Consider the following 115,343-nt stretch of genomic DNA (forward strand, 5'->3'; position numbering starts at 1 on the left):
TCATCGGTATAGTTGACATTATGGTGATCCTCATACTTGCCTTTGATGTTCATCAGGATTTCAATGGTTTCCTCAACGCTGGTTGGTTCTACCATTACCTTTTGGAAACGACGTTCCAAGGCGCCATCCTTTTCAATGTACTGTCTGTATTCATCAAGGGTGGTGGCTCCGATACATTGAATCTCCCCTCGGGCCAAAGCGGGCTTGAACATGTTGGAAGCATCCAAACTTCCTGTAGCGCCACCGGCACCTACAATGGTGTGGATCTCATCAATGAAAAGGATGATGTCATCATTCTTTTCAAGTTCGTTCATCACCGCTTTCATGCGTTCTTCAAATTGTCCTCGGTATTTGGTCCCTGCTACCAACGATGCCAAATCCAAGGTTACAACGCGTTTGTTGTATAGGATTCGGGATACTTTTTTGTTGATGATGCGCAGGGCCAAGCCTTCGGCAATGGCACTTTTTCCCACTCCTGGTTCACCAATCAGCAAGGGGTTGTTCTTCTTTCTACGGCTCAAAATCTGGGATACACGCTCAATTTCCTTTTCCCTTCCCACAACCGGGTCCAATTTATTTTCCTCGGCCAAGCGGGTAAGGTCCCTTCCAAAATTATCCAGGACAGGGGTTTTGGATTTTTTGCTTCCCTTTTGGGACGAGCCGGAACCGAATGTACTTTCCTTGGAATCCCCTCCTTCATCAGGGTCACTTGGAAAAGATTCGGCCTGTGGGGAATCTATGTAGTCATCATCACTGGTGATCATGGATTTGAATTGTTCCTTCACATTATCGTAGTCCACCTTGAGCTTGTGCAGCAATTTTGTGGTGGGGTCGTTTTCGTTTCTAAGGATGCAGAGCAATAGGTGTGCTGTATTTATAGAGGAACTCTGGAACAGTTTGGCCTCTAGGAAAGTGGTTTTCAAAGCACGTTCTGCCTGACGGGTCAGATGTAGGTTTTTCTTGTCTTTTTGCATGGTTCCCGAAGTGGGATTTGCGGGACTAAGAATTTCCACTTTTCTGCGCAGGTGGTCCAAATCCACATCAAGGGCATCCAAAATACTAATGGCCTTGCCGTTTCCATCTCTTAAAAGACCGAGCATAAGATGTTCCGTACCAATAAAATCATGGCCCAAACGTAGGGCCTCCTCCTTGCTATATGCTATAACATCTTTTACTCTGGGGGAAAAATTATCGTCCATACCTTTCTTTTTCGCAACTAAAATTAATAAAAGTATTGTTACTGTGGTCAAATACCGTACCCATTATCGATAAACTAGTGGTAAATGTCGAAATAAAGGTCGTTTTTTAACAGTTTAACAAAGCTTTATCAAAAGAAAAGAGCACTTGGATAACTGTTGATAATTTTTTTAATAAAGTAGATTCCAAAGGTTTGGAAAGGGCCTATTTTCCGTATATTGCCATGATATTTTAACCACAAAAAACTATAAGATTTTAGCATGGCGGAAGGAGAAAAGTTAATTCCTATCAATATTGAGGATGAGATGAAATCTGCCTACATTGATTATTCAATGTCGGTCATTGTGTCACGTGCCCTGCCAGATGTTCGTGATGGACTCAAACCAGTTCACAGAAGAGTGCTTTTTGGAATGCATGAATTGGGAGTTAGGTCAACCAGTTCCCACAAGAAATCGGCCCGTATCGTTGGGGAGGTCTTGGGTAAGTATCACCCGCACGGGGATACTTCGGTCTATGATACCATGGTACGTATGGCCCAAGAGTGGAGCCTTAGGTACATGTTGATCGATGGTCAGGGTAACTTTGGTTCCGTGGACGGTGATAGCCCTGCGGCCATGCGTTATACCGAGGCCAGAATGCGCAAAATCGCTGACGAGATGTTGGCCGATATTGACAAGGACACTGTTGATCACCAGCTTAATTTTGACGACTCGCTGCAAGAACCAACCGTATTGCCTACCCGTGTTCCCAATCTTTTGGTGAACGGGGCTTCCGGAATTGCCGTGGGTATGGCCACCAACATGCCGCCCCACAATCTTTCTGAAGTGGTGGACGGGACAGTGGCCTATATAGATAACCATGAGATAGAGATCGATGAACTGATCACCCACATCAAAGCACCTGATTTTCCAACTGGAGGTATCATTTATGGGTATGATGGGGTAAAGGAGGCATTCCACACCGGTAGAGGTAGGGTGGTCATGCGGGCCAAGGCCTCTTTCGAGGAAGTTCAGGGAAGGGAGTGTATCATTGTTACCGAGATTCCCTATCAGGTGAACAAGGCGGATATGATCAAGAAGACCGCCGATCTGGTCAATGAAAAGAAAATCGAAGGAATTGCATCCATCCGTGATGAATCGGATAGGAAGGGAATGCGTATCGTGTATATCCTTAAGCGGGATGCCATCCCCAATATTGTGCTGAACATGCTGTACAAGTATACGGCACTTCAGTCTTCCTTCAGTGTCAATAATATTGCATTGGTCAATGGAAGACCACAGTTGTTGAACCTCAAGGAAATCATACATTACTTTGTGGAGCACCGACACGAAGTGGTGGTTCGACGAACCAAATATGAGCTGCAAAAAGCTGAAGATCGTGCCCACATTTTGGAGGGACTTATCATCGCATCGGACAATATTGATGAGGTGATTGCCATTATCCGTGGCTCTGCCAATGTGGATGAGGCACGTAACAGTTTAATGGAGCGTTTCAAGCTCACCGAAATACAGGCCAAGGCCATCGTGGAGATGCGCTTGCGTCAGCTTACAGGTCTGGAACAGGACAAACTGCGTGATGAGCATGCCGAGCTGTTGAAGACCATTGAGGATTTGAAGGACATTCTGGCCAAAAAAGAACGTAGGATGCAGATCATCAAGGATGAACTTCTTGAAGTCAAGGAGAAATACGGTGATGAAAGAAGGTCAGAAATCAACTTTGCAGGAGGAGACCTGAGTATTGAGGATATGATTCCGGATGAGCAAGTGGTCATTACCATTTCCCATGCCGGGTATGTCAAGAGAACACCGCTCACCGAATATAAGACCCAGAATAGGGGAGGAGTGGGCCAGAAAGCGTCCTCTACCCGAAATGAAGACTTTTTGGAGCACCTATTTGTGGGTACCAATCACCAATATATGTTGTTCTTCACGCAAAATGGGAAATGTTTCTGGATGCGTGTCTTTGAAATTCCGGAAGGATCCAGAACCTCAAAAGGTAGGGCCATCCAGAATTTGATCAACATTGAACAGGACGATAAGGTGAAGGCCTTTATCTGTACCCAGGACCTTAAGGATGAGGATTACGTGAACAGCCATTATGTGATTATGGCCACCAAGAAGGGAACCGTAAAGAAAACCTCTTTGGAGCAATACTCACGACCTCGTCAAAATGGTATCAATGCCATAACCATAAAGGATGGTGATGAGCTTCTTGAAGCCAAATTAACAACAGGGACAAGTCAGATATTCCTAGGATTGAAATCGGGTAAAGCCATTCGATTTGAAGAAGGCAAGACCCGCCCCATGGGAAGAAATGCATCCGGGGTACGCGGTATTACCTTGGCCGATGACCATGATGAGGTGATCGGAATGGTTTCTGTCCATAATTTTGAAGACGATATTCTGGTAGTTTCCGAGAATGGTTATGGAAAACGATCCTCTCTTGAGGATTACAGGATTACCAATAGAGGCGGTAAAGGAGTCAAGACAATCTCCATTACCGATAAGACGGGTGGTCTTGTAGCCATAAAAAATGTTTCGGATACGGATGATCTTATGATCATCAATAAGTCTGGAATTGCCATTCGAATGAGCGTCGAGGATCTTAGGGTCATGGGAAGGGCAACACAGGGTGTACGCCTTATCAACCTAAAGGATTCAGACTCCATTGCAGCGGTTGCCAAAGTCATGAAAGAAGATGGTCCCTTGGATGAAACCAATATCATGGATATAGAGGTCAAGGGAGAAGATGGCACGGCTATTGATAATGACAACGAGGAAAATAAATAATCGATAAACACTAAATAATTACATTTTTGACATGAAGACTAAATTTTTGATACTAATTGCCATGGGGGTTTCAGTTATGGGTTACTCTCAAAAGAATGAGATCAAGGATGCGGAAAAAGCCCTGAAGGGTGGAGATGCCGCAGCGGCCAAGACTGCTTTGGAAGCGGCTGCGTCCACGATCGATGCTGCTGATGAAAGGGTTCAGGCCCAGTATTATGCCATAAAGGGAAATGTATATTCCGATTTGGCCCAGAAAGGGGATGAAACTGCATTTCAACCCGCTATAGATGCTTACAACAAAGTGATTTCTGTGGAAGAGGCCAGCGGGAAGGAAAAATATACCACTGTTGCCAAGCAGAAGTTGGCACAGATCACAGGCGATTTGGTAAATGCTGCCGTTGAGGACAACAACAACCAGAAGTTCAAAGAAGCTGCGGCAAAGTTGTATATGAGTTACAAATTGAGCCCGGCCGATACCATTTACCTGTATTATGCTGCCAGTAGTGCCGTTAATGGTCAGGATTACGACAATGCATTGAACTATTACAATGAGTTGAAGGAAATGGACTATGATGGAAGTGGAGTCACCTATACTGCGGTAAACATTGAGACCGGAGAGGTTGAGACCATGGATAAAGCAACTCGTGACCTATATGTAAAGGCAGGTACGCACAAAGACCCAAACGAAGAAAGAAGTCCTTCCAAAAAACCTGAGATTGTAAAGAATGTTGCCTTGATTTATCAACAATTGGGAGATAACGAAAAGGCACTTGCCGCATATTCCGAAGCTAGGGCTGAAAATCCAGATGATGTTAACTTGGTTTTGGGTGAGGCCAACCTTCACTACTCCATGGGAGATAAGGAAAATTTCAAGAAGTTGATGGCGAAGGCGTCTGAAATGGCTCCTGACAATCCTGATTTGTTGTACAACATCGGTGTTATCAATATGGAACAAGGAAACTTGGAAGATGCTCGTGATGCCTATAAAAAGACATTGGCCATTGATCCAGGATACATCAATGCCCTTTTGAACCTTTCCACTACCTATGTGAACGAAGGTAACGGACTTATTGATGAAATGAATGCGTTGGGAAGCTCAAAGGCCGATATCGCCAAATATGACGAGTTGAAGGGAAAGAAGGACAGTTTGTTTAAGGAAGGTGCCACGGTTTTGGAAAATGCCGTAAAAACCAATCCTGATAACCAAAGTATCCTATCACAATTGAAGAACATCTACGGAGCTTTGGGAGATACCGAGAACTTTATGCGTATCAAAAAGCTTTTGGGAGAGTAAACCGCTCCAATTTGTAAAAATAGAAAGGGACCAAAATGGTCCCTTTTTTTATTATATGATTTTCTTGATTACCCTAAGCTGATGGGTGTACAGCTTTTCTTCGGTATTGAAAATACCTGTGTGGTCCAAACGATCGATTCGGACATGCCCGTAGGTGTGGATGATATAATTGTCTTTTAAGATGATGCCAACATGGTCTATGACTCCCTCGTTGTTATCAAAAAAGGCAAGGTCGCCCGGTTCGCTTTCCTCAATGAAACTTAAAGGTTCCCCTTGTTTGGACTGTCCTTCCGCATCCCTGCAAAGGGCAACCCCATTGATTTTATAGACCATTTGGGTAAATCCCGCGCTGTCTATGCCAAAAGGCGTTTTGCCCCCCCAAAGAAAAGGGGCTTTTAGGTACAGAAAAGCTACATCTACCAGTTCATTCTTTTGGGCACGACCAGTAACAGAGCTACCTTCAAACGTATGGTCCAAAAACGTTGATGAAGAAACCATAGAGCCCAAAACAATGGGAAGAAGCATTCCATCTTGACTGCAGACATGGGAAACTATATCTGGGGAAAGTTGTTGGTTTTCGGGGTTCTCGAACGCTTTGTAATCCTCCTCTGTGATGAATTTAAACTGATGGTTGGAAACCCATCCCTCGCATTGGTCATGTGCTACCCTGATGCGGCTCCATTTTTTCCGACTTTCCAAAACCTTGAAATGTTCCCCATACAAGAGCTGGGAAGTCATTTCGGAACTATCCTCGGGAAGTGTTCTAATGGGCACAATGCTCAGTGGGCAAATTCCATATTGCATTTACGGATGATATTGGATGGCTAAATTCTTTCCAAAATTAAGGCTGATGCACCACCACCGCCATTGCAGATAGCGGCTGCACCTAATTTGGCATTGTTCTGTTCAAGCACATTGAGCAACGTTATGGTAATCCGCGCACCGGAACAGCCCAATGGGTGTCCCAAAGAAACTGCACCACCGTTTACATTTACGTTGGAATCCTGTAGTCCCAAAATCTTCATATTGGCAAGGCCCACAACAGAAAACGCTTCGTTGAACTCAAAGTAGTCGATATCCTTCAAAGATACCCCGGCACGATCCAGTGCTTTGGGAAGAGCCTTGGCAGGTGCAGTGGTAAACCATTTGGGTTCGTGGGCCGCATCGGCATACCCTTTTATGTAAGCCAAGGGTTTCAAGCCAAGTTCTTTCGCTTTGTCCTCACTCATCAGCACCACTGCAGCGGCCCCATCATTGATGGTGGAGGCATTGGCGGCAGTAACCGTTCCCTCTTTGGTAAAGGCGGGTCGCAATGCGGGGATTTTATCGATTTTCACATTGGTGTATTCCTCATCCTCACTCACAACAATGGGTTCTCCACGACGTTGGGGGACTTCAACAGGTACTACTTCATTTTTGAATTTTCCAGCTTTCCACGCCTCGGCAGAACGTTGGTAGGATTGTATGGCAAAGGCATCTTGGTCCTTTCTGCTAAATTGATACTCCGTAGCGCAGGCATCGGCACATACTCCCATGGCATTTTGATCGTAAGCATCTACCAAACCGTCTTTTTGCATTCCGTCCAGCAGGGTTGCAGGACCAAACTTCAACCCATTGCGCATGTACGCATAATGCGGGATAAGACTCATGTTTTCCATGCCCCCGGCCACAACAATGGAATTTTCACCCAATGCAATGGATTGGGCGGCTTGCGTAATGGCTTTCATTCCAGATGCACATACTTTGTTCACCGTTGTACAGGGAACCGTATCCGGAATCCCGGCATAAATGGCGGCTTGTCGGGCAGGAGCCTGACCCGTTCCGGCCTGTACCACATTCCCCATTAAAACCTCTTCCACCTTTTCTGGAGAAAGTCCGATCTTGTCCAATGCGCCTTTAATGGCAACGGCTCCCAATTTAGGTGCTGGTATGGTGGACAATGCTCCCATAAAACTACCTATGGGCGTTCTAACAGCTGAAACGATGACAACTTTGTTCATATGTGCATTTTTACGGTTACGAAAATACTAAAATTAAATCCAAAGGGTAAGACGTGATTGTACGGCACTCCTTAATATATATTTTCTATTTTTGGGGATATCAGCATACGATATGGGAAAAGCTTTGGACAATGTATATAAACATCAATCACTTGCCTACAAGTATTTTCTTTATCTGGTATCTGTAGCCCTCATCGTTTTCTTTTTTCCTAAAGGCGGAAAATTTAAGTATGAATTTCAAAAGGGAAAGCCATGGCAGTATGAAAATCTATATGCTCCCATTGATTTTTCCATCCAGAAAAGTTCAGATGAAATAGCCCAGGAACAGCTTTCCGTCCGCAATACCAAAACGGACTATTACAATTTTGATGCATCCATTGTTAGCTCGATAAAGAGCAATGTGCAAAAGGAACTGGAACAGTGGGCCACTTCCAATGCGTATTCGGCGCGGCAGCAACGGAACATGCTCAATGTGGGTATGGCGGTGATCGATAGCATTTATGCCAAAGGTGTTTTTGAAAACAGCCCGGGTTCCAATTCCATTGTTTTGGTGCGGAACAACGAGGCCATCCCCATGGCACCCAATGATTTTCTCGACTTGGAAGGAGCGAAAAGACAGGTGTCTTCACAAATTTCCCGTTCCAATGTGGTGGATAAGACTGGGTTGGAGAATACGGTTCAATCCAACATAAAACCCAATCTTTTCTATGACGAAACCTTGACGGAAAGTGCCTTGCAACAAGAGCTGTCCAAGATATCCTACACACGGGGAGAGGTATCGGAAGGGAGGCTGATCATTGCCAAGGGCGAAGTCGTCGAGGCCGAAAATTTCAAGATCCTTAATTCCTTGAAGGAAGAGTATGAATCGGAACTTTGGCAAGGCAACAACTACTATTACATCATGTTGGGCTATACCATTTTGGTGGCATTGGTATTGATCATGTTGTTTCTTTTTCTCAAGCGGTATCGAAATGAAATTTTTAAGAACAACAATAAGGTCACCTTTATCTTTTTCAACATATTGCTCATGGTGTTGGCCACAACACTGATGGTAAAGAACAATGAAAGTTATGTGTATGGCGTTCCGCTGTGTATTCTACCCTTGGTACTCAAGAACTTTTTTGATGCCCGGCTGGGGCTTTTTGTTCATGTACTAACCGTATTGATTCTTGGTTTTGTGGTACCCAACAGCTTCGAGTATATTTTTCTTCAGATCATAGCAGGTATCGTTACCATTTTAACCGCCTCAGAACTGTATAAGAGGGCCAATCTCTTTATTTCCGTAGGGCAGATTACCCTAATATATATTATAGGCTATTTCGCCTTCCATGCCATCCATGAGGGAAATCTGGAGAACATTGAGTGGATATTGTTCGGGGTATTTGTCCTGAATGGACTTTTGACGCTTTTTGCCCAGCCTTTGATCTATATGTTCGAGAAATTGTTCGGTTTGATATCCGATGTATCACTATTGGAGCTTTCGGATACCAATTCCAAGTTGTTGAAGAAACTGTCGGACAAGGCACCGGGAACGTTCCACCATTCATTACAGGTAGCCAACCTTGCCGAAGCTGCCGCAAATGAGATTGGTGCCAATGCCATGTTGGTCCGGGTGGGAGCCTTGTACCATGACATCGGAAAAATGGAAAAACCGACCTTCTTTACGGAGAATCAGGTCACCAACGTAAATCCACATGATGATTTGCCGCCGAGGGAAAGTGCCAAGATCATCATAGATCATGTGATTCATGGAATAGAAATTGCAAGAAAGAACAATCTCCCAGATAGGATCATTGATTTTATAAGGACACATCATGGTACCACACTAGTGTACTATTTTTATAAAAAACAACAGGAACTTGAGGCTGAGGTGGATGAAAATGATTTTAGGTATCCAGGTCCAATACCCTTTTCAAAGGAAACTGCCATTCTTATGATGTCGGATGCCGTGGAAGCCGCGTCCAAGAGTTTAAAGAATCCCACTTTTTTGGTCATAGATGAATTTGTGGAGAAAATTGTGAAGGGGCAAATGCAGGCCAACCAGTTTTTAAATGCCAATATCACCCTAAAGGAAATTGAGATGGTGAAGAAGGTATTGAAGCAAAAACTGACCAATATCTACCATCTTAGGGTCGAGTATCCGGAGTAAAGTCCATAAAATCAATTCCTAATTAAAAAAAACGGAAAATAGTTGCGTTCTTTCGGATGAAAAGGTACATTTGCATCCGCATTTTTAGAGTGCAAGTTCATAAGAAGTATTGGGAGAGGTGCCGGAGTGGTAACGGAGCAGATTGCTAATCTGTCAGCGCGTAAGTGCTGCCTGGGTTCGAGTCCCAGTCTCTCCGCTGTTTCCTAAGATATTTGGAATTAAATTATGTTCGGGGTGTAGCGTAGCCCGGTTATCGCGCCTGCTTTGGGAGCAGGAGGTCGCAGGTTCGAATCCTGCCACCCCGACAGAATCTAACCCACTGATTTTCAGTGGGTTTTTTGTTTTTAAAATCTTTTTTAGATTTTAAAAATTCACCTATTGTACCCAAAAATTTAATTTTAGGACTTTAGTATGGATCAAAAGGATATAAAGTGATGGGTGTAATCCTTGAAGCCTTACTTAGGAAAATGTTTGGTGTTAAATTCTTTGACAAAATCGTTTTGTCGAACGTTCCATTATTTTCGAGACCTTATAATTAGGGTAGTCAAATAAATGGCAACGGAGTGATCATACTTGATGTATCTTGTTTTGTCCACTATAAATTTTTCACCATACTTAAGTTTCAGCCATGGAAGAGCTTTGATGATTTTCCGGTCAATGATTCCTCCCCTATGAATAAGAAGATTTCGGACTTGAGCTAGTTCATTAAAATCCTTTTTTACAACTTCTGGTACTCATCCGGACAATCCAAAAGGAGCAAGTAATTTTTCAAACCTCTGATATCCGTGGTTGATACCAATCGTTGATGATTTTTCATAAGTGGCAAACATGTAGTCATAAACTTCTTCCTTGCTAAGTTGCATGAACTCTGCTAATTTTATTTTAATACTAGAAAGTTCTTCAATATCTTCTAATCTAATCGATTTTGCAATTTACCATAACCTTGTTCCAAGGATTTGATTGCCCTTGAGATATAATTACAAGGTAATCAGTTGGGAACAGAGCCACTTGCACAATGTTTCCGTAGATTGGTAGATTGCATGAACATAGATTTTTGTTTTTTTGGTTTATTTCCAATAGGTTACTTTATTGGATTGATAGATTTTCAAAGATATTTTTGTTTTTTGTTTGATTAAATGTATTAATTGTTTTATTTAGCAATATGTAATACATAATACAATATGAAAAAAATTATAGCAGCCACCTATGCGCCAATGCATGAAGATAAGAACTTGAATCTGGAAATTGTTAAAGATTATGCCAAGTTTTTAAAGGAGAATAAAGTAATGGGGGCTTTTGTAAACGGTTCAACCGGCGATTTTGTGTCCTTGAGTACTTTGGAGCGCAAACGACTTATTGAAGCCTGGGGTAAAAGTAAGCCCGAGGGATTTTACCTGATCAACCATGTGGGACATACCAATTTAAGGGAAAGTAAAGAGTTGGCAGAACACTCCTCGGACATTGTTGATGCCATAGCAGCTTTGCCCCCTTTTTACTTTAGACCTAAGCATATGGATGATTTATTGGTATACTGCTCCGAGGTGGCGCAATCTGCACCCAATTTGCCCTTTTACTACTATCATATTCCTGTTTTGACCGGAGTTGATTTTTTAATGGCCGATTTTTTGGATAGGGCAACGGAAATGATTCCGAACTTTTCTGGTATTAAATATACCAATGACCACATACAGGATTTTGGTAAATGTTTGGAGTTTGCCCCGGAAAGAATAAGTCTTTTTTTCGGGATAGATGAAAAATTTATGGATAGCCTCATGACTGGGGCAACCGGATGGGTTGGTAGTACCTATAACCATTTGGCCCCTTTGTATATCAAAATCGCTTCTTGTGTGTCCCATGGTGAAATGGAAGAGGCAAAACTTCTACAGAAAAAGGCTATCACTTTTGTAGAGACCCTGGAGTCCTTAGGTGGTTTTCACGGGGGAAGTAAGAGCTTTATGAAACAGTTCGGATTGGATATGGGTCCCAGCCGCTTTCCACATAAGGCTTTCGATGATGATAAACTTTTAAAAGCAAGACGCTTTTTTGAAGAGATGGAAATTAATGGGTATATGTCAAAGCCTTTTCACGATGACAAAGCTCAACAGTAAAAAAATTTAATGAATTATGTAATACATAATACAAATAATTTTTATATTCGCTACATAACACTTAGATAATCAAACTTTAAAATTTATGAAACTCTCAAACTATGCAGAAAAATGTTCAAGAGGTAATCTGGTGGGAAGCCCTTTGAAAAAGGGGAAGCTCATTCAATTCCTTCTTTTTGTATTGGTTGGTCTGCTTTCGGACGCAATGTATGGTCAGGAAGTAAAGGTCACTGGAAATGTAACAGGCTCAGATGGTGTGCCACTACCCGGAGCTTCTGTTTTGGTGAAGAATACCACCAATGGAACCCAAACAGATTTTGATGGCAATTATATCATTGAAGCTAATGCTGGTGATATTTTGGTCTTCAGTTATATTGGGTTCACCACCCAAGAAATAACGGTCAACAACCAAACCACTGTTGATGTGATTTTGGCGGAGAATACGGCGATGTTGGACGAAGTGGTGGTAACGGGATATGGTACGCAGTCAAGGGCAACCTTGACCTCGTCTGTGTCAAAGTTGGATACCCAGGTTTTGGAAAGTGCCACACGTTCCAATCCAGCCACGGCGCTGCAAGGCACCATTGCCGGTTTACGGGTGACCAATACCACAGGCCAGCCGGGATCTACACCAGAAATTGTACTACGTGGGGGAACCAATTTTAGTGGTAGTGACGCTCCATTGATTTTGGTTGATGGGGTTCCCAGTTCCTTTTACGCCTTAAACTCAGATGATATTGAATCAATAGAGGTATTAAAAGATGCTGCGGCCACGGCCATTTATGGTGCACGATCGGCCAATGGGGTTATTTTGATCACTACAAAGACGGGTAAATCAGGTAAGTCTTCTATCAATTATAAGTACAGATATAGCGTAAACAATGAGCGCAATGATCAAAAATATATAGGGGCGGCAGATCACATCGATTACAACAGACAATCAGTGGCTTGGTATAGGGAGGCGTCCGGCGACCCTGGTGCGTTTAGTGCCTTTTTGGATGGGAACCATAGTGCGGCAACTGGAAATAATGCCACAAATGACCCCTTTACCACGCAATTATTGACCTCAGATAATCAGTACCTCCTTAATCAGCCAGGGTGGCAATCCATTCCGGATATTTTAAATCCTAGTCAACAGATTCTGTTTTATGACAATAAGGATGTAGGGGACCGAATTTATCAAACCAGTGAATCCAAGGACCATTATATATCCTTTGATGGAGGCAACGAAAAAGGTACATACTACTTAGGATTGGGTCTTTTGGACAACGATGGACTTACCTTGGGAACGGGTTTTAAAAGGTATTCCGGTAAATTCAGTGGATCTTATAAAATCAGTGATAGGCTCAAGGTGAACTCCAATATTTTATATTCCCACTCCAATTTAAGCCTGGGAGGGTTGGGGAGCGAAGATACGGTTTTCAGAAGGTTCCAAGGTCAAGCGGCAACCTCCAGAACCTATGATAGCAATCCCGATGGAACTTGGTCCGATCAATATGCACCAGGGCAGAACCAAGGTTTTGGTAACCCTTTGTATTATCAGGATAAGTTTGTCAGAAAGAACTTGGAACAGCGTTTGACCGCTTCGGTGGGCCTCGATTGGAATCTTATGGATGAATTGAAGTTCTCTTTGAACGGAAGCCATTTCACCATCAATGACCATAACGAGAGTTTTAACAAAGCCTATAGGGTTGGCAGCAATACGGGGCCTTTACGCACCGGACGTGAAGCGTCCGTTAGCTTGACCCGAACATTGAGAAACCAGTTGACAAGCACCCTGAACTACATTAAATCTTTTGGAAACCACAATGTCAATGCATTGGTGGGGGCGGAATATTATAAAGATAATATTTTTCTTTCCTCTGCGGGAACCAGGAATTCCCCAACGGATCTGATCCAGACGCTCAATGCAGGGGCAGAGGCCAATGGGATACCCTCCACCTTTGAGTCCGAGCAAGTCATTGTATCGGCTTTTGGTAGGTTGCTGTATGATTATGATAACAAATATTTGGTTGGATTTACGTTCAGGAATGACGGTGCCTCAAGGTTGGGCAACAATAAATTCGGGTTCTTCCCGGGAGCATCCCTTGGTTGGAATGTGCATAACGAGAACTTCTTTCAAGATTCAGGACTAGAGAAGACCATATCCGTATTAAAGCCTAGATTGAGTTATGGTGTCAATGGGAATGTTAGTTCACTGACCCCTCCTGGGGCACCAGATTATTTAGGGAACTATGTGGTTTTTGGAGCCTATAGCGGACAAGGAATCTATAATGGGCAAACAGGTTATGCCAATTCAAGTTTACCAACACAAGATTTGGTTTGGGAGCGTTCAACAACGCTAAACGCTGGTTTGGATCTGTCTTTGTTCAATAGTCGATTGAATCTGATCATGGATGTTTATTCAAGGGATATCAAGGATAAAATTGCAAACTTGACCTTGCCCTATTATACAGGTTTCGGTTCTATAAGGACCAATAATGGAACTTATAGAAACAGAGGTGTTGAACTCCAGATAAATGGGGATATCATCAGAAAAGATGATTTTACTTGGAACTTAGGGGCCACCATCACTTCCAATAAGAACTATGTGGTGGAACTGCCTGAAAATGACAATGATTTGAACAGGCAGGGTGGAACCTTGATTTGGAATTCTGAAACAGGCCAAGAAGAGTGGGTCGGTGGACTTCAGGAAGGACAACGCTATGGAGGTGATTTGGTGGTGGCCTTTGAACAGGAATCCATTTATGCCAACCAGGCCGAGGCGGATGCCGATAATGGCATTACTGATGAATATGTGCCTGGAGCTAGCCGGAACCAACGATGGGCAGGTGATGTAAAGTGGGTCGATCAAAATGGGGATGGAGTGATCAATAACCTTGATAGAAAAGTTATTGGACGTACCACGCCTGATTTTATTGGAGGTTTCAACACCAGTCTTAGCTACAAAAACTTTAGTCTGTTCGTGCAAACGGATTTTGCCACAGGACACTTGGTATGGAACCATATCAGGAACAAAGGGTATGCCCAGACACAGGGTAACTTGGAGCAACCCATCGAGGTCTTGGATTCATGGACACCTGACAATACCGATACCGATTGGCCCCGTTTTGTTTTTGTAAATGGTACCAAGAACGTTTGGAGAGGAAGCGAAAGCATAGGAAGCTTGCAGACTGAGGCCAACGAAAAGTTCTGGGAAAAGGGGGATTATTTGGCACTGAGGGAAGTAACGTTGACGTATAATGTCCCTACTGAATATTTTAATGATGTGATCAAAAGGTTGAGCATTAATGTAACAGGGACCAACCTGCATTATTTTAAAAGTATGAGCGGGGATACCCCTGAGGTTGGTGGCGTGCAGTACGGGGAATTTCCGGTACCTAAAACCATTACGGTCGGACTTAATGTAACATTTTAAAAAATACAGAAATGAGAAAGTATATAGTAATATCAATAATAATATTGGGCCTCTTAGCTTGCGAAAGTGAATTGGAACTGGTAGCGCCAAGTGAATTGACAGTGGCTGGGTTTTGGGACACCGAGGAAGGTGCAAGAACGGCCCATACAGGATTGTATGCTGATTTAAGGGATGCCACAGGAGGGTTATGGTCACTCGGTGAAATACGAAGCGATGTATGGGGAGGGAGAACCTATGAAAGCCCCGCAGATGTGTCCTTGATAGAATCCAGCTTTACGGTCTCAACCGCTCCTTATGGGGGCTGGGCTGGACTTTATACCCAGATTCATCGAATCAATGATTTCTTACTTAATATTCAGGACATAAACTTTTTAAACGAGTCCGATAAAAGCCATTTAATTGGACAAGCCTATGGATTAAGGGCATTGTATTACTATACCTTGTTAAAATCCTGGGGTAATGTTCCCATTATTTTGGAACCTTTGGCAACCGTTGACCCAGCTGGACTTAGCAGGGAAAGGTCCTCCCAAAGTGATGTCATGGCACAAATTAAGTCGGATATTGAAGCTTCCTTGAGCGCTTTTGGTTCTGACAATAGTTTTTGGGCAGGCAACAAGAATTTTTGGAGCAAGGCGGCCACCTTGGCGCTCAAAGGCGATGTGTATATATGGTCCGGGAATTTGATGGGAGGTGGAAATGCCGATTTTACCGAAGCTAAAACAGCCTTGCAACAAATCGCTTCTTTTGGGATAAGTCTGGAACCCACAATTGATAATTTATGGGGAGTACCAAACGAAGGGAACAGTGAGTTCATTTTTGCAGTGCAATATCAACGGGATGAAGCCTCTAACATTTATAACAGTTTTACAGGTAGAAGTACAGAGATCAATCCCCAGTTTAACGCCATGGGAGAATCCATGAGCGACTTTATCATTGCAGGGGCCAATAGATATGGGCAATCTGAAAAGACCATTTTGCTGTTAGATGACAATGATGATGCTAGAAAGGATGCAACGTTCATTAGATTGTATACGGATGACAATGGCGGTACCGGTTATCCCACCTATAGCGAGCCTACATATTTTGGATCGATACTTAAAAAGTTTTTGGGGCAAGTGGATGGATCTGAGCGGATTTTTGAAAATGATGTACCGTTGTACAGATATGCCGATGTACTCTTGCTATTGGCCGAAGCCAAAAATCTTCTTGGAGAAGACCCTTCGGGTGAGATCAACCAAATACGGCAAAGAGCTTATGGAGCCAATTATGATCCGGGTACCCATGGTTATGTGAATGGTTCCCAAACCGATAATGCCAATGCCATCTTGGACGAACGTTACAAGGAGTTTGTAGGGGAGGGAAAACGTTGGTGGGATCTAAGGCGAGCTGGAGACAGCTTCGTGATAGATAATGTAAGTTTTCTAAATCCTGGTGATGAGTATAAACTTGTATTGCCCATTACGGAGGATATGATAGGTAGGAACCCATTGTTGGATCAAACACCTGGATGGCAGTAAAATCTAATTGATTGATTTGAGTTAGTTAGTTTAGTTTAGTTCAAGTGAAAGGGCCCGATAGTAGTCGGGCCTTTTTGTGTTTTATGATGTAAATCCCAAAGGGATATCAATGGTCTCCAGTTTTCTTGGCCCTCTGTTTTTTAGAAGAGGTGTTACTTCTTTCCGTTTTTGAAAATATGGTCAAAATGGGGTTCTAAATGTCTTCGCATGGCATTTCTAAAAGTCTCTGGAGTGCCTACTTTTAGATTGTCCAAAAGCATCCTGTGGGTCACAAACGTGCCTTTCGTATAGTGATAGTCATCCAGATTACGATTCTTGGTCTCTTTCAAGTAAACATATTCAAAAACAGGTAAGAGCAAGCCTTGGAACCTTTGTAATGTATCATTCTTGGAAATTTGGTAGAGTTTTCCATGAAAGGCAACTTCCTTGTCCAAAGAAAATCTGGCCTTACCTGTACTGGTGGCTTCTTCCGCTTCCACAATTTCTTCAAGCTCCTCAAGTTCCTTTTGGGTCTTGTGTTCAAAAAGAAAGTCTGCCATACCCATTTCAAGGATCATCCGAAGCTCAAACAGATTTTTTAAGGTCTTCGTGCCCAATAGGGTAGGGTCCATGATCCGCTCAAAATTGTTGATGATGTCGGGTTGCTTTAAAATCATTCCCCGATGTTTTTTTGATTCTATCAGCCCCAAGGTTCGTAACCGCAATAAAGCTTCTCGCACAACAGTTCTACTTACCCCAAGGTTGGTGGCAAAATCCAATTCCTTTGGAATGGGGTCGCCAGGCCCAAGATTATTCTCCTTGAAAAATTCCAACAACCTGATTTCTACTTTATCAACCAGTGAAAGGGTATCTACTGGCTTTAACTTTTTTAGTGGCTCCATAAAGCTTTTGGTTAACTGTAATGGGATTGAAATAGCAGGCAAATTGCTGGAATTTGCCATACTTTAAACATAACATCTTTTTCCTCTGTTGTGACAAAGATATTTAAAATATATTGTATGTTTGCATTATGTCATACATAATATGAGATATTCTAAAGTTTACAAAAGTGCACTCTTTGGAGATGTGATCCCTTTTTGGGAAACCCATTCAGTGGACAAAAGGAATGGGGGTTACTTTACTTGCTTAAATCGGGAAGGAAAGGTTTATGACCATGATAAATTTGTATGGCTGCAAGGTAGACAGGCTTGGTTGTTCTCTATGCTGTATAATTCTGTTGAACAGAAGCAAGATTGGTTGGATATGGCCAAGACAGGAATCGATTTTTTGAGAAAATTCGGAAGGGATGGCCACGGCAATTTTTATTTTTCCCTCACTCGTGAAGGAAATCCATTGGTACAACCGTATAACATATTTTCCGATTGTTTTGCTGCAATGGCCTTTTCCCAATATGCCAAGGCCACGGACGATGAAGAAATGGGAAACTTGGCAAGGCAGATCTATAATAACATTTTAAGTAGGAGGGAGCAACCCAAAGGGCCATATGAAAAAGCTACAGGAAATAGACCTTTGAAAAATTTCGCCTTGCCCATGATACTTTCAAACTTGGTTTTGGAGCTTGAACATGTACTGGATCCAAAGGAAGTTGAGACGACGATTGACATTTGTGTTGATGAGGTTATGGAAGTGTTTTTAAGGGAAGGCTCTAATCTAATATACGAATACGTAAACCCGGATGGGTCACTCAACAATTCTTTTGAAGGCCGACTCATCAATCCGGGCCATGGTCTTGAGGCCATGTGGTTTATAATGGACATAGGGGTGCGGCGTAATGATTTGGGATTGATTCAAAAAGCAAAGCAGACCATACTCAGTTTGTTGGACTTTGGATGGGATGAACAATACGGCGGAATTTTTTACTTTAAGGATGCCATGGGCTACCCGCCGCAACAATTGGAACACGATCAAAAACTCTGGTGGGTCCATTTGGAAGCCTTAGTAGCCTTGGCTAAGGCTTATGAACAAACAGGGTGCGATAAAATTTGGCAATGGTATGAAAAAGTCCATGAATACACTTGGTCACATTTCCCCGACCCGGAAAATGGGGAGTGGTTTGGATATTTAAACCGTCAGGGAGAACCTCATATAACGCTCAAGGGAGGGAAGTGGAAAGGTTGTTTTCATGTACCAAGGGCCCTGTATCAATGCTGGAAAACATTTGAAAGAATAGAAAACAAAGAAAATAAATAATCAATGGGATTGGTGAAGAATAAACTCGGGATGACAGTTACGGCCTTAGCATTGGCAGGGATTATATCATGTGGACAAAAAAAGGATGCCGGAATCCAAATAGAAACACTGCAGCCAACTATGCCAGTTTTGGCCAAGAAGGAACGGAATGCAATTTTACATATGGGCATAACCTTGACCGATACTTTGGAAAGTAGGCAGCTGGAAACCTTTACATTTTCATTCGAAGGTACCACGGATATCAATGATATTGCCCAGGCAACAGTTTTGTATGGTGAAACCGGCAACATGGAAGAGGAAACTGTTTTTGGCACAATCACAAAACCAACAGCAACATTTACCATCACGGGGAGTAGTCCCATACGGTCCGGTGAACATAATTTTTGGCTATCTGTTGAATTGAAGGACATCCCGGAATTGACCCATAAAATAAATGCTGAGCTTGTATCTATAAAGCTTAATGATGGAACTGAGGTGAGACCCAAAATTACTTCAGGGATGAGTCCCCAACGTATAGGAATCGCCCTTAAGCAAGCAGGTGAGGATAATATTGACACCTATCGCATTCCCGGTCTGGCCACCACGAATAAGGGAACCTTGATTGCGGTGTACGATAATAGGTATAATGACCCGGTGGATCTTCAAGAAGATATTGATGTTGGGATGAGCAGAAGCACGGACGGGGGGCAAACGTGGGAACCTATGAAAGTTATCATGGATATGGGAGAGTACGGAGGTCTATCAGAAGATCAGAACGGTATTGGAGATCCCGCAGTGCTTGTAGACAAAAACACAAATACCATTTGGGTGGCGGCCCTTTGGCTCCATGGTCATCCAGGAGAGCGTGCATGGAATGCTTCCCAGCCTGGAATGTTACCAAAGGAGACAGGCCAACTGATTTTGGTAAAAAGTGAAGATGATGGGGTTACTTGGTCCAAGCCCGTCAATATCACATCCATGACCAAGAAACCAGAATGGCAATTGTTTTTCAATGGGCCGGGCTCCGGGATAACGATGGAGAACGGGACGTTGGTCTTTGCCGCACAGTACAAGGACAAGGACAGGGTACCGCATTCCACTATCATCTACAGTGAAGATGGTGGTCAATCTTGGACCGTTGGAACAGGGGCAAAATCTGAGACTACCGAAGCGCAAGTGGTGGAAATCTCCAATGGGGTTCTCATGCTGAACATGAGGGACGATAGAAATCGGTCCAATCGAAACGATTCCATCAATGGCCGGTCTGTGGCCATAAGTAATGATATGGGCAAAACTTGGGAAGAACATCCAACTTCCCGAGAAGCATTGATCGAGCCCAACTGTATGGCGAGCATAATTGTTTATGAACATCCTGAACGGGGAAAAATCCTGTTCTTTTCAAACCCCAATTCAAAGACCAAACGGAACCATATCACCATAAAGACCAGTTTCGATGGTGGAATGAGCTGGCCGGAGAAGAACCAGCTAGAACTTTATGAAGAAGGAACGTATGGTTATTCCTGTCTTACCATGGTTGATGAAGACCATATCGGAATTCTCTATGAAGGAGTCAAGGAGCTATATTTCCAAAAGATTCCGATTTCTGATTTGATACAATAGGCCATGGAGCGTTTAAAAAAAGCCTTTGCCCTGTTTTCGATACTCATTTCTTTGTTGACCATCAATACCTTATGCTCACAAAATTTTCAGTCTAAGTTTACCGTTGAAACACTGAATAATGCTCCTGTAAAATTGATTCCCTTTCCCCAAAAGGTGGAATGGGGTAAAGGGGTACGATTGATTTCATCTTTTCGGGTGGAGACGGATTCAACTTTGCCCTTGTCAATTCAGTCCGAATTGGAGTCCATTTGTCGTGACACAGGAATCCTAATGGATGGTAAGGCCACTGATACAATACATTTCCATAAAGACCCTTCCCTTCCAGATGAGGGATATGATCTTACTGTTACAGAAATGGCAATTCATATTACCGCTGCTACAGAAGAAGGTCAATATTATGCCCTACAGACCCTAAGACAATTGATTTCCCATCAGGAGAATGTTATTTTACTCAATCAATGCACTATCTCAGATTGGCCTGCCTTTTCCATAAGGGGCTATATGTTGGATGTTGGGCGTAATTTTCAAAGTATCCAATCGCTCAAGGAACAATTGGATGTGATGGCGAGGTACAAATTGAATACCTTCCAATGGCATTTGACCGATAGACCGGCATGGCGTATTGAAAGTAAGGTCCATCCAGAACTCAATGACCCCAAAAATCATAGACCTTCGCGAGATCCTGGCAGGTTCTATACCTATGCTGAAATACGGGATTTTATTGAATATGCCGCTGAACGACAGATACAGGTAATACCGGAAATAGATATGCCTGGGCATAGCGATGCCTTTACAAAGGCTACCGGATATAAGATGGAGTCAAGGGAAGGGATTAAAATTCTTGAAAGGATTTTGGAGGAGTTTTTTAATGAGGTTCCCAAAAGCTACTGTCCAATCCTACACATTGGTTCAGATGAAGTTGAGATCGAAGACCCCAAAGGATTTATGGACCACATGGTGAACTTTGTTCGGGAGCATGATAGGGACGTCATGGTTTGGAACCCGGGACTGGAAGCCGATAATGATGTTATCCGTCAAACTTGGAAGCCTAATAATGTGGGCCACATAGGGTACAGGGAAGTAGATTCTTGGAACAATTACATCAATAATGGCGATCCGTTCATCCATATCCCAAAACTTTTCTTTAAGCCCATCGGAAATGGTTCAAAAAATAAAATATTGGGGGGAATCATTTGTTTATGGCCCGATGTCAATCTCAATGCAGAGCAAGAGGCCATCACTACCAATCCGTTGTATCCTTCCCTGCTCACCTACGCATGGACCACTTGGACTGCAGATGTTCAAAAGGCATCCAAAGATTATCTCACCATGGTACCCCCAAGGGGAAGGCTTGAAAATGAATATTTCGCAGCGTTCGAGAAATTCTTAATGCACCACAAAGAAGCTTATTTTAAGGATAAGCCCTTTCCCTATGTAGCACAGGCCAATACAATTTGGGAACTAATGGGTCCTATGGAGACGGCCCATAAAAGCAAGATTAAGAAGCTGGCAACCGGAAATACGGTCTATATCCGTGATCGTTTCAAACAGGGAGGCCAATTTCCAGAGGCCCAACCCGGAGAAACCTATATTGCAAAAACATATGTTCACTCCAGTAAAGAACAGGAAGTAGATGCCTGGATAAGTTTTGAAACACCATACAGGGCCAATAGGGTATATTCGGGTATTCCCCTAAGGGGAAAATGGGATGCGAATGGGGGTACAGTTTTGTTGAATGGACAGCCTCTGCCATCACCAGAATGGAAGAATCCTGGATGGAAACCCACAAAAACGGAAGGTTGGGGCACATTCCAAGATCAGGAAACACCATGGGAAAAAGAAGAACTGTATTGGACGAGGGAGCCCACCAAATTGTTTTTAAAAAAAGGATGGAACGAAGTGGAGATAAAAGTGCCTGGGACCAATTCATATCAAAATTGGATGTTCACTTTTGCCATAGGGCAGCAAGGCATCGAATTTTCCACTAAACCGGTTACCGAATGAAAAAAATAGTCGGCCATTTATTGATTGCAACCGTTTTATTGTTTGGATGTAATGTGAGGGCACAGCAGTTAGCTGATAAGGTCAAAATTGAAGAAGGAGTTGCATTGCCCTCAAAAATACAAGGTGAAACCGCTTTGGGGTACGCTGGAATGTTGGGAGGTCAATTGGGTGATGTGATTTTGGTAGCTGGTGGGGCCAATTTTCCCAATGGACGACCGTGGGAGGGAGGTGAGAAAGTATGGAGCGATGACATCTACCTTTTTGAAAACGGAGTTTGGCATAATGCTGAAGAGAAATTGCCAAAACCTTTGGCATATGGGGCATCGGTACAATTGCCCAACGGTATCTTATGCATTGGCGGTGAAAATGCAAGTAATACCAGTAATTTGGTTTTTCTGATAGGATATGACCCAAATAGCGGAAAAGTCACTTTTACGGATTATCCGCCTCTTCCTGAACCCTTGGCCTATACCACAGCAGTCCTTGAAGGAGGATATGTGTATGTAGCTGGAGGGAAAAACGATGACAGAAGTACCAATGCTTTTTACCGAATGTCATTGGAATCAGAAAAGTGGGAAAAGCTGCCTGACTTTCCGGGAGAACCACGCGCACTGCATGTGGCATTGGTTCAAGAAACCCAGCACTCCCGAAAACTCTTTCTCATTGGAGGCCGAAACCAAATTTCAGGTCAAAAATCAGTACCATTGACCTCTTTTGTCTCTTATGACCTTGGTAGTGGTACATGGCAGGAAGAAGGCAATATTGTCATTGATGGAAAGCCAAGGGTTGTCATGGGCGCATCGGGACAAGCAATGGGTTCCATGCATCTTTTGATTTATGGGGGATCGGATGAAATCCTGTTCAACAAGTTGGAAGAGATTGCCTTGCGGGTTCCATCGGAACAAAACGATTCCATTGTTGGAGGAATGATTCGAAAAAGAGATTCCATTTTGAACAACCACCCTGGATTTTCAAGAGAGATATTGGCCTATAACACCATAACCCAAACGTGGTTTGTGTACGATACGTTGCCCCTACCCCTTCCTGTAACGGCCCTTTCTTTTCCAATGACCGATAATCAGGGGCTTAGAATTGTTTCGGGCGAGATTTCCCCGGGGGTCAGGACACCAATGGTGCTGACCCTGACATTGGGAGAAGCTGCCAATCCATTTGGGACCACAAATTATATAGTACTGATAGCCTATTTATTGTTATCCTTATTGATAGGGGTGTATTTTTCCTATAAACAAAAGTCGACCAACGACTACTTCATTGGAGGCGGGCGTATTCCATGGTGGGCCAGTGGACTCAGTGTTTTTGGAACGCTGTTGAGTGCTATTACATTTATGGCCATACCGGCAAAAGCATTTGTCACGGATTGGTCATTTTTTATGCTGAATATGACAGCAATCATCATCACGCCGGTAATAGCGTTGGTGTTCATTCCTTTTTTCAATCGACTTAAGATTACCACGGCCTATGAATTTCTGGAAGAGCGTTTTAATTACTTGGCAAGGGCCTTTGGTAGTCTATCGTTTATTCTATTCCAGTTTGGGAGAATAGGGATTGTACTTTTATTGCCTTCGTTGGCGATAACCATTGTAACGGGAATCCCTGTGGAAACCTGTATTCTCATCATGAGCTTGCTTTGTATCGTGTATACGGCCTTTGGAGGTATCGAAGCTGTGATTTGGACCGATGTGATGCAGGTCATTGTTCTTTTGGGAGGAAGCATTCTGGCTGTGGTCTGGATACTGCTGAATACCGAGGCTTCTTTTGGGGAGATGGTCTCCTATGCTTCGGAAAGGAACAAGTTCAACATAGCCAATATGGATTTTGATTTTACAACCGCTACCTTTTGGGTCGTGACCATTGGCGGATTGGCATCGGCTTTGGTCACCCAAGGAACGGATCAGACCATAGTACAACGCTATTTGACCAGTAGTGATGTGAAAAATTCCAAGAAAACCCTGTATACCAATGCGGTATTGACCCTTCCGGCCACCATTATTTTCTTTGGATTGGGAACCTTGTTGTTCATTTTTTACACGGAAGCCCCGGAACGATTGTCCCCTGGCATTTCAAACAATGACTCCATTTTTCCATGGTATATAGTTAGGGAACTTCCCGTTGGGGTTTCAGGGCTGTTGGTGGCAGGTATTTTTTCTGCAGCAATGAGCAGCATAAGCAGTAGTCTTAATTCGGTTTCCACCGCTTTTTGTAATGATTTCTATAAACGTTTCTACAATGACGTTCCTGACAGAAAACTGTTGAAGATTGCACGTATTGCAACCGTGCTCACAGGTCTTGTGGGCATGGTGTTGGCCCTATGGATGGCCAATTCCAATATAAAATCCCTTTGGGATGAATTCTATCGCTATTTAGGATTGTTTACCGGAGGTCTGGGGGGTATGTTCCTCTTGGGGATTCTTACCAAAAAGGCCAATGGTGTCGGCACCCTTATGGGATTGGTGTCCAGCGCGGTATTGATATGGTACATAAATGCTTATACCGAAATCAGCTTCTTGATGTATGCTTTTCTTGGTATGGTATCCTGTTTTGTTTTGGGCTACATTTTTAGTTTGGTATTCAGAGAAAAGAATTGAAGGATGAAGGGTTTGTTGGCGTTTGTGTTTTGTCTTTTTGGAATCAATTTGATTGCTGCCCAATTGAGTTTACCAAGTTTCTTTAGTGACCATATGGTCCTTCAAAGGGATAAACCTATTCATTTTTGGGGCAAGGGTACACCTGATATGCTGGTGCGTGTACAATTCTTAAGCCATATCAAACAGGCGAGAGTGGCCAAAGACTCTACATGGAGTGTGTATTTTAAGGCACAAGATGCGAACAATCTACCTGGGGCCGTTCATATTTCCCAAGGACGGGAGAAAATTGTTTTGTCCAATATGTTGATTGGTGATGTGTGGCTTTGCATAGGGCAATCCAATATGGAATGGCCCATGGAAAAGGAGATGCACTTTGAGGAAGAACTCAAAAATATTGGCCAAACTTCGTTACGGTTCTACAATCCTACGTATGCGGGTAAAAATGTTTATAACAGGGTTTTTAGCGATTCCATTGGGAAAAGGTTACAGGTTGATAGGTTTTATGAGGGCAACTGGCAATTGAGCGACAGCAGTACCATAAAAACAATGAGTGCGGTAGGCTATTATTTTGGAAAAAAGATAGCCAAAGAAGAAAAATTACCCATTGGGTTGATCAATTTGGCCATTGGGGGAGCCCCTTTGGAAACCTTCATCAGCCTAACGACCTTAAAAAATGATCTTCAGTTTTCCGGGAAGACCAGAAAAGATTGGATACATAATGACAACCTACCTGTTTGGATACGGGAAAGGGCAACTCAAAATACCAAGACCGCAGCAAATATACCTTCCGATAGTTTGGGACCAAACCATGCCTATAAGCCTGGGTTTGCCTATTCCGCAGGAATAGATCCTATGTTGGGGATGCCCATAAGGGGTGTAATTTGGTATCAAGGGGAGAGCAATGCCCAAGAAATTGAACGCGTTCAAGAATATGCCGATTTGCAAGAACTAATGATTTTGGATTATCGGGAAAAATGGAGAGCACCCCAAATGCCATTTTATTGGGTACAGCTATCTTCCATTGATTCAACACAGTACAAATCACAATACTGGCCTCTTTTTCGGGATGAACAACGTAAAGCATTGGAGAGAATTAAATATGTAGGGATGGCTGTGTCCAGTGATATTGGGGCGAGGAACGATGTTCATCCCACCAACAAGAAAGATGTGGGAGAGCGTTTGGCCAGATGGGCCTTAAAAGATGTGTATGGCCATGAAGTAATACCTTCGGGACCGCTTCCCAAAAAAGCCATTTATAAAAATGGCCAGGTTATCGTGTCGTTCAAATATGGTCATGGACTTTCTCTAAGCGGCGGGCAATCCATTAAAGGTTTTTCTGTGGACGGAAAAAGCCAGATAGAAGCTTTTGTCGTGGATGATAACATTGTGATACCGGTTTCCAAAAGACCTGATTTTTTATATTATGGATGGCAACCATGGACAAAAGCCAATCTGATCAATTCTGAAAAACTACCAGCGTCCACATTTAAGATTAAAGTAGGGAGTACTGACAAAAATTAACTTTGTTGTTCACAGTCATATTATTTGTTAATTTTAATCAAAGGAAGGTCAAAGATTGATAATAGGAGACCAATTACAAAATTGGGAATCTATTTAGTTGTTTTCTAGGTAGATAGGGATTTTTTAGCGTTCTGCCACGATTTCTAGTATTCATAAGGCCTCAGAGAGTTTCTCCTTCCGAGGCTTATTTTTTTGCAAACATATTAAACATCTCATTACCTAACGTTTTTTAACTCTTCTTGATGAGATTTGGACATTTTTGAGGCTCTAAAAACAGCTATTTTGAATAATTTTTATTTGAAATAATCAATCTAAATTTAGACTTGACAATGCTTTATATGACAACTTCTCATTTGCCATATGATGCATACAAAAGTTAAGGTTATTAGAAATTGGATATATACATTCCATTGTACATATTTATTACGGTTATATTTGAAAAATATGTTTTTGGTTTTTCAGAGGAGTCTCAAAATTTAAATAGATGAAAAATCTTAATTTAATATTTTAACCAAAAAGAAATCTGTGAGAATGATAAGTTTTGTTGATTCTTAAACTTTTACATATTCTTTCTAACATTGCCAATGATTGATTTACTTCAAAAAATAACCCTGTTCAACTTCTTACTTTTCACTGTGCTTATCTGGTATCACAGAAAAAAGTTGGATGATGCTATTTTTATCTTTTCTTTTTTTCTTTTGGGAAAGGGAATTACTTTGATGAGTAATTTATTATTGGAAGGTTCAATTTTTTCGGGAAATGGATTTGCTTTTTATAGTGGTGTTTTATTGAATTCTTTTTTACTCTTCTACGCGCCTATTTTGTATTGGTTTACTTTGAATATTGTTCGGTCCGGGGTCTCAATTAAAAAGTTCATCCTACATTTTGTACCGTTTTTCATTTTTACCATACTTAATGTTATACTGGTTATCTTATTGGTGATAGGTGTTCGGAATTCTGGTTTTGAAAGCTTTTTAATGCTTAGGAATAATTTTCAATCTCTATACTTCTTACAAGTTGTTGCTTATACCGGTATATCTTTTTGGACTGTCCATAGAACTGAAAAACGCAATCCAAGTTTTAATAAAATGTTGAAATGGTTAAAACAGGTTCTCTTGTTGTTTTTGGCCATTTGGGTTCTGTTTTTTTCAAGTTCTGTGTTGCAAAACAATTCAACCTTCTCAGAAATACTGACATTGATAGGGGTCTTTTTCTTACTGTTACTATCCAATGCAACCATAGTTTTAATGTTAAGTAGCCCCGAGGTTTTTTACAACAACTTGTCCGTTAAGTTGAAGAAAGAACCCAACAATGATGTCATAAATAAGAAAGTCTACAACAGATTATGCGACCTCATGGTGAATAGGGAGTTGTACAAAAACGCAGATTTAAAAATTGGCGACCTTTCTACTGCATTGGGCGAATCCCCCAGAAATGTTTCCAGCCTAATCAATAATTTTTTTAAAGGCAACTTTTATGATTTTGTAAATTATTATAGAATAGAAGAAGCCAAATCACTTTTAAAAAATGGTAAAGACGATATGACCATTTTAACGATACTATATGAATCCGGATTTAACAATAAATCCGTTTTTAATGCAGTGTTCAAGAAAATGGTTGGTGAAACACCATCCGCCTATCGAAAAAACCATATTACCAAACTTTATGGGTAGTATTTTTTACAATCTTTTCTTTCAAACTCCCTGTTAAAGTCTCTTAAAAGTAGGTAAAGATTTTTGCAGCTGCAGCTATTCGGACGACTTGAAAAGCTAAAACCGGTACGTTTGCTTCCAAATTAAAAATGAATTAAAGCAGACTGTATGATACGTTTATCTTCCATTTGGGCTTTTCTTTTTGTATCAATTATAGGGTCATATTCCATCAATGCCCAGTCACTTAAGCGAAAAGGACTTTTAGGTGTCATGATGCAAACTTTGAACGACAGTATTGCGGCCCAACATAACCTTAAGGTCAGCTCCGGAATACATATTATCTCCGTAATGCCCAATTCCACTTTTTCAAATTTGGGTGTGGAACAGGGTAACGTGTTAACAAAACTAAATGACAGTTCGGTGAATGATGTTCAAGACGTTCTGGATATTACGGCACAATTATACGAAGGAGATCTGTTGGAAGTGGAATATTGGTCAGGCGGTAAAAGGATGAGCAATTCTACCCGTCTTCTAGGAAGACCAAAGGAAAACTTTGAAAACGGAAGTGTCTTTTACGATGAGGTGGTTTACGAAGGTAATACCCTAAGAAGCATTTTAGTGACACCTAAACACAAGTCGAAGCCACCAGTGATTTACTTTCTTCAGGGCTATACCTGTGGTTCGGTAGAAACCGTATCCAACGATGGCCCAATGAAAAAGTTGCTGCTCGATTGGGTAAATGCCGGCTTTGCCGTGTACAGGGTTGAAAAACCGGGTGTGGGCGACAGTAAAAGTGATAGGCCATGTTCTGAAATAGGCTTTGAGGAAGAATTGAAGGCATTTAAGGAAGGATATGCGGATTTATTGAAAAAAAACAATGTGGACACCAATAATATTTTCATGTTCGGACACTCCATGGGAGGAGTGATAGCTCCACTCTTGAACGAAGTAAAATCACCTAGAGGAATCATTACCTATGGCAGCGTTGGTAAAAACTGGTATGATTACATGATTGACCTCTATACCAAACAACCCAAGCATTTTGGGGTTTCCGAGGCACAAATTAGGGAAAACAACAAAATAAATCTAAAGTTCAATGACGATTTACTGATTCACAAATTATCAGGAAAGGAAATGGCGGAGAAAAGAGAATACGCTTCACAATTCAACCTGGACGACCTTAAAAGAGGCCAATATATTGGGCGTAATTTCAAATTTTGGCAAGGACTTGTTGATGTTGACATCACAAAGGCCTGGTCTATGGTAAAAACAAATGTCTTGGCCATGCACGGCGAATTTGACATTCAGGCAATAGATGAAGAAGGAGCACGCATAATAGCTGATTTAGTCAACAAAAATAGCGGTAAGGGAACTTTCTTATTGATAGAAAATGCAGATCATGGTTTTGTTAACTTCAATTCCATGGAACATAATGTCCAGACCCTTTCCGGTGGAAATATGCTATCATATGCTAGTGAAAACTATAATACCGAAATAGCTAAGAAAAGTATTGAATGGATGCGAAATAAGCTTAAATCCTAGACCAATGAGACTTAAGTTTTTGGTTTCTCTAGGCGTACTTTCTTTTTTGTGTACAAGTAAGTCACAGGAAATTGATTTGAATCTGAAGAAGGAGCAATGGAAAGAAGATTAACAGTATAACATGAACATAAAGAAGCTCTTTTCCACAATCCTGACACTCCTTTTTATAGGTATCTGTATGTGCAGTGCACAAACCGACTCTGTACTGGTTTGTGACGTCAAGTTCAAGAACCAAAAATTTAACAACCCACATGCAGGCAGTGGATTTCTGTTGGAATATGATGGCAAGGTGTATGCATGTACTGCCAAGCATGTGCTGTTTTTTGCAAAGACCGATAGCATGAAAACCATAAGTTTTGGCGGCAAGCTCAAATCTTGGGAGTTTGTTTCCAAAAAGAATGAAAAAAACAAAGTTCATGCAGGCAAATTAATCAATGAAAACCCAAATGAAGCCATAGAAATGCCTCCAAAGGGAGATTGGCTGGTTTTTGAAATTCAAGGAGATGTACCAAAAGACATTATTATCTATTCGCTGCGGGAGAAACCTTTGAATAAAGGAGAGAAAGTCAGCTTTTTAGGCTATCCCTATAACACCACAAAACCTGTAAATGTGGTTGGTTCATTGATAGACTTCACCAAAGAGGGCAATTTAAGCTTGGATGTTCCCAAAGGAAATTATGCCGGGTGTAGCGGTGGACCGGTCCTGGATACGAATGGCAAGTTGGTTGGATTGGTATCTATGGGGTATTTTGACCAAAAGGAAAACAAAATGGTTTTTGAACCCTCCTCTTCAGATAATTTTAAAGCTTTGATTCAAAGTAAAGAAAGGCGTACTACTGGATGTGCCAAAACTGAGTTTTATTCAAACCTGGCGGGAATTATCTCACCAAATATGGAATACTTGGGAAGGGGAAAGATATCGATGGAAGAAGCCATGGCATTAAAACATTATCGGTTTGCCTATAATGGGAAAGAAGAATTACTGAGCATCCAATATTTTGATAAAGATCAACCAGACAACGATAGCTATTATGGCACCCATGAGGTCAGGTACGTTCACCATGAGGACAGGCTCATTAGGTCTTACCATGATGTCCGGGGTGAAAAATCCGCTGCTTACAGACACTATTATTTGGGGGGTGATATACACAAAGAAGTTTTTCAGTTGGATAAAAACAATAACAAGACCTTTTTAGTCTTAAGGGATTCTTTGGGCAACCAGATTGAAAGCGGAATGGGTACTTACCTATTTGAATTTAAAAGAATTGATGACAGGACATTTGTTCAAAAGCAATTCAAGAAAAATGGAACGCCTAATGTGCTGACTACGTATTTCCCTTTCCACAATGCCAAAATTTCTATATCTGAAAATGGTTTTTTAAAGTCAATTGTAAATGTAGATGATAAAGGGAATCCTATTCTGAGCCTAGATGCCGGGTATGCATCAGTAGCTTTTGATTTTGATGAATACGGAAATGAACTCGGTTGGTCGTTTCATGATGTATCCGGCAATTTAGCAAATAGAAAGAATCATTTGAACATGGACTACCGTTTTGCAAAAGTGGCGTACACCTTCAATTGGAAAAATAAAAAACTGGGGTTATACAATGGTTTTAAAGAATCCTACTTTGATATGGAAAATAAACCTGTTGAAAACGACAAAGGGGTTAATTCAATTCACTATGAATATGACCAAAATGGAATTTTCTTGAACATGACCAAATATGATTTAAATGGTGAAAAAGTTGAATAATAGTGATTCAAAGATGAATCCAAAACATAAAGCACAGCGTCATTAAAAGAACAAAATGCTTTTTGAATCATCCTAAACCATATATTTTTTCAATCAATATTTAAATCGGAAAACCTGGATAAACACATTAGTTAAAACTAAAATGAGTGTTCTGACAGCAATTCTTTATCGCAAAACATTTATAGCAAGATGGGTGGGCCTTTTTAGATTGATTGTGATAAAAAAGTAAAAAAATGAAAATTCAATATTTGATAAATGTTTTTTTGCTGATGGTCGGTTGCACCAATACTGATGATGTCTTTCAGCAGTACGCAACCGTGACCAAACCTGTTAAGTTGGGATTGGGCCATTTGTCCGTTGACTCAGTTCAGTGGAACAACGTCTACGTGTCAAAAACCAGGGAACTGTATTTCACCAAAATGGAAAAATCAACATCTGCTATATATAGGATGAAATATCAAGATGGTATTTTCCATGAACTTGAAAAAATAGATTTTCCGGCTGAAGCTTCGCATTCAGATGCTTATGTGAATCCAGAGGGAAACCTTATGCTGTTTTCTTCATTAATGCAAGAGCAAGAAAACGATACGGTCAAAGATTGGAATATATGGAAATCCGTCAGAAAAAATGGCAAATGGCAACTACCAGAACCATTTTTTGTCCAAAATTTGGAAGGAGACCAATTCTATCCCTGGATGGCAGAAAGTAAGAACCTCTATTTCTCTATCAAACCGAAGGGTTTCAATAACAGTGATCTGTACATATCAGAATATGTGAACGGAACCTATAAGGAACCAAAGGCACTCCCATATTATATCAATTCCCTAAAATTGGAAGGAAATGCCTTTGTTGCCCCTGATGAAAGCTATTTGATCTTTGCCGGATTTGAACGGGACCAAAACTTGGGAAAATCGGATTTATACATCAGTTTTAACCAAAACGGTAGATGGTCTTTGCCCATCTGGTTGGGTGCAGATATCAATTCTGAAGGATATGACGGAAGTCCATTTGTGACACAAGATGAAAAATACCTGATTTTTACCAGTAGTAGGGGCAGCAGTGACGAGAATATATTTTTCAACCATTACATAGTCTCATTTGATCTCAATAAATTTTTGGAAAAAGAAAACTCCACCCCCCATTCTGGAACGGTTCCAGTCAGATTTCAGGTAGGTGCCGTTACCACGGAAAATGTGGAGTACGGTGGAAGTATTTCATCGAACAACGATGCAATCTATTATACAAAAGCCTCTTCCGATTTTAGGGAACGACAAATTACCGTAAGCAAAATTGAGGACGGTATATTTTTAAAACCTGAAAGTGTTGTAATAGGAGGGAAAGTGTATACCGATGCGAGTGATGCCCAGATTTCAGAAGACGGCGCATACCTCTATTTTAAAATGAAAGGTGGAGTACCAAAAGACCTACATAGAAAAGATGGGAACATTTGGCGAAGCAAACTAAGCAATGGAGCTTGGCAGGAAGCGGAGATGCTTCCCGAAGAAATCAATTCAACCTTAAATGAATATTATCCGTTGCGGACACGAAGTGGAAATATTTATTTCAGCCGGGAAGATAAGGATGAAAACTATGATATCTATGTTTCAAGATGGGTCGAAGGAAAATACCAGAAGGCAGAACCTCTCCCAGATTATATAAACACCGATCTATTGGAATCTGATGCTTATGTTTCACCAGATGAATCCTTCATGATCTTTGTTAGAATGTATGCGGAAGGAGACCTAGGGGTATCTGACCTTTACATTTCGTTTCAGGAAAATGGAATTTGGGGAAGGCCCAAAAACATGAGGTCGTTGAACAGCGAAGGAGTGGACGGGAGCCCATTTGTAACACCAGATGGTAAAAAGTTGTTTTTCACTTCCACAAGGGATTCCGATAACCCAGAAAATTTTGATGGCCATTTGGACATTTATGCCGTTCCATTTAATGCAGAGGATTGGAGGTAGTGAACAAAATGGATTAAGGCACATTTAACTTTAAAAATAACTGTACATGAACAAAAAATATAATCTTTTTTGGATTCTTTTTATACTTCCGATACTGACTTTTTCCCAAAAGCAGGATTTTGGAACAATAGAGAAAGAATTTTTGGATGCTTTTGAAGTATTGGACATACCTGATTTGCAGGTCAATTATGTAAACATGCTCCAAGATGTTTCCGAAGAGAAGGATTTGGCTAAACAAGAGACTTTTTTCAAAGGGATGCTTGAAAAAATAAATAACATTGATAGTTCCAAACTAACAGATCATCAATGGATCAATTATGAAATCATCAATTATGAAATCAATTTAAATCTCGAAAGAATCCATTTGGAACAAAATTGGGAAAAGGTTGATCTGGATGATACCAAAAGTATTTACACTGTCCCCAACGGAAAAAATTGGTATAGCTATCTCTTAAAACGTTGGGTGGATGCTGAGGTGAAACCGGGAGAACTATTCAGTTTTGGATTGGAAGAGATAGCAATGGTGAAGTCCAATATGAAACGGTTACAGAGCGCTTCAGGATTGTCCGAGGAGGAATTTCAAGAATATTTGGGGGACCAGGATTTTTATTTTGAAAACCCGGAAGACATTCAAAAAGCATTTGAAATAATCAAGGAAGAGGTTGGGGCACGCTCAAAGATTCTGTTTCCGTACATCTCAGAAATACCAGAAGTTGATATCGCTAGAAGCAGCAACCAAAATATGGTACAAGTTCCCGCTTATTACAGCAACAACACTTTTTTCTACAATGTTTTCGATAAACCGTTCAATAAAAGGCAATTGGGATGGTTTTATGCCCATGAGGCCATACCGGGGCACCATTATCAATCTATGGTCAACAACATAGTTGATAGAACCCGGATACAACAACTTTTTTGGTATCCCGGATATGTCGAAGGCTGGGGTGCATATGTGGAACATTTGGGTAATGAATTGGGAATTTTTAAAACCATATATGACGAGTACGGTAAATGGGAATGGGATCTGATCAGATCCGTTAGGGTTTGTCTTGATGTTGCGTTAAACTATTATGGTTGGTCCGATGACAAGGCCCTTGCATTTTGGAAAGAACACATTAAAGATCAAGATGATATTGGTGTTCGGGAAATTAACAGAATGAAACGTTGGCCAGCACAGGTAATTACCTATAAATACGGGTCAAAAGTATTTTTGGGACTTCTCCAAGATGCAAAGTCAAACTCTGACTTTGATTTTAATACCTTTCATCATGAGGTATTAGGGCATGGGGACCTACCCATCAGCATTATCAAAAAAATGATGAATAAAAAATAAAACTCTTATTTGAAAACTGGTTATTGCAAAGGCAACGTTTTATCCGTTTTTATGGTTATACCAATAAGTTAGAAACAATATGACGTGAAACTATTGGCACATGAAAAGGATACTTATCACCTTCATGGCATTTGGAATGCTTTCTTGCAATCCAAATAGGCAAATTAAAGAGAGAATAAAAACAGGAAACTTTATTGGAATAATTAAAAACGGCAATTTTTCCGATAATATTGGTTTTATAATAGAAAAAGACTCTGTCAGTTTCAAGGTTTTCCTTACGAGCTAACAGCAAAATACCATCGAATTCCGTTTCAAGATGTTGAATTGAAAGGAGATTCAATAAATTTTAAGTTGCAAAGTGATTTTTACGCATATTCTTTCAAAAACAAATGGCTAGATAATTACAGCAAACCTCAGGGTCTACTTATAGTTGATACCATAACGGTTCCGTATACATTAGAAAGGGAACTTTTTGATAATCGTAAGGCTCCAAAAAGTGAAGATGTTGGTTTTGTGTCCGGTGGATCAAGTCTTAATGTAACTATTTGGTATCCTGATAACAGTAAAGGGAACCCCTTATAATTGTGACTTCTTCTGGAAACTCAGACCGAAGTGCTTCAGGTGCGGAGGCCATATTATTTGCTCAAAGAGGGTTTACCATATTTCATTATGACAAAAGAGGAACTGGTAATTCCGATCTTGAATTTAAGAAGCCTATAAGGTGTCCTATTTTTGTCCAATGTCTACAAAAGTCACACTAACGATACGGGTTTAGTGATTTGTTTCTAATCTTCGTTAAGTTGAACCCCTTTTTCTATATATGTCAATAGTAAAGCATTAACAAAAAGTAGAACTTATAGCAGTATTTTAGTTGTAATATGGTCATAAACCTAACCTGTTCTTCTTTTTTTGAAATAACTATCGCTTAAGTACCCCTACGTAAATTATGTATATAGGTGCGTATTTTATTTGATTCTACATGGATATAACTTGCGGCGTGAAAGAATAAAGACTTTTTCACATGCCCAAATCAACGCTTCAATCACTACCGATTGTACTAGTCCTATTTATGTTATGTTCAGCAAGCCTGATCGGACAAACCGTAAATCGACCCCATACCTCTATAGGAGACTTGATCAATAGCGAATGGACTCCATTACCCTACGAAGGGGGAGGGCATTCACGTACCCGGGCCACCATGGACGGTTATTTGCCAACATTGGAAGACGGGGCGGTAGCTGTAGAGTTCATCCTTAAAGGAGGCGATGGCGGACGTGCCACTTGGCAAGGTTTGGTGGCGCAGAAAATAGGACAGGGCGGGGAAGGGGGCACCGTACGGTTTACCTTACCCATTACCAGTGAAAATGCAGGGGACCGGCTCCATTTTTTTATAGGATCTCGTGGAGAATCCGATGCTCATGATGTTGCCGCCAGCGGTGGCGGTGGCGGGGCTACGGCAATAACCCCATACAACCAAGCTACAAATCCCATAGCAATTGCTGCCGGTGGTGGTGGTGGAGCGGCAATCGAAGCCGTGGTTTCCCATGGGTATGGTGGTGGGATCGCCAGGGATGGAAAAGATTCTTGTGGAGAAAATGGGAGGGCAGTTATCCCCCCTACTGATTGGGGAACAGGTGGAGGTCCTACATCAGGTTACTATGGGGAGGAAGCAGGACAGAGATTCTTTGTATTTTCAGGTGGAGGAGGAAGACTAAAGGAAAGGCCAGTAAGTAGTGAATATGACATTTTTAAAGAAGATATTGTAGGGAAATCACCATATAGAGGAGGTGCAGGAGGATATCATCCACCTACGGAATTATATAGCGGAGATTGTTCGGGAGGGTTATTTGATCCTACATGTAAAAAAACAGTAATTAGGGATGTCAATCGAGGTGGTGCGGGCTGGGCCGGTGGCGGGGCCGGTTCGATATTTTATCCACGTAATGAATTTGCAGAATGTTCAAATCAGTTTCTGGGTAAAGGAGCGGCAGGCGGCGGAGGCGGCGGTTATTATGGTGGCGGTGGTGGCGATTTGGAGCGTGGTGGCGGCGGTGGAGAGTCATTTACTTTCACGGATGCCATTAATGTGGTAAGAACAGAAGGAGGAACGACTAGTAATCCTGTTACCGGTTATATCCGATACAGGGTCATTTACGATGAACAGCCTCCTGTGGCGGTTTGCAAGGATATTACAGTGTCTCTTGATCCTGAGAATCCTTTATTTGCAGATGGTTCTGTCACCATAACTGCGGCTGATATAGATGCAGGGTCCACGGATAATATTTCCATAGCTTCTATGTCCCTATCACAAACCACCTTTACCTGTGATGATGTTGGTACCGTCCCAGTTACCTTAACGGTTCTTGATGTAAGGGGCAATGAGGCTACCTGTACGGCCAATGTAACCGTAGTGGACAATACCCCTCCCTTTATGCTTTCGATGACCAATTTTATTGAAATGGGACATAATACTTCTGTGGAACTAACACCACAAGGCCCTTTCGATATTTCGGATAATTGTGGAAGCTATACCGCTGTAGCCAGCACGCGTACCGCAACCTGTGCCGATATTGGGACCAATGTATCGGTTCCCATTGAGGTAACCGACCAATATGGGAATACGGCTACCTATAATTACATTTATCAAATCAGCAAGGATACGCCTCCTATCGTGAACACGAAACCCGTTACCATTTATCTGGGTGCCAATGGGGGCGCAACCCTAACACCTGAAGATATAGACGATAACAGTATAGATGCCAATGGCTGTTACACCACATTTACCAGAACATTGAGCAAAACCAATTTTACCTGTGCCGATGCGGGAACGCATACGGTTACCTTAACGGTCAATGACGGTTATAATTCGGCTTCGGCCACAGCCACGGTTACTGTGGTAGATCCCTATGATCGCGGTTCAGGTGTCATTTATGTGGATGAACAGGCCGCGGGGGCAAACAATGGAACCTCGTGGAACGATGCATATACCGATTTACAGGATGCACTTGCCCTCTCTGCCAATTGTGGTTTAACCGAGATATGGGTGGCACAAGGAACTTACAAACCGGGAGCTTCCGAATATGATTCCTTTGTCATTCCAGAAGGGGTTACCCTTTTGGGAGGTTTTACCGGAAATGAAACTTCCTCAGATCAACGCGATTGGAATGTGGCTCCGACCATCTTAAGTGGGGATATCAATGGGAATGCAGTGGCAGATACCGGGGACAGCCATACCATTGTGACCGTGACAACTCCTAATGTGACCTTGGATGGATTTACCGTTGCGTATTCCTATGCGGACGATCCTTCGGACAATAGTGAAGTGGGTATTGGCCGAACTGGGGGAGGTCTTTATATAAATCAAAATGCCAACTTTTTACTGAAAAATAACATACTACATGATAATATAGCCTTCAGCAATGGTAGCAATGGTGTGGGGGGAGCGGTGATTAGTTTTACCGGGGACACCAAATTGATAAATTGCTTGCTCTATAATAATAATGCGACCACTGCCGGAGGTGCTGTATCCTGTGAATCCGGTGAAGTTGAAATTATAAATTCCACCTTGGACAATAACACTTCGACCATGGGGGGAGGTATCCATTTAAGCGATGGGGCTTTGTTGGTCGCGAACTCCATACTTTCCAATAATACCGGTGCCAATGGCCATATCAACATGGTTGGTGGCTTTGGACGGATGTATAATTCATTGATCTATAATGGAGATGTTTCGAGCGGTGTGACGCAGGTCCGTAATTTGACTTCAGCCCCTGAATTTGAAGATGCAGTCCAATATGATTTTAGGTTAAAAGCTAGTAGTCCTGGTGTAAATACGGGGAGAAATAATTTTGTGGTATCGTTAGGGGCACCGGAATCTGCAGTCGATTTGGCCGGAAATGAGCGTATTTATGATTATGCCAATGGCGGTACAGTGGATATGGGCGCCTATGAGTTACAAGACATGGCTCCCGTGGCCATTTGTCAGGATATCACAGCTACTCTCGATTCAAACGGTAGGGTAATTATAAGTCCAGCGGAAATCAATAATGGCTCTTATGATCAGGATAGTGAAATAACACTTGCCCTTGATGTTACTGAATTTGATTGTTCAAACTTAGGAATCAATCAAGTGGTATTGACCGTAACCGCCGATAATGGGGTCAGTTCGCATTGCATCGCCACGGTCACCGTGGTGGATACCATGGCTCCAATGCCCACCTCGGCAAGCCTTCCAGACATTGTCGCTGAATGTGGGGTGAGTGAACTGTCACCGCCTTCTGTAATGGATAATTGCAGCGCCACGGTCATTATTTCCCATGATGCTATATTGCCTATGACCCAACAGGGAACCAAGGTAGTGACCTGGACCTACGAAGATGAAAATGGCAATACAAGTTTTCAAACCCAAAATGTGATTATTGAGGACACCACCCCTCCAGAATTGATTTCAGAAATGGATTTGGACCTTACCGTGTATTGCAATCAAGTACCGGAAATACCCAATCCGATTTTTGAGGATAATTGTGATTTGGAAGTTCAGGTTGAGTATGGCCAAAACGAGACTGTTTCAGGTGAAGGATACCAGATAGAACGTTACTGGACAGCCACTGATTCCAAGGGCAATGAAACACACATTGAACAAAACATCACCGTACAGCCAACACAGATAAGTGTTGATGAAAACATTTCGGTCTGCAATACCCAAACCCGTTTGGATCTTTATGATAGTATAGAGGGTGAAGCAGGTAATGGAATCTGGGAATCCCAAAGTAATGAGGTTGGTTTAAACGGCTCGGTAATCGATCCATCGGTCATGGGTATGGGAACTTACATTTTCACGTACACGGAGCAAGCCGGAATGTGTGCCAATCAGGTTGTTGTTGAAATAAGCGTAAAAGATGATTGTGACATGGATGGGGAGTTACGAATAGAGGTCTCCAAGGTGCTTACCCCAAATGAAGATGGGCATAACGATTATTTTATTGTTGGAGGCTCCGATACCTATGGAGAAAAAATATCACTAGTGGTTTTTGATCGTTGGGGCCAGCAGGTCTACAAGTCAGAAGATTATAAAAACGATTGGAATGCAACACAGGGCAATAACCCATTGTCCTCGGGAACGTATTTTTATGTGATACAGGTTTTACATACCAAAATAGGACCCATCAAGGGCAGTATCTACATTGGAACAAAATAGGATTAGGATGAAGAAGTATGTCATTTGGATTATGGTAGGTGTTTTGTACCCAGGTATTGCTTTTGCGCAACAGGCCCCACAGTTTACACAGTACCTGTACAATCCAGTCAGTATTAACCCCGCATTTGCAGGAAGTACACAGAGCTTTTCGGCGATTTTGATGCATCGTTCCCAATGGACTGGTTTTGATGGAGCCCCATCTACCCAAATATTTTCGGTACATACGCCTTTACGGAATGAGAAGGTAGGGTTGGGCCTTTCCCTTGTAAGCGATGGTTTGGGCGAAGAGAAATTTGATTATTTCTATGGAGATTTCTCCTATACATTACAGGTAGGTGGGGCTACGCGTCTGGCCTTTGGGATAAAGGCAGGGTTTACCCATTATTCCTTGAACCCTGGACTTTTGAATAACCCCGATGTGCAAGTGGATCCCTTTTTCAATTCATATTCGGATAGTTGGTCCCCAAATATTGGGGTGGGAAGTTTTCTGTATGGAAAACAGTGGTACATGGCTTTATCGGTACCGCAACTGTTCAATGTTGATTATATAGCAAATACTGATTCATCCTATAGGATTGCGGAAAGCACCAATTTATATTTCACGGCCGGATATGGTTTGGCTCTTGCCCCATCCATTGAATTGCAGCCAACAACCATGTTTATAGTGACCAATAGCACCTTGGTTTCCATTGATGTGGGAACCAATGTTACGTTTTATGACCGATTCATGTTAGGAGCCAACTATCGTTTTAACAGTTATGATGCAGTAGGTGGTTTGGGAAGTCTTAGGATAGGGGAAAAGCTGAGGTTGGGGTATGCCTATGAAATTCCAGTATCAGGGATTCGGCCATATACAGGAGGTACACATGAGTTCTTTTTAAGATATGATTTTATTTCCAACATTTATTGAGACCAAGAGCGATTCATCATAGATATTGAAAATGTTGGGTATACTGGAATTGTAAAGCGAGATATTCGTATATCTCCCTAAAAAAACACCTAATAATGGTATTTTTATGGCTGTGAATAAATCTCCCATACCCATACTGATATTGTTTTTTTGTTTGGTTGTTGGAACAGGTCGTTCCCAAACCTTCAAGGATCATGGTGAGATAATCGGTAATTTGGATTCAATCCCAACATTTGAAGAAAAAGTAGCTTATTTAAACGGTTTGCTTAAGGAGGGGAGGTTAAATAACAATTGGGTGGATAACGATTTTCTTCAGTATCGGGATTCGTTATTGGTCCAAGAGCAATGGAAAAAAGCCCTGCTGTTCACCAATACCTTGGGCATGTATTACATCTACGAATCCATCAACCATAAAAAGGCTTATGGCATATTGAAGGAGTATCAGCCTTATCTCCATTACAATAGCGAAGAAAAGCAGATAGCTTTCTTTTACATCACCTATGCAGAGGCGGCGACCTTCATGCAGTTTTACAAAGAATCCTTGGAAATATTGGATAAGGGAATTGTTTTTATGGAAAAGCATAAGGATTCCTCGTTATATGAATTTGGTTATGCCTATTTAAAGGCTGGGGAGAATAGTGATAAGGTCAACCAAATCTCTAAAAGTGTCACTTATTTTGAAAAGGCCAAAAAGATATTTTCCCATCAAAGGGATACACTGATGTATTTATGGGCACAGAACGGTTTGGCACAACTTTATGGTAAAAATGGGTTATATGATAGAGCACAGGAGGCCCGCCAGGAGGTTTTTGAAAAGGGCATTGAGATAAAGGAGTATCAGGTGGTTACTATGGCGCGTTTGGCCGCCTGCAATGAGGCCGATCGCCAAAATAATCTTGCCGAAGAACTTCATCAAATCCGAATGGCACTTAAAGAGAAGGGCCATGAATCCGATGTACAGGGGATTGTGGATATTTTGACTCTTTCTTATGCAGTCTCCATTTATGCCAAAAACGGGATTAAGGATACATCGAACCTTTATAAAAAGGAATTGATGACCAAGATAGGGCCCCATATCAACAATCCTTTCTTGGGGACGTATTATCAGTTGGCTTTGAGTCAGAATGCGTTGGTCAATAACCAATTGGTTCAAGCGGAAAGGTATGCCCAAAAAGCCCTTGATGGGGTTAAAGGCTCTTTTGAGGCCGAAAATATTATGCGCTCAGAGTTTCTGTTGGCAAATATTTATGAACGGATGAACAATTTGGAGGAGTCAATCCAACATTATAAAAAATATACACAGATGAAAGATTCCGTCAATAATGTAACCTCTAGGCGAAAATTTGCCTTTATGCAGGCCGAACTTGAAACGGAAAAGAAGGATATGGAAATTGCAAAACAACGGCAGGACATTAAGATATTGGATGCCCAGAACAAGGAAAAGACCTATTGGTTGGTCTTTGGAGGTATACTACTTGTTGGTGGGTCTGGTTTTTTATGGTTGTACAGGAACAGGCGGTTTGCCGAAAAGGAGCAAGAACTTACCGAAAAATATTCCCAAGACCTGTTAAGGCAGCAAGAAAGGGAAAGGGAGTATATTGCCCGCGAATTGCACGATGGTGTTGGGCAGCAACTTACCATATTATCAAAAAAAGCTAGGGATGCCAACCAAACAGAATTGTTGCAACTTTCCCAAGATACCCTTGATGAAGTAAGACAGGTGGGAAAAGGTCTTCTTCCCCTTGCATTGGTCAGTTTGGGAATTACAGGTGCCATTCAACAGTTGATCTATACCTTTGATGAGAAATATGATATTATTTTCACCTTGGAAATGGATTCCATAGAGGGTTGCTTTTCCAAGGAGCAAAATGTAAACCTCTATCGTTTTGTACAAGAGGCAATGACCAATTTGGTAAAACATTCACAGGCTACCGAGGTGTTGATTGAGATTGTAAGGGAATCCAATAGTGTGAAATTGTTGATTGAGGACAATGGAATAGGTTTCAGCCATGAAGAAAAATACAAGGGCCAAGGTCTAGGACTCAAAACAATGGGGCAAAGAATCCGGATGATGGGTGGAAGGGTTCAAATCCGGACCGCCAACAACAGAGGAACATCCATTAACGCAAATATTCCTATTATCAATGCATAATTCCCATACTTTATTGATCGCCGATGATCATCCGTTGTTATTAAAGGGGCTGGTAGATGAGCTTGGATCCAAAGGATATAATGTGATTGCCCAGGCAACCAACGGCTTGGAGGCTTTGGAGGCACTGGCGGACCAGCAACCCGATATTGCCATTTTGGATATTCAAATGCCCATGCTCTCCGGGATAGAAGTTATCGCAAAGGCAAGGGAAGTAGGTTGTGAAACTCGTTTTATACTACTCACCTCGTACAAGGAGGAGGGGCTTGTGTATAGGGCCAAACAATTGGGAATCAGTGGCTATTTGATGAAGGAGGAACCTTTTTCGGAAATCCAGAAATGCATTCAAATGGTCAGTGTGGGAAGTACATATTTTAGCAAAAGCTTTGAACAAGTGGTTGAAACGACAATCAATCCGCAACTCCAAAAACTGAAACTGTTGTCCTCCTCAGAACGTACCATTCTTCGAATGATGGCCCAGTCCAAAACTTCCAAGGAAATTGCAGGGGAGTTGTTGATTTCTTTGCGGACTGTCCAGAAACATAGGAGTAATATGATCCAAAAGTTGGAATTAGGGAGTGATGGAGATCAGTGGACTTCATGGATCTCGAAGTACAAGGATTTGATATTATCCCTATAACCTGTATTTAATCTGTCACAGATACGTACCCCTACGTAAAAATTGTGGATGGGTACGTATTTTTATTGAGGTCTTGGCGATTTAACTTGTAGTTCCGAAAAAACAAAGGTTGAATCAATGCCCGAATCACAATTTCAAACCGTATGTATTACTTTTTGTTTACTTATCTCAAGTTTGTTTGGGCCAAGCCTACGCATGGCCGGTTTTCACGGGCACATTAAAATGCATGACAATATTGGAAGTTCTTTTTTGTCCAAGAAAAAGGAAGGTCTTACATATGCCTTAAAGGATGGCCTAATTGTGAAGCTTGCTCAATTACCACTGTTTTTTATTGGTCTTTCCTTTGGTAAGGAAAAAAATCCAAGAAAGGATTCAAACGGCAATGAACGGTTAATAGCATACTCAAATATAAATTATTTAAAAACTTTTAACCCTATTTCAATTTATGGTCGTCTTACTAATGTTATGAATGCAAACCAACATAATATTATGCTGAGATCATCAGGCATCGTAACTGTTTACTCATTGATTGAGTTGTTTTAGTTAGTTTGGAATAGGGCAGTCTTTGATTGCCCTTTTTTTGTGCCATGAATAGTTCTGGGCACTTGTGTATTGCAATCATCCACAAAGAGTTTTGAATTCAATGGATTCATGATTCTTGCGTATTCAAATGGAACGAACAAAACCAAGGGCCGCTACTGGAAAAATTACAATGTAAGGTCAAAATAACCTCTTAAAACTGAAAGCCAATAAAACATACCGTCTAACACCCAAGGAATACAAAATTCTTTTTGATACCCACCATGTTGCACTTTGCTTGTTTTGCAATCGTTATTTGAACGACCTTGAAATGGCAAAAGATGTTGTACAGGAAATCTTCATCAAAGTTTGGAACCAAAAAACGGTTTTTAAATGCCAGGATACGGTTAGGTCCTATTTGTACACAGCGGTAAAGAATAGATCATTGGATGTGTTGAAGAGCAAGCGGTATAAATCCAAATGTGATTTATCCGAAGAGGCAATACAAAGCATGGAGACTGATTCTTTTTTTTCGAGTGAGCTTGTTTTGCAAGAAACCGCACGCTTGGTGGACCATGCAGTAAATACCTTGCCCTTAAGATGTAAGAAAATCATAAAACTGAGTTTGTTGGGCTATAAAAATGGTGAGATAGCCAACGAATTGGAAATAACCCTGAATACGGTAAAAGCACAGAAAAAAATAGCCTATCGTAAGCTCCGTTTCCAACTTCGGGAGCACATTGCACTAGTGACCCACATTTTTTTGCCATAAAAACGGAAAACTTTTAACCCCATAGGCAACTTCCATCGTCTTTAAGTAAAAGGACAGCAACAATTATAATATGTTAAGAGATTTCAGCAAACTAATGGAACTGGCCAAAAAACTGGCCAGGACAATCCTACTGCGCGAAAGGATTGAAGAGGTGGATACCTCAAAGGAGCTGAATCAAGACGAGCGCGATTATATAATGCAAAAATTGGCAGAACCCAGCCATTGGCTTGAAAGAAGTCGCTTGAAAAAGGATGTGGATGAAACACATACCATGGAATGGGAAAGGTTAAAGGCAAGCACAATACAGGACTCCAAACTTAAGTATTTGAATACGGTACTCAAGATTGCGGCAGTTTTTATCGGAGTTGTTGGATGCACCTATTTTTTTCTCTTTCAAAATTTCACCAATGATGTGGGCCAACCATTGATCAAACAAGAAGCCATTACCCTGGAGCTTGAAAATGGTTCCGTTGAAAAACTGACAAAATCAGATCATAAACAGTTTAGGAACCGTCAAGGTAAAATAGTGGGGTTGCAAAAAGCCGGTCAACTGGATTATACGTCCGATAGTGAACAGCCCGCCGGTTTGGATAATACAGATAAACCACTGGAATATCATAAACTGACCGTTCCCTATGGTAAAACATTTCAACTTGTTCTATCCGATGGGACCAAGGTGCACCTGAATGCCGGGACCTCCTTGAAGTATCCCGTTCGGTTTGTCAAAGGCAAAACTAGGGAAGTTTTTATGGAAGGTGAGGCTTTTTTTGATGTCCATAAAAACAAGGAGCAACCCTTTATAGTCAATGCGGATGATTTGGGTGTTAAGGTCCTGGGGACTCGGTTTGTTGTTTCTTCCTATCCAGAGGATGCCTATGTGAATACGGTTTTACTGGAAGGCTCCGTTGGGCTATACAAAAGTTCTCAGGAAAAAAATGGGGAGGAGTATACGATGTTGGAGCCGGGGTTTATGGGGGCATGGAGCAAGGAGCGAGGGGATATTTCTGTCAAAGAAGTAGATACGGGTATCTATACGGCATGGACAAAGGGGAGGATGGTGTTCAGTCATATGAAATTCAAGGACATCATCAAAAAATTGGCACGATGCTACAATGTGTCGATCACAAACAGCAATACCCAACTAGGGGAAGAAACCTTCACGGCAACATTTGATGTCAAAATAGAAACCATGGAGGATATATTGGAGTCTTTTAAAAGAAATTATGGCTTCGATTACCATATGGAAAACAATCAAATCAAAATTTACTAACGCAAAAGAAACTACGTGCCTATGAAATGAATACTGGAATATAAATAACCATCACTCTGAAGAAAAAAATCGGAAAATGCGGACACATTCCCCGATTGGATAAAAGAGTGATTTAAACCAAATGTTAAATCATCTTAATACAGAACAAAGATATGAAAATCCTTTCGATGTTGAGGGGCATGCCCCCCTTATACTTGAAGTTAGACCTTAAAATGAAACTAGCAGTCTATCTTTTTATCATTTCCCTTTTTCAGGTTCAGGCAAATTCATATGCCCAGAACACCAAGATCACTTTGCATTTAGAGAATGTCAGTGTTGAAAAAGTATTGAGGGAAATAGAGTCGAACACACAGTTCAAGTTTTTGTACAACGTTAACGAAATTGAATATGCCAAGAAGGTCTCCATCAATGTAAAAAATAAACGGATCTCCAAAATCTTGGAAGAATTGTTCTTAAAAACCCCTATAACCTATGAGGTTTTCAAGAAACAAATCATACTCAAGCGTTCTTTGTCCAAAGGAGATGGGGCCACCCCCCAAAAAAATACAGATGCCAATGATTACCAACAAATGGTTTCGGGGTCTGTTAAGGACATTGACGGGAATCCATTGCCCGGGGTCAATGTTTTGGTGGATGGAACAACTACCGGAACCCAGACCGACTTTGATGGCGAGTATTCCATAGAAGCGGAAAAAGGAGATGTCCTTGTATTTTCCTACATGGGGATGATCACGCAGCGCGTTGAAGTTACTACTGATGTTATTACAGTAAACATGGAAGAAAATACCAGTAAACTGGATGAAGTGGTTGTTGTGGGATATGGGGTACAGAAGAAAGAAAACCTGACGGGAGCCGTTGGGGAGACCTCTAGTGTAGTCCTTGAAAATAGGGCTGTCCAAAATGCTGGTCAAGCTTTACAGGGTACCGTGGCGAATCTCACCGTAACGACCAACCCGGGTTCCCCTGGAAGAATCGGCCAAGGTTCTGCCTTTCAAATTCGGGGACTTGGTGATATCAATGGTGGAGCGGCACCGTTGGTTCTCATAGATGGTGTGCAAGGCGACCTAAACCTGTTAAATCCGGTTGATATTGAAAGTATCTCGGTATTGAAAGATGCGGCTTCAGCTGCAATTTATGGGGCCCGTGCAACTTTTGGGGTCATTTTGGTGACCACAAAAAAAGGTTCCAGAAAGAAAACCAAAGTGAGTATCAATAGCTCCGTGTCGAACAATGCCCAGACTATTTTTCCTAAAACAGTGAATTCCTTGCTTCATGCAGAAACCATGAACGTAGCTGCTGCCAACTCAGGAATGAACCCCATTTTCGGTCCAGATCAGATGGATAGGATTCGACAATATCTTTCCGATCCAGGAAGTATTCCAACCACGGTTCCAGAGCCTGGAGACCCTTCACGTTGGAGTTATGCGCTGGGAAATGCGAATGTGGATTATTTTGATGCGTACTACAGCGATTCCATGGTTAGCCAAAAGCACGATTTTGCGGTAAGTGGAGGAGGGGACAATACGGATTATCGTATCTCCCTTGGCTATTTGGACCAAGATGGAATTTTTGAGATGGGCCAAGATAACTACAAGCGGTACAATCTTTTGGCCAATATCAATACGGATTTGAACGAGAAGCTCAAGTTTAAGTTCCAGACCTTATATAACAGAGGCTTTACCAATGAACCTTATGATTATTCGGCGCAAACAGGGGATTTGTTCCATATTGCTTACACTAGGCCGCCGCATTGGCCGTTGTACGACCCTAACGGATACCCTTTATGGACTTCTGAAATCCAATACTTTGAAGGCTCAAGGCGTAAGACCAGGGAAGATGAATTAAAATTGATGGGAACTGTGGAATTCGAACCCGTTAAAGGTTGGAAAACCACGGCGAGGTACTCGTATTCCAAGTTAATGACGGAAGTCAACGCCCATCAGGCAATTTTGCAAGCACACGATACGGATGGCAACCCTTATGATATTCAATCCGTAAATTCTGTCAGTAAAACGAATGCATCCAGGGATTATGAAAGTTTAGAGTTGTTTTCTTCCTACGATAAAACAATTGGCGGGCATTATTTTAACATTCTGCTAGGAGGCCAGCGAGAAGATTACACCCGTAACGCCATATCGGGTTATGTTCCCAATTTGGTTACCGATGCCATACCGTCTTTGAATACGGGAACGGGTATTAGACAAACCTCCGATTCCATAGATGAGTGGGTCAATATTGGTTTTTTTGGTCGGGTAAACTACAATTATAAAGGAAGGTATTTGTTTGAGGCAAATGCCAGATATGATGGAACCTCAAAATTTCCAGTGGGAAATCAATGGGGCTTTTTCCCATCGGTATCCGCAGGTTGGAATATAGCCAAGGAGAACTTTTTCAAGGTTGAGGAAATCAACACCCTTAAACTAAGAGCCTCTTATGGGGAGCTCGGGAATCAGCAGATTTCAAATTACCTTTTTTATGCCCAAGTACCCATTCGTACCAACTTGGGTTATATTATAGATGGGGAGCGCCCGAACTATATCTCAGCGCCGGGATTGGTAAGCAATAATTTGACCTGGGCAACCGCCAACACACTGGATTTTGGTTTGGATGTAACCATGTTGAAGAATCGTTTGAGCCTAAGCTTCGACTGGTTCGAAAGAAAGACTTTGGATATGGTCGGTCCCGCTGAGGCTCTACCTTCTATTTTGGGAGTAGGGGTCCCGGTAACCAACAATGCCGATATGGAGACCAAAGGGTTTGAGTTGACCTTGGGTTGGAGTGATGTGATCAACGAGGACTTTAATTATTCGTTTCAATTCAATTTGTCGGATAACTTTTCCAAGGTTACCAGATACAATAGCTCAACCAATAATATTTGGGGCTATTACCCAGGTAAGGAAATTGGCGAAATATGGGGATATACCACTGCAGGAATTATCCAAAACGATGAACAATTGAACAATATGGCCGACCAGACCACATACATCTATGGTGGAAACTGGAATCTTGGAGATATTGAATATACCGATTTGAACGGGGATGGTGTGATTTCGCAAGGAGAGAATACAATTGAAGATCCGGGGGATTTAAGAAGAATAGGAAATACCACACCACGGTACGCCTTTGGATTTACCTCTCGATTTGAATGGAAAGGATTCGATTTCAATATGTTTTGGCAAGGTATTGCCAAAAGAGAGGTTTGGCTAGGCGATATTCCATTTTTTGGACTTACAGGCTCGTGGACACAGCAAGTGTTCGAAACCACAATGGATTATTGGACCCCTGAAAACACGGATGCCTATTTTGCAAGACCATATGCAACCGGCGAAATCAGTAAAAATCAACAACGACAAACAAGGTTTTTACAAGATGCTTCGTATGTACGGTTGAAGAATCTTCAATTAGGCTACTCCCTACCCAATACTATTCTGGACCCTGTAGGACTTAATAGACTTAGGGTATACGTAAGTGGGGAAAACTTACTGACCTTTTCTCCCATTGATGAGAATTTTGACCCGGAAAGACTTCATGGAAATTATGGTCCGGGTAAATCATACCCCTTGTTTAGAACAATTACCATGGGTGTAAATATTGAATTTTAAAATTGGACAAGATCATGAAAAAACATACACTAGTCACAATGATGGCCGTACTACTTGTTGCGATGCTATCATGCGAAGATGAATTGACCACGATCCCAAAGGACACTATTACCGATCAAGGTATTACATTCTCGGCCAATGAGATGGAAATGTATGCCAATCAGTTTTACACCTCGTTGCCAGGAACCATGGCTGCGTGGGCATGGGAATCCGATGCCGCTTCGGATAATGACGTTCCAGCATCATTTACGTCATATCCATTGGCATTTGGCACCCAGACCATTCCGGCTTCTGGCGGAGGTTGGGGATGGGGCAATATCCGAAATGTCAATTTTTTCTTGGATAATATCTCCGTATCCGAAGCGCCACAATCTGCACAAGACAAGTACCTTGGGGAAATTCTCTTTTTTAAAGCCTTCTTTTATTTTGATTTGATGAAAAGGTTTGGGGATTTACCTTGGTTGTCCACTACCTTGGATGTGGATTCCCCTGAACTTTTTGAAGGGCGTTTGTCCCGATCGGTGGTTGCAGATTCCATACTTTCCGTGTTGGATCGTTCCATTGATAAGCTCCCATCAAAATCACAGACCCAGGAAGGACGTATCCATAGGGATGTTGCACTTCTCTTTAAGGCAAGGGTTGCACTTTATGAAGGTACTTGGGAGAAATATCATGCAGGAACCCCTTTTGAAGGCGATGGTAGGGATGTTAATAGGTTTTTTACCCAAGCTAGGGATGCTGCCGAAGAAGTCATGGAGGGCGGATATACGCTTTACAATGATTTTTCGCACCCGGAGATCCCAGATGGCTTTAGTTATTGGAGGTTGTTCTCAACACCGAGTTCAGAGATTTCAAGCATATCTGAAGTGCTATTGGCAAGGGAGTACAGTGCCGATTTGGATCTGATATATTGGGGGCAACAGATCAGAACGTCCGGAGGACCAAATGGACATGGAATTTCAAAATCCTTGGTGGATGCTTATCTATGTGATGATGGATTGCCCATTGGCATAAGTCCACAATATATGGGTGATGAAACATTGGAAGAGGTTACCACCAATAGAGATCCGCGGATGAAAATGACCATCTCCACTCCGGGAATGCCAATCAAGATATCCAATGGTATCGTGGATGCATACCAACTACCTTTTTTAACGTTGAATCCATGGCCCAATACTACCGGGTATCAAATTTACAAGTGGCTCAGTCCATTTATAGCAACAGAAGATGCTTCAGGTAACAATACGTCCAATGCGGTTCCTTTGTTTAGATATGCAGAGGCATTGCTCATAGCTGCCGAGGCACATGAAGAGTTGGGAACCTGTACTCAGGAAGTGTTGGATAGGACCATCAACTTACTGAGGGACAGGGCAGGAGTCCCCCACCTTGATGAGACTGTTGGGTTTTCCGATCCCAATTGGAATTTTCCCGGGCTAACACCTTTAATGAATGAAATCAGAAGGGAAAGAAGAGTGGAGTTGGCTTTTGAAGGATTCAGGAGGGATGACCTGTATCGCTGGGCGGCCACCGATTTGATTCGCGCCCCCCGACTTGGGTCTAAATTGGAACAATGGAGAGATCGACCTTTTGAGCCTGCCTACGACGTAGACGAAGTATCCACGCGGATAGAAAATGTTGATGGCTATATTTCTCCTCTGCTACAAACTTTTGGCGAAGGGGAGGTAGGCTTTGATCCTTCAAAAAATTACTTGGCGCCATTGCCTGTAGATCAGCTTACCTTAAACCCAAACCTGGGACAAAACCCGGGATACTAATCATTGCATTTATAAGAAGTGGTTTAGTTGCGGTCTTCCAATTTTTACGGAAGGCCGTACACTAAATCATGAATCATATTCTGGTTATATTCGTCTAATGCGTTTCGCAGCAATCCACCATTTACCCCTTACAACATCCAGTATCCTTAAAAAGCAACCTCTTCAAATGAAATCAGTTCTAAAAATATTAATGTTCCTTGGGCCTATGGCAATCATCTATTTACTATTGGTATGGAATACAGCTCCTCAGAAAATACACGTGTACTGTGAAGAGGGCAATGATCTGTACAAGGTCATCCAAAGGTTGGAATATATGGATGTAGTGCGTTATGATAGCTTGGATGATTTATTGGATGGTATAGGTAAGGGAGAATCGGCACTTATTTTGGCAGACAATTACCCAAATGAACGTCTGAACGTACCAGACAATTTTTTTGATCTTTTAAAAGAGAAGAAAAACAGGTTTTATATAGAGTTCACAGATAAACTTCCCGGGGTGAAGACCCAGCCCAAAAATAAAACACCAAAGTATGAACGAGCCGTGGTAAACTCCTCTTTTTTTGGAAACCAGCCAGACAGTTTGGACATTTTGGCCATCAATGGACTTACCTATGTTCCAACCCAAGTTTCCAATGCCCATATTGTGGCTGCAAGGGTTGCAGGCCTGGATAGCGCCATTTATGGCGTTCCGAAAGAAAACAACCCTTTATTGTTCCAATTGAACAATTATGATGGATTGGTATCCACCACTGGGTTAAGTAACTTTATCAAAGGAAGGTACGCCCCGCAAGTTGAATGGCAGGGGATATGGAAATGGATTTTTCAATTTTTATTGGACGATGGTACTGTAATTGAAAAGTTGGACTGGAATCCCAAGATACAGACCACTTATGCCCGCAACGAGCAATTACCTTCCGATTATCAGAAAAAAAGCGTTGAGAAGGGCGTTGAATGGTTTAGAAATGCCAAAATGCTTGTGCCTGAAAAATATAATGGTATTCTACAAAACACTCACAATGAGGAAATAAAGACTGAATTCATTAACTGGAGTGATACCATTTCAAATGGGGATGGCAGTAATGGGGTGTTTGAATGTGTTTTTTCCAGAATTGATGAAAAAGGAAATCAACCCATCGGGGTGGTACTCCGGGGCGATTGCACAGGTGAGGTGGCTGGTGCTTTTGCGGCATCGGGAAAGTTACTTGGCAGGGAAGAGAACTACGAAATAGCCAATAACCTTTTGGAGTTTTACTTGAAAGAGTCATCTGCACTGAAAGGGGAGTATGGCAATCCAGCCCATGGAGCCTATGGACTTGTACCTTGGGGTATTTCCAGTTATGCGTGGTACAAGGCAAATTATGGGGATGACAATGCCCGTCTCTTTCTTGGCGCTATTATCACTGCGGCAATTACCGGAAATACGGAACAGGATGATATATTGATGCGTATGTTGCTCGCATTGCACCGGACCACGGGAAAAAATGGTTTTAGGGGCGATAGGATAGATTTGCCACAGTTACAGGAAAACGGCTGGCAACATTATTATGAGGGTAAGGTTATGAACCTTTCTCCACACATGGAAGCATATCTATGGGCCTGTTTCCTTTGGGCCTATGACAAAACTGGGGATCCTATTTTTCTGGAGCGCACTAAACAGGCAATAAAAACTACCATGGAAGGCTATCCCAATAAATGGAAATGGATGAACGGACTGGCACAGGAAAAAGCCAGGATCCTCCTGCCTCTTGCGTGGTTGGTTCGTGTGGAAAACACAGATGAAAATAGAAAAATGCTCTATACCGCCTTGGATGGATTATTGGAGCTTCAGGACGATAGCGGTGCCATAAGGGAAGAATTGGGAAGCATTGAAAAAGGTGTTTTTCCACCTTCAAAGAGTAATGCTGATTATGGATTGCACGAGGCTTCTTTGATTGCAAAGAACGGCGACCCTGTAAGTGACCTACTGTACACCACCAATTTTGCCTTGGTAGGTTTGCATGAAGCCTGGTACACCCTCAAGGATCCCCGTATCAAGAAATCAGTGGATCAACTATCCGAGTTTCTCTGTCGCATACAGGTCAAATCACCGGAACATCCAGAGCTTCATGGAGGGTGGATGAGGGCCTTCGACTTTGAAAGGTTCGAACATTGGGGGTCCAATGCTGATGCTGGTTGGGGAGCATGGGCCATAGAAAGTGGCTGGACGCAAGGATGGATCACAACCATATTGTCACTGCGAGAACTTGATACTTCCATTTGGGACCTGACCAAGAATTCCGAAATAAACAATCATTATGATGCATTGAAGAAAGAAATGCTTCCAACTGGAAAAAAACAATAAGATATAGCAATCAGATAAAATAAGAATGAACTTGAAAGAAGAAATGAAAAGCAGAAGGGGGTTTGTCAAAAAATCCTTGATAGCGGCTACAGGCATCAGTATTATACCAAGACATGTTTTGGGAGGTCCAAATTTTATTCCTCCCAGCGATCAACTTACCAAAGCGGTGATCGGTGTAGGCGGTATGGGCCAAGGCCATTTAACTTATGAGGGAACCAAATTGTTGGCCATTTGTGATGCCGATGCAAAACACTTGGCAGATACCCTCAAGAAAGTCAGCGGTGATGTTAAGGGATACCGCGATTTTAGGGAAGTACTGGACAGACCGGACATTGATATCATCCATATTGCCACCCCTCCCCACTGGCATGGGCTCATGTCCATTATGGCGGCAGAGGCCGGTAAGGATGTCTGGTGTGAAAAACCGATGACCAGGACCATTGGAGAGGGCAAGCGTGTTGTTGAAGCCATGAAGGTGCATGGGAAAATGTTTAGGCTGAATACTTGGTTTCGCTTCAAGAGTAACTTCTATGGTATGGGCACTCCAGTTAAGAAGCTTAAAAAAGTAGTCGACAGTGGTGTGTTGGGATGGCCGTTAAAAGTAACCATAAGTGGCATTACCGGGTTTAATTGGAAGTTCTACTGGGTAGGAAAGGAGAATTTGACTCCTCAGCCCGTACCCGGGCATTTGGATTATAATATGTGGTTGGGACCAGCTCCCGAAAAACCTTATAATCCGCATAGGGTCCATTCCACTTTTAGAGGATATTGGGATTACGATGGGGGCGGATTGGGTGATATGGGGCAACATTATATCGATCCCGTTCAATACTTTTTGGGCAAGGACCATACCAGTCCAGTTAAGGTTGAGGTGGATGCCCCGCAGCAGCATTATGATGCCATTGGGACTTGGAGAAGAATAACCTATACCTATGCTGATGGCTGTCAAATTATATTGGATGGCGAAAACCGTGATAAGAACGCTGCCTATATTGAGGGGCCTGATGGCAAAATATTCAATGGATTCAAATCCACTGTTCCCAACATCGAAGGCTTGATCAATACCCTTCCCGATCCAGAGGAGCAAATAACTACATTTTCGGAGTCCGTTAAAACCCGTCAAAAGTTTGCATTGAATGAAGAGAATGGACACCGATCGGCAACTATTGTCAATATGGGGGTAGTGGCATTGCGACTGGGCAGGGACTTGGATTTTGATCCCGTTAAGCAAGAGTTTGTGAATGATCCGGAAGCCAATAGATTACTGGACCAACCCATGCGTACTTCATGGGCCACTTGATCATTCACCATAATACCCAAATTGAAGAATAAAAGTATGTACCTATGGGATCTGCGGGAAACCAATCAAAACAGGACGTGTTCCATCGATCAAAAAATCACAAAAAAATGAAAAGGATAAAATATACTATATCAACGCTCTTTTTGCTCTTTGCCTTACAAACTTCCATTGGGCAGATAAACCGGACTTTGGAAACCAAAGTGGTGGATATATTGGCACAATTCCCGACCGAGGATTTGGAGCATTCGGACAGGTTAATGCAAGAAATGTTGGATTTGGATGCCAAGGGAATCCATGAATTCTGTAAACGTATCATTCCTCTGGGAACGGGAGACGACACCCAAGCAAGATATGCTGTTCACAGCTTGGCGGTATATGCTGGAAACCACAAAGAAAGTAGCGTCGAAAAAGCACTGCTAACTGCCTTGGACAATGCAGAAGGGACGGAGGTGAAAACATTTTTCATAGATCGTTTGGCGTTTTGTGGAAGTGATGTAAGTGTAGAATTACTGACCAAATACCTTAAGGACGAAGAACTATTTAAACCTGCTTTGGCCACGTTGACGGCAATAGGCACATCAAACGCGGCACAAGCCATTTATAGCACGACCCAGTCGTACAACGGAAATAGGAAAGCGGCATGTATTGCAGCATTGGGCCACTTGCGCTATGCCCCTGCATCAGAAGCTCTGGTTGAGGTGATGTCCGATTCAAAATCGGATAGTTTTCTAAAGCAGAAAACGCTTATGGCCTTGGCGGAAATAGCCAGCCCTGATTCATATGATATTTTTTCCAAAGCAGTCCAAAGTGAGGATTATCAATTGGGAAATAACAGGGGCATTATAGCATATGTCCATTATGGCAATAGACTTGTTGATGAAGGAAATTTATCCTTGGCCCAAACTATAGCCGAGTCATTGTTGAAAAACTGTACTCAGGACAGCCAACTGAATTTTAGGGCGGCGGGCATCAATCTGCTATCCGCTTCCAAAGGAAAAAATGCCACAAAGACGTTTTTGAAAGAGGCAAAGCACCATGATGAGGCCTATAGGGGGAGCGTTTTAAAAGCAGCCGGCCAGAACCTTACACCCAGTGGAGTCTTGAAATGGGTCAAACAATACAAGAAAATCGGGGATAGTGGAAAAATACAACTTTTGGAAATGTTGCGCCAACGTCAAGAACCTGAAGTGTTGGATGAATGCATCACAAAAGCAATCCTCTCGGACAATGAATCTTTAAGGTTGGCAGGTATAAGAGCTTTGGCCTTCCAAGATAAGAAAAAGGCCTTGCCCTTACTTTTTAAGACATTACAAAACACCGATACTGATGCGACTTTTGCAGGTATTGAAAATACCTTGTTGAAAATTGTAGGTGTGGAAGATGCCCCGCTCGTTGCCGGTGAATTACAGAATATGTATAATCAGAAAGGGAAGAGCGTATTGGTCAATGTTCTCGCCAAACGAAATGCAACAGATCAATTTGATGTGATCGCCAAGATGTTGGATCAAGCGGATCCTGGTTTACAAAAGGCCATCTATAAGGCACTACCATCCGTTTCTTCCGAAGATGACTTAACGGAACTGATGGATATACTCTCCTCGGCAGAAGACATGGAGGACATTAATTACGTGCAGCAGGCCATTGTCAAAGTTCTTGATGGCACCCAGCAAGAAAAATCTTCCTTGGTTTACAACGCATTTGCGGATTTTGGCGATAAGTCCAAATTAATTCCCATCCTTCCGGCAATTAAAGGTGATAAAGCATTGTCGCTGATAGCGGAACAATTGCAATCCGGCAAAGGTGAAGACAAAATGGCTGCAATACAGGCGCTTGCCGTGTGGGACGGTAACGAAAGCCTTCCATATATGTTCAATGCTATAATCGATTCACCAAAGGGCATCAGGGATTTGGCCTTTGGCGAGTATTTGAAAAAGGTTACCACCTCGGATTATCCCGATGACCAAAAACTGTTGTTGATACGCAAGTTAATGCCACACAGCAACACCATAGCGGAGAAAAAGCAAGTAATTCAGGCAGCCCAATCGGCAAAGACATTCTTGTCTTTGGTTTTTGTTTCGGATTATCTGGATGACCCCAACTTGGGCTCTGACGCATCCAATGCCATTGTAAATATTGCCTTGCCAACGCCTGGAGTCAATAATGGACTTCGTGGGGATGTGGTAAGAAAGGCCGTTTCAAAGAGTATGTTGAACTTATCGGGCCCAGATAGTCAGTATATCAAAATTGATGCGAAAGAGTTTTTGGATAAAATGCCCAAGGAAGAAGGATTCGTGTCCATATTCAATGGAAAGGACCTCACCGGTTGGGAAGGTCTGGTGGAAAATCCAATCAAAAGGCAAAAAATGTCCAAAAGTGCCTTGAAAAAAGAACAGGAAAAAGCCAACGCACAAATGTTGAAGGACTGGTATGTAAAAGATGGAGTCATAGGTTTCAAAGGAGAAGGTTATAATAATATTTGTACTATAAAAGATTATGGCGATTTTGAGATGTTGGTGGATTGGAAAATAACCCATGGTGGAGATAGTGGAATATATCTGAGGGGTACTCCACAAGTCCAAATCTGGGATACCGCACAAACCAAGGTCGGGGCAGAAGTTGGAAGCGGAGGTTTATACAATAATCAAAAAAATGCCAGTAAACCTTTGGTAGTGGCAGACAACCCCATAAATGAGTGGAACACATTTAGGATTAAAATGGTAGGGGAACGGGTTACTGTCCATTTGAACGGAAAATTGGTTACCGATAATGTTGTTTTGGAAAATTACTGGGATAGGGAAAGGGCCATTTTTGCAAAAGAAGCCATAGAACTTCAGGCTCATGGAGAAGATTTGGGATTCAGGAACATTTATGTTCGTGAGATACGATCTGGGAATGAACTTTTAAGCCTTGAGGAACAAAAAGAAGGATTTCAGTCTCTTTTCAATGGAAAGGATCTGGATCATTGGATCGGGAATAAAACGGATTATTTGGTTGAGAACAATGAACTGGCGGTTCAGCCCAAACGAGGAGGTCATGGAAACCTGTATACCGCCAACGAGTATTCTGATTTTATTTTTCGTTTTGATTTTAAGTTGACCCCCGGAGCCAACAATGGTCTTGGTATTCATGCCCCGTTGGAGGGCGATGTGGCCTATGTTGGAAAGGAGTTGCAAATTCTGGACAACACCGCACCGATCTATGCCAATTTAAAGCCCTATCAGTATCACGGCTCGGTATATGGAATTGCTGCTTCCAAAAAAGGATTTTTAAATCCTGTTGGAGAATGGAATTCCCAAGAAGTCATTGTAAAAGGAGACCATATTAAAATTATTCTGAATGATCAAGTCATTCTTGATGAGGATATTAAAAAAGCTTCGGAAAACGGTACTGCAGATGGTCAAGAACATCCAGGACTCCATAGAAATAGTGGGCATATAGGATTTTTGGGTCACGGCTCCGCACTGTGGTTCCGAAATATCAGAATCAAGGATTTAAAGTAAAAAGGGGGCAAACAAGAATATCAGGTTCTGGTCTTGGCTAGCTACGTGGCCATCGAGGTCCTTGTGAGATATGATTTCCTTTAATGGATAAACGTAGGATATGGTATTGATAGCGGACAGTGGCTCTACCAAGTGCGATTGGCGAGTTTATGATAGAATCGGTGCAAAGGTGTTTCAAAAGAGGACCAATGGAATCAATCCCATGATTCATTCTGATGAGGACATAGGGTTACTCGTCCAAGAGGTGAGAAATGAGATTCCAAATGAGATTTTACAGGTAGAGTTTTACTGTGCAGGAGGCAAATCCGAAGAATCGCAACAAAGATTGTTTCAAGTATTTTCCCAATTTTTTAAAGAGGCTCAGGTGAGAATAGAAGACGATTTGGGAATTGCAGTAAAATGTGCCAAGGGTGAGCCCAGCGTGGTATGCATTTTAGGTACTGGGGCCAATAGTTGTTTCTTTGATGGCGCCAAGATTCATAAACGGTTACCTGATTGGGGTTATCAGGTTATGGATTTAGGTAGCGGCAATTATTTTGGTAGAGAGCTATTGCGTAGTTATGCATACGGTTATATGCCCCGTGATTTGCTGGGAAAATTTGAGGACAGCTATAATCTGAACAACAAAGACATACTTCATGAGCTGTACCAAGGAGGGAACCCAAGTTCCTATCTGGCCAAATTTGCCAAGTTTATGATAGAGAATCGCGACCATCTTTTCCTACGGTCAATGATCCGGGATGGTGTAGATAAAGTCTTTGAGCACGTGTTAGGACCCTATCGGTATGAAATGGAGCAATACCCATTGTATTTTATTGGCTCCATCTCCTTTTATTTACAGGATTTCCTTAGAGAGAAAGCGAAAGTACTTGATTGTAAGGCAGTCCATTTTATAAGTAAGCCGATAGAGCATTTATAGATGGTATTATAGGTTTGGTGATGTTGGCTTTCATCTTAATTTAGTTGATAGGGTGAAGAGGCCTATTATTGTTGGTTACCTCTCTTATATTGGGGATTTCCTTTATATTATTGAAAATTGGTTTCTCAAGTATCGAAGAAGAAGAAGAAGAAGAAGAAGAAGAAGAAGAAGAAGAAGAAGAAGAAACGTTGTTTCTTTTCCGTGAATTGGGATGTGTGCCGTTTTTCTGTTGGAATGGATGGTGGTGTTCCGAGTATGGGAAATACAGTTCATATATGATGGTAATCCTTTTCGATATATTAGACAATTAAGCCCTTTTGATTACCCAAGTAATAATGGCTTTTGAGATTATTTGTTGATTGATTTAGATAGGGTTTAAATCAATGCCCCAGATTTTTGGTTGTTTCTATTTCCATATATCTTGACTTGGAAGTAAGGAGTAAAATTGAATGTTTTTTGATTCACATCTATCCACATATCTTAATAAGATACATGGAATAGTTGTCCTTGGTCACCCCTTGGGCGTTTGCAAGAATATTGGATTTGATTTCGTCCACAGTTTCACTTTCCTTGAACCAAGTCCCAATCTCTTTTTTTGAAAGGTTCTCCATGATACCATCGGAGCAAAGAAAAAAGAAATCATTCGCCTTGATGTCTCCAATTACCTTTTGATCGATCCTTGTTGGATTAGCTCCGTTTATGGCCCTTGTAATGATGTTTCGTTTGGGGTGGGTTTGAGCCTCTTCTTCGGTGATTTCACCCATATCCACCATGCTTTGGACCACGGAATGATCCTTCGTCTGAAAAAGGACTTCACCATCCCTGATGTGATAGACCCTACTATCGCCAACCCATCCTATTAAAGCCTTATTGTCCGTGTCGGAAATCAATAAAAGTGTAAGAGTGCTGGCCATGCCCATGGCTTCTGGATGGGTTTCGAGATATTCACCCATATGTTGTTCAATGCTTTGTAGGGCGGAAGGCAAATAGGTTTCATCCTCAATATTCTCCATTGGATTTTCCGAAAGATACTTGGAAAGACCCGTACAGACCATGGAAGAGGCCACTTCGCCCTTGGCCTGGCCACCGACACCATCACAAACCATGAATAATCTGTTTTTTTCCGATACCTCTTCGGGGTAAATGGCATCCTCGTTGTTTGATCGCTGGCCAATTTCATGGCAATGCACTGGTAAATAAAGCTTCATTAAAACCTGTTTAATAATTTTTCTTTAAGAAATCACAAGCTGATTGATAGCCGGCGGTACAGGATTTATTGAACCATGTTTTTGCCACAGCCTTATTGGTGGATACACTTTTGGCATAGTAATAGCACAATCCCAAATTATACATGGCGTAAGAGTTTCCATTGTTGGCGGCTTTTGTATAATAATCAAAAGCTGTTTTCAGGTTTTTGGTGGTGCCTCTTCCGAGTTCATACATGACTCCCAAATAATTTTGGGCATCGGCGTTGTTTTGCCCGGCGGCCTTTAAGAACCAGGTTTTGGCCAAACTGTAATACTTGTCGTTATAATCTATTAAACCTACCATATACTGGGCCTCGGCGTCACCTTGGTCCGCTGCTTTTTTGTACCACGTACGCGCCACGATCTTCTCTTGTCCGGGAACTTTTCCATCATAAATCAAACGGCCTAAGGCTTTTTGGGCGTTGAGATACCCATTGTTGGCGGATAATCTATACCATTTCTCCGCTTCTGTATAATCAACAGGCCCCTCAATTCCATTTTCTGCCATCACGCCCAACATATATTGACCCAAATAGTTGTTGAGATTGGCCGTTTTGATGAAATATTCCTTTGCAATCTTCCGATTTTTGGTTTTCCCTTTCCCATCATAGTACAATCTACCCAATGCATATTGAGCCGAGGCATTGTTTTGTGCAGCTGCCAGTTCGTACCACCGTATGGCGCCTTCAAGATCTACTTTGCCATCATCTCCATGTTCAAGGATGTCCCCCATTTTGTATTGCGCCTGTGAATACCCCTTATTGGCGGAAACCAAGAACCATTTTTTAGCTTCTACCATATCTTTTGTGGTACCGAGTCCTTGATAATAGATCAGTCCTAAGTTATAAGCTCCAAAAGCATTGCCTCTATCTGCGGCCATTTGGAACCATTTTTTGGCTTCCACATATTTCTTTTCCTCATAAAAGATGATCCCAAGTTCATTTTGGGCATCCAAATAGCCACGGTCTGCTGCTTTTGTGTACCATTGAACCGCTCTTAGCCTATCCCTTTCAGTCAAAGTTCCATAGTAGTAGAATTTACCCAACGTATACTGTGAAACCACATCGTTGCTTTCAGCGGCACTGGTGTATAGTTCAAATGCTTTTATGGTATCCTTGGGAACCGCTTGGCCATTGCGGTACATTTCGGCCAAACCGCGATAGCAGGAATATCTATTGAGATCTTTGCCTTTTTCATACATTTTAAAAGCATCCTCATATTTTTTCTGATACTTGTACAAAATGGCCAAGTTCTCTACAGCTGCAGGGTGATCTTGTTCAGCTGCTTTTTTGTATTGTTCTTCGGCTTTAACGGGGTCTTTTTCAATGGCATATCCATTCCACTGCATTAGACCATAGACATTTTGAGCTTCTGGATTGCCCTTTTGGCTTTGTTTTTTAACCTCTTCCAAAACCTCCCTGAAATATTCTGACGCTTTTGTTGTATCCTTTTCTACACCAAAACCATTTTGATAGGCCCATGCATATTGAAAGTTGGCCATCTCATACCCAGATTCCATTGACTTATCCACATATTCAAGTGCTTTGCCATAGTCTACGTCGGTGCCATATCCATAATTGCTCATGGTGGCAAGGAAGTAATTGGCCTCCCCCGAATCGTATTCAGCGGCCTCTTGATAGAGACTGTAGGCTTTTTCGTGGTCCCCGGTCTTATAGGATTCCCAAGCATCGGACAGCAATGATTTTATTTGGGAAGCCCTAAAAAAGGCGTACCCTCCGTATCCTGCACCCAAAATCAAGGCAGTCAATAGCAAAACGGGCCAGACTTTTTTCTTCTTTTTGGGTTTGGCTTTCGGTGCGGAAAATTGTGTTTCATTTCCTCCCAAGAACACGGTTCCACTTTCATTGCTCTCTCCATTAATATCCCGGATGAAATCGGATACGGAGGCATATCGGTCCGTAGCATTTTTCTGCAAACAAGTTTTTATGCAGTTCTTAAATCTTTCGGGCACCTCGGAATAATCGGGATCTTCCCCAACGATACCATCCCGAATGAGTTCATAATCCTTCTTGTCATGCCCAAAAGGCAATTTTCCGGTCAATATTTTGTAGAAGATAATGCCAAGTGCCCAAATATCGGTACGTTCGCTTATATCCCCATTCAGTCCGAATTTCTTTTTAAAGAATTGCTCAGGAGCCATGTAGTGAGGTGTTCCCACACCTTCGGTCATAGATTGTTGTATGGTCTTATCGGACAGTATGTCCTGACTTATCCCAAAATCGGTCACCTTTGAAACCTTGTTCCCCTTTCGGTCTTTGGAAAACAGTACATTTCCAGGTTTTAAATCCCTGTGGATAATGCCCTGTTTGTGAAGATAATCCACTGCTTGGGCCACTTCCACAATGATGTTCTTTCCTTCATCCAAAGAGAGCTTTCGGTGTATGGCTTGGCCCAAGGTTCCTTCCCCTGCATATTCCATGATCAACACAGGATAGCTGACATTTCTACCCATGGCATCGGTATGGGTGATGTATTCCAGACCATAATAGGTGATGAGGTGCGTATGCGATAACCCATCTATTTTGGAAAACTCCTGTTCCAAGCTGTATTTTTTCTGTCCAGTGCTCCCAGACGTACCTCTTGAAACAGCTTCTTTGTAAATTTTAAGGGCCACATACCTTCCTTCGGCATTGAGGTCCTTGGCCTTGAACACTTCGGCAAACCCGCCCTCAGCTATAAGGTCTTTTTCGGGGTCCCATTCGTAATGTGATAGTTTCATGATGGTCGGTGTAGTTGAATTTGGTTACGGTTTGGTGTTGATTTTGATTAACTGGCTTCTTGTATGTGGGTCACCATTTTGCAGGCATTGGAATGCCCTTGGTCACAGGCCTTTTTGTACCAAGCCTCGGCCTTGCCTAGGTCTTTGGTTACTTCACTGCCATTATAATAGAGGTTTCCAAGGGTTACATTGGCATCAATATACCCCAATTTGGAAGCCTTTTCAAGAAACTCAATGGCGCTGTCCACATCCTTGTCCTTGCCCTGTCCGGAAAGGTTCATTACGCCAAGATTGAACACGGCCGGACCATATTCTTTTTTGGCCGATTTTTCAAAATAGCGCATGGCTTTTGGGTAATTCACCGGGGTGTTCTTACCAAAGTAATATTTACATCCTTGTGCAAAAAGAGCTTTCTTGTTTTTTGGAAAGAACCAAATTACGGCAAGGACCGCAAGTAGTATCCAAAGGGAAAATCCCCATAACCATTCAGTAAGCTCTATTTTGTAGGGTGGGAGTGGGGTGGGCAGAACTCCGCTGGTCTGGAATTTTTTTATCTGCTCTTCATCCAAGGGATAGTATGTATCTATACTTCCTTTTACCCCCAGTACATAACCATCATCTGTCATGTAGACTCCCATAAAAATGAACAGGGATGTTGTTTTATGGGCGAGGTAGAGGTCTTCGCCATTGGTACCTTTAATATCGACGTCGGTAATTTTTTGGATTCGCTCGCTCTTTCCAAAAATTCCCCCTATCCGTCTTGCAGATGCAAGGTTGGGAATCAAAGTGAGCAAAGCGATCAGGAATAGTAATTTTTTCATTTTGTGATGAAGTGTTAAGGTTGAAAGTAATGATATATCTTCTTGTACCTGAACCTATTCGACAGTCAGCATTAAAAATAGGCATATGAAACTTTTTATACCAACATTTTTGCGGCTTGGGGTCAAATACGTTTTGGATTTATGAAATAGCAATGTGGTAACTGGATTATTTACGGATTATTCAGTCTCCGTTGGCAGTCCAACCGAAATGTTGTTTTCTCCCATGGCAATTACCTTAAAGGGCGCTCTCGTATTTTGGGAGATCTCTTGCCAAATGGCATCGGCCGTTTGTTTGGTTTCAATTTGAATGGTAACAACCCCGTCCGAAAAGGTTTTGGAGGTTTTTTTCACTCCATTTTTCTTGGAGAGCTCATTGTACAGGTTTTGTACATTTTCATCTCCATAGGCAACAGAATCTATGGAGATCACTATTTTGTTCTTGCTTTTTTCCTTCTTGGAACCGAACAAAATACTTCCCACTTTTCCAACGGTTTCCTTGGCACCTTCAATGGTATTGTCAATGCCTTCCACCGTTTGGTCAATGTCGTCGTTGGTTTTTTGAACGGTTTGGTCCACCTGTTCAACTTGATCAGCAGTCTTGCTGGTCATTCCCCGGTTTCTTCTTTTAGCGGCTTCTGAGTCTTGCGCATTTACAAAACCGAAAAACAAGCCCATTAGAATAATTGCGTGTACTTTTTTGGATGTCATTTTTGATCGTTTTGGTTATACATTCTATGGGTATATAACCGCAGATTGGAGATGTCATCTTTTTTTGCTGATTTTTTCTAAAAAATTATGTGGTACACACTTGCAGAAAAGGAAGGGCGGTCCATAAACATACGGGTCTCGTTGTTCTTGGTATAATCAATTTCTTCAAGAGAAGTGGTTTGGGTCGCATCAATGTTTAGGGGATATAGCTCATTTTTATGAATCAGGTAGTATGAGTTCCCATTACTTTTTGAAACAACAATGACGGTAACGGCGTCTATGTCCATATTGGCATCTATGACCAAATGTTTTTGTTCATTCTGTTCCAAGAAGAAATAGTTTTTGTCCATGGATGCATTCTCCGTTACCGAAACGGTAAAACCGGAATAAGGCTGGGAATTTTCCATGAGCGGCATTACTTTCACTTGCACGCTCTCCTTCTGAACTTCCCCAAAACTGTATCCTTCCTGGACTTCTTTCAACGGAATTATGGATGTTGAAGGGGCCAAATGGAATAGTTTATTCCCATATTTTACATAATAGTTTCTTTTTTGGTCCTTGCCCATTTGCAATTGAAGACCCGAAATCCCAGAATCTCCATAGAGAACCAGTTCCTGATCCTTAAAAGTGTAGGAGAGAGGTGATGGCTGTTTTACCACGCGTATGGATTCCGCCGGAACGGATTTTCCGTCCGAAAAGGCAAATTGTGTTTCGTCTTGGGGGTTGCTATTCCATTCATCTTCGGGCAACTCTTCTGTATTGGTAATCTGGGTGTTGTTCTTTTTCAAAATGAGGCTGTCCTCTGGCTTCGTTTGAACGGAATCCACACCGACCACATTGGGGATATCCTCAATAAAGGGGGCATCACCCGTTGACCTGAAGAAGTAGAACAGCGTTCCCAAAATAATGCAGGCTGCCGCGGTACCACTATAGATGATCAGTCTTCGGTACAGGCCTTTTGGTTTTTGTTCCTCGGAATCCTTGTACTCGGCGTATAAAAGGTCCAGTTTGGCCCTGAGTTTTACGTCCTCGTTCCATTCAATGCCCCTGTAAATCTGTTTAAAGACCTCGAGTTCCTTCACAAATTCTTCGTCTTCAGCCAGCAAGCGTTCCACCTCCCTTTTTTCATCATCATCAAGACGACCGGTCAGGTGTTTGTCAATCAAATCAATATGTCGTAATTCTTCCCTCATGACTGTTTTAAACGGATTATGACCTCATAGGAAACTTCGTCCCGTAGCTTTTGAAGGCACCGTAATTTCTGTTGACTGGCGGAACGGGCGCTGGAGTAATTGAATTTTTCGGCAATGTCCTCCATTCGCATTCCCAAAAATATGGTGGCTTCCAAAACCGATTTACAGGGTTCCCCAATCTTGGTCAGGGCTTTCTCAAGGTATTCCTTGAGATTTGGGCCTTTTCGAGTGATTTCCGGATTTATGGATTCATGACCTTCTTGCAAAACGCCAACCTCACTCTGTCTGTTTTCATATTTCTTTCTTCGGTTAAGTTGGTTGAGCCACTGCCGCTTGGAAACTTCAAAGAGATAAGTGCTTATTTTGCTCTGGAGTTGATAGTTTCCGGCCATGACGTTTTTATAGAAGACAATGATAGCCTCCTGAAAAACGTCCAAGGCATCATCCTCATTACCGTTGTTCTGCCCCACCCAACTTTTTACCATGCCCATGTGCCGGTACAGCTGTTGCAGACATTTCTCGTTTCCTTTCTTTAATTGGTTTATCAGTTCTTGGTCGGTCATCAAGGTTTTTTCTGAAATGGCTATAATCCTATTTCCACATGGTCCTTTATGGGCACATTGAATTCATAGTCCTGAATTTTTATTTGGGCCTCCCCTAAAATAGTGAAATTCGCTTTTTGGTCGGTGAGCCAAGAGAACTTCATCTGTTTTAAAATATCAAAATTGTTCAGGGTAACATCAATAGGTATGGTGGTTGATTTTAAGGCTTCTTGATGAAAAGGTTCATCCATGGCCCATGCTGCCACTTGCCCTTTGTTTTCATCCAAGTAGAATTCAAGATTCATGGCATTGATGGTATAGGCAATGGGCAATTTATTGAGGGTTTCAACCCCTAATTTTAAATGGGTTTTGCTCAGCGAAGGCAATCTATTGCTGGAAATGGAGCGAATTTTAAAATTATTGCCGTAATCCAAATTCTTACTGATTTCCTCTAAAATTGCCTTTTTGGTATTCAAGTGTATCTTGTCATCCAAGGCAATGGTGAAGGAATTTAGCAGAAAGCTCACCTTTCCGTTGCCCTTGAGGGTAAATTCGGTGGAATCTGAAGCCAGTAATTCAGAATAAAAGGCATTGAGACTTTTAAGCTCTATCTCGCAGGTTACCGGTATCCGTATGGTGTCCTTGGCTGCCAGACTCATCTGTTCGTTTAAAAACCCCTTTCCTACCAAAGAATCCTTGTAAAAAATCTCCATACTGGATTGCCGCAGTTTTGTTTTTACATTGTTGGGGTTGTATACCACGTAATCCATTCCCACTACCAATGCATTATCTGTAAGCCCTTTTATGGTTACATGTTCTATGGCAACAAATTGCGGTTTTTTGCTACACGAGGTAAACAAAAGAAACGCTCCAAATACAAGTGCTATTTTTTTCATGGTGATGGTTTTAAATACTGTCTTTCTTCTTAAGTGAAACATAGATCAAAACATAGAACATGACATTGAGTACTGCAATGACCACCACGTTCATGTCAAAACTGTTGAAGACCTCACCGATCAAGGTTCCATCATCAACCAATTTTTCATTGTACAGGTCGAGCAATTGCACTGCCGAAGTCGATGCGGTCTGGGTACCCACTTCGGGTGAGGGAAGCGGAATAGAGGTCAATACGGATTGGACCGTACCTGGATTGAATTCAGAGGCAGGGGAGGCATTGTCCTGTAATCTGGCAAAACCCTCCGTGCCCCAACGGCCTAAAGTGAAAAAGCTCAATACTTCCACCAAGGTGTTGTTGATTTTTGTCATTACGCCGGCCAACATGATCTGAGGCATGAGGGCAATGGGCACCACGGTCATCACTTTTTCCGTGGTGTTGAGTGCGGATGAAAGCCATAAACCAATCAGCGAAGCAGAAACCGAAATATAGAACATGAACAACATACTCTCTCCAAAAGGTCTCAGGTACACTTCTTCAAAACCTTCAAAAGTGTTTAGTTTGAAATTAAGGTAGATGATACTTACAAACAATACGGTCTGCACAAGGGCAATCAATGAAAGTACCAACCATTTTGAAAGAATATAGGTGTTGATATTCAGGTTGAACATGCGCTCCCGTTTATACACCGTAAGCTCACCTACAATCTCTTTGGCGGCGTTGCTCACCCCAAACCAAATGGCCGAAATGGCCATCAGGAACATGACCCCAATCTGAAATTTATTGAATACCAAGCAGACCAAGACCGCAATGATCACGGGCTGTGCCAATAAGAGGGCCAGATTTCCTTTGTCATTAAGTTTGATGTTGAAATATCTGGAAACCAACCAATACAATTGTAGCCGGTACGAATCAGGTTTTTCCTTTTTTACGTCTGGGTTATTAACCACTTTGAACCCAACTTTGCTGGGTTTTTGGTAATAAGCGGTTACCGTGCCAATATCGCTCATTTTACTGTAGACCTCCACAATGTTCCGGGCTTCAAAATGGGAGGTCAATGAGTTGGCCGGACCCTGAAATACCAAATGCCCCTGAACACCTAAAAATATGGCCTGGTCCACATAGTTAAGATCTTCCGGTTTGTGGGTCACCATAACAATTGTGGTTCCCGAATGGGCCAACTTTTTAAGACTCTTCAAGAAACTCTCAATGGTCTCAGGGTCTAGGGGAGAAGTGGGTTCATCCAAAAACAGAATGGTGGGTTCGGTCAAAAGTTCCACCGCGATGGAAACGCGTTTTCGCTGACCGCCGGAAAGGTTGCCCACTTTTATGGTCCTGATGTCCTTTTCCTTGTCCTGGTCCAGATTCAGGTCGTTGATGACCTTATCGATTCTTTGGTTGATCTCTGATACGGCGGTATCATCCGGCAAACGGAGTTTGGCCGCGTAGAACAAGGTTTTGTAGACGGTCAATTCCTTATGGATGATATCATCTTGGGGCACATAACCGATTTTTTTCTTGATGAGGCTAAAGTTGTCCGCCAATGAGAGCCCGTGAATAAATACCTCCCCGGAGGTAGCGGGATTTTCCCCGTTCAAACATTTCAACAAGGTGGATTTTCCACAACCCGAAGGCCCCATCAACGCCACAAAGGTGGAATGGGGAATGTTCAAGGACATATCCTGCAATCCAACTTTGTTGTTTGGATATTTTTTTTGAATCGCCAATGCTTTTATGGCACTTCTCTCTTTCCTCAGGTCCTTGGCTCCGTCTTTTAGGGTAATGCTGTAAAATGATATGGTGACCGTATCGCTGTCCTTGAACTTGGTTTTGGATTTTAACTCCTTGCCATTCAGGTAGGTCTTGTTGGTGGAGCCGAGGTCTTCGATCCAAAAATCACCTTGCGCATAGGAGATAACGGCATGTTCCCGGGTCACCGTGGGATCATCAAGGATAATATCGTTGCTCTCGAGTCGGCCAATCGTATAGGAGCCCTTGGCTACAATTTTTTGTTTGAAGCCCGTAAATTCATTTTGGGGTTCCGAGGATTGTGGGGCCTTTTCGTTTTGACTTTCAGCGGCTACTTTTAGTTTTTGTGATGCGATGGTGAAAACGTCATCAGGTAAAATCTTGACCCATGTATTGGGTGCTATTGACCGTTGCCCAATCTTGGTTCCGTTTGAGCTTTCAAGATCCATGATGTAGATCCCATCTGTCCTTACTTCAATTTGGGCATGTTTTCGGGAAGCAAGTTGGCTTTCTATCTCAACTTGGGCACCATGGCCCTTTCTTCCAATGGTAACAATTTGGTTTTTGGGCAAAGGAATGGACTGTCCGTTGCAGATGAGGTACATTTCCGAAATCATATTATTGGTTGATGTAAGATTGGATGCATTTTTTCCGGTGTTCCGCGAAAGGATGGGTGGAAGTCAATTTTTTAATGAGGTCCTGCTTTTGGTAGCGTTCCAATTTCCTGAAGAAATCTGCAAACCTGTTCACATCATATCCGGCCGCTTTGGCCAATTCAAACCCTACCTTGTCCGCTTCATATTCATCAATTTGATCAAAGGGTGGCGAAAAAGTCCTATTGATCTTATTGGCAATATCGGTGAAACCATCCATGCGGGTCATCCCCTGAAGGTCTGTGGAGAGGGTAAGCTTGGTAACTTTCCTTTGGGTGTGGAGCTTGTCCTCATGGGCCACCTCATGTCCAATGATAAAGGCCAATTCATCATAGGAGTCGATAAAATTTAGCAAACCCGTGGTAATGTACAGGTAACCGCCCAAAGTGGCGAATGCATTGATTTCCTCAGATTTAAGAATGCTTATTCGGTAGGATACATCCTTTCGGGGCACATTCCTAACAATACGTTGCAATATTTCTTCAACCTTTGGTTTGGCAGAATGGGTGTTGTCCAATTGCCCAAGGGTAACGTACCTATTGTACATGTCCCTTCCAATATTTTTTTTGGAATCACTGGAAATGTTCAGTGCAAAATCCAACCAATTGTTTTCCACTTGTTTGTAAAAAAAAGCGGGTCCGTCAAAAGCATGCCCACAATCTTGGAGCACGGCTGCATGTTCAATTTTGGCGGTGTAATCTGCTAGGGCATCTTCCAATTTATCGATGGAGATTTCTTGGGCCAAAGTAATCTGTAAAAAGCAGTAGAAGAAAATGGCCAATAGTTTGTGTGTCATGATGTTTTTAGTGTATATAACCAAAAATAGCAAATGTCATCTTTTTAAGGCAGGGTTTTCGGCTTTATGGGGTTTATGGATGTTGAACGGGCTTTTAAAACTCATATTTGCTATAAACAAAGAATCCCTTCAATACCATGTGAGTTGTCATTGAAGTGATTGTTTTAGGCCCTGTTTGGTGGGGAAAAGTATTTAATCTTTGATTTCCAATCTATAGAATTCTTCCAGTTGGGAATTACAGTTCATGTTTACGTTGAGGTCTTTGATGATTCCTGTACCGACCCCATATACCCAACCGTGCAAATGAAGGACCTGCCCTTTTTTCCATGCCGTTTGTACTATAGAGGTTTTGGCCAGATCGAGTACCTGTTCCCTAGTGTTGAATTCCACGAAGCGGTCAAATCGTTGTTGCGGCTCAGGGATTTCTTCCAAGACCTTTTGATGGAGCCTATACACATCGCGAATATGTCGGATCCAATTATCCACCAATCCGTAGGAGTGGTTTTCCATGGCGGCTTTTACACCACCGCATCCATAATGGCCGCATACGATGATATGGGTAATTTTAAGAGCGTTGACCGCATAATCAAGAACACTGAGCATGTTCATGTCCGAATGCACGACCAAATTGGCAATGTTACGGTGAACAAAGACCTCTCCCGGCTGTGCCCCAATGATTTCATTGGCAGGGACCCGGCTGTCGGAGCATCCGATCCATAGCAAAGGGGGTTGCTGGCCCTTTTCCAGTTTCTTGAAGAATTCTGGGTCAAAGGCCAATTTGGACTCGACCCATTTTTTATTGTTTTCAATTAAACTTTTGTAAAAATCCGGGTTCATTGCCTTAATGTATAGGTTCTTACTTGAAGGTATGGATTTTAGCCTTCGATTGTTGGATATAAAGTAATATCAAAGTAAGTGAAATTCCTCCAATGGGGAGTTACAGTTCATGATTATATACTCTGTTGAAATACCATCAATTTGTCAATGTAATCCTTAAAACTCATTTTGATATCCAGTTTATGGATACCTTGTTGTATACTGAAGTATCCAAATCCACAGGGAAATTGTTGGACAAAACCAGGTGAATGAAAAAACCTGAACCAAAATTTTTAAGATTGATTTTGGTAGATTCCAGCCTGTAAAGATCAACACCCATACATGTTTATGTTATAATTTTTGGGTTTACATTTATTCAATCAACTACTCCATTCAAGTCTTTTTTGAGAGGTGCACAGGATTGGAATGCAAGATGGGCAGTAGCCTAAAAATCATTCAATTGGTCAATTTGTCTGCGACTTTTTAGGGCATTTCCAAGACCTTTCAAAAAGCCAATTTTCTTGCAATGAGGAGCTGATAATGGGGCGGGGTCGGGTAATTGGATATAACGTAACGAAAGGAACATATCAATAGGATAATTACAAATAAGCTGTTGAAAATCTCAAAAAAATTTAATAATATTGAGTCAATCGTCCTAAATATTTGATTGCCGAACAGGAGACCAGATATTCCAAAATCGGATATGAAAGCGATTTTTAAGTGTACTATTGGTCCACTTCACAACTAACCCAACTTAACCATGACACGAAATCTGCAAAGTGACATAGAGCTCGTTTTCAAAGAGTACTATAGAGAATTTTGCTTGCTTTCCTATAGTTATGTTGGGTGCATGGATCAAGCACAGGATATTGTGCAGGATGTGTTTGTGAAGCTGCTTTTAAAAAACAAAGGTTTCCATATCCTTAACGTAAAATCCTATGTTTGGAAATCTGTCAAGAACAGTAGCCTCAAGCATATTGCTAGAGTCAAAAAAACAGAGTCATTGGAAAGTGGTAAAATTGTTCTTGTGGAAGAGCATGGTGTAAAGAACGAGGAATTAAATTCCAAACTTCGCAAGGCAATGGACAAACTTCCTCCCAAATGCAAAGTGGTTTTTGAAATGTGCGTTGTTGATGGCCATAAGTATAATTCCGCTGCAGATTCCCTTGGTATTTCTGAAAATACCGTAAAAACCCAAATGAAGAAGGCTTATAAAATTTTAAGACATAACCTAACAGATGTGTATCTTCTTCTAATATATTTTATGTCTTTTACTGCCTCTATTCTTCTTTTTTAAGAATTTTTCATTTTTCGCATCACCCTTTTTTGCTTTTTTGGGTCTTTAGATAAAGAGGTCCTTAAAACAGGGGCATTATTTCGGAAAAGATTTCATGAATATAGCTGATATCATAGCCAAAAAAATAAAGGGTGATTTGACCGATAGGGAGCGAGCCTTTTTTGATCATTGGATAGACCAATCGGAAGAAAACCGCTCTTTATATATTCGTCTCCAACAAGTAGTGGAGGAGCAAGGGGAAGAAGAGTTGTTCCGGATTTTTGAGTTGAAAGAGGAGGTTGCATGGGACCAAGTATTGAAACTTTTAGAGACTAGGAAACGGCAAGTCAGGAAACGTGTTTTGTTTACGCCTTTATTGAAATATGCAGCGATTCTTATTGTTGCCTTAGGTTTGGGTATTGGCATTTGGAACCACAACCAACCTATTACGGAACAATTGCCGCAAGAGGATACCATTACCCTCCAATTGGATAATGGGGAGGTTAAAGTAATTTCCACGGATGCCCTTCAGACCTTGGTGAATTCAAAAGGAGGAATTTTAGGGAAGCAAAATGGAGGTCAGCTTGATTATTCTGTTTCCAGCGAAACGGAAGAGCTGGCATACAATACCCTTAAAGTGCCCTATGGTAAAAGATTCACCATTGTTTTATCGGATAGCACAAAAGTATATCTCAATGCAGGATCGTCCCTTAAATATCCTGTTAAGTTTCTTGACGGTCAAAATCGTCAGGTATTTTTAACAGGGGAAGGATTTTTTGATGTCCGTAAAGACAAGAAGCACCCCTTTATCGTCACCAGCGAAGATATGGATGTTCGGGTATTGGGGACCAAGTTCAATATTTCTGCGTACCCCGAGGATCGAAACATACATACGGTTTTGGTGGAGGGTTCTGTAAGCCTATACAATTCAACAGAAGATTACGATGAGAAAACCGCTTCGCTATTGGAGCCTGGATACAAAGCCGGGTGGGACAAGTTTTACAAAAAATTGGCCTTTGAAAAGGTCGATACCGACATATACACAGGTTGGGTAGAAGGAAAGCTGGTTATCAAGGAAATGCCCTTTAAAAACATCGTGAAGAAATTGGAACGGCATTACAATGTCAGTATAAAGAGTAACTACCCAAAACTGGACAATCAGATTTTCACGGCAACCTTTGATATTGAGACTATTAGGGAGGTATTGAAGACGTTTACCGAGGAAACCCCTTTTGATTTTCAAATTGATGGGGACAACATTATAATTAACTCAACCAAAAACTAAATACAGTATGCCTATGAAATGACCAACAACCCAACCAACCGAACTTAAAGTTTAGTCTTTATCACATAAAAAAATCGGAAAATGCGGCAACATTTCCCGATTTGAGATAATAGACTAATAATAGTCAATTTAAAACTTTATAAAAGTATGAAAATTAATATTAAGAAGGCTTTCTGTAAGCCTTATTCGCTAAAATTCAGTTTAGCAATGAAACTCACGGTACTTCTTTTAGTGGTTTCAATCTTCTCCGTCCAGGCCAACGGATATAGTCAAGAAACTAAAGTTAGCCTAGAACTGGAAAATGTGGAAATGAGAAAGGTCTTCGAAACTATCGAGTCCCAAACTGATTTTAAATTCTTTTACAATAACAAAAAAATCGATGCAGATAGAGTGGTATCCATCGATGTGTTTGAAACTCCGGTATCTGAAGTACTGAAGATGTTGTTCAAGGATACAGCGATTTATAGTGTAGTACGAAAAAAACAGATTATTCTTAAAGTCAATCCGCTTAAGATTGAGGCTCCATTGTTACTTCAGAATAGCGAGGACATTGAGGAAGAGATTTTGCAAAGAAGCATTTCCGGAACGGTTACCGATACCGGGGGACTGCCTTTGCCGGGAGCCAACATCGTAGAAAAAGGAACTTTAAATGGGGTCACCGTTGATTTCGACGGGAATTTTTCCATGGATATTGCCAATGATGAAGCCATTTTGGTGGTCTCTTACATAGGATTCGCCACCAAGGAAGTAGCTGTAGGTGGACAATCGACAATAAATATAGTTTTGCAAGAGAGTGCTGCGGGACTGGACGAAGTGGTGGTAACCGCCTTGGGTGTAAAAAGAAGTGAAAAAGCCCTGGCTTATTCAGTATCCGAAGTTGGAGGAGATAAGTTTTCAGAGGCTCGTGAATCCAATGTGGCCAATGCATTGACCGGTAAGATTGCCGGGGTAAATGCAACCGGGCTTGCAACGGGGCCGGGAGGTTCCAGTAGGGTCATCATCAGGGGTAATGGCTCGCTCTCTGGCGACAATCAACCCTTGTATGTGGTAAATGGTATGCCTATTGACAATAGTATTCCTGGAGGAGGTTCTTCAACAGGGGGGCAAGGGATCAATGTTGACCGAGGAGATGGTATTGCAGGAATCAACCCCGATGATATAGAAACTATCAGTGTATTAAAAGGTGGGGCTGCAGCCGCACTATATGGGTCAAGAGCGGCAAATGGCGTTATTTTGATAACCACCAAAAAAGGTACCGCACAAAAAGGAATAGGCGTGGAATACAATGGAAACATTGTTTTTGAAACACCATCCATGTTTCCAGACTATCAGTATAAATACGGTGCTGGGTCAAATGGGGTGAAGCCTACAACCCAAGACCAGGCCATAGAGTGGGGTCGTCTTTCGTTTGGTGCGCCTATGGACGGCACACCTGTCATCCAGTTTGATGGGGTTGAGCGTCCTTATTCCCCGGTCAAGGTTAAGGATAATATCAAGAATTTTTATGATGTGGGTAGCACCTTTGTTAATACGGTAGCCTTTACGGGTGGTTCGGAAGCCATGAATTTTAGGTTGTCCGTATCCAATATGGATGCCCATAGTGTTGTTCCCAATTCTTCTTTCAATAGAAAAACGGCAAACCTAAGTTTAAGTGCCCAATTGGGAGAGAGACTTAGTATAGATGGGGTAGCGCAATATAATATTGAGGAGGCCAGAAACAGGCCAGGTACCGGATATGCCGATTACAATTCGGCATGGGCCACACATTTGGTGTCCAATACCGTGGATGTAAGAAATATGGCTCCCGGATACAATCCTGATGGAAGTGAGATTTTGTGGAACCCCGTGAATATTGCCAATAACCCTTATTGGGTAGTGAATAGGTACCAAAACGATGACAAAAAGAATCGCTTTATTGGTCAGGTGAACATCCATTACAATATATTGGATAACCTGAGTGTACGGGGTACAGTGAGTGAAGATTTTTACAACTTTGAGTATAAGGGAATCACCCCATCCTATACCGCATTTAGACCGGGTGGAAGTTATGAATCATTAAGGTCGGACGTTTCAGAAACAAACCTTCTATTGACCATTGATTACAACACTAAATTGTTTCAGGATTTAAGTGTCAATGCAATGTTTGGAGGTAATCAGCAACGTAACATAAACAATTCCACTGCAATCAACGGTCAACAATTTACCATACCGGAATACTATAGCTATACCAACTTGGGTACTTTGACCACTACCCCAAATAATAGAAGAACTGGGGTGAATTCCTTGTTTGGTTCTGTTGATTTGGGATATAAGGACTTCCTGTATTTGACATTGACGGGAAGAGAGGATTGGTTCTCCACATTAAGTCCGGAGAACAATAACATTTTTTATCCTTCCATAGGAGGAAGCTTTCTGTTGTCTGAAGCGGTTGAACTTCCCAAGACATTTAACTATGTAAAATTGAGATCTTCCTGGGCCCAGGTAGGTGGTGGGGCACCAGACCCATATTTGATCAACCAGACCTACGGAATTGTACAAGGAGGGCACAATGGTAGACCTGTTCAGGAGATTTCCTCGAGCTTGGTGACCAACCCGGACCTTAGACCTTATACGTCCACTACCTATGAGGTAGGTTTTAATGCAAAATTATTGGATTACCGTTTAGGAGTCGATTTGACCTTCTACGATAGAACCACAACAGACGATATTGTACAAACGGATATTTCAACAGCTTCGGGATATAGCCGTGCACTGCTGAACGTTGGTAAGGTAAGCAATAGGGGGGTTGAACTTCTATTGACGGGATCCCTTATACGAACCGATAATTTTAAGTGGGATGCAAGCTATAACATGGCTTACAATAAGAGTGAAATTAAAAAACTGACCGAAGGCCTAAATACCGTTCAAATTGGTAGCGGAATCGGTGGAGGATCCATTCAGAATGTGGTTGGAAGACCCTATGGTACCATTTGGGGCTATAGAATGGCGACCAATGACAGTGGCCAGACCATTTTTGACCCGAACAGTGGGTACGAACTACGAAGTGAGATCATGGAATTGGGACAAGGAGTTCCACCTCTGATCATGGGATTGACAAATGAATTCAGGTATAAGGATTTTTCGTTGAACATATTGTTGGATGGAAAATTCGGGAATTCAATGTTTTCCAACCTGGCACAGTATTCCCATAGATTTGGCCTCACCAAGGCAACCCTTCCTGGAAGGGAAAATGGCTTGCCTCTATCGGGAGTTGATACGCAAGGCAATCCATATGAGAGAGTTGTTCCTGTGGAAGAACTGGATACCTACTACGATAACCACAAAAGATATACGGATATCTTTGTCTATGATGGGAGCTTTGTGAAACTTCGTGAAGTTGTCCTTACCTATACCCTTCCACAAAAAGCTTTGGATTTCTTGAAGATTCAATCCGCATCCGTTTCGTTGGTGGGTCGTAACCTGGCCATTCTTTACAAAAACACAGACCTGTTTGATCCTGAGTCCAGCTACACTAATGGAAATGCGCAAGGATTGGAAGCTTTTGGTGTCCCTCGAACACGTAATATAGGTATGGGGCTAAACATAAAATTTTAAAATTTAATTCATTGTATTATGAAAGTTTATTCATTGACATATAGATATGTGATGATGGCATTGGTAATGGTTTCCGTACTGACATCTTGCGACAATAATTTGGAAGAACTGAATCAAAACCCAGATGCCTATGGAGAAATTATTCCAGAGTATCTTTTTACAAAGTCACAATTGGATGCCGTGAACGTAAGTTATTTTGGAACGGCAGCCTTGACCATAGGAGGTTCCATGCAGCAATTTGCCACCTATAAGGAGGTACCGGCAGCTGGGGACAAATATTTTAATGATGGGTACTCCAAAAATTATTTCCCAACAGTTTACGCCAATGCCGTAAATGACATTGAGGAAGTAATACGTGCCGTTTCGGAAGACCCTGAACTGGCCAACCAACTCTCCATAGCACGGATTTGGAGGGCCTATATTTTTCACCACATTACGGACTTGTACGGAGATGTCCCATATACCGAGGCAGGTAAAGGTATCACGGACAAGATTTATACCCCTAAATATGATACGCAATCATTTATCTATAATGATATGCTAAAAGAGTTGGAGGAAGCAGCCAATGCGTTGGACGCGTCAAAATCCTCCTATGGGACATCGGATTTAATATATGGGGGCGACGTTGCCCAGTGGAAAAAATTCGCTTACTCCTTAATGCTCCGTTTAGGAATGCGGTTGACCAATGTGGATGAAGCACTGTCGGAGACTTGGGTGAAGAAAGCCATAGCTGGGGGAGTAATTTTGGACAATGGTGATTTGGCCGCAATAGGATATGTTGATGGTTCCCAAGTTGCCAGCAGAAACCCCATTGCTGAAGGTTTGATGAACGGAGATTATATTGACCCCCAGAGTGTGGAAAATGTGGAGGGTGGTAAATATGCCAAAACATTTATCGACCATCTTAAGGATACGGGAGATCCAAGGCTAAATGCCATTTCCGTGGTTTGGGTAGATAATGGAAGTGGATTGTATGTGGCCGATACCACAACTGCTATCCAAAAAGGCATGCAAAATGCAGAGTTCAACAATAGACCAGCTGATTTCCCTACCTATTCCGAGCCTCATCCACAAACAATTTTGGCCTACGATTCGCCTTTGTTGGTGATGACCAACGCCGAAATGAATTTACTCTTGGCAGAGGCGGTGATTCGAGGCTGGCATACCGGGGATGCAACCACTCTGTATGAGAATGCCGTTAGGGCAGGAATGCAACAATGGTCGCTTTTTGGTGAGGCAGGTGTAATTGCGGAAGAACGAATTGTCAGCTATCTTGATGCAAACCCTTTTCTGTCAGGTGGCAGCTTGGAAGAGCAAATGGAGCAGATAGGAACTCAAAAGTGGGTTTCCCTATTCCTGGACGAATACGAAATTTTTGCCAACTGGAGGCGAACTGGATATCCTGCTTTGGTTCCGGTAAACTATCCTGGAAATCTAACGGGCGGAAGAATCCCAACTCGTTTTGTGTTGCCGGATTCAGAAAGTACCATCAATGCTGCCAACTTTCAGGAGGCAGTGGATAGACAAGGCGTTGGGAACGCATTGACCAGCACTGTTTGGTGGGATGTCCCATAAGAAGATAGATTGCATCTATTCCCGTTTCAGCAGTTCTGTTAAACTCAAGAGATCTTAACAGGAGTGAAGAAACGGGAGGTGTGATCATCGAAAGAAAGAACCTCTTTTACTATCCATGCATATTGGTCATGATAATTTGTTGTATCTATCACCGAAAGGTTAGGTAACAAAAGTCTCAATTGCAGATATGGTCAAATTTGATGGACATAGAATAAAGTAATCGGTTATTTGAGTTAGATTGTTTTTTTTGTTAGTGAAGAACGTACTTCAAATGAGGTACGTTCTTCTTTTTTATTTACCAACAGTTGAATCCATAACCATCAGTAATGATTCGATGTGAAGAGCATTTCATGTTGAACCCTTTAAGCCTAGGGAAAAGTAGACTTTTGAAATTTGGCAATGACTTTTGGGCCTTTGTTTCAATGAGGGCGTTTGTATTCGAACAAAAATGGACCTCCTTTGACCCCCCGCTTCTTTTTGCGGGTATTGGTAATAAGGTTTATTTGCATGATTCGTTTCCTGAAATTCCGTTTATCCACCTTGACTTCAAAAATGGTCTCATATAAGACTTGAAGCTCGGATAGGGTGAACTGTTTGGGTAATAGTTCGCCAAAATGGAGTTTATCCTCTAAATTTTCTTTTAGGAAATTATAAGCGTCATTGATCAAATGGGTATGGTCAAATGCAATATGGGTGGGTAAATCGTCCATGCTGAACCATTCTAGACTCTCCACATTGTCCGTTAAGACCAAAGGGTGTTTTTCTGGTTGGATCAAAGCACAGAATGAAGCGGTCACAACCCGTTTGATCGGGTGTCGGTTCAAGGCACTATAAAGTTTTATATATTCACAGCGTATATTCTCCAAGCCGGTCAATACAAAAAGTGTCTTTTTTGCACATTCTTCAACTGTTTCATCGGCATCCATTGTCCCACCCGGCAATAACCAATGACTTTTATAGTTTGCCAACGATCTTTTGGTGAGCAAAATTTTCAGTTTTCCATCGAGATACCCGAAAACAGCAATATCTGTTGTTATGGTACATTCATATGAATCAGGCTTAACACGTATGTTCGCTAACCCTCCGTTTTGGTTTTTCATAAATTTTTATTCAGATGAAGCAAATTGATTTTTAGATTGATGAACATGTAGCTTGTGGGCTTTAAAATCAATTTGGGGTGCGTGTAAATGTGCAAACATCGACACAAAAAAACGGGTTAAATTTAAAGATTATTATAAAAATCACATAATAAACCCTATTGAAATACAATTGAAACTCAAAGGTATAATAGCAATGATGGAACAAATTAAGGGGGTGGAAAAAGACGCATTACAGGGCGTGGAATGTTCATGAAATCTCTAGGTTTAAAGTAATCTTTTATAGAAAGGTATATACAGAATGAGAAGGAGGGCATGACTAAGCCCTCCTCTTCCTTGCTAAAAGCTAACTAAAACAACTTATGAATGAAAACTCTATGGTATTTGCCTTGAAAACTTATTTATATAATTGGTTATATGTTTTATCTCACCTGATCAAGTCTTTACAAACGCAGCATGCGGCGTACGTTTCCAGAATAGATTTTTTCTTTGACCCCGGCATCTGCTTCATTGAATACGGCTACACGTATAAAAGGGGTACAGTAATCTGTAAATGGGGTTTCCGTACCAAAAGCTATTTTTTCAGGACCATAAGTGTCCATCATTCCCTTTAAACTTTCACCGTTGTACCCTGTGGTAGGCACACCGCTGGCACGAACCGTATCGAATAGGATATCGGCGATTTTCAATATGTCGAGAGATTCAGCAGTGGAGGCCCTGCCGCTACCCACCCTCATATCCAATACCATATATTGAGCGTCCGGCACTTGCTTGACCAAGGAAGCGATATGGTTCAAATCCAATACTGAATTTACATCCAGCCATGATCTTTGTCGCAAGTCTATCATTCGCAAAGGAATGGAGACAGGCATTTTTAGGTCCCTGGCCGCCTTTACGAGCTCTATGCACCGTGGATCAAGAATATCATATTCATGGTAAATGGGGTATATGCGAATACCTTTCATTCCATTTTGATGACAGGTGTTCAACGATTCTTCCCACCAGGGAAGTACAGGGTTGATGGTGGCAAAAGGAATGAATCTATCCTGGAATATGGTTTTTGACTTAACCATTTTATCCAATTCTTCATTGGCACCTTGGGCATCTTTATAAAAGATTCCGTTGATGTTGGCCACAATTGATTTGTCCACACCAAATTCGTCCATTCTTTGGAGCAGATCTTCCAAAGTATTACCTCGCAATGGTCGGAATGGCCAGTGACCAATGTATGAGTTTATATCAATTAACATGATTGCCTGCAGGTTTTAGAAGATTGTTGAAATTTTCAAAAAAGATTTTTTTTCTTTCTTTCTCGGTAAGGTTGGCACTCATGATCTTGCCGACACCTGTTTCATAGTTGACATCCGTGGCAAACAGGAGCCTGTCCACACCAAGGTGTTCCACGGCCATGTCGATCATACCTTCATCGGAGACACTTCCACTGGTATCCAGATATACTGTAGGGGCATTTCGTAACACCCTGCATACATATTCCCAATCGCCACCACCACCTATATGTCCGCAAATGATCAATGCCTCAGGGTATCTTTTGCCAATATCCACAAAATGATCGGCAATGGATGTGTTTATGGAGCTTCCAACTTTAGGATACCCTTCCCTCCAAAGGCCTAGGATATTGGCGGAATGTATAAGAATAGGGACCTTATGGTCAATACAGCGTTCAATAATGGGATAATACACGGGGTCATTGGCCTTGTATTCATCATATAGTTCCCCTAACATCACCATACCTTGGTCTACACATCTGTCTATCTCTTCCAAGGCTTCCTTTGTATAGCCGGGATTAATTCGGCATTTTCCGAGGAACCTGCCCGGGTACTGTTTTACGGCCTTTAGGACCACATCATTTGATTTTCTGAAATTTTCAGGAGTGTTCTTCCCTTGAAGATCGGATATGGCGGCCCATTGTATGCCCACACGATCCATGCTTTCAATCATATCCGGAAAGTTTCCTGTATGATTGTGTGCGTCAATTTTTTTGTATTGAATGGCTTTCTGCACCATGGCTTCGAACCCTCTTTCTTGGAAAAGGCCAGAATGGTCACTGGAGTGCATCCCAACAGGCTGGTTTTCCATTGCCTTAAGGGTTGAAATTCCAGTCACACCCATTCCAAGAAAAGCGGCGCTACTATTGCCCAAAAATTTTCTTCTGCCCATTTTATTGGCTTCCGAACCTGTACTTTCAGTTCTTTTTTTCATTTGGGTTTTATATTAAAAGAGTCTAATTATCCTTTCTTCTTCTTATAGGACCAGAAAACAAGGGATTCTCCTACCGGGTTCCGATCTTTTTTTGAAAAAATCCATAACAATACGTCAAAGTGGTGCTGGGAGGCGTGTTTATTTAAAGATAAACCCATTATTTTTTTAGAATGTTAAAATACGGAAACAAGAGAGGGACTTTTTCCTTTTTTTGGGTCATAAGATAGAATGGGCTTCTGATGACAATGAACCAAGTAAGGATCCTATCTAGTTTAATATTTAACAAGAATATATTTTATGAGTAAGTATCAGTTTTTATTTATCATCTGTCTTTGTAGTTCTATTCGGTTGTTTGCCGATACCGTCCTTGAGCCCTGGACCTATTCTGAAAACTTTGAAGACCGTGCCTTGGGGGCATGGGCGTCTTACCCGCTTTGGCAAGATACAGCCTACGATCCCAACTTTAGAATTGACGAAATGGTGCCGGGTGACCCTAATATTTCAATTGTGCAAAAGGTGACCCCATATACCCATGTGGATAATTATGCAGGGGCCCAAAAGTTATTGGATATGTATTTGACGAGCAGGTCCAAGATCAAGTTTAGATACTACGTCAAGACCCATCTTGCCCCGGAGTTCATTAAAGTAAGATTTGCGGCAGGGGAGTTAGGGAAATTGGATGTTACCATACCCGCTCCCAAAACCAATACATGGGAATGGGTAACCGTGGATTTTAACGACGTCATCAAGGAGAACCCTGGGATAATGAATAAGGAACAGGTGAAAATTTATGCTTTGGCCATCTTGACCAAAATTCCCAAAGCAGACCCCAAGATGCCATTTTATCTTGGCTTGGATGATATTGTCTTTGAGGGGGAGCGCGACATGGTATTTCGTTTTTCTGAACCTACCATGCATAAACTTCCCGAGTATAAACCTTTTATTCCGGAGAAACCATATCATTATGGGGATGAATTCAAGTTAAAAGGGGAATGGCCGTTACAGGCAACAAAGGTGCAATTGGAGTTGGTGTCCTATACTGATAGGGAGCATGTGGTTTACAAAGGAAGATTGAGCAAGAAAAATGGACTGTGGACCCTTTCTTCCATGAAACTTTCATTTCCAGATGGCCTTTATCTTGGGAAACTTACAGCCTATCAAGGATCAAAACAACTTTCGGATACAGAGTTTACCATTCATATAGCACCAAAAGTAAGTAAGATTGATGGGGTGCACCCAAGACTACTCTATGATGATGAAAAGAAGAAATGGATTCAGGAAAGATTTAAGCAACCTCAATTTGAAAAAGTGTACAATGATATTGCCAAAAAGGCGAGGGAAGAACGGGAAAAGGTTCCCGTGGAAAGCTTGGTTTTTGATCTGGACCAATTTCCCGATGAAGATTGGCTTCCTACTTGGTCCGCTTGGGGTTCACACATTTATAGTACAGATGGTGCGTTACGTATGAATGCAATGGCATATACGTTTCATGGGGACAAAGAGGCAGGGATGTATGTCAAGAATGTATTGCTTAAACTTTCGGAATGGCCCAATTGGGGTCATCCATGGCAGATCAAAAGAGGTCGTTTCAGTGAACACCGCACTGGAAGCTGGTCCCACAGGGTGGCAGAGGCATATGATTTAACCTATGATCTCATGACCGATGAAGAGTCAAGTAAGATTCGGAAGGCAATCATAGACAATATTGTAAAGGGTTCGTTCAGGACCTATGTGTACAATGATAACATCACTTCCAATACATCAAACTGGTTGGGAATGATAAGTGGTGGGGCCATGATGAGTATGGCGGCCATTTATGGCGATGGGCCCGATGTGGAAAATCTTGAGCCTTATTTTACGGGAACCATGATGAAATATTATGAGTTCATTACCAAGGTAACAGACTCAAATGATGGTTCGTGGGGTGAAGGTCTTGGCTATAACAACTATACCTTTTCCAATATGGGCTACAGTGTACCATCACTTAAAAATGTATTTAATATTGATTTGAGTGCCCCTTTAATAGGTACCTATAATGAATACATTTGGGGTGGCATCATTAAAGATAGGCATTGGTTTGAATATGGGGATTCCGGAGGCAACATGAATCCGGCCACTAATTGGGCATTTTTACTTGATATGCAAAAGGAACCTCGACTTGGATGGTTTTACAACTATTTGAAGAAGGGGGGATATATTGAGTCCAACACACAGGCAAGTAATGGGGACTCGGGTATCAAGGAAGGTACATCCGCAGGAGAAAATGAAACCATCCAGGATGTGTTCTATGATACCAAAAATGTAAAAGAGGATTCACCTTTCGATGAAAGCCCGGTCAAAATGTTCAAAAATGTAGGGACCACTGTCTTCAAAAGCGGATGGGAGAAAGATGATTTTGTGTTTGTAATGCGGACCGGGGCTTTTTATAACCATCAACATTTAGATCAAGGAAGCTTTTGGTTGGCCGATCGGGGCAATATATTCATTGAGGAAAGACACCTGAAAAATTCAAATTATTATGATGACCCCTTGTATCAACCTTGGTTGACGCAACCTGTGGGGCATTCTACTATTCTTATTGACGGGAACCATCAAAGTCAACGCGTTGGAGACCCTTTGAATTTTGCTCCCGGTTTTGATGACCATGCTTTTATAGATCAGTTCTTGGATGGTAAGAAGGCAGCTTTTTCCGCAGGAGACATTGGAAGGCTATACTGGGGTAAAGTAAAATCCCTCACCAGAAATGTGGTGTACTTAAAACCTAGAACCTTATTGATGCTAGATATAGCAGTTCCCAATGAGGAGGACCATGACGTTACATTACTTTATCAGACACTGAGACTGGAGGATATCAAAGCAGATAAAGAAGCTTCTTCAATAACAAAAGGCGGTTCCAGCCTGAATATTGTTCATCTTTCACCAAGTGTGATGGATGTAGAAGCCGTAGAGACCCCTCATTACCTTAAGACCTTGTTGAATGTTAGGCCGTTGGAAAGAGAGGGTATGCTTACGGTGACCGCACGTACCCAAGGCAAACCACTTGTTATGGCGAACGTGCTCTCTGTTACTGATGAAGGATCTATGCCAGATGTTGATGTCCAAACCCATGACGGTTTTGTTTCGGGAACCATAGAAGGAAATAAAATTGCATTTACCACAGAGCCTGGTCAAATCTATTCCGTTGAAGAAATGGAGACCGATGCTGTATCCGTGGTCTGGGATAATGGGGTTACCTTTGTTGCCTCGGCCACTATCTTTTCCAAAAATGGCCACAACCTTCTTAAGTCAGATTTGCCAATGACTTTTGAAGTTTCAGGGCAGCAAATAAAATTTTACCGCAGCTCAGAGGGCAAGGTAACCTTAGGAGTGTCCAAAAGGCCATCATCGGTTAAAATAAATGGTAAAAGAGTTAAGAACTATACATATAAAAATTCTGAAAAGACAATTGAATTGAGCTTGCCACAAGGTGAGGGTGTCATTGTAACGGAATAAAACTAAATTGGATAGAAAACACACCTTGATTATGGATAACTTTTCTTTAAAGGATAAAGTAATTATAGTAACCGGAGGTACTGGTATATTGGGGAAATCCTTCATTAAAGCCATTCATGGTGCCGGAGGGACCGTGGGGGTTCTTGGCAGAAACAAGGACGTTGCGGATAAAAGGGTAGAGGAGATACAAAAACAAGGAGGGCAAGCCATAGCACTCATTGCCGATGTTATGAATGACGAGCAGTTGGTTGCAGCCAAGGAAAAGGTACTGGACAAGTATGGTAAGATAGACGGCCTTGTAAATGCCGCAGGAGGTATAATGCCACAGGGTGTCTTGATGCCAGATGAAGATGTTTTTAATATGAATCTCCAAGGAATGAAAGAGGTCATGGACCTTAACCTTTGGGGAACGTTGAAGCCCACCCAGATTTTTGGGGAAGCCATATGCAATACCGCAAAAAAGGGAAGTATCGTAAATATATCGTCCATGAATTCAAAGAGGGCGATTACCCGGGTTCTGGGCTACAATATGGGAAAAGCTGCCGTTGATTGTTATACCCAATGGTTTGCTGTGGAAATGGCAAACAGATATGGCGATCAACTTAGAATGAATGCATTGGCCCCAGGATTTTTTCTTACGGAACAGAACAAGAATCTTTTAACCACTCCAGATGGTGGATATACCGAACGGGGAGGATTGGTGATAAATCAAACCCCGTTTAAAAGATTTGGACAACCCGATGAATTGGGAGGTGCTTTGGTGTGGTTGCTGAGTGATGCATCCCAGTTTGTTACGGGCTCCATGATCTGTGTGGATGGTGGATTTTCAATTTTTGGTGGTGTTTAATCATCAAAACATAACGTAGCAATTTATACGTTCTGTCCAAGTCCAAAGGTAGATTCCAAAGGACGTATTCAATTTAAGCGGAACGAAAAGCAAGAGATACTTGTATCGGTTAAGGCCGGTACAAGTATTTTTTTTGTCTTCCCAGTGCCTACAATCAAAAAAAGTACATCAAAATCAAAAAAAAAGCAGACCGGAGTAGGATTTTTTCGTGCTTTCCGGTCATAATATTAAATGTTCAACAGAAATGATCAATAAGTCATATTTAAAGAAGTTGCTAAAAAAATATCTCAATGGGGATATTACGGATGAGGAACAAGGATTTCTAATGGAATATTATGACTTGTTTGATGATAAGGAGATCTCCGAGCTATTATCCGATGAAGAAAGAGAGCGGGTAAAGCACAAAATGAACAAGGCCATCTGGGAAAAAATATCCACGGTTGAAAAAGGTAAAACTTTGGCCAAACGGAGATGGAGCTTGAAGATTGCCGCTGCCGTCATTGTCTTGATGATCGGTTCCTCCCTGACGCTTTATTTTTTCATGGACTTGCCCGGGCAAAAGGAGATTTTCGCATCGGAACAGCGATTGGTTGCCTTGCCCGATGGTAGTTCTGTACTCTTGAGCGCAGGGAGCGAGATAGATTATGGATCGTTTGAGGATAGCGATAAGCGAGAGGTTTATTTAAATGGAGAGGCCTTTTTTAAAGTTGAGCGGAATCCGCAAAAGCCATTTATAGTCCATACGGGCAAGATAAAGACCACGGTCCTGGGAACATCTTTTAGGATCAAGGCTTGGCCATTGGAAAAAGATATATCTGTGGATGTAAGCACTGGATTGGTGGATGTCTCCGATCAGGAAAGATCTTTCGGTGTTCTAAAACGAAACGAAGGACTTGTTTACGATAAAAACTCAGGGGAAGTTGAGATCAAGGGACATACCGATGAGTTTGATAAAAGTTGGCAGACACAAGACCTTTTCCTGGATAACATAACCATGAAAGAAGCGGCCTCGCTTATTGAAAATCGATTTCACGTAAAAATTGAGTTCAAAGATGAGGAACTCCTAACCAAACGATTTAGCACAACTTTCCTGAAAGGAGAAAGTATGGATGAATTACTTAAGATCCTATGTCATTTCAATGAAGCTGAATTTCATTTTGATGAAGAGGGCAATACGGTGATCATCAGCAAGTTGTGATGTGTTCTTTTGCTTGGTTCTAACAAAGTTTAATATGAGAAAATTTATGGGACATACTGTTTTCATTACGGAAGAATAAGGGGAAAACCCTTTTGTTCAAGATTTAAACCTTCAAACTAAGCCTTTTCAAAAGAAGGTGATTTAATTAACTAACTCTAAAAAACCGATTATGAATTTTATCAGACCTTTCGAAAATTTCCTTCGAAAAAAATCCAGAAGTTGTAGTGGATGTCCACAACGTGGTTCAACCTCGCTTGCAGTCAGCAAAGGTGTTTTAATGTATTTTATGGCGGCCTTTTTTGCAAGCAGTAATCTATTTGCCTCTGCATTTATGGAGAATCAATCGATAGATAAGACGGTAATATCCTTGGAAATCTCGGATGCCTCATTGATTAAGGTGTTTAAGGAGATTGAGAAAAAAACACCGTTTTATTTTATGTACAATAAAAATGATGTTTCCAAAATAAACCATTTGGACATTCCTTCCGGCAAGAAAACCGTAAAGGCTTACTTGGATGATATTCTTATCGATACCCGGCTTGAATACGAGCAAATGGGAAACCATATTTTGGTCAAGTTACGAACTGTTCAGGATAAGATGGTATCCGGTACCGTAACCGATATGGACGGTGTGCCAATCCCGGGGGTGAACATTCTTTTAAAAGGGTCGTCTGTTGGGGTTATCAGTGATTTTGATGGTAATTATGCTATCTCGGTTCCCAATCAGGGGGTTTTGGTTTTCTCTTATTTGGGATACTTGACCAAAGAGGTTCCGGTGGGATCTAGCGATGTGGTCAACGTTTCCATGGAAGAAGCTCTTACAAACCTTAACGAGGTGACCGTTACAGCATTTGGGGTTAAGAAATTGAAAAGGTCTGTAAGTTATAGCACGCAGTCGGTGGATATTGATGGATTGGCAGAGGCACGTGAAATTAATGTGGTCAACTCTTTGCAAGGAAAAGTGGCCGGTGTGCGCATCAATGAATCAGGAACAGGTCTTGGGGCAGAATCCCGTGTGATACTTAGGGGAAATAGATCCATTTCTGGTGACAGTCAGCCTCTGTATGTTGTTGATGGTGTTCCGATCAATGGGGGAATCAGCAGCATGAGCCCTGACAATATTGTTTCCATAAATGTGCTTAAAGGTCCTAATGCAGCAGCACTATACGGAAGCCAAGCGCAAAATGGTGTTATTATCATTGAGACCAGAAGAGGAGAGGCAGGAAAAATGAACGTAAGGGTGAACAGTACCGTTATGATGGGGAATCCTATTTTTCTTTTTGAAACTCAAAATGAATATGGACAAGGGGTGTCAGGAGTGTATAATTCAACATCCGAAGAGTCTTGGGGTCCAAGAATGGAAGGACAGCTTGTGGATTTTTGGTCTCCAGACCCAGCCACTGCCGGACAACAATATGCATTTTTACCCCAACCAGACAACTTTAAAGGAATTTTTGAAACAGCGTTCAATGTATCATCTGGAATAAACATAAGCGGGGGAAGTGAGAAAACCCAAACAGCTTTCTCTTATACCAGGACAGATGCGGAAGGCTTAATGCCCAACACCAGATTGGGAAGGCACAATTTAACGTTAAGACTCAACAATAAGTTAACGGATAAAATCTCCCTGGATGCCAAGGTAAGCTATATGAAGCAGGGCAACGACAATACCAATACCACAGGGGACAGCCAACATACCAATCCATACCGGAATATCTATAGAATGCCTCGTAATATTAGGGATGCGGATTTCAGGAACTACTTTTATGAAACAGCTGATGGGTCCAAAAAACAGAATTATTTCAACCCTGGATCTACCTCAGGTAAGAACCCATATTGGATAATGAACGAAGTGTTGAACTTTGTAGACTCCAATCGTTTGAACTTGTTACTTGCCGTAAATTTTGATATTACCGACGACCTAAACCTGATTGCTCGTACCGCGTATGATGAAAGAAATAGTTCCAACGAAACCAAAGTAAGTGAAGACACTTATGGTTCGGCCTATAATTTTGGATACTATGGTGTAAGTAAGAGCAATTCAAGTCTTTGGAATTCAGATCTTATATTGTCTTATAATAAAGATCTTTCGGAAACAATTTCCTTGGATGTACAGGCGGGGGGTATTCTTAGAAAAACTGCTGGTCTTGGAGCACTTTCAGCAAACACTACACAAAGCTTGCTGATATCCAACTTCTTTGCCCTGTCCAATACATTGTTCCCTAATGCCTCCTTCAACCCAAGTAATGAAACGGAGACACAGTCTTTGTTCTTTTCAGGAAATTTTGGTTGGAAAAGAGCCCTTTATCTAAGCGTTACCGGTCGTAACGATTGGAGCTCAACGCTACCTTCCCACAATAGATCTTATTTTTATCCTTCAGTGGGTGTTTCCGCCGTTCTTTCCGACTTGATACCATCCTTAAAAGGAGCCCTGTCGTTTGCAAAGGTGAGGGCATCATGGGCCAAGGTAGGTAACAGTGCACCACCATACATGTTAAGTAGGACGGCAAATATTTCTTCGGGTGGAAATAATGGTTTTATACAGTTGAGCGGTACACTGCCCAATGTAGACCTAAAACCGGAAACAACAGAATCAGTGGAACTGGGGCTTGACCTACGTTTCTTTAACGATCGTTTGGGACTGGATCTTACCTACTACAAGACCAATACCTTTGATCAATTGTTTTCTGTTGCATTGCCAACAGGGTCTGGTGCTTCTTCCTTTTTCACCAATGGAGGTGATGTTGAAAACAAAGGTTATGAAGCTATGTTGACCTTGGTACCGGTAAGAACCAATGATTTTAATTGGGATATAGTCACAAATTTTGCCACCAACCGTAACTGGGTGAACAGTATCTCCGATCAACGACCACGAGTGGTTGTTGGGTCTGATTCTTATGTTCGGGAGTTTGTGGTTGAACAAGGAGAAGAATTTGGAAATATATATTCAAGAGGTTGGGAAAGAGATGACCAAGGAAGGGTGATTGTTGGAAGCAATGGTGTGCCATTGATCACTTCAGGTAGAACGGTTAAGGTAGCGAACTTCAACCCGGATTGGACAGGAAGTATCGCCAATACGTTTACCTATAAAAACTTTAGTGCAAGTTTTCTTATAGAACACAGACAAGGTGGTAGTTATGTTTCCATGACCGATGCGGTACTAAATGGGGAAGGTGTTTCCAAAGAAACCCTAGAAGGAAGGGATGGAGGCCTTGTTTTTGGCCAGAACCTTTTTGCCGGCGAAACAGCTGTTTTGGAAGATGGAACTCCCAATAACATTTCCATTAGCTCACAAGATTTTTGGAGAAGCGTAGGAGGAAGGAACACCCCGGTCGGGGAAGCTTTTGTGGAAGACGCCACCAACGCTAGGTTAAGGGAAGCTACCTTGGGCTACTCATTACCTTCAAAATTGATGGAAAAATTACCTTTTAGCAATATGAAGGTCTCCCTAGTGGGACGAAACCTGTTTTTCATTACAAAAAAGGGGAATTGGGACCCTGAAGTCCTTACTGCAACGAATTCCACAGCAGCAGGTTTTCAATCGTTCGTGCCACCAACCCAAAGAAGTTTTGGTTTTAACCTTACTATAGATTTTTAAACAAACATGCTAAAAAGAATAATGATGACTTCACATAAAATATTTTACCGATTAAAAAGAGCTAGATTGTTCGTTTTAACAGTTACAATTCTAGTTGGAAGCTCTTGTACCAAGAATTTTGATGAAATCAATACTCCGAAGGATCAAATAACCATTGATCAACTGGATGTGAAAACTGTAGGTTCCGCCCTTGCCCAAGCGCAATATTCAGGAATGATGACATGGTATCAAGTATCACACAACCTATATGCAGGGGAATGGTCACAGTTCTTTACAATTATTCACCCAAATTTCCCTTCAGCAAACTTTACTGAGGTAGGATCATGGTCCGACCCCACTTTTACAGGGATTTATACCAATACGAGATGGGGTGCGGCAGGGACTCAGCTTAAATTGGTTGAGGACTTTACGGAAGAGAACAATCTTACTGTGGAGAATGCCATTGCCAAAGTATGGAAAGTACAGTTGTTCCACAGAATTACCGACTATTGGGGCCCGATCATTTATTCGCAATTTGGAAACGGAGAAACAAGCGTTGCCTATGATTCGCAAGAAGACATTTACAGAAGCTTTTTCCAGACTTTGGATGAGGTTGTGACTGTCTTTCAGAACAACGCAGGCGAAGAGGCCTTTGGGACCAACGATTTGGTATATGGTGGAAATGTGGACCAGTACCTGAAATGGGCCAACTCACTTCGTTTGCGACTCGCCATCAGAATTGCTTATGCAGACCCCTCATTGGCACAGCAAGAAGCGGAAAAGGCCATAAGCGCTCCGGGAGGGGTCATTACGGACAACGCTGATAGCGCACTGTTGGAATCCACAGTAAACAATATTAACAAACTAAGTTCCATTACCTACCATACCGAGTTTGTGGTAAGCTCAACCATGCAGAGCCTTTTGGTAGGGTACGATGACCCTCGATTGGATGTTTATATGCAACCATGCTGTGGAAGATTGCAACAGTTTGAGGGCGAAGGATATGTAGGGATGAGAAACGGGATGCCATCTTCTGATAGAGGTAGGGACCTGGAGCAAAACAATTCCTTTGTTGGTGCCAAATGGTTGCCTATTGCAGATGGCGGAACCAATGAGCCTGATAGGTTGATGGAAGCCGCTGAAGTATATTTCTTAAGAGCGGAAGGAGCATTGAGAGGTTGGAATATGGGAGGTACCGCCAAGGATCTATACGAAAGTGGTATCAGGGCATCTCTCGAAGCCCGTACCGATGCAACAAGTGATGTGATCGATGCATACGTGGTAAGCACCAATACACCTGCAAAACCACTTACCTACACAGGGGAAGCGGATCTATATGATAGCCCACCCGTATCCGATATTCCTGTATTGTATCAAGAAGCTGGAAGTTTTGAGACCAGACTGGAGCAGATTATCACGCAAAAGTGGTTGTCCCTATATCCAATGAATGACTGGGAGGCCTGGACCGAACGCAGAAGAACAGGATACCCTAGAGGATATGCCATAATTGAATCGCTTAACCCAAGGGTTTCCACTACAGAGCTTGTGAGGAGGTTGACCTTTGTTCCAAGCGAATACACCAACAACCTGGAAGAAACCGAAGCAGCTGTTTCACTGCTCGGTGGGCCGGATGAAAATGATACGCGGGTTTGGTGGGATGCAAAACCATTGTCGGATTATCCAACTCCTACCGATCCACAATAATTAATTGGACGTTGGTGATTTCTAAATTTTCATGAAAGAAATACGAAAGATAAAATCATTTAGTATTGTTTTGATTGTAGTGTGTATGTGCATGGCCAATGGTCATGTGCATGCACATTCTTTTAAAGGACATGACAGTGATATTTCGCATTTTTTTTATGGTACAGGCTCCTTGCTTACAGACCTTGATTCCCTTTGGTCAAAATCAAAGCCCAGTGAAACTCCAAGATTACGTAAAACTGAAATAGAATGGGATGCGGGCGATATTGAAAAGAACGCTCAGTTGGCCAACTTGCATTTTGATGCAAAAAGGAATGCCATAAAATTGGACAGTATACTTCTGGTTGAGGACGATGCTCCCGCAACAGGAGTCCCCGAAGGGTATAAAATGTATCAGAGCGATGGTGGGCCTGTGGCCTGGATCGAGGACCTGAAAAAAGGGATGGTCATAAAAAAAATATTAACCCTTGATGACCCATCTGCGGCTTCGGCCAGGGTAGTGTTCAAGGCAATGGAGGTAGAAGGCAACCAAGAACCCTTGCATATCTCCATCAATGGCCAAGAGATTGTACGGCAAGCTTCACGAGTGGCCTATACCAAGGCAAGACAGTACATAGATTTTATATGGGATCGATGGTATTATGTGGACCTGCCAGTTGATCAACTAAAACAAGGAGACAATGAACTCTTAATGTGGACCAATAGTGAAAGTACATCTTGGAGGATTCTTGTTGCACATGCCCAAGAATTTAAAAGGGGTTCTTTGACCCGTACCCAACACCCCAATAAATCACTAAAAAGTAAGGATGGAGGAAGAACTTGGAATGATTCCCGGCTTGGCGCATTTGATGCTATAGATGGGGAGTATTCCATTAGACTAAGCCTTGACCGCTATCAAGACTCTGGAACCTATACCTCCTCTGTCATTGATTTGGTGGATATGGACTCGCCGTTAAAACGGTTAAGCCATAATCTAAAAACATCCATATGGCCCAAACTCGAAGTGCCATCGAAAACAGAAGCAAAAGTATTTGTTCGATTTGGACTTGGCCCCGCCTCTGGAAGTAAATGGACCAACTGGGAGCACATGGTAGATGGAAAGGAATACGCATTGCAGGATATGAGATATATGCAATGGAGGGTAGAATTAAAAACGGGTGACCCTATGGTGACCCCTCGCATAAAGGGATTATCCATAAAGACGGAGTGGGAAGATCACTCTCCCAACCAAGGTACTGGGCTCAACGTGCATGTTGTCAATAATGGGGAAATCGTTTCTCCGTCCTATCCATTCTCCTATGAAAACTTAAATCACCCTGGATTAAAGAGGTATAGGGAAGTACACCAATTGGACCGGATTGTGGAAGGGGCGACTTCAGAATTCGAAATCATGATGCGCCTTTTGAATTGGGCTTATAGGGTACCCATTACCCTAGACCCCTATTCTTGGGACTGGAACGATGTAACCGTTGAAACAGCAATATCCGATTTGCCCAAGTTTGAAACGGAAAGTTCATTTGAGATGCCAAAGCTAAATGGCCCCTATTTTGAAGGAAGGCGCATGGTAGGGATGTGTCTGTATCCAAATCAAGCATTGATCGGGGCATTACTTTCCTTAGGGTATCAGGCACGTCACATAAACATTCACAGCGAAGGCATGAGCGGGCATGAAGTCATCGAAGTATGGTCCAACGAGTTCAATAAGTGGATATATATGGATGCAACAAGGGACTATTATTATTTTGATTCGGAAACCGGTGTGCCCCTTAATGGACTGGAAATCCACAACAAACTTATTGAACAGGTACCTTTTGTGGAAACCTGGGAAAGCCCTTATGTGCCCCTATTAGGGAAAAAGGTGGTCTCAAAGATAGATATTGGTATGCGCCAGGGAAACAATCCGTTTCCAATAGCGGATGGGGGAGGGGAGTATCTTTTAAAAACAATGGGACATTTTCGAATCATACCCAGAAACGATTTTTTGTCAAATCCCACACCAGTGCCCGTGCATACGGGAGCTACCTGTTGGGGATGGGACGGTTTTCTAAATTGGTATGATACCAAGTTTCCAAAGCGGGATGAGTACCAAAGATATACCAATAGACCTATTGATTTTTACCAGCCCTTGAACCAGACAAAAGTATCCCTTGTAGAGACCAAGACCCCCGGTACCGTTAAAATAGAGGCAGATACGTTTACTCCGGGCGGCTTTGATACTTTCCTGATAAGCTTAAATGGAAGTGATTGGTCATCTCAAAGTACGTTGGATCGCAGTTGGGTTCTTAAAAGTGGATTGAACGATATTAAGGTCCGAAGTAAAAACAGTAGAAATGTTTTAGGGCCAATAAGTCACCTAAAGGTGGTTTATAATCCCTAATTTATGATGGGGATAAAACTCTTGGGAAAGATTGAATGGACCAATGGTCATGAATGAAAAGAAGATGATTGTATTACAAAAAAGAGACATAGATAAGAATTGAGAATATGAATCATAAATGCTCAAAAATTTCGGAACAGTTTGAAAAATGGTTAAGCTCTAGGCTTAAAAAAGCAATGCTTTTCAACTCATCCATGATGGTACGCCATCAAGTAATTTTTATTGTGGCCATAATGGGCACATGGATACAGGCACATGCCCAATCTTCTTATGGATGGTATACGGAAGGGGACGATTATCAACCTGCTCAAAGAGTTCGGTTTACGATTACCAATCCGCTGGATATTCCCTTGGAAAACAGTCCAATTGTGATACGTCGTCAAGAACTGCCTATACAGAACATACCGGAACGATGGATCAATATTGTAGATCCCAATTTGGAATCCAGTAAAGAGCCCACCCACGAAGAGTTGATGAAAGATGGAGGATACGTCCGAAGAAAAGAGACAAATGGTCATTATTTGGATGTTCAAGTCGATGATTTGGATAAAGATGGTGTTTGGGACGAAATATTTTTCATGACAGAATTGGCCCCTAAGGAAACAAGGGAATTTTATGTGTACATCGGTGCCTATGAAAGAGGAATGACAAAACACCTTGTTCATGCCGCTATTGGTAATTATGGACGACATACGGTTCCTCTTTGGGAATCGGAATACATGGGTTGGAAATTATGGTACCCCCATGGGGTGGACCTACATGGAAAACGGGAGCCAATGCTCACCGCTTACTATGAATATGCGAACAATAAATCCGGATACTATATGCCATGGGAACTTGGTACGGATATAATGACGGTGGCAAGTACTTTTGGGTCGGGCAGTATGGGACTATTCGAGGATATGAAAGATATGGAAACCGTTTCCCGTCCCAATTATTCCCCCGCAAAGGATAAAGGACCCATAATTGATACACGATACGCTTTTGATGTGGTGTTCAATGGGCCACTAAGAAGCCAGATAAAGGTAACAACGACCAATTGGAATTCTGGACAAGGTTTTTATGAAATGGAGCAATTCTATACCGCGGTTGCCCATAAATCATGGAGTACCGTTGAGGTTAAGTATACAGAATTCCTGCCTCCGAGCAATGATGTTATGTTTGGTGCGGGTATCCGCCAAATAATGGAGGAGTATAAATCCATCAATAAAAAGGGAATCGCAATCTCGATGGGAAAAAATATAGAGGCCCGTATTCCGGACGAAGACTTGGGAGAAGAAGTGTTGGTGGTGCCTTGGCAGGGTATAGGGTTAGTGGTCAAGGATGAATACTTGCCAAAATACGTTCCTGTTGAAAAGTATGGCGGAAACCACCTTTTCGCTTTGCCGGTAACCCAAGATCTTTCTTATGAGTTCAGGATTTTTGGAGGATGGAGCTTTGGTACGGTCAACAATGATGAAAAATCGTTCGTAGGGTATGTTGAGGCTGAGGCCAAAAAGTACAATACCCCTCCAGTTATTAAAATCCATGAGTATGAAAAAAAACCTTCTTCCAAGTAATGGTTGGTTTCATTTCGTAACTGGAGTTTACAAATTAATTATAAGGAGAGCTAAGTAATGTGCTGGTCTGGGATTTGCAATCCAATATCCCATGACTCCTATTTTTCCATAAAACTGTTGAACTTTTTATGCTTTGGGGAATGCTACGGACGCCAAAGACCAAAGTTTAATCAAAAACCAATCAAAGGGTAGGGAATGCTTTTTAATTCACTTGATTTTGCAGTTTTTTTACCGGTAGTTTTTATACTCTATTGGTTTGTGGTGAACAAGAACCTTAGGAATCAAAATATATTGGTCATACTGGCCAGTTATGTCTTCTATGGTTGGTGGGATTGGAGGTTTTTGGCATTGATTCTTTTCAGTACCGTTGTTGATTTTACCATAGGACTTAAACTTAAGGGTGAACAAGACGCTTTTAAGCGAAAAGCATTCTTGTGGATAAGTATCTTGGTGAACCTTGGGTTTCTGGGATTTTTTAAATACTATAATTTCTTTCTGGATAATTTTATAACGGCTTTCTCATTCTTCGGAATGGAAATAAAACCCAATACCTTATCCATAATTTTGCCGGTTGGAATAAGTTTCTACACGTTTCAAACTTTAAGTTACACCATTGATGTTTACAAAAGAAGACTTGAGCCCACGGAAGACTTTATAGCCTTCTCGGCTTTTGTATGTTTCTTTCCACAGCTGGTGGCGGGTCCAATTGAGCGGGCAACCGAGTTGCTTCCCCAATTTTATCGCAAGCGGTCTTTTAATTATTCCAAGGCGGTCGATGGCATGCGGCAAATTTTATGGGGATTGTTCAAAAAACTGGTCATAGCGGATAATTGTGCGGAACTTGCGGACCGGATTTTCAATAATTCGGCAGATTTGAATGGTAGCACCCTACTCTTGGGAGCATTGTTCTTTACGTTTCAAATTTATGGGGATTTTTCCGGGTATTCGGACATTGCAATAGGGACTTCAAGATTGTTTGGGTTTCACCTAAAACGCAATTTTGCCTTTCCCTATTTTTCAAGGGATGTTGCGGAATTTTGGAGACGCTGGCATATCTCGCTTTCAACATGGTTTAGGGATTACCTCTATATACCGCTTGGAGGTAGTAGGGGAGGTACTTGGATGAAAGTAAGGAACACCTTCATAATTTTTATGGTCAGCGGGTTTTGGCATGGTGCAAACTGGACCTTTATTGTTTGGGGGGCAATCAACGCCATTTATTTTTTACCGCTCCTGTTGACCAATAAAAACAGGGACAACTTGGGCATAATGGCACAAGGAAGGTATTTCCCCACAGCAAAAGAATCACTGTTGATGCTTAAGACTTTTGGGTTGACTGTTTTTGCTTGGATATTTTTTAGGGCCGAGAATATCGGACATGCCTTTGACTATATTTCGGGTATTTTTTCTGACTCCCTGTTCAAGGCACCAATGTTTCTGGACGGGGAAAGATATCAATTGACCTTGATACTGGTATTGGTCTTCATGTTGCTTGAGTGGAAAGGCCGGGAAGGGGAGTACGCAATAGCGCAACTTGGGCAAGAGTGGCACAGGCCAATGAGATGGGGTTTTTATTCACTGATACTGTTTGCCATAGGGATGTTTATGCCATCAAATGAGTCCCCATTCATTTATTTCCAATTTTAGTTGCCATGCGAAGATTCATCAAGGATATTTTTATGTTCATTCCATTTGCGGGCTTGGTTTACCTTCTGGCCACTTTTCTTTGGGGGTATGGTCTTCCAATGGAATATAAACCCAATATCAACTATAAGATTGGCTCCATTGGACATATGTATTCAAGACTTTCCGAGGTTGGAAATTATAAAGATGTAGATATACTGTTTTTAGGTTCGTCCCATGCATATAGGGGATTTGATACCAGAATTTTTTCCGATCATGGGTATCAAACCTTTAATTTGGGATCAAGTTCCCAAACGCCCATTCAGACAAAAATCCTTCTGGAAAGATATCTGGATAAGTTGAACCCAAAAATGGTGATTTATGAAATGTACCCCGAAACATTTATGATCGATGGTGTGGAATCAACCCTTGACCTAATTGCTAACGACAGGATTGATAAACTTACCCTTGGGATGGTGTTAAAAATCAATAATATAAAGACCTACAACACATTGCTTTATGCTTTGGTACATAATGCGTTGAGGTTAAATGAAGCTTTTGAAGAACCCATACAAAAGGAAGGCGACATATATATCCCAGGGGGGTTCGTTGAAAAAGAAGAAGGCTACGATTTACCTGTGGAGCAATACGAAAAAAAGAAGATTATCCTTGATGAAGGCCAAGTTGCCGTTTTTTCGGATATCGTTCATGAGCTTAAAACCAGGAATATTGAAGTGATATTGGTGTATGCCCCCATACCGCATTCCAACTATGATAGATATCTGGGCAACGAGTATTATGACAGCATTATGAAGGGCTACTCTGCATACTATAATTTTAATGGGATAGAGGCTCTGACCGATTCCTTAAACTTCTATGATTCCCATCATTTAAATCAGAATGGTGTAAAACTATTCAATGACAAGTTGCTCAATGTACTGGATAATCGATAGGATGATTAAAAAAACAAATTGGTTTTCGCATCACTTTTTTAAATCCCCCAGCATATTGAATATAAAGACTGTATTGATTTAAATGGCAAAACCTTAAGGTTCATGGATAGACCTACCTTCCTAAGAGTGATATAATTTGAATTTTGCTCAATAAAATTGATAAAAGCATATGCTTATGGGGTAAAAAACTGGGTGTAACAAAAAAAAATGAAATTATAGTGTTAAAAATATTTGATTATTAAAAAAAAAGAATAAATTTAAATCGTGTACATATGTACACAGAAAGAAAAAACGATGTTTAGTAGTTGTTGAAAGCGCACATACTAGTTTTAAAAAGACCATTATGGAGAACGAAAAAGTGAACTGCGAAAGTGATAAGCTGTTATTGTTGCAAATGGAGCAAGGCAATAAAGCGGCTTTCAACAAACTATATAATAAATATTGGGATTGGGCATATTCCAGAGCATTTGCCCGCTTGGGAAACTCGAGTCAAACGGAAGATGTGGTTCAAAATGTATTTGTCAAAATATGGCTCAGGAGAGAAAATCCCATATCCAACTTTCAAGCCTATCTGCATGTGGCAATACGTAACCAAGTTTTTAAGGTCATAGCCAAAGAGAAAAAGAAGTGCCCATTCATAGACAATATTCAAAATTTTCAAGAAGCAGGATTACTGGCGGATAGAGGTATTTTATGGGAGGAGTTTCATAAGGAATATCAGTCCCATGTAGAACAGCTGCCCCCAAAGAGGCAAAAGATATTTCGTCTGCGGTTCCATGAAGACTTGACCACTAAAGAGATATCCAGCGCATTGGGGGTATCAAGGAAAACTGTTCAAAACCAATTGGGAAAGGCCATTTCCCAGTTGCGGGTTTCTTTCTCCCATCTTTTTTCATTCATTGGTTTAATTGGGTTATGGTAGTTGGCATGGCATTCCACTCCAACTTTATTTTGAAAGACTGCACGATAACCAATTAATACTCCAAGATTTTATTTCAATCATCATTAGAACAATCAGAAGCATTCCCCTGCCCATAAATTCCACAAAAAGCATGGAAAGTTTACATGGATACTATATCTTTTTAAGGATTAACCAACTCATTATTAGGGGGGAACAAGGATGGAATGTTGACAGCCAAAGGTTTTTTGATCTTATGAATGGGACTTTCAGCTCCTTTAAGGTCATTTACTAAGAGAAGCTATGCAGTTCTTGTTGTAGGACAATAAGGACAGAAGTTGAATGTAAAACAAGAGAATACGTACTCTAAAAAAAAGGTAATTGATGCCAAATACTCTAAAAAAGAAAGTGTTGATATTCCTAGGTGCCATTGGGCCTGGGCTTTTTCTTATTGGTTATAATATTGGAACAGGTAGTGTCACCACCATGGCTAAAGCTGGGGCAACGTATGGCATGACCCTATTTTGGGCCATTGTTATTTCATGCATTTTCACTTATATCCTAATGGTTGCTTATGGCAAGACTACTTTGGTTACGGGAAAAACAGCATTGTTCAATATAAAAACTGAATTGAAGGGAGGGAAGTGGTTGGCGCTTTATATTATGGCAGCCCTGATTTTGGGAGAACTATTGGCCCTGATAGGAATCATGGGGATAGTGGCGGATTTGGTGCAGGAAGGAATTCGCTTATTGACGAATGGTACAATGATAGCGAAGGAGTGGATTATTCTGGTTTTCATTTTTTTCTTGTCCATCCTATTCTGGTACGGAAAGTATAAAACATTTGAAAAGGTACTGACCATTTTTGTGATCATTATGGCACTGAGCTTTGTAGTGGTCTTTTTCATGGTGGCTCCGGATATGGGTATGATCGCCTCGGGAATGATTCCCGACATACCAGACTCGCCCGATGCATTTGGATTAGTAGCGGCAATGGCGGGAACAACATGTTCTGCGGCGGTTTTTATAATTAGGAGTACCGTTGTGCTTGAAAAGGGATGGAACATCAATAACCTTAAAGATGAAAAAAGGGATGCATTTGTATCATCTTTTATGATGCTACTTATTAGTGGATTGATTATGGCGGTTGCGGCAGGTACACTCCATACTATGGGATTAAAACTGGACAATACGCTTGAATTGATATCGCTTTTCGAACCCATTGGGGGCAAGGTTGCCGCTTTACTTTTGATATTGGGTATTACGGGAGCAGGACTTTCGACCATATTTCCAATTGTATTGATCGCCCCTTGGTTGATTTCAGATTATTCCAATAAGCCCAGGGATATCCAATCCACACCTTTTCGGGTATTGATCGTTATTGGACTTTTGTTTGCTTTTGGGTCTCTGTTCTTGGAACATAGTCCTACCATATTAATGGTCTTTTCCATGGCTTTCCAAGCCGCAATATTGCCTGCGGTTGCCATTCCTGTTTTTCTGTTGTTGAACAAAAAAGGCATCATGTCAACCAAATACTTGGCGTCACTGCCCATGAATATTGGACTCATCATCGTAATCGCTTTTTCTTTAGTGACCACATACTTTGCCATAAAAGGATTTTTTTAAGTCCAATTCATGAAAGATACTGGGGAATATTGTCAAAATAAAAACATAGAAGATGTCAGAAAACAGAAGAGAATTTATTCAGAAACTAGGAATGGCTTCTATTGTTGCCGGAAGTGGACTGTATGCAACAAATTCGATGGGTGGAGAGAAAAAAGTCAGCCAAGGGACGGTTATGTCCAATACAGGAAAGGTTAAGCTATATAATGGAAATATCATAACCCCTTACAGAACTATAGCAAATGGGACCATTGTCATTGAAGATGGAATAATCAAACAGGTAGGGTCGGCCAATGTTGAAGTTCCAGGAGCTTTGGAAATAGATGCAAAGGGCTTGACCATTTCCCCGGGCTTTATAGACCTCCACGTACATGGGGGAGGTGGTCATTCATTTTTGGATGGTTCGGTAAATGCCTTTTTAAAAGCGGCGGAATTACATGCCATGCATGGAACAACATCGATGTATCCAACAGCATTGTCCGGAGACAAGGAAGAGTTGTACAAGAATCTGGGGGTTTATGAGAGGGCAAATAAGGAAAACACTATGGGGGCCCAATTTTTAGGTGTGTTTTTGGAAGGACCATATTACTCAATGGAGCAAAAGGGCGCCCAAAACCCAAAGTACATTAGAAATGCAGATCCAGAAGAGTACAAAGAGATACTATCCCGTTCACCCATGATCAAACGATGGGATTCCGCACCTGAAAGGGAAGGTGGAATAGAATTCATCAGATATTTGAAATCAAAAGGAGTACTGCCATCAATGGGGCATACATCCGCTGTTTATGAAGATGTTTTGCAAGCATTTGAAAATGGATGTACCCTGGCCACACACCTATACTCCGGAATGACCGGGGTAATACGCAAGCATTCTTTCCGCTTTGCGGGTGGGGTGGAAAGCGCCTTTCTTATTGATGAAATGAATGTTGAGGTAATTGCGGACGGAAAGCACCTCCCACCTTCTTTGTTAAAGTTAATATACCGTACCAAAGGTCCAGATAGGATTGCACTTGTCACGGATTCCATACGTGCCGCCGGAATGCCAGATGGCGAAGAGAGTATTTTGGGAAGTCTTGAAAACGGCATAAAGGTTATTGTGGAAGATGGGGTTGCCAAATTACCCGATAGAACTTCTTTTGCGGGCAGCGTGGCAACCACGGACAGGTTGGTGCGCAACATGGTGAATTTGGCCGGAGCACCATTATGCGATGCGGTTAGAATGGCCAGTATAACACCGGCCAATATTATGGGAGTTTCAGATACTAAGGGATCCCTAGTTCCCGGAAAGGATGCAGATATCGTGATTTTCAATGATAATGTGGAAATAGCCAAGACCATTGTCAAGGGTCGGGTGGTATATGACAAGGAAAAATAAATCACGTTTAAAAAATAGTGAACATAAAAATTAAAGGACAATAGAATTATGGAGAAAAAAACAATTTCAAAAGACAAGTTGAAAGTCAATATTTACAAAACTAGGTCACTCATGGGGGCAGACGCAGCAGAAGTGATTAGCAGTAAGATCCAATCTTTATTGAAAGAGAAGGATCAAGTGAATATTGTTTTCGCCGCAGCACCGTCTCAGAATGAATTTTTAACCTCCCTTGCAGATAAAAATGTGGATTGGAGTAGGATAAATGCATTTCATATGGATGAATACATCGGTGTGGACAAAAGTGCACCACAATTGTTTGGAAACTACCTAAAGGGGGCTCTTTTTGATAAGGTGCCATTTAAGAGTGTCCATTATATGAATGGAGATGAAAATAAGCAAGAACAGGAGTGTGCCAGATATACGGAACTATTGGAAAAGCATCCTACTGATATTGTTATACTGGGAGTGGGAGAGAATACCCATCTTGCATTCAATGACCCGCACGTAGCCGATTTCAATGATCCTAAAGTTGTAAAGATTGTAGACCTGGATGAAAAAAACAGACAGCAACAAGTAGATCCAGAGGATGAAATATGCTTTGATAAAATAGAAGAAGTTCCTACACATGCCATTACATTGACCATTCCGGCACTGTTCAAAGCTACTTATGCCTACGCCATTGCCCCTGGACCTAATAAAGCCGAGGCCATTGGACATACCATAAATGACCCTATACAGGAGAATTACCCCTCCACAATATTGAGGAAACACCCCCATGCAGAGTTGTTCATAGACGAAGCAAGCGCTGCTATGTTATAACCAACGTTGTTTTTAATACCAATGGTTTCTTGTGTTGGGTATCATTCCCAGAGGATCGTTGATTCCAGAAACCAACCAAATGAACCCATTTTTTATGTGTTCCCTAAAACTGTAAACCCAACCTAACACTAAAGTAAAATGAAGATAAAACTAAGATTACCGAATTTGGACAAAATTGTTTTATTGATAATTCCATCTCTTATAATCTTCGGGTGTATGGGGGATTCAAGTTCCATTGAAAGAATTCCATATACCATCTTCGATGATTTCGAGACAGGCGAGTTGTACGGTTGGGAGCAGTACCCTTATGCAGAGGATATTGGTTTTGATGCCCTGTTCTCCACTCATGAGACTCCCACCCATAATAACAGTAAGTATGCATTGGCAAGGCCTGTAAAGCCCAATGATATAGTGGAAGTTTACCAAGGTTTCACAAAGCGAATCGATATCTGGACACTGCCGGAAACCAAAGTGAAAATGGCAATTTATTTGCAGAGCGATCGGAATGCGGAGAAATTGGATGTATCGCTGGGTACTTTTGAAGGCGAACTCTATCACCATATAATTGAAAACGTAGAGGCGAACCAATGGATTGAATTGGACATTCCCATAGAGGCTTTTAAGTCTGAAAATGGCCCATTGAAAGCGGGAGAACATATCCAAGTGGCAACCATTGAGGCAAGTTACCCTCAAGTGTATTATCTGTATACCTATACCATACTGATGGATGATTTCTCTATAAATGGAGAACGTGAAAGGCAATTCATTGCAACGACACCCCCATCCGAGAATTTTGATATGTTCGGGGTTTCCGTACTCAAAAAACACTTTTTTCATGGACAGGATATAGCCTTAAGGACAAAACCGGAAGGTAATGTTCAGCTCAATCAGGTGAAAGGAACACTGTTTGATGGTCAAGGAAATATTGTAAAACAGGACATCACTTTTGAGGAAGAAGGAGGGGAATGGATAAATGAATCCATTTATAGCCCAACCGAAAAGGATGCCACGGGGCAGTGGGAAATAGTACTTGAAGGAACCTCTGGGGATGGGAAAAAAATAGCGTGGGGCTTCAAGTTCCTTATGCCCGGAAAACGCCCTACAGAGCACCCTCGTTTGTTCTTTTCCAAAGGAGAATTAAAAGAGCGACTGGAAAACGAGACTTCGCCAGTGGCCAAGAAAATCCTGGAAAACGCATTGGAGGATACCGATTTTATGGAAGTGGATATTGCCTCCATTAATGAAGGGGTGGACTATACCGCTGAGAATTTGGTAGGAGGACCATACTCAAAGACCTCGGTTGGTTTTAACGCCTATGCAGAATGGAACAACCCCAATAGGGCACTGGGAAGGATCATAGAGGAAGGAAGCTTTCGCTATGCATTTACCGGAGATCGCGAAGCTGGCGAAAAAGCAAAAGAGGCATTGTTAAAATTGTGCGCTTTCAAAAAGTGGAATGCAGCTTGGATGCTCGAGCGACAATTCTGGACCTATTACCCAGTAGGGTACACCCTTTTGCCGGTTTCGTATGGATATGATTTGCTGCATGATCTACTTACGGAAGAAGAACAAAAAATGGTAAGAGAAGCCATTATGGAAAAGGGACTCAAGCTTTTCCATAGGGATATGGTGGAAATGAACCGGATGTCATCCAACCTCACCAACCATATAGCCGTTTTGGTGGGTGGTCACGGTGTGGCAGCTACCGCAATCTATGGTGATGATCCCGATAACCCCTATCTGGAACCCTATCTTTCGGGAATTATCACAAAAGCCAAGGCGTTTATTGACAACACCTATTATGAAGATGGAAGCTATGGAGAACCCAAGTCGGGTTACATGAATATGGCAACACGCGAAATAGTGCTTATTATGGAGGCTTTTGAAAGAAACTTTGGGATAGATTGGACTGAGTCCACCAATGTAAAAAGTTTTTACAAATATCCTTTGCAGGCCACACACCCAAGTGGAATAATGCCCGATTTTGGTGATGGAGGCCATACCTTTGGTGGATTTTCCAAACTTCATTCTGGAAGCAGCTTGAATAAAAAGGGCAGTGGATGGAGTTCAATACCTGGATTCACCCAAGATCATGCCCAATATTTTGTGTATAGAATGGGCAATCCATATTTATATCCCCATGTAAAATCTTTTTGGGATGAAGGTAAAGGAGGATATTTTGGGTATTTATGGTATAGGGATGATATAGACCCGGTTTCAAGGAATACCTTGCCAAGCTCCAAGATTTTTAATGCCCAAGGGATGGTGATGCGTTCAGGTTGGGATGATGCCTCAACAATCATAAGCGTTAGAATGGGCCCCCATTCCAACCATTATCATTTTGATCAAGGTACCTTTCAAATCAATGTCAATGGAGAACGATTGCTTACGGACCCTGAGTACGGTAAAGGGGGGTATTATGCCAATTTGGATTACAATTTATACAACATACAGGCCATTGCCCATAATGTAATGCTGGTAGACCATGATCCTGAAAGTCAGAAGGCGGCACATTACGATAATGGTATTGCCGCCCATAGGATCTGGCCAAGAACACATGGTTTTGCAGGGGAAATAGCAGATGCATTTGAGGGAGATCTAACCAGCGTGTACAAAGACAAGCTGGAGAAGTACAACCGTACAATGCTCTTTAATAAGTCGCGCGCAATGTTTCTTCTTGATCAAGTAAAAAGTAAATCAACGGAAGGTCATGTTTACGATTGGCTTTTCCATGCTCCCGAAAATTCCATGGATTATAAGAACAACAGGGTTACGATTGATCGTCCAAAGGCCAGAATGACCATTGATATTATTTCCCCAAAAATCGAGTCTGGTGTTATCCGTACCAATAAGGACGATGCCGAAAGTTTTGTGACACTTACCAGTGCGCCCAACTTAACGGAAGCAAACTTCATGGCTGTACTGTTGCCCGAACCCCAACTGTCGGGAGCTTTTGGGCAACGACCCCAAACCGCGCGGATAGATGAAGAGGGATGGCTTGCCGCCCAAGTAAAATACAATGATGGAACGGTCGATGTAGGTGCCTTTAGGGTGGAGGAGGCTTCCAATGAAATATTTGGTTTTTCCACGGATGCCAATCGTTTCACCGCCTCTTTAAATAGGAATGGAACTCTGGATAAGGTTTATTTTGAAGGAAACGATTTCAAAGGATATGGTATTTCAATCAAAAGTGGGGTTCCAATAACATTCGCATGGAGTTCGGAACCATCAACAAATAAATTGGAAGTACAATCAGATAAGGAAACCGAATTGGAGATATCAATGGATCGGAGTCCTTCTTCGGTGACAATGAATGGTAGTGAACACCAAGCATGGGAGTATGTGGCCAATGATGGATTATTGAAAATCATGGTGCCGTCAGGTAGAAACGATATATCCATAAAGCGGTAGTAATGTGTAACAAGCTAATGCTGTTTTTGTTTTTGCCTATGTTGTTCGGGTGTAGCCCAGAAGAAGTGGATAATGTATATGAGGTGGCCAAAAGGGAAGTCCCCATTGAAATAGACGGGGATTGGTCAAAAGATGCTTGGAGGGATGTCCAGCCATTACAACTGGAGAACCACATGGGGGAATATCCAGAGCACATGCCAAAAGTCCAAGTGAAGGTTATGTACGACGAGGAGGCTATCTATGTGATCTATAAAGTGGATGATCAATATGTTAGATGTGTTCTGGAGGAGTATCAAGACCCAGTTTCCCAAGACAGTACCGTGGAGTTTTTCTTCACACCGGGACAAGATATACAGAAAGGGTATTTTAACTTGGAAATGAACTGCGGTGGAACAGGGTTGTTCAAATTTCAAGAAAAGGCCAGAAAGGGACAATTGAAAATTCCCAAGGAAAGTTTTGATCACATAACCGCGGCACATTCCCTTCCTAAAAAAGTGTACCCCGAGATCAAGGAACCTGTTACATGGACCCTTGAGTATCGGATTCCATTTGATGTATTGTCCACGTATTTTGATGAAATGGAGTATCCAGCCCCGGGGGTGGAATGGAAGGCCAATTTTTATAAAATTGCGGATAAGAGTTCACATCCTCATTGGCTCACATGGTCGTATGTGGATAACCCCAAGCCACAATTCCACCTACCGGAGTTTTTTGGGACCCTACGTTTCCGGTAACGGTATTCCATTACGTACGGAAATCCATTCAAAGGGAAAAAATCATATAGGTCAGTATTGAAAAGCTCAAGGTCCCCTAAATTGATAAAGCACATGAAGAAATCAGTTGATAGGCGCAAATTTGTCAAGATAGCGGGTATAACCTGTGGGTTGGGGTTGGCAATGACCGGTCCATCTGTGTTTATGCTGCCTTCCAATGGAGAAAGGTCGGAAGATGGAACTTTAGGGGATTCATCGATTGTTTTAAAACATACAAAGAAACAACAATGGACCGCCAAAGAATTATGGGATATGTCCACTTCCCAAGGCCTACAGTTTAAAGATGACAGGATTGTTCTTGAAGATCGTATTCTAATTGAAGATGATGCTTCCGGATTGGGCGCTATCGATGAAGGGTCGTGGGAAATCTTCAAGAAGGGGACCGTGTTGAAGAAGACCCTGATGGTAGATAGATTGCCCGATACCGACGCCAAATTGGCCATACTGATTTATGCTGTAAATACATCCGACCATACAAAACAAGGAAAACTACAGGTCCGTGTGAATGGAAATGATCCCATTTTTTACCAGGTACGCCATAACTGGACTTCCATATCTATTCCCGCTGACTACATCAAAACGGGTAAGAATGAAATTCAGGTAACCACTAAGGACTCGGAGTCTATATTTCATGTTCCCATCGCATTGTATGACAATTATAGGTATGGGTCCTTAGAACCCCATACCCCTAATTTTCGAAGTGCAAGGAGTTTGGATAATGGATTGACATGGTCCCATGAAGGTCTGGGCGTCAACAGTGATAAGAAGGGTGAATACCCCATTCGGTTAAACCTAAGGGCATATAAAGAAAGTGGTTGGTTACAGACCAATACCATTGATATGGCAGCCTCTGCCCAAGAGGAAATATTAAAACTCCCCGTCTTTGTTGAATCTTCACAATTTTCAGTAAAAGTGGGAGGAGATGAAAGCGTCTTGGTAAAAGTGAGAAAGGGCAATACCCAATGGCCTGAAGCCGGAGAATGGACCGACTGGCAAGAGGTGGAGACCAATGGGATCATTGAGCCAGGGCATGATCGGTATGTTCAATTTAGGATTGAATTTGTCTCAAAAACCGGTAAGGATACACCCATCTTAAAAGGGTTTCAAATAGATAGTGAGTTGGATTGGGAAGAAGCTTTGCATAACAGCATCTCCATTGTAGGCTCCAATACTTACCCCCTGATTAGAAGTTCCTATGAATTTCAATATGAGAATACTTTGCTACCCGCACTCCAAAAGTTACGTAAAGATTATCATTTGGATAATGTGGTCAAGGGGGCCACTACCGAATTTGAGAAAATATTGAAGCTAAGGGGGTGGGTGGCCAAGCATTGGGATTGGTTTTTGCCAGATGTGGAAGTTGAGGCCCAAACCGAATGGAATGCATTTCATATTCTTGATGATAAGGATCGTATGGGTAATCCCAAAAAAGTGGGGGGATATTGCCTGTATTATTCAATTGTATTGGCACAGGCTTGCCAGAGTTTTGGAATCCCTGCAAGGATCGTTAACATTAACCATTCGGTGATGGGAGGACACGAGGTGGTGGAGGTATGGTCCCGCGATTACGGGAAATGGATCATGATGGATGCAAACTTTGATTCGATGTTTGTCTATAAAAAAACGAACATCCCATTGAATGTACTTGAATTGCACCATATTTTTTTGGACACCTATTATCCAGATGAGGTTATGGATAGGGATTCGTGGACTATTGAAGATCGCGATCGTCGTTCAAAAGATATGGACGTTTCAAGTTTGCCTATACAAATACAGACGGGAGGCAATGCTTTGTCAGGTCAATTGAAAGATTACGTCTGGTGGAAGGTAACCGAAGGACAGGCCCCGGGATATGCAGGTGGTTACGGGTTTTTCAATACCGCTTTTCTACGCTGGCTTCCACGGAGCAATTGGCTTAGCCAGCCTTTGCCTATGCCTATAAATCATGGCCGTACCCATTGGGGATGGGATGGGTATTTAGCCTGGACAGATGCTCAGACCCCAATGACCAATGAACATCGAAACTTTGTTTCCCGTGAATCTGACCTATACGAAAACCTGTTTTCTGTTGATTTTAGTGCTGAGCCTGCAAGCCAAGATGGTCTATTGCGAATTGTAATGGCTACCAACAGTCCCAATTTAAGATATTTTGAGGTCAAGGATAACAACAATATGTTGAATACCGAAGACGCGACCTATCTGTGGAAACTATCAACAGGAATAAACAGGCTGGAGATTAGAACGGTTGATGTGTTGGGCAATAAAGGACCAATAAGTTATATGACCGTAAGGTTTATGCCAGAATAGATATATCTATTAAAAATTAAAAGATTTATACGGAGATAAACTAATTTTTTTGTACCTACTTCTAAAAATCAATGGTTTTGGAAAAAACAACAGAGTCCGATTCAATGTGATACACGCCAGGTTTTAATTGACGATCCAGATAATTTAGAATGTCCAGTTTTGAAAACACCATCCTATAGCCAGGTCGTAAATTTTGATTTTGGGCATAACATAGATTTCCTTCCACTTCATTACTATCCAGATAGGTTAAACCCCAGTATTTGGACAAACGTTCGGTAAACTCCGTGTTGATGTCCAATACCATCAAGGATTCTTTACTATAGCGTAATCCTATGGTTTTGAAGATAAAGATTTCGGATAGTTGTACTTCCATTTTGGCATATTGGTTTGCTTTTGGAAAAGTATCATTTTTTTCTGAACTCAACTTGATGCTTGTTTTACAAGGTATTGTTCGGGATAACACAAACGGCAAGCAGCCCAGTGATCATCAAAGTAATGGGGATGTAACAAAAGGTATTTATTAAATTCCATTACTTTTTAATGCAACCTTAATACATTTATGTCATCAATCTATAAATGATATAACCTTACTTTATGAAAAAAAATGCTTTTGTGTGCCTTGCGGCACTGGTTACTGGAATTTTTATTACTTCGTGCACTTCTGATGATGGAGAAGATTGCCCAGGGGATTTTACGGGGGCGCTTGATGCAAATGAGCAAAAATTGATAGGGACATGGATACTCTCGTCCATAGTTTCAATGGAAGAAGTCGATATTACGGATGATGGCGAAGACAATCCCAGCAATGACATATATGCCCAGTATTCGGATTGTCAAAAAAGCACTTTCTACACCTTTAATTCCAATCGGATATATCAGTTAGGACAGAGTCAAAGTTTTGAAGGTTGTGAAAAGGCGGTCACTGTAGAGGGAAGTTGGCAATTGACATCACAGACTTTGGGTTTGGTAAGAAATTGTACACTTCAGAATATAGGCGTTGTATTCAGCGCGGATGAAACTAGATTTAGCTTTTCGGGTAACTATACGGTCACCGAGGAAAATGGCAATATTGTACAGACTGATATTACCTTTACCTATACGTTAACACCATAGATTGATTGACTGAAATAGGTGATGGGTACATCAAAAAATATATCCATCCATTTTTGCATGGACCGATAAAAAAACAAAACCACCCAATACATGTATTGGGTGGTTTTGTCTTCGCTAGTAGTATTTTAAGAAAAATAGGTTTATTTAAAAATTAGGGTGAAAGTAGTGCCTTGGTCAACCTTACTTTCAACCTTAATGCTTCCCCCAAGACTGGTGATGTGGCTTTTCACCAAATAGAGCCCCACACCCTTGCTATCTTGGTTGCCATTGTTCTTCTCACTAATCTCAAAAATTGAATTGCCCATTTTTTCCAAATCTATTCCAATACCATTGTCCGTGTAGACAATGGTTTTCTTACCATGGTCTTCCCTGGCCATAATGCAGATGACAGGGGGAATATTGGGTTGGGCATATTTTATGGAATTGGTTATAAGATTAAGAAAAATACTTTCCATGAACCGTTCCTTGAACGCAACTTGTTCCATTTCCGAAAAATCGGTATGGAAGACCACCCCTTCTTTTTGTATCAATGAGCCAATGGAACTTTTGACTTTTTGGAATGTTAGGTCCAGACGAACTTGTTCCAGTTTTTCTATTGGGGCTTCTCTTTGCTTCAACGCATCCAAATAAGAATTCAGGGAGTTCTTCAAACCTTCTGCGGAAAGCGATATCAAGTCCAATATTTCAACAGTGTCCTTATCATTGATCTTGGTAAGGTCTATCAAATTGAGGAGGGACAATAGGTTGTTGAGTGGGGATCGTAGGTCATGGGGTGTGGCATAATTTTGTTGCCTGAGGGTTTTATTTACCCTGGATAGTTGGTCCAGATGGTTGATGCGCTCCTGTTCCAATCTCTTGGTGTGGGTAACATCCCTGGCTATGGCATAGATCAGCCCTTTTTTTGATACGGGTATTGAGGTCCAATGCAGCCAAATATGCTCTCCAGATTTGGTGATATATCTGTTTTCAAAGTTGGTCAGCGGCTTGTTTTTCAATAATTTTTCTCGATGTCCGGCGGTTATTTCCCTATCCTTGGGGTGGATGAAACTGGAGATCAACCTTGATTTCAATTCCTCCTCCGAATATCCCAAAAGTGATTTAAGCGAGGGGTTTACCTTTACGAAGTACCCTTCATAATCGGCAATGCAAAGACCATCCAAAGACTGGTTAAAGAATGGTTCTAGTGTTGGATTCATCTGTGGTTGGTTACTTGTTCCTATTTGGTATTACTTCAGTGGGTTGACCAAATAAATCTTTTGGATTGATTGGATGATGTCAAGAGTAACGGCAAGCACGCCAAACTCCATTAAAAATATTTGTTGCAAGAATAAAACAGTTCTACGGCCATTTTATTTTATCAACACTAAAATTATATAAAACCGATCAGTAAGGAAATATCCCTAAAAGGATTTAACGATTTGGAGTTTTATTGTATTCCATTTTTCCCGGGATAATCGATAGCACTTGGATTTTTTATGGTAATGGAAAGTATGTTGTACAGTGGTCCATTTTTCGGTTATATAATAACCGAAAATAACAGTAGTGTTAGATGTATCGAATTTGTTGGCATCTACGGGATAGATTCATAATTTTAAGGATTCAATGTAACTTCTATGCGATATACTAAAACTAAAGCTTCTTTTACGGGAACATTTTTATTGGGATTTGAACCAACCCTTAAACCAAGACTATGGGTTTTGTAACATTTGGTGAAATTTTATTGCGGCTCACCCCTTCGGAAAGAGGGTGTAAAATCGGTTCTTCCAACTACATGGAGATGAACTTTGCTGGTTCCGAGTCAAATGTGGCCTCTTCATTGGGTGTTTTGGGAAATTCAGTCCAGTTTGTGACCAAGCTGCCCGATAATGATTTGGGAAGGGCTGCAAGCGGCTCTCTCTTGTCTTATGGTGTTACTGTTGACAACATACGCTTTGGGGGAAATAGAATAGGAATCTATTTTATAGAAGTGGGAAGCTCCATTAGACCTTCCAAGGTTATTTACGATAGAAAGGATTCTGCAATCAGCACAATTTCCGATCAGGAGTTTGACTGGTCCCGAATCCTTGCGGACAAAGAATGGCTCTTTATTTCGGGGATTACACCTGCACTTTCCAAGAATTGTGCATTGGAAACCATCAAAGCAGCGGAAACGGCCCATAAACTGGGTGTGAAAGTTGCTTTTGACCCCAATTTTAGAAGGACGTTATGGACGTCTTCCTCAGAGGCCAGAAAAGTGTACTTGCCCATACTGGAGAATACCGATTTGCTTTTGGGTAACTATGGCATGTTGCAGGACGTATTTGGATATGAACCCAACGGACAGGACACCATGGAAAAATCCTTGGACGCCATAGAAGAGGCGGTAGGACTTCTGGGAGTCTCGAATATTGCCTTTACCGTTCGTGATCATTTTTCCGCAAGTAAAAACCGTTTATCGGGATTACTTCGCATAGATAATGGAGAAATACTGTCTGGGCCCAGCTATGAAGTTGCCATTACCGATCGTTTTGGTACAGGTGATTCATTTGCTGCCGGACTTTTGCATGGTTTGGGAAATCAGTGGGATACCCAAAAATCCTTGGATTTTGCCACAGCGGCCTTTGCCCTTAAACACACCATTAAAGGAGACCAGCACACCAGTAGTGAGGCAGAAATAAACTCGATAATGAACGGAAACATACAAGGACACGTACTGCGATGAACAAACAGGAAATCACCTCCTTGCTTGAAAAGGAGAAATTGGTGGCCATCATTAGGCAAAAAAATCAGCAAGAAGTTCAACCCATAGTACGTGCACTGGTGGAAGGTGGGGTCAAAGCGTTGGAAATCACCTCCAATACCCCGGGGTTCTTAGAGGAAATCCGGAATGCTAGAACGTTATACCCCAATGTTTTGGTTGGAGCGGGAACAGTGACCAACAAGACCTTGGCCCAGCAAGCCATAGAGGCCGGGGC

73 protein-coding genes and 2 tRNA genes (2 of these 75 cut by a window edge) are annotated in these 115,343 nt (G+C 41.8%); 56 read left to right on the forward strand and 19 right to left on the reverse strand.

Features of this window, described 5'->3' with window-relative positions; genetic code table 11:
- Positions 1–1,199: the 5' portion of an ATP-dependent Clp protease ATP-binding subunit gene (locus tag F8C76_RS00565; protein ID WP_152130003.1), read on the reverse strand. It extends 1,357 nt beyond the left edge of the window; the window shows 1,199 of its 2,556 coding nt (coding positions 1–1,199); its start codon is at positions 1,197–1,199; its stop codon lies off the left edge, out of view.
- Between the two features lie 258 nt (positions 1,200–1,457).
- Between F8C76_RS00565 and gyrA the strand changes: the two genes are divergently transcribed.
- Together gyrA and F8C76_RS00575 are read left to right on the forward strand one after the other, a co-directional pair.
- Entirely contained in the window at positions 1,458–3,986 is a 2,529-nt protein-coding gene (gene gyrA, locus F8C76_RS00570; protein WP_129654166.1) for a DNA gyrase subunit A, read from the forward strand.
- 31 nt (positions 3,987–4,017) lie between these two features.
- Entirely contained in the window at positions 4,018–5,280 is a 1,263-nt protein-coding gene (locus F8C76_RS00575) for a tetratricopeptide repeat protein (protein WP_152130004.1), read from the forward strand.
- Between the two features lie 51 nt (positions 5,281–5,331).
- Here the strand turns inward: F8C76_RS00575 and F8C76_RS00580 are convergent, their stop codons facing one another.
- A complete protein-coding gene (locus F8C76_RS00580) occupies positions 5,332–6,084 on the reverse strand; it encodes a C40 family peptidase (protein ID WP_152130005.1) in 753 nt (250 codons plus the stop codon).
- A 20-nt stretch (positions 6,085–6,104) separates the two neighbouring features.
- Entirely contained in the window at positions 6,105–7,280 is a 1,176-nt protein-coding gene (locus F8C76_RS00585; RefSeq protein ID WP_152130006.1) for an acetyl-CoA C-acyltransferase, read from the reverse strand.
- Positions 7,281–7,392: 112 nt separating this feature from the next.
- Between F8C76_RS00585 and F8C76_RS00590 the strand changes: the two genes are divergently transcribed.
- The 6 genes from F8C76_RS00590 (at position 7,393) to F8C76_RS00615 (ending at position 16,472) form a co-directional block, all read left to right on the forward strand.
- Positions 7,393–9,429: an HD family phosphohydrolase gene (locus tag F8C76_RS00590; RefSeq protein ID WP_152130007.1), complete on the forward strand. Its 2,037-nt coding sequence runs from the start codon at positions 7,393–7,395 to the stop codon at positions 9,427–9,429.
- A gap of 112 nt (positions 9,430–9,541) precedes the next feature.
- Positions 9,542–9,625, forward strand: a tRNA-Ser gene (locus tag F8C76_RS00595).
- A gap of 34 nt (positions 9,626–9,659) precedes the next feature.
- Positions 9,660–9,734, forward strand: a tRNA-Pro gene (locus F8C76_RS00600).
- 876 nt (positions 9,735–10,610) lie between these two features.
- Positions 10,611–11,537 (forward strand): dihydrodipicolinate synthase family protein, encoded by a 927-nt coding sequence (locus F8C76_RS00605; protein ID WP_152130008.1) that lies wholly within the window; start codon positions 10,611–10,613, stop codon positions 11,535–11,537.
- 85 nt (positions 11,538–11,622) lie between these two features.
- Positions 11,623–14,955, forward strand: a complete 3,333-nt coding sequence (locus F8C76_RS00610; RefSeq protein ID WP_152130009.1) for a SusC/RagA family TonB-linked outer membrane protein — start codon at positions 11,623–11,625, stop codon at positions 14,953–14,955.
- A gap of 11 nt (positions 14,956–14,966) precedes the next feature.
- Positions 14,967–16,472, forward strand: coding sequence for a RagB/SusD family nutrient uptake outer membrane protein (locus F8C76_RS00615; protein WP_152130010.1), 1,506 nt, complete (start codon positions 14,967–14,969; stop codon positions 16,470–16,472).
- Positions 16,473–16,624: 152 nt separating this feature from the next.
- Here the strand turns inward: F8C76_RS00615 and F8C76_RS00620 are convergent, their stop codons facing one another.
- Positions 16,625–17,353 carry a FadR/GntR family transcriptional regulator gene (locus F8C76_RS00620; RefSeq protein ID WP_129654195.1) on the reverse strand — a complete coding sequence of 243 codons (729 nt, stop codon included), beginning with the start codon at positions 17,351–17,353 and terminating at the stop codon, positions 16,625–16,627.
- 142 nt (positions 17,354–17,495) lie between these two features.
- Between F8C76_RS00620 and F8C76_RS00625 the strand changes: the two genes are divergently transcribed.
- The 25 genes from F8C76_RS00625 (at position 17,496) to F8C76_RS18625 (ending at position 59,844) form a co-directional block, all read left to right on the forward strand.
- Entirely contained in the window at positions 17,496–18,662 is a 1,167-nt protein-coding gene (locus F8C76_RS00625; protein WP_152130011.1) for a n-acyl-d-glucosamine 2-epimerase, read from the forward strand.
- Between the two features lie 12 nt (positions 18,663–18,674).
- Positions 18,675–20,261 carry a sialidase family protein gene (locus F8C76_RS00630; protein ID WP_249042329.1) on the forward strand — a complete coding sequence of 529 codons (1,587 nt, stop codon included), beginning with the start codon at positions 18,675–18,677 and terminating at the stop codon, positions 20,259–20,261.
- Between the two features lie 3 nt (positions 20,262–20,264).
- Positions 20,265–22,265 (forward strand): family 20 glycosylhydrolase, encoded by a 2,001-nt coding sequence (locus F8C76_RS00635; RefSeq protein WP_152130012.1) that lies wholly within the window; start codon positions 20,265–20,267, stop codon positions 22,263–22,265.
- Positions 22,262–24,871 (forward strand): sodium:solute symporter family protein, encoded by a 2,610-nt coding sequence (locus F8C76_RS00640; protein WP_152130013.1) that lies wholly within the window; start codon positions 22,262–22,264, stop codon positions 24,869–24,871. Before F8C76_RS00635 ends, F8C76_RS00640 begins: the two co-directional genes overlap by 4 nt.
- Positions 24,872–24,874: 3 nt before the next feature.
- Positions 24,875–26,392: a sialate O-acetylesterase gene (locus F8C76_RS00645; protein WP_152130014.1), complete on the forward strand. Its 1,518-nt coding sequence runs from the start codon at positions 24,875–24,877 to the stop codon at positions 26,390–26,392.
- Positions 26,393–27,639: 1,247 nt separating this feature from the next.
- A complete protein-coding gene (locus F8C76_RS18620) occupies positions 27,640–28,065 on the forward strand; it encodes a helix-turn-helix domain-containing protein (protein ID WP_165357363.1) in 426 nt (141 codons plus the stop codon).
- 147 nt (positions 28,066–28,212) lie between these two features.
- On the forward strand, positions 28,213–29,586 hold the full coding sequence (locus F8C76_RS00655; protein WP_152130016.1) for a serine aminopeptidase domain-containing protein: 1,374 nt from the start codon (positions 28,213–28,215) through the stop codon (positions 29,584–29,586).
- A 121-nt stretch (positions 29,587–29,707) separates the two neighbouring features.
- Positions 29,708–31,339: a trypsin-like peptidase domain-containing protein gene (locus F8C76_RS00660; protein WP_152130017.1), complete on the forward strand. Its 1,632-nt coding sequence runs from the start codon at positions 29,708–29,710 to the stop codon at positions 31,337–31,339.
- Positions 31,340–31,572: 233 nt separating this feature from the next.
- Positions 31,573–33,306, forward strand: coding sequence for a PD40 domain-containing protein (locus tag F8C76_RS00665; protein ID WP_152130018.1), 1,734 nt, complete (start codon positions 31,573–31,575; stop codon positions 33,304–33,306).
- A gap of 46 nt (positions 33,307–33,352) precedes the next feature.
- Complete coding sequence (locus F8C76_RS00670; RefSeq protein WP_152130019.1) at positions 33,353–34,639, forward strand: DUF885 domain-containing protein; 1,287 nt, start codon at positions 33,353–33,355, stop codon at positions 34,637–34,639.
- Between the two features lie 100 nt (positions 34,640–34,739).
- Positions 34,740–34,925 (forward strand): hypothetical protein, encoded by a 186-nt coding sequence (locus F8C76_RS00675; protein ID WP_152130020.1) that lies wholly within the window; start codon positions 34,740–34,742, stop codon positions 34,923–34,925.
- 783 nt (positions 34,926–35,708) lie between these two features.
- Positions 35,709–39,836, forward strand: coding sequence for a T9SS type B sorting domain-containing protein (locus F8C76_RS00680; RefSeq protein WP_170283920.1), 4,128 nt, complete (start codon positions 35,709–35,711; stop codon positions 39,834–39,836).
- A gap of 7 nt (positions 39,837–39,843) precedes the next feature.
- A complete protein-coding gene (locus tag F8C76_RS00685; RefSeq protein ID WP_152130022.1) occupies positions 39,844–40,746 on the forward strand; it encodes a PorP/SprF family type IX secretion system membrane protein in 903 nt (300 codons plus the stop codon).
- A gap of 295 nt (positions 40,747–41,041) precedes the next feature.
- Positions 41,042–42,898 (forward strand): tetratricopeptide repeat-containing sensor histidine kinase, encoded by a 1,857-nt coding sequence (locus F8C76_RS00690; RefSeq protein ID WP_170283921.1) that lies wholly within the window; start codon positions 41,042–41,044, stop codon positions 42,896–42,898.
- The gene (locus F8C76_RS00695) at positions 42,891–43,535 is read left to right on the forward strand and encodes a response regulator transcription factor (protein ID WP_152130024.1); all 645 of its coding nucleotides are present in this window, start codon (positions 42,891–42,893) and stop codon (positions 43,533–43,535) included. Before F8C76_RS00690 ends, F8C76_RS00695 begins: the two co-directional genes overlap by 8 nt.
- Before the next feature lie 117 nt (positions 43,536–43,652).
- Positions 43,653–44,078, forward strand: a complete 426-nt coding sequence (locus tag F8C76_RS00700; protein WP_129654210.1) for a hypothetical protein — start codon at positions 43,653–43,655, stop codon at positions 44,076–44,078.
- A gap of 241 nt (positions 44,079–44,319) precedes the next feature.
- Entirely contained in the window at positions 44,320–44,826 is a 507-nt protein-coding gene (locus F8C76_RS00705; RefSeq protein ID WP_129654211.1) for an RNA polymerase sigma-70 factor, read from the forward strand.
- Positions 44,827–44,896: 70 nt separating this feature from the next.
- Positions 44,897–46,096 (forward strand): FecR family protein, encoded by a 1,200-nt coding sequence (locus tag F8C76_RS00710; RefSeq protein ID WP_152130025.1) that lies wholly within the window; start codon positions 44,897–44,899, stop codon positions 46,094–46,096.
- A 212-nt stretch (positions 46,097–46,308) separates the two neighbouring features.
- Complete coding sequence (locus F8C76_RS00715) at positions 46,309–49,698, forward strand: TonB-dependent receptor (RefSeq protein ID WP_170283922.1); 3,390 nt, start codon at positions 46,309–46,311, stop codon at positions 49,696–49,698.
- Between the two features lie 14 nt (positions 49,699–49,712).
- Positions 49,713–51,473, forward strand: a complete 1,761-nt coding sequence (locus F8C76_RS00720) for a RagB/SusD family nutrient uptake outer membrane protein (protein WP_152130027.1) — start codon at positions 49,713–49,715, stop codon at positions 51,471–51,473.
- Between the two features lie 166 nt (positions 51,474–51,639).
- Positions 51,640–53,814 (forward strand): hypothetical protein, encoded by a 2,175-nt coding sequence (locus tag F8C76_RS00725; protein ID WP_152130028.1) that lies wholly within the window; start codon positions 51,640–51,642, stop codon positions 53,812–53,814.
- 25 nt (positions 53,815–53,839) lie between these two features.
- Positions 53,840–55,114 carry a Gfo/Idh/MocA family oxidoreductase gene (locus F8C76_RS00730; protein ID WP_242502116.1) on the forward strand — a complete coding sequence of 425 codons (1,275 nt, stop codon included), beginning with the start codon at positions 53,840–53,842 and terminating at the stop codon, positions 55,112–55,114.
- Between the two features lie 107 nt (positions 55,115–55,221).
- Positions 55,222–58,614, forward strand: a complete 3,393-nt coding sequence (locus tag F8C76_RS00735) for a 3-keto-alpha-glucoside-1,2-lyase-like domain-containing protein (protein ID WP_170283923.1) — start codon at positions 55,222–55,224, stop codon at positions 58,612–58,614.
- A gap of 100 nt (positions 58,615–58,714) precedes the next feature.
- Entirely contained in the window at positions 58,715–59,533 is an 819-nt protein-coding gene (locus F8C76_RS00740) for an N-acetylglucosamine kinase (RefSeq protein WP_152130030.1), read from the forward strand.
- An 89-nt stretch (positions 59,534–59,622) separates the two neighbouring features.
- On the forward strand, positions 59,623–59,844 hold the full coding sequence (locus F8C76_RS18625) for a hypothetical protein (RefSeq protein ID WP_170283924.1): 222 nt from the start codon (positions 59,623–59,625) through the stop codon (positions 59,842–59,844).
- Positions 59,845–60,000: 156 nt separating this feature from the next.
- Here F8C76_RS18625 and F8C76_RS00750 read toward each other — a convergent pair whose 3' ends face one another.
- The 10 genes from F8C76_RS00750 to can all read right to left on the reverse strand — a co-directional run bounded on the left by F8C76_RS00750 (position 60,001) and on the right by can (position 71,714).
- Entirely contained in the window at positions 60,001–60,741 is a 741-nt protein-coding gene (locus tag F8C76_RS00750; RefSeq protein WP_152130032.1) for a PP2C family protein-serine/threonine phosphatase, read from the reverse strand.
- Between the two features lie 10 nt (positions 60,742–60,751).
- Complete coding sequence (locus F8C76_RS00755) at positions 60,752–63,520, reverse strand: serine/threonine-protein kinase (RefSeq protein WP_152130033.1); 2,769 nt, start codon at positions 63,518–63,520, stop codon at positions 60,752–60,754.
- A 47-nt stretch (positions 63,521–63,567) separates the two neighbouring features.
- Entirely contained in the window at positions 63,568–64,341 is a 774-nt protein-coding gene (locus F8C76_RS00760; RefSeq protein ID WP_152130034.1) for a tetratricopeptide repeat protein, read from the reverse strand.
- 177 nt (positions 64,342–64,518) lie between these two features.
- Entirely contained in the window at positions 64,519–65,049 is a 531-nt protein-coding gene (locus F8C76_RS00765; protein WP_152130035.1) for a hypothetical protein, read from the reverse strand.
- A 77-nt stretch (positions 65,050–65,126) separates the two neighbouring features.
- A complete protein-coding gene (locus F8C76_RS00770; protein WP_152130036.1) occupies positions 65,127–66,242 on the reverse strand; it encodes an anti-sigma factor in 1,116 nt (371 codons plus the stop codon).
- Positions 66,239–66,805 (reverse strand): RNA polymerase sigma factor, encoded by a 567-nt coding sequence (locus F8C76_RS00775; RefSeq protein ID WP_152130037.1) that lies wholly within the window; start codon positions 66,803–66,805, stop codon positions 66,239–66,241. Before F8C76_RS00775 ends, F8C76_RS00770 begins: the two co-directional genes overlap by 4 nt.
- Positions 66,806–66,825: 20 nt before the next feature.
- Complete coding sequence (locus F8C76_RS00780) at positions 66,826–67,680, reverse strand: LEA/WHy family protein (RefSeq protein WP_170283925.1); 855 nt, start codon at positions 67,678–67,680, stop codon at positions 66,826–66,828.
- 10 nt (positions 67,681–67,690) lie between these two features.
- The gene (locus F8C76_RS00785; RefSeq protein ID WP_152130039.1) at positions 67,691–70,045 is read right to left on the reverse strand and encodes an ATP-binding cassette domain-containing protein; all 2,355 of its coding nucleotides are present in this window, start codon (positions 70,043–70,045) and stop codon (positions 67,691–67,693) included.
- Between the two features lies 1 nt (position 70,046).
- Positions 70,047–70,877: a M48 family metallopeptidase gene (locus F8C76_RS00790; RefSeq protein ID WP_152130040.1), complete on the reverse strand. Its 831-nt coding sequence runs from the start codon at positions 70,875–70,877 to the stop codon at positions 70,047–70,049.
- A 192-nt stretch (positions 70,878–71,069) separates the two neighbouring features.
- Positions 71,070–71,714, reverse strand: coding sequence for a carbonate dehydratase (gene can, locus F8C76_RS00795; protein ID WP_129656220.1), 645 nt, complete (start codon positions 71,712–71,714; stop codon positions 71,070–71,072).
- A 739-nt stretch (positions 71,715–72,453) separates the two neighbouring features.
- Between can and F8C76_RS00800 the strand changes: the two genes are divergently transcribed.
- The 4 genes from F8C76_RS00800 (at position 72,454) to F8C76_RS00815 (ending at position 79,423) form a co-directional block, all read left to right on the forward strand.
- Positions 72,454–72,990: a sigma-70 family RNA polymerase sigma factor gene (locus F8C76_RS00800; protein ID WP_129656221.1), complete on the forward strand. Its 537-nt coding sequence runs from the start codon at positions 72,454–72,456 to the stop codon at positions 72,988–72,990.
- Between the two features lie 94 nt (positions 72,991–73,084).
- Positions 73,085–74,254 (forward strand): FecR family protein, encoded by a 1,170-nt coding sequence (locus F8C76_RS00805; RefSeq protein WP_152130041.1) that lies wholly within the window; start codon positions 73,085–73,087, stop codon positions 74,252–74,254.
- A 207-nt stretch (positions 74,255–74,461) separates the two neighbouring features.
- A complete protein-coding gene (locus F8C76_RS00810; protein ID WP_249042330.1) occupies positions 74,462–77,848 on the forward strand; it encodes a SusC/RagA family TonB-linked outer membrane protein in 3,387 nt (1,128 codons plus the stop codon).
- Between the two features lie 18 nt (positions 77,849–77,866).
- A complete protein-coding gene (locus F8C76_RS00815; protein ID WP_152130043.1) occupies positions 77,867–79,423 on the forward strand; it encodes a SusD/RagB family nutrient-binding outer membrane lipoprotein in 1,557 nt (518 codons plus the stop codon).
- Positions 79,424–79,842: 419 nt separating this feature from the next.
- Here F8C76_RS00815 and F8C76_RS00820 read toward each other — a convergent pair whose 3' ends face one another.
- The 3 genes from F8C76_RS00820 to F8C76_RS00830 form a co-directional block, all read right to left on the reverse strand.
- Positions 79,843–80,523, reverse strand: a complete 681-nt coding sequence (locus tag F8C76_RS00820; protein ID WP_152130044.1) for an NUDIX hydrolase — start codon at positions 80,521–80,523, stop codon at positions 79,843–79,845.
- A gap of 440 nt (positions 80,524–80,963) precedes the next feature.
- Positions 80,964–81,770 (reverse strand): amidohydrolase family protein, encoded by an 807-nt coding sequence (locus F8C76_RS00825; protein WP_211372086.1) that lies wholly within the window; start codon positions 81,768–81,770, stop codon positions 80,964–80,966.
- On the reverse strand, positions 81,760–82,740 hold the full coding sequence (locus F8C76_RS00830; RefSeq protein ID WP_152130046.1) for an amidohydrolase family protein: 981 nt from the start codon (positions 82,738–82,740) through the stop codon (positions 81,760–81,762). Before F8C76_RS00830 ends, F8C76_RS00825 begins: the two co-directional genes overlap by 11 nt.
- A 297-nt stretch (positions 82,741–83,037) precedes the next feature.
- Here F8C76_RS00830 and F8C76_RS00835 point away from each other — a divergent pair, with 297 nt between their 5' ends.
- From F8C76_RS00835 to F8C76_RS00910, 16 genes are all read left to right on the forward strand, one after another.
- Complete coding sequence (locus tag F8C76_RS00835; protein WP_152130047.1) at positions 83,038–86,232, forward strand: heparinase II/III family protein; 3,195 nt, start codon at positions 83,038–83,040, stop codon at positions 86,230–86,232.
- A 31-nt stretch (positions 86,233–86,263) separates the two neighbouring features.
- Positions 86,264–87,079 (forward strand): SDR family oxidoreductase, encoded by an 816-nt coding sequence (locus F8C76_RS00840; RefSeq protein WP_152130048.1) that lies wholly within the window; start codon positions 86,264–86,266, stop codon positions 87,077–87,079.
- A gap of 244 nt (positions 87,080–87,323) precedes the next feature.
- Entirely contained in the window at positions 87,324–88,277 is a 954-nt protein-coding gene (locus F8C76_RS00845; protein WP_152130049.1) for a FecR family protein, read from the forward strand.
- 286 nt (positions 88,278–88,563) lie between these two features.
- Entirely contained in the window at positions 88,564–91,875 is a 3,312-nt protein-coding gene (locus F8C76_RS00850) for a SusC/RagA family TonB-linked outer membrane protein (protein WP_211372087.1), read from the forward strand.
- Positions 91,876–91,896: 21 nt separating this feature from the next.
- The gene (locus tag F8C76_RS00855; protein WP_211372088.1) at positions 91,897–93,558 is read left to right on the forward strand and encodes a SusD/RagB family nutrient-binding outer membrane lipoprotein; all 1,662 of its coding nucleotides are present in this window, start codon (positions 91,897–91,899) and stop codon (positions 93,556–93,558) included.
- Positions 93,559–93,589: 31 nt separating this feature from the next.
- Entirely contained in the window at positions 93,590–95,935 is a 2,346-nt protein-coding gene (locus F8C76_RS00860) for a hypothetical protein (RefSeq protein WP_152130050.1), read from the forward strand.
- A 176-nt stretch (positions 95,936–96,111) separates the two neighbouring features.
- Positions 96,112–97,494 carry a DUF4861 family protein gene (locus F8C76_RS00865; protein ID WP_211372089.1) on the forward strand — a complete coding sequence of 461 codons (1,383 nt, stop codon included), beginning with the start codon at positions 96,112–96,114 and terminating at the stop codon, positions 97,492–97,494.
- 195 nt (positions 97,495–97,689) lie between these two features.
- The gene (locus F8C76_RS00870; protein WP_152130052.1) at positions 97,690–99,141 is read left to right on the forward strand and encodes an MBOAT family O-acyltransferase; all 1,452 of its coding nucleotides are present in this window, start codon (positions 97,690–97,692) and stop codon (positions 99,139–99,141) included.
- Between the two features lie 5 nt (positions 99,142–99,146).
- Positions 99,147–100,070: a hypothetical protein gene (locus tag F8C76_RS00875; RefSeq protein WP_152130053.1), complete on the forward strand. Its 924-nt coding sequence runs from the start codon at positions 99,147–99,149 to the stop codon at positions 100,068–100,070.
- A 343-nt stretch (positions 100,071–100,413) separates the two neighbouring features.
- The gene (locus F8C76_RS00880; protein ID WP_129653163.1) at positions 100,414–100,992 is read left to right on the forward strand and encodes an RNA polymerase sigma factor; all 579 of its coding nucleotides are present in this window, start codon (positions 100,414–100,416) and stop codon (positions 100,990–100,992) included.
- A 360-nt stretch (positions 100,993–101,352) separates the two neighbouring features.
- Complete coding sequence (locus F8C76_RS00885; protein ID WP_152130054.1) at positions 101,353–102,594, forward strand: Nramp family divalent metal transporter; 1,242 nt, start codon at positions 101,353–101,355, stop codon at positions 102,592–102,594.
- 52 nt (positions 102,595–102,646) lie between these two features.
- Complete coding sequence (nagA, locus tag F8C76_RS00890) at positions 102,647–103,966, forward strand: N-acetylglucosamine-6-phosphate deacetylase (RefSeq protein ID WP_249042331.1); 1,320 nt, start codon at positions 102,647–102,649, stop codon at positions 103,964–103,966.
- A 111-nt stretch (positions 103,967–104,077) separates the two neighbouring features.
- The gene (locus F8C76_RS00895; protein ID WP_211372090.1) at positions 104,078–104,785 is read left to right on the forward strand and encodes a 6-phosphogluconolactonase; all 708 of its coding nucleotides are present in this window, start codon (positions 104,078–104,080) and stop codon (positions 104,783–104,785) included.
- Between the two features lie 216 nt (positions 104,786–105,001).
- Positions 105,002–108,196 carry a DUF4962 domain-containing protein gene (locus F8C76_RS00900; protein WP_170283926.1) on the forward strand — a complete coding sequence of 1,065 codons (3,195 nt, stop codon included), beginning with the start codon at positions 105,002–105,004 and terminating at the stop codon, positions 108,194–108,196.
- 2 nt (positions 108,197–108,198) lie between these two features.
- A complete protein-coding gene (locus tag F8C76_RS00905; protein ID WP_211372091.1) occupies positions 108,199–108,930 on the forward strand; it encodes a carbohydrate-binding family 9-like protein in 732 nt (243 codons plus the stop codon).
- Positions 108,931–109,023: 93 nt separating this feature from the next.
- Entirely contained in the window at positions 109,024–111,276 is a 2,253-nt protein-coding gene (locus F8C76_RS00910) for a transglutaminase-like domain-containing protein (RefSeq protein WP_152130056.1), read from the forward strand.
- A gap of 61 nt (positions 111,277–111,337) precedes the next feature.
- Here the strand turns inward: F8C76_RS00910 and F8C76_RS00915 are convergent, their stop codons facing one another.
- Entirely contained in the window at positions 111,338–111,649 is a 312-nt protein-coding gene (locus F8C76_RS00915) for a hypothetical protein (protein ID WP_152130057.1), read from the reverse strand.
- A gap of 221 nt (positions 111,650–111,870) precedes the next feature.
- Between F8C76_RS00915 and F8C76_RS00920 the strand changes: the two genes are divergently transcribed.
- Positions 111,871–112,389, forward strand: a complete 519-nt coding sequence (locus F8C76_RS00920; protein ID WP_152130058.1) for a DUF5004 domain-containing protein — start codon at positions 111,871–111,873, stop codon at positions 112,387–112,389.
- Positions 112,390–112,529: 140 nt separating this feature from the next.
- Here the strand turns inward: F8C76_RS00920 and F8C76_RS00925 are convergent, their stop codons facing one another.
- Positions 112,530–113,585 (reverse strand): PAS domain-containing sensor histidine kinase, encoded by a 1,056-nt coding sequence (locus F8C76_RS00925; RefSeq protein WP_152130059.1) that lies wholly within the window; start codon positions 113,583–113,585, stop codon positions 112,530–112,532.
- A 494-nt stretch (positions 113,586–114,079) separates the two neighbouring features.
- On the opposite strand from F8C76_RS00925, the gene F8C76_RS00930 reads away from it, so the two are divergent.
- Positions 114,080–115,090 (forward strand): sugar kinase, encoded by a 1,011-nt coding sequence (locus tag F8C76_RS00930; RefSeq protein WP_152130060.1) that lies wholly within the window; start codon positions 114,080–114,082, stop codon positions 115,088–115,090.
- On the forward strand, positions 115,087–115,343 hold the 5' portion of the coding sequence (locus F8C76_RS00935) for a bifunctional 4-hydroxy-2-oxoglutarate aldolase/2-dehydro-3-deoxy-phosphogluconate aldolase (RefSeq protein ID WP_152130061.1). Its footprint extends 376 nt past the window's final position; 257 of the gene's 633 nt are visible here — the first part of the coding sequence; the start codon lies at positions 115,087–115,089; the stop codon falls past the right edge of the window. The genes F8C76_RS00930 and F8C76_RS00935 overlap by 4 nt, the downstream gene beginning before the upstream one ends.

Source organism: Flagellimonas olearia (assembly GCF_009184425.1).
GTDB lineage: Bacteria > Bacteroidota > Bacteroidia > Flavobacteriales > Flavobacteriaceae > Flagellimonas > Flagellimonas olearia.

Bases quoted from the DNA above. Each gene is read 5' to 3' on its own strand.
- gyrA (WP_129654166.1), top strand. From the start codon at position 1,458: ATGGCGGAAGGAGAAAAGTTAATTCCTATCAATATTGAGGATGAGATG.
- F8C76_RS00575 (WP_152130004.1), top strand. From the start codon at position 4,018: ATGAAGACTAAATTTTTGATACTAATTGCCATGGGGGTTTCAGTTATG.
- F8C76_RS00580 (WP_152130005.1), bottom strand. From the start codon at position 6,084: ATGCAATATGGAATTTGCCCACTGAGCATTGTGCCCATTAGAACACTT.
- F8C76_RS00585 (WP_152130006.1), bottom strand. From the start codon at position 7,280: ATGAACAAAGTTGTCATCGTTTCAGCTGTTAGAACGCCCATAGGTAGT.
- F8C76_RS00590 (WP_152130007.1), top strand. From the start codon at position 7,393: ATGGGAAAAGCTTTGGACAATGTATATAAACATCAATCACTTGCCTAC.
- F8C76_RS00605 (WP_152130008.1), top strand. From the start codon at position 10,611: ATGAAAAAAATTATAGCAGCCACCTATGCGCCAATGCATGAAGATAAG.
- F8C76_RS00610 (WP_152130009.1), top strand. From the start codon at position 11,623: ATGAAACTCTCAAACTATGCAGAAAAATGTTCAAGAGGTAATCTGGTG.
- F8C76_RS00615 (WP_152130010.1), top strand. From the start codon at position 14,967: ATGAGAAAGTATATAGTAATATCAATAATAATATTGGGCCTCTTAGCT.
- F8C76_RS00620 (WP_129654195.1), bottom strand. From the start codon at position 17,353: ATGGAGCCACTAAAAAAGTTAAAGCCAGTAGATACCCTTTCACTGGTT.
- F8C76_RS00625 (WP_152130011.1), top strand. From the start codon at position 17,496: ATGAGATATTCTAAAGTTTACAAAAGTGCACTCTTTGGAGATGTGATC.
- F8C76_RS00635 (WP_152130012.1), top strand. From the start codon at position 20,265: ATGGAGCGTTTAAAAAAAGCCTTTGCCCTGTTTTCGATACTCATTTCT.
- F8C76_RS00640 (WP_152130013.1), top strand. From the start codon at position 22,262: ATGAAAAAAATAGTCGGCCATTTATTGATTGCAACCGTTTTATTGTTT.
- F8C76_RS00645 (WP_152130014.1), top strand. From the start codon at position 24,875: ATGAAGGGTTTGTTGGCGTTTGTGTTTTGTCTTTTTGGAATCAATTTG.
- F8C76_RS18620 (WP_165357363.1), top strand. From the start codon at position 27,640: ATGTTAAGTAGCCCCGAGGTTTTTTACAACAACTTGTCCGTTAAGTTG.
- F8C76_RS00655 (WP_152130016.1), top strand. From the start codon at position 28,213: ATGATACGTTTATCTTCCATTTGGGCTTTTCTTTTTGTATCAATTATA.
- F8C76_RS00660 (WP_152130017.1), top strand. From the start codon at position 29,708: ATGAACATAAAGAAGCTCTTTTCCACAATCCTGACACTCCTTTTTATA.
- F8C76_RS00665 (WP_152130018.1), top strand. From the start codon at position 31,573: ATGAAAATTCAATATTTGATAAATGTTTTTTTGCTGATGGTCGGTTGC.
- F8C76_RS00670 (WP_152130019.1), top strand. From the start codon at position 33,353: ATGAACAAAAAATATAATCTTTTTTGGATTCTTTTTATACTTCCGATA.
- F8C76_RS00675 (WP_152130020.1), top strand. From the start codon at position 34,740: ATGAAAAGGATACTTATCACCTTCATGGCATTTGGAATGCTTTCTTGC.
- F8C76_RS00680 (WP_170283920.1), top strand. From the start codon at position 35,709: ATGTTATGTTCAGCAAGCCTGATCGGACAAACCGTAAATCGACCCCAT.
- F8C76_RS00685 (WP_152130022.1), top strand. From the start codon at position 39,844: ATGAAGAAGTATGTCATTTGGATTATGGTAGGTGTTTTGTACCCAGGT.
- F8C76_RS00695 (WP_152130024.1), top strand. From the start codon at position 42,891: ATGCATAATTCCCATACTTTATTGATCGCCGATGATCATCCGTTGTTA.
- F8C76_RS00700 (WP_129654210.1), top strand. From the start codon at position 43,653: ATGCCCGAATCACAATTTCAAACCGTATGTATTACTTTTTGTTTACTT.
- F8C76_RS00710 (WP_152130025.1), top strand. From the start codon at position 44,897: ATGTTAAGAGATTTCAGCAAACTAATGGAACTGGCCAAAAAACTGGCC.
- F8C76_RS00715 (WP_170283922.1), top strand. From the start codon at position 46,309: ATGAAACTAGCAGTCTATCTTTTTATCATTTCCCTTTTTCAGGTTCAG.
- F8C76_RS00720 (WP_152130027.1), top strand. From the start codon at position 49,713: ATGAAAAAACATACACTAGTCACAATGATGGCCGTACTACTTGTTGCG.
- F8C76_RS00725 (WP_152130028.1), top strand. From the start codon at position 51,640: ATGAAATCAGTTCTAAAAATATTAATGTTCCTTGGGCCTATGGCAATC.
- F8C76_RS00730 (WP_242502116.1), top strand. From the start codon at position 53,840: ATGAACTTGAAAGAAGAAATGAAAAGCAGAAGGGGGTTTGTCAAAAAA.
- F8C76_RS00735 (WP_170283923.1), top strand. From the start codon at position 55,222: ATGAAAAGGATAAAATATACTATATCAACGCTCTTTTTGCTCTTTGCC.
- F8C76_RS00740 (WP_152130030.1), top strand. From the start codon at position 58,715: ATGGTATTGATAGCGGACAGTGGCTCTACCAAGTGCGATTGGCGAGTT.
- F8C76_RS00750 (WP_152130032.1), bottom strand. From the start codon at position 60,741: ATGAAGCTTTATTTACCAGTGCATTGCCATGAAATTGGCCAGCGATCA.
- F8C76_RS00755 (WP_152130033.1), bottom strand. From the start codon at position 63,520: ATGAAACTATCACATTACGAATGGGACCCCGAAAAAGACCTTATAGCT.
- F8C76_RS00760 (WP_152130034.1), bottom strand. From the start codon at position 64,341: ATGAAAAAATTACTATTCCTGATCGCTTTGCTCACTTTGATTCCCAAC.
- F8C76_RS00765 (WP_152130035.1), bottom strand. From the start codon at position 65,049: ATGACATCCAAAAAAGTACACGCAATTATTCTAATGGGCTTGTTTTTC.
- F8C76_RS00770 (WP_152130036.1), bottom strand. From the start codon at position 66,242: ATGAGGGAAGAATTACGACATATTGATTTGATTGACAAACACCTGACC.
- F8C76_RS00775 (WP_152130037.1), bottom strand. From the start codon at position 66,805: ATGACCGACCAAGAACTGATAAACCAATTAAAGAAAGGAAACGAGAAA.
- F8C76_RS00780 (WP_170283925.1), bottom strand. From the start codon at position 67,680: ATGAAAAAAATAGCACTTGTATTTGGAGCGTTTCTTTTGTTTACCTCG.
- F8C76_RS00785 (WP_152130039.1), bottom strand. From the start codon at position 70,045: ATGATTTCGGAAATGTACCTCATCTGCAACGGACAGTCCATTCCTTTG.
- F8C76_RS00790 (WP_152130040.1), bottom strand. From the start codon at position 70,877: ATGACACACAAACTATTGGCCATTTTCTTCTACTGCTTTTTACAGATT.
- can (WP_129656220.1), bottom strand. From the start codon at position 71,714: ATGAACCCGGATTTTTACAAAAGTTTAATTGAAAACAATAAAAAATGG.
- F8C76_RS00800 (WP_129656221.1), top strand. From the start codon at position 72,454: ATGACACGAAATCTGCAAAGTGACATAGAGCTCGTTTTCAAAGAGTAC.
- F8C76_RS00805 (WP_152130041.1), top strand. From the start codon at position 73,085: ATGAATATAGCTGATATCATAGCCAAAAAAATAAAGGGTGATTTGACC.
- F8C76_RS00810 (WP_249042330.1), top strand. From the start codon at position 74,462: ATGAAACTCACGGTACTTCTTTTAGTGGTTTCAATCTTCTCCGTCCAG.
- F8C76_RS00815 (WP_152130043.1), top strand. From the start codon at position 77,867: ATGAAAGTTTATTCATTGACATATAGATATGTGATGATGGCATTGGTA.
- F8C76_RS00820 (WP_152130044.1), bottom strand. From the start codon at position 80,523: ATGAAAAACCAAAACGGAGGGTTAGCGAACATACGTGTTAAGCCTGAT.
- F8C76_RS00825 (WP_211372086.1), bottom strand. From the start codon at position 81,770: ATGTTAATTGATATAAACTCATACATTGGTCACTGGCCATTCCGACCA.
- F8C76_RS00830 (WP_152130046.1), bottom strand. From the start codon at position 82,740: ATGAAAAAAAGAACTGAAAGTACAGGTTCGGAAGCCAATAAAATGGGC.
- F8C76_RS00835 (WP_152130047.1), top strand. From the start codon at position 83,038: ATGAGTAAGTATCAGTTTTTATTTATCATCTGTCTTTGTAGTTCTATT.
- F8C76_RS00840 (WP_152130048.1), top strand. From the start codon at position 86,264: ATGGATAACTTTTCTTTAAAGGATAAAGTAATTATAGTAACCGGAGGT.
- F8C76_RS00845 (WP_152130049.1), top strand. From the start codon at position 87,324: ATGATCAATAAGTCATATTTAAAGAAGTTGCTAAAAAAATATCTCAAT.
- F8C76_RS00850 (WP_211372087.1), top strand. From the start codon at position 88,564: ATGGCGGCCTTTTTTGCAAGCAGTAATCTATTTGCCTCTGCATTTATG.
- F8C76_RS00855 (WP_211372088.1), top strand. From the start codon at position 91,897: ATGATGACTTCACATAAAATATTTTACCGATTAAAAAGAGCTAGATTG.
- F8C76_RS00860 (WP_152130050.1), top strand. From the start codon at position 93,590: ATGAAAGAAATACGAAAGATAAAATCATTTAGTATTGTTTTGATTGTA.
- F8C76_RS00865 (WP_211372089.1), top strand. From the start codon at position 96,112: ATGCTTTTCAACTCATCCATGATGGTACGCCATCAAGTAATTTTTATT.
- F8C76_RS00870 (WP_152130052.1), top strand. From the start codon at position 97,690: ATGCTTTTTAATTCACTTGATTTTGCAGTTTTTTTACCGGTAGTTTTT.
- F8C76_RS00875 (WP_152130053.1), top strand. From the start codon at position 99,147: ATGCGAAGATTCATCAAGGATATTTTTATGTTCATTCCATTTGCGGGC.
- F8C76_RS00880 (WP_129653163.1), top strand. From the start codon at position 100,414: ATGGAGAACGAAAAAGTGAACTGCGAAAGTGATAAGCTGTTATTGTTG.
- F8C76_RS00885 (WP_152130054.1), top strand. From the start codon at position 101,353: ATGCCAAATACTCTAAAAAAGAAAGTGTTGATATTCCTAGGTGCCATT.
- nagA (WP_249042331.1), top strand. From the start codon at position 102,647: ATGTCAGAAAACAGAAGAGAATTTATTCAGAAACTAGGAATGGCTTCT.
- F8C76_RS00895 (WP_211372090.1), top strand. From the start codon at position 104,078: ATGGGGGCAGACGCAGCAGAAGTGATTAGCAGTAAGATCCAATCTTTA.
- F8C76_RS00900 (WP_170283926.1), top strand. From the start codon at position 105,002: ATGGGGGATTCAAGTTCCATTGAAAGAATTCCATATACCATCTTCGAT.
- F8C76_RS00905 (WP_211372091.1), top strand. From the start codon at position 108,199: ATGTGTAACAAGCTAATGCTGTTTTTGTTTTTGCCTATGTTGTTCGGG.
- F8C76_RS00910 (WP_152130056.1), top strand. From the start codon at position 109,024: ATGAAGAAATCAGTTGATAGGCGCAAATTTGTCAAGATAGCGGGTATA.
- F8C76_RS00915 (WP_152130057.1), bottom strand. From the start codon at position 111,649: ATGGAAGTACAACTATCCGAAATCTTTATCTTCAAAACCATAGGATTA.
- F8C76_RS00920 (WP_152130058.1), top strand. From the start codon at position 111,871: ATGAAAAAAAATGCTTTTGTGTGCCTTGCGGCACTGGTTACTGGAATT.
- F8C76_RS00925 (WP_152130059.1), bottom strand. From the start codon at position 113,585: ATGAATCCAACACTAGAACCATTCTTTAACCAGTCTTTGGATGGTCTT.
- F8C76_RS00930 (WP_152130060.1), top strand. From the start codon at position 114,080: ATGGGTTTTGTAACATTTGGTGAAATTTTATTGCGGCTCACCCCTTCG.